Genomic DNA, 112,679 nt, shown 5'->3' with positions numbered 1-112,679 from the left:
CGGAGAGTGGCGCCGCGCCGAGGAGCTCCTCGACCGGGCGCTCGAGCTCGACGCCCCGCTCGGCTTCGCCGCGCACCTGCAGCGCCGGAAGCTCTGGACCGTGCTCTGGCGCGGAGATCCGCAGGAGGCGGCGACCCTGCTCGCGCGGTGGCGGCAGCCCCTCAGTCGCCAGCTGCGCACGGAGCGGCACTCGCTCGTCGGCCTCGCGAAGGTGGCCGGCGCGATCGCGCTCGAGACCGGTGACGTCGGAGCCGCCTGGGCCGAGGTCCGCGACGCGATCGGTCCCGAGCACCGTCCGCTCCCCTCCGCCGATCTCCTCCTGCTCGTGGTCGTGGCCCGCATCGTGGCCACGGCTCGGCGCGAGGGGCTGGCGCTCCTCGACCGCGAGGGCCGCCCCGTCGACGCGGACGCGCGCGTGCGCGCGATCCTCGCCACCGCCTCCGCGTGGCCGACCGCGCCCGCGTTCGTCGCGGTGATCGAGGCCGAGCTCGGCGGCGCCTCCCGGACGGGCGACGACCCCGCGGCGTGGGCTGCCGCCGCCGCGGCCAACGAGGTGCCGACCGCGCTGGTGCACCTGCTGCCCTACTCGCGGCTCCGCCTCGCCGAGGCCCTCGCCGCGGTCGGGCGGCGCGAGGAGGCTGAGCGGGAGGCGCGTGCGGCCTGCGCCGTCGCCGAGAACGCGGGGCTCGGGCTCCTCGTCGACGCGGTGAGCCGGTTCGAGCGCCGGCTCGGCCGTGGCGAGGTCCCGGGAGCGATCGCTCCGCACGGCATCTCCCCGCTCACCGACCGCGAGCGCCAGGTCCTCGCGCTGGTGGCGCAGGGGCTCGGCAACCGCGCGATCGCCGACGAGCTCTTCATCAGCGTGAAGACGGCGAGCGTGCACGTGTCGAACATCCTCCGCAAGCTCGGCGCGGCGACCCGCACCGAGGCGGCCTATCTGGCGCGGGAGTCCGCGGGGAGCTGAGCGCGGAACTGCGGTGCGCCGCTCCGGCTCGTCGGACCCCTCGGCGCGTGGAACCGGCTTCGGCTCGTGGAACACGGTTCGGCTCGTCGAAACCGACGATTTTCGCGAGCCGAACCGGTTTTCACGAGCCGGAGGTGCCCAGACCAGGCCCGGGAACCCTCGCTCGGCTCGTCGAACGAGATTCGGCTCGTCGAATCGGCCGGATCCTGGGAGCCGAACGTCGTTCTGCGAGCCGGAGGTGCCCGGATCGGGCGCTCAGCCCCGGGCTCGGCGCCGCCGCTCCCGCCAGGCCGAGAACGCGCCCGTCGACCAGAGCGCCCACACCACGAGCAGCGGCTGGAAGACCAGCCGGATCGCGCGCGCCGCGTCCGTCTCGAGACCGAAGGCCGGCGTGCGCGTCACCAGCTGCGAGATGTTCCCCGGGAACACCGCGACGAAGAACGCGGCGACCACGACTCCGACGACCACCCGCCACCGCGCCAGGAGCACGAGCGAGAGCCCGAGCGCGATCTCGACCACCCCCGACGCGACGACCACGAAGTCGGGATCGAGCGGCAGCCACGGCGGCACCTGCGCCTGGAAGGACTGCCGGGCGAAGCTCAGGTGACCGACGCCGGCCATCACGAGGACGACGCCCAGGAGGATCCGGGCGATCGTGCGCGGGACGGAGCGGCGTCCGCCTGCGGGGGAGGTGCGGTCGGTCATCGCTCCAGTCTGCGCTCGCGGCGCGCTCCCGACGGCCCGCTCGCGCCCGGACGCGCGGTGCGGCGCCGCCCCGTATCCTCGATACCGCCCCGTCCGCAGACCGCGAATCGAGACCCATGACCACCCTGCCCCGCCTGATGGCCTTCGACCTCGACGACACCCTCGCCGCCTCGAAGTCCCCGATCGACCCCGAGATGGCCGACCTCTTCGTGCGGCTGCTCCGGGCCACCGAGGTCTGCATCATCTCCGGCGGGCAGATCGCGCAGTTCCGGATGCAGGTCCTCGACCGCCTCGGCGACGCCGACCCCGCGGTCCTCGCCAGGCTCCACCTGATGCCGACCTGCGGCACCCAGTACTACCGCTACGACAACGGCGAGTGGAAGCAGATCTACGCCGAGAACCTCACCGACGACGAGAAGGCCCGCGCGCTCGCGGCCGTCGAGGAGAAGGCGAAGGAGCTCGGCTACTGGGAGTCCGAGACCTGGGGCCCGATCCTCGAGGACCGCGACTCCCAGATCACCTTCTCGGCGCTCGGCCAGGCCGCGCCCGTGCCCGTCAAGCAGGCGTGGGACCCGGACGGCGTCAAGAAGAACACCCTGCGCGAGGCCGTCCAGGCCGTGCTGCCCGATCTCGAGGTGCGCTCCGGCGGCTCCACCTCGGTCGACATCACCCGCAAGGGCATCGACAAGGCCTACGGGATGAACAAGCTGACCGAGCTCACCGGCATCCCCCTCGACGAGATGATCTTCGTCGGCGACCGCCTCGACCCCGACGGCAACGACTACCCCGTCAAGGCGATGGGCGTCGAGTGCTTCGCGGTCGAGGGCTGGCACGACACCGCCGCCTACCTCCGCTCCTACGGCATCTGACCCGCCGAGACGGTCGAGACCGCCCGCTCCGGCAGGCCGTCTCGACCGTTTCGCGTATCAGGGCCACGACGCAGGTGACTGCGGGCGGGCACCGCTCTAGCATCGGAGGCATCCACCCGCGGATGCCCACGCGACGTCCGCTCCACCTCGAGCACGACGGAGAAGCGACATGGGCACGATGGACGACATGATGAAGACGATGCCGATGACGGGCAGCGCGACGATGGACATGACGGCGATGCAGGCCTGCATCGACGCGTGCTCGGCCTGCATGCAGGCGTGCACGATGTGCTCCGATGCGATGGCCGGCATGGAGGGCATGGGCCGCTGCGCCTCGATGTGCGCGAGCTGCGCCGACATGTGCACCACCATGATGCGGATGATGATGCGTCCGATGAGCATGGACGCGATGACGATGCGCCCGATGCTCGAGGCGTGCATCGCGATGTGCCGTGCCTGCATGGAGGAGTGCTCGAGTCACGCCGAGATGAGCGAGACCTGCCGCCTCAGCGCGATGGCCTGCGAGGACTGCATGAAGGCCTGCGAGGCGATGCTCGCCTCGATGGCCAGCGCCTGATCGGAATCTGACTCTCAGCGCGCGACGCTGATCAGCTGATCTCCTGCCGCGAGCACTCCGTAGCGCTCGTGCAGCGAGACGGGCGCGCCCGCGGCGAGCGCCGCCTCCGCGTGGTGCCAGACCCGGATCGTCGCACCCGACTCCCAGCCGACGAGGTCGATCCAGCCGTCCTCGTCGACGGAGGCGACCAGCGCATCCGTCCAGCCGCTCGGAGTCGCGCGCGCCAGCCTGAGCTGCAGCGCGCCGAGTCCGTGGCCGGCGCGGTCGTGCACGCACATCCCGCCGCGCTCGCAGGCGGTCTCGACCGTGGTCTGCAGGCGGGTGCGGGTGGACATCGCGGGACCTCTCGTCGGGGGTGTTCGTCGCAGCCACGCTAGGCGCGCGCCTGCGCGGGTGCACCTGCACCCGTCACACGCCGCAATACGCCTCAGCCGTCGTCGTCGAGCGAGCCGCTCGCCGTCCCGTCGAGGGTCAGGCGGAGGCGCTTCGGCAGCTTCGCGACGATGATGGCGTGCGATTCGGTCACCAGCTCGAGGAGCAGGCCCTCGTCGACCCGCCCGCCGCAGTCCACGGTCACCCAGTGCCGCTTGTCGAGGTGGTAGCCGGGCTCGACCCCGTCGACCCCTGCCACCAGATGCACCACGTTCTCGGGCAGCGCCTTCACGCTCACGACGGGCCGGCCGAAGCGCTCCGACTGGAGCGCGAACACCTTGCCGCCGACCTTCCAGACCAGGATCTCCGGACCGAAGGGGTGGCTCGCCTCGGCACCGGGCAGCTCGTTCAGGAGGGTCTCCAGGGGGTCCATCGCCCCATTCTGCTGGCCGCGGCCGATTCCGGAGCGGTCGGTAGACTCGTCGGGTCGTCCGAGCAGCCAGTGGAGCGTCCTCCGCTTTCGGCCGGCCAGGAATCGGACCCGACGATGTCAGACCCCCAGGCTCCTCCGCGCACAGCTCGCAGCACCTCTCCCGGCCGCCCCTCGGCTCTGCGTCGGGCGACCGGTCGCTACGCGCAGGCGTTCGCGATCCCCGGCTCGCTCGCGTTCTCCTCCTCCGGCTGGATCGGCCGGTTCCCCAAGGGCAGCCTCGCGATCGGCGTGCTGGTCATGGTGACGAACGTCTCGGGCAGCTACGCCCTGGGCGGCGCCGTCTCGGGCACGCTGACGCTCTCGCTCGCGGCGGCCGGCCCGCTCTGGTCGAGGGTGATGGACCGCTGGGGCCAGCGCCGTGCGCTCGCCCTGTCGCTCCCGCTGCTGGTCGCCGCCTCCCTCGGACTCGTCGCCGCCGTGCTGCTCGGCGCGCCGGTCTGGACCTGGTTCGCGCTCGCCGTCGTCGCCGGCGTCTCGGTCATCGACATCGGCTCCGCCGTCCGCTCGCGCTGGAGCGCCGCGACCTCCGACCCGGGCCTTCGCCACACGGCCTACTCGGTCGAGTCCGTCGCCGACGAGGCGGCCTTCGTCGTCGCGCCGCCGGTCGTGACCCTGCTCGCCACCCTGGTGCACCCGGCCGCCGGCGTCGTCGTCGGCCTCGGCATCGGGGTCGTCGGAGGCGTCGCGCTGCTCGCACAGGTCGGCACGCAGCCGCCGCTCGCGACCGCGCCCGCCAATCGCACGCGGGAACGGGTCCGCCTCCCCCTCGCGCTGGCCGGCATCGTCGCGGTGTTCGCCGCGATCGGCGGCGTGTTCGGCTCGTTCAACGTCGCCGCGATCGCGACGGCGGAGGCGGCGGGCGCCGAGGCCGCGTCGGGCCTCCTGCTGTCGGCCTACAGCATCGGCAGCGTGCTGACCGGTGTCGTCGTCGGAGCCGCGCACCTGCCCGGCACCCCGCGCTCCCGCTTCATCGTCGCGGGCCTCGTCTTCGGAGTCGTCGTCCCGGTCCTGCTGCTGGCCGGCTCGCTGCCCGTCCTCGCCGTCCTGGCCTTCGTCGCGGGCCTCGCGACGTCGCCGCTCCTCATCACCGGTTCGAGCCTCGTCGAGACGATCTCGCCGCGCCGCCGCCTGACCGAGGCTCTCGCCTGGCCCCCCACCGGCCTCGCCCTCGGCGTCACCGCCGGTTCCGCCCTGAGCGGCCTCGCCGTCGAGTCCGCCGGCCCCCAGTCCGGCTTCACCGTCACCGCCTCCGCCGCCGCCCTCGGCGCCCTCCTGGCCCTCGCGACCGCCCTCGCCCTGCGCACTCGTCCCCTCTCAACCGCAGGCTGACCCCCTTCGCCCGCACAACAAAGGCTGAGCCGCCCGATCCCCCCGATTCCCGGAGGTTCCGCCGCCTCAGCCTCAGTCGTGCGGCCAGAACCCGCCCGACGCCGACGCCGCACCCCACACCCGCTCGCGCCGAAGGCGCGGCCCTCCGACACCAGCTCGCGCCGAAGGCGCGACCCTCTGACGCTTGCTCGCGCCCAAGGCGCGGCCCTCTGACACCAGCTCGCGCTGAAAGCGCGGCCCTCTGACACCAGCTCGCGCTGAAAGCGCGGCTCGCTCACACCAGCTCGCGCTGAAAGCGCGGCCCTCTGACACCGGCTCGCGCTGAAAGCGCGGCTGCTGACCGCTCGTGCCGAAGGCACGGCCCCTTCACCCCTGCAGGAGTGCTGATTAGCCTCCGGTTGCGGTGATCGCAAGGCGGAGGAGGAAGTCGTAGCGGAGCTACGACGCCCGACGACAACGCCGCGAGCGCCGTGACCGGAGGCTAATCAGCCCCGAGGATGACTATGGCGGCGGTGGGGGGAAGCGCATCCTCGTGGTACCGCTCGATCTCGGGGATCGCGCGGGGGTCGGCCTGGTCGAGGAAGCCGGTGAGGCGGTCGACCTCGTCGGTCTCGCCGATCGATTCGGCGGCACGGCGGAGGGCGTAGAGGGCGAGGAGGAATCCGCGGTTGGGTCCGTGGCGCCAGGGGATCGGGCCCTGGCCCCGCCAGCCGGCGGTGCGGAGCAGGTCGAGGCCGCGGTGGTAGCCGACGCGCGCGTAGGCGTAGGACGGCAGCGCGGCGTCGATGCCCCAGACGCTGTCGGCGAGCAGTGCCCAGGCGAGGGGGGAGCGCGGGTGGGCCGCGGCGAGCGCGGCGAACTCGACGGCTCCGGGGCTCGCGTGCTTGGCGAGCGCCGCGGTCACCGCGGGCTCGTCCGGGAGGAGGGTCGGTTCGGGGCCCAGCAGGTTCTCGCCACTCATGCCCCCAGGCTATCCCGCTCCTCCTGTGCCGTCCCGGGGAGCCGCCGGGAGGGGTCGAGGTGAGCGGGCGCGGATAGCATCGATCCCATGGCGACTGATCGCAAGGATGTCGAGTGCTGGCTCACCGACATGGACGGCGTGCTGGTGCACGAGAACAAGGCGCTCCCCGGTGCGCCCGAGCTGATCCAGGAGTGGACGGAGTCGGGAGTCCCGTTCCTGGTGCTCACCAACAACTCGATCTTCACTCCGCGTGATCTCGCGGCGCGGCTGCGGGCGTCGGGGCTGCACGTCCCGGAGGAGCGGATCTGGACGAGCGCGCTCGCGACGGCCGACTTCTGCGCGTCGCAGATCCCGGGCGGCAGCGCCTTCGTCATCGGCGAGGCGGGCATCACGACGGCTCTGCACGAGGCCGGCTTCATCATGACCGAGACGGCGCCCGACTACGTCGTCGTCGGCGAGACCCGCAACTACAGCTTCGAGGCGATCACGAAGGCGATCCGCCTCATCGTCAACGGCGCTCGCTTCATCGTGACGAACCCGGATGCGACCGGTCCGAGCGCCGAGGGCGTGATGCCCGCGACCGGGGCGATCGCCGCGCTGATCACCAAGGCGACGGGCAAGGATCCGTACGTCGTCGGCAAGCCGAACCCGATGATGTTCCGCTCCGCGATGAACAAGATCGGCGCGCACAGCGAGAACACCGGCATGATCGGCGACCGGATGGACACCGACATCATCGCGGGCATCGAGGCCGGCCTGCACACGGTCCTGGTGCTGACGGGCATCAGCGATCGCGCCGAGATGGAGCGCTACCCGTTCCGCCCCGACGAGGTGCTCAGCGGTGTGCACGAGATGCTCTCGGCGGAGCCGCTCGAGTCGGAGTTCCCGCCGGACGAGGTCGTCTGAGCCCACCTGCTGAAAGCCGGTGAGGGAACCCCGGACCGTCGAGGCCGCCTCGGAGAGCGGGCTCCCTCGACGGGCCGGGGTTCCCCCGGCGTCGGGGCCCCCTGGGGTCAGGGCGCGAAGCGGACGTGCTGCAGCACCCAGGCGTGCATGGCGACGGCGGCCGCGGCCGACGCGTTGATCGAGCGGGTCGAGCCGAACTGCGAGATCTCGAGGACGGCGTCGGACGCGGCGAGCGCCTCCGGCGACAGCCCCGGCCCCTCCTGGCCGAACAGCAGCAGGCACCGCTCGGGCAGCGCGTAGGTCTCGAGGGGCACGCACCCCGGGACGTTGTCGATCGCGATCAGCGGCACCGCCGCCTCCGCCGCCCACTGCGCGAGCTCGGCCACCGTCTCGTGGTGCTGCACGTGCTGGTAGCGGTCGGTCACCATGGCACCGCGCTTGTTCCAGCGGCGGCGGCCGACGATGTGCACGCTCTCGGCCCCGAACGCGTTGGCGCTGCGGACGATCGAGCCGATGTTCATGTCGTGCTGCCAGTTCTCGATGGCCACGTGGAACGGGTGCCGGGTGCGGTCGAGCTCGGCGACGATCGCCTCCATCCGCCAGTAGCGGAAGCGGTCGACGACGTTGCGCGAGTCGCCGTTCGCGAGCAGCTCGGGGTCGAGCCGCTCGTCGCTCGGCCACTCGCCGCGCCAGGGGCCGACGCCGTTCGTCGTCGCCTCGACGGAGGCGGAGGGCCCGGCGGCCTCGATCGGTGCGCTGTCCTCGTCCACGAACGGCAACCCTACAAGCCGTGCGGCACGGGGCCGCCCGGTCAGGGGCTGCGCGATCAGGCGGAGGGGGTCCCGTCGAGCGTTCCGATGAGCTCGCCGCCGCCGGCGCGATCGACGAAGCAGTAGTAGCTGCGCTCTCCGGCGTCCCACTGCTCCTGGGTGACGGGGAAGGCGCCCGACACCTGGACGTCGCCGTACGCCTCGGCGCCGGTCACGTCGACCACTCCCTCGGCCTGGCAGATCGAGGCGACCGAGACGGCGAGTCCCTCCTGCCCGGGGAAGGCGGCGTCGGTCAGCTGCCCGGTGTCGACCATCTCGGCCGAGTGGGCCGCGGTGCAGTCGACGACGGTGAACTCCTCGGCCCAGACCGAGTCGAAGGGCTGCAGGCACTCGCCGCCGAGGAGGGCGTTCCACGACCAAGTGCCCGCCGGCAGGGGCCCGACGGTCGGGAGCTCGGCAGTCGGAGCGGCAGAAGGCTCGGCCGCGGGGGTCTCGGAGGCGGGATCGGTCGCGGCGGAGACGGGCGCCGCGGCTCCGTCGGAGCGCTCGCCGGCCGAGCCGACGGCGATGCCCAGGGCGACCAGCGCGGCGAGGACGATGATCACGCCGACCGCGATCAGGCCGATCAGGAGGCGGCGGCGGCCCGCCGCGCGCTCGGGCGACAGGGACGAGATGCTCGCCGCGGGGGCGGTGCGCGGAGGACGCGGCTCCTTCACGGCACGCGGCGCCTTCGGGGCGCGCGGCTCCTTCGGGGGGCGAGGCTCCTTCGCGGCGCGAGGCCCCTTCGCGGGGCGCGGCTCACGGGGGGTGCGCGGCTCCGTCGGGGCGATCGGCTCCTTCGGGGTGCGCGTCCTGTCGGAGCGCAGTCCCCAGCTCCGCGGCTCCTTCGCGCCGGACGCGTTCACGTGATCGGAGGCGGGCGCCGTGCGGAAGGGCGCGTCCGACGACGTCGGGGCGGCGTCGGGCTCCGAGGCGGCGGCCCCGTCGGCGCGCTGCTCGTCGTCCTCGGCGGTCGGCTCGAGGTTCCAGGCGTAGGCGCCGGCGGTCTCGCGCCAGAGCTCCTCGTCTCCGCCGTCGTCGTCGGGCTCCTCACGGGGAGCGACGACCTCCTCCCAGACGGGAGGCGCGTCCCAGCCGCCGCGAGGGTCGGGCCAGTGGTAGACGGCGTCGGAGGCGACGGCGTCCGACTCCGCCGGATCGCGCGGTGCGGGCGGAGTGGCGCCCTGCGGGCGGTCGTCGCGTCGGCGCGCCTCGGCCCGGAGGCGCGGGGGTGCGGTCGGCAGGTCGCGCGGCGGCTCGGCGACGGGCAGCGGCTGCGCGGGAGGTGCGGAGGTGGGGGCCTGCTGGTCTCGGCGCGCATCGGGGCGCGCAGACGGCACCGCGGGCGACTGCTCGTCGGGAGCCGACGGGGAGCGCTCCTCGGCCTGCGGCGGCGTCGTCGGCTCGGAGACCACGGGCTCAGGCGTGACCGGCCCGGGCGCCACCGGCTCGGGAGCCGTGGGCTCAGGAGCCGCGGGCTCGGGAGCCGTGGGCTCAGGTGCGACGGGTTCGGGCGCCACCGGCTCGGGCTCGATCGGGGCCCGCTCCGCCGGTGTCCACTCCGAACGGCCGTCGGTGGTCGAGCTCTCCGGCCGCGGCGCGGAAGCGCCGGCGACGGGCGCCGCTGCGGAGTCGTCGGTGGCAGGGACCACGGGCGCGGCGGCCGCGGGTGCCTCGTCGGCGGAGTCGGCATCCGCGGCGTGCGGCGCGGCCTGCGGAGGATCGACACGGAGCGGCTCGGCCGGCCAGACGGCGGAGGCGACGGGCCGCGCTCCGGTCGCGGCGGGCGCCTCCTCGGCGGGGCCGTCGGCATCGCTCGGAGCGGCTCCCTCGCCGTCCACGGTCACCTCGGCGCTCGGCTCGGACGCCTCGGTCCGTGAGACCTCCGAGGTCGCGCTCGACGAGCCATCGGACCCCGGCGCCACCGAGCTCTCGTCGCCCGAGTCGTCGGCGGGCGGGCTGATCGGCTGGGTCGGCCGCTGTCGGGGTGCGTCGAAGATGCTCTTCAGACGCCCGTCGCTCAGCTGCTGCAGGAGCCAGTCGCTCCCGCCCGTCGGGCGCTCGGAGTCCTTCGGGCGGTCCGCTCTCCCCGACTCGTCGCCCTCGCGACCGCGCTCGTCGACCATCAGCTCAGGCCGAGGTCGGCCAGCCCGATCGCGGCGAAGTAGGGGTAGCCGGCGCCCTCGATGATCTCGCGCGCTCCGGTCGCGCGGTCGACGACGACCGCGACTCCGGCGATCTCGGCGCCGACCTTCAGGAGCGCCTCGATGGCGGCGAGCGGCGAGCCGCCGGTGGTGGAGGTGTCCTCGACGACCACGACGCGCTTGCCCGCGAGGTCGGGGCCCTCGACCTGGCGGCCGCGGCCGTGGTCCTTCGGCTCCTTGCGCACGACGAAGGCGTCGTACGAGAGGCCGCGCGCGACTCCCTGGTGCAGGATCGCGGAGGCGATCGGGTCGGCGCCCATGGTGAGGCCGCCGACGGCGTCGACGCGCTCGATCGGCGCGATGAGGTCGAGCATGACCTGGCCGATCAGCGGAGCGACCCGGTGGTCGAGGCTGACGCGCCGCAGATCGACGTAGTAGCTCGCCTTCTTGCCGCTCGTGAGGGTGAAGTCCCCGTGGAAGACGGCGTCGGAGCCGATGTACTCGATGAGCTTCTGGCGTGCGTCGTTCACGCGTCCACTCTAGGGTGCGTTCCCCCCGCCGCCCGGGAGGGCGGCCGCTGCCTTCTCGGCGCCGCCCGGGAGCCCCGCCGCTGCAGCCGGAGCGCCGGCCTCGTCGCCTCCGCCGCGGAACTGCGTCATGTAGAGGTCGTAGTAGGCGCCCCGGCGCTCGAGCAGCGCCTCGTGCGCGCCCTGCTCGACGATGCGGCCCGACTCCATCACGAGGATCGTGTCGGCGTCGCGGATCGTCGAGAGGCGGTGCGCGATGACGAACGAGGTGCGGTCGGTGCGCAGGGCGTTCATCGCGTGCTGGACGAGCAGCTCGGTGCGGGTGTCGACCGACGAGGTCGCCTCGTCGAGGATCAGCAGCGACGGGTTGGCCAGGAAGGCGCGGGCGATCGTGATCAGCTGGCGCTCTCCGGCCGACACGCTGCCGCCGTCGGCGTCGAGGACGGTGTCGTAGCCCTCGGGCAGCTGCTGCACGAAGCGGTCGACCATCGTGGCGCGCGCGGCGTCGGCGATCTCGTCGTCGGTGGCGTCGAGGCGGCCGTAGCGGATGTTCTCGCGGATCGTGCCCTGGAAGAGCCAGGCGTCCTGCAGCACCATGCCCACGCGCGAGCGCAGGTCGCCGCGGGCGAGCCGCGTGATGTCCACTCCGTCGAGGAGGATGCGGCCGCCGGTGAGCTCGTAGAAGCGCATCACCAGGTTGACCAGCGTGGTCTTGCCGGCGCCCGTCGGGCCGACGATCGCGACCGTCTGCCCGGGCTGCGCCGAGAAGGTGAGGCCCTCGATGAGGGGCTGCTCGGGGTCGTACGAGAACGAGACGTCCTCGAACTCCACGTGGCCGTCGGTGCGCTCGGGCAGCGACTCCGTGGCGGTCTCGGGGTCCTGCTCGTCGGCGTCGAGCAGCTCGAAGGTGCGCTCGGCCGAGGCCACGCCCGACTGCAGCATGTTGGCCATGCTGGCGAGCTGGGTGACGGGCTGGGTGAACTCGCGGGAGTACTGGATGAAGGCGGTCGCATCGCCGAGCGTCAGCTGGCCGGAGGCGACGCGCAGGCCGCCGACGACCGCGATCAGCACGTAGGAGAGGTAGGACACGAAGGTCATCGCGGGCATGATCATGCCCGAGACGAACTGCGCGCCGAACGAGGCGCTGTAGAGGCTGTCGTTGCGGCGGTCGAACTCCTCGAGCATCTCGCGGTCGCGGCCGAAGGCGCGGACGATCTCGAGGCCCGAGAAGGTCTCCTCGATGTGGCCGTTGAGCGCTCCGGTGTTCTTCCACTGCGCCGCGAAGAGCTTCTGCGAGCGGGCGCCGATGACGCCGGCGATGACACCCGAGAGCGGGATCGAGATCAGCGCGATCAGCGCGAGCTGCCACGAGACGATGAACATCATCGCCGCGATGCCGATGATGGTGAGGACGGACTGCACGAGCTGCGAGAACGCCTGCTGCAGGGCGGTCTGGATGTTGTCGACGTCGTTGGTGACGCGCGACATCACGTCGCCGCGCTGGCGGGTGTCGAAGTAGCGCAGCGGGAGCCGGTTGAGCTTGGCCTCGATGTCCTGGCGGAGCCCGTAGACGACGCGCATCACCAGCCCGTTGAGGATGAACCCCTGCGCCCACATCAGCACGGAGGCCACGACGTACATCAGCAGCACGATGATGATCAGGCGCCCGAGTACGACGAAGTCGATGCCCTGACCGGGGACGATGTCGGTCTTGGAGAGCATGTCGGCGAAGGTGCCGTTGCCCGACGCCCTCTGCTGCTCGATGATCTGCTCGAGCGGGACTCCGGCGGGGAGCTGCGCGCCGATGACGCCGTTGAAGATGGTGTCCATCGCCTGCCCGAGGATCTTCGGGGCGATGACGGTGAGGACGACCGAGGCCGACACCAGGGCGACCACGACGATCATCCGCGCCCGCTCGGGGCCGAGGAGGCTGAAGAGCCGCTTGGCGGACGGCCAGAAGTGCTGGGCCTTGCGGGCGGGCGGGCCGTCGCCGAACATCCCGCCGTCACCCTCGCCGGGCTCGAACTCGGGCTCGAGGGACTCCTGCTCGGCGGGCTTCTCGTCGACGGTGTCGCGTACGCGTGCCATCTCAGGCCACCCCTTCCACGCTCAGCTGGGATTCGACGATCTCGCGGTAGGTCGCGTTCGTCTCGAGGAGCTCGTCGTGCGTGCCGCGGCCGACGATGCGGCCGGCGTCGAGGACGACGATGCTGTCGGCGTGCCGGATGGTCGAGACCCGCTGGGCGACGATGATCACCGTCGCGTCGGTGGTGGCGTCGGCGAGGGACTCGCGCAGCCGCGCGTCGGTCGCGACGTCGAGCGCCGAGAACGAGTCGTCGAAGAGGAACACCTTCGGCCGGGCGACGAGCGCCCGCGCGATGCAGAGCCGCTGCCGCTGCCCGCCCGAGACGTTGGTGCCGCCCTGCGAGACGGGCTCGTCGAGCCCGCGCTCCTTGGCCCGGACGAAGTCCTCGCCCTGGGCGATGCGCAGCGCCTCCCACAGCTCGGCGTCGGTCGCGTCGGGCCGCCCGAAGCGGAGGTTGGAGGCGATGGTGCCCGAGAAGAGGTAGGGCCGCTGGGGCACGAGCCCGATCACCCGCGCGAGCTGGGCGCGGTCGAGGGAGGAGACGGGGACGCCGTCGATGCCGACCGAGCCCTGCTGCGGGTCGAACAGGCGCGGCACGAGGCCGAGCAGGGTGGTCTTGCCGGCTCCCGTCGACCCGACGATGGCGGTCGTGCGGCCGGGCTCGGCCACCAGGTCGACGCCCGAGAGCACGGGCCGCTCGGCGCCCGGGTAGCCGAAGGTGACGCCCGAGAACTCGACGCGACCGGTGGTCGGCGTCGCCACGCCTCCGGCCGGGGTCGTCAGGCTGGTGCGCGCGTCGAGGACCTCCTTGATGCGCTCGGCGCAGACCACCGCGCGCGGGATCATCATCACCATGAAGACGCCCATCATCACCGCCGTGAGGATCTGCAGGAGGTACTGCAGGAAGGCCGTCAGCGACCCGATCTGCATCTGACCGGCCTCGACCCGCTGGCCGCCGAACCAGAGCACGGCCGCGGTGGCGAGGTGCAGGATCATCATGATCGCCGGGAACATCAGCACGAAGATGTTGCCGACCTTGATCGACACCTCGGTGATGGCCGCGTTGGCGCGGCGGTAGCGCTCGGACTCGAAGGGCTCGCGGACGAACGCCCGGACGACGCGGATGCCGGTGATCTGCTCGCGCAGGACGCTGTTGATGCCGTCGATGCGGTCCTGCATGAGGCGGAACAGCGGCAGCAGGAGGAAGACCAGGACGCCGACCACGACGAACAGCAGCGGGACCGAGACCCAGACCAGCCACGAGAGGCCGGCGTCCTCGCGCAGGGCGAAGATGATTCCTCCGACGCACATGATCGGCGCGGACACCATGAAGTTGAGTGTCATCAGCACGAGCATCTGCACCTGCTGGACGTCGTTGGTGCCGCGGGTGATGAGGGTGGCCGTGCCGAACCCGCCCACCTCGAGGCCGCTGAGCGAGTCGACGCGGCGGTAGACGTCGCGGCGCAGGTCGCGGCCGACGGCCATGGCGGTGCGGGCGCCGAAGTAGACGCCTCCGATCGCGGTGACGACCTGCACGAGGCAGACGCCGAGCATGGTCGCGCCGGTCGCCCAGATGAAGTCGGTGTCGCCCCGGCCGATGCCCTGGTCGATGATCTCGGCGTTGAGGCTCGGCAGGTAGAGCGCGGCCAGCGTCGAGACGAGCTGCAGCACGACGACCGCGACCACCCAGCGGGTGTAGGGCTTCGCGTACGAGGACGCGAGACGGAGCAGGATCATGGGTCCTCCGGACAGGAGCGGAGCGGGGAGGGGGCAGCCGAGGAGCGGCTCGCACGGGACGACAGGGACCGGTGGTGCGGGTCGAGCGGCGCGGGAGGACGGGCCGTTCGGGGACGGCGCAAGACAACCATCGACCACCGACACGGGAAGTGCAATCCGCCGCCCGGCTGATCGTCGACGGCGTGCGGAGGTTCGTGTCGGCGGCGGCTCCTACACTCGCAGGATGCGCATCGCCACCTGGAACGTGAACTCCATCCGCGCCCGCACGGGGCGCGTCGTCGACTGGCTGGTGCGCGAGGACATCGACGTCCTCGCGATGCAGGAGCTCAAGTGCAAGCCCGAGCAGTTCCCGCACGAGGCCTTCGCCGCCGCGGGCTACCACGTCGAGATGGTCGGCCTCAGCCAGTGGAACGGCGTCGGCATCGCCTCCCGCCTCCCGATGGAGGACGTCGCGATCGGCTTCCCCGGCATGCCCGGCTTCGCGAAGGAGCCCTCGGCCGACGGCACCTTCCCGCTCGAGGCCCGGGCGATCGGCGCGACGGTGGACGGCGTCCGGATCTGGAGCCTCTACGTGCCCAACGGCCGCGCGGTCGGCGACCCGCACTGGTACTACAAGCTCGAGTGGTTCGCGGCCCTCGAGGCGAGCACGCGCGAGTGGCTCGCGGCCGAGCCCGATCTGCCGCTGGCGCTGGTCGGCGACTGGAACGTCGCTCCGCTCGACAGCGACGTCGGCGACCCGACGCTCGGCCCCGGATCCACCCATGTCTCGCCCGAGGAGCGCGCGGCCTTCGCCGCCTTCGTGGACGCCGGCCTGCGCGACGTGGTCCGCCCCCTGGTGCCGGAGGGCTACACCTACTGGGACTACAAGCAGCTGCGCTTCCCTCGCAACGAGGGCCTGCGGATCGACTTCGTGCTCGGCTCGCACGCGTTCGGGGAGCTCGTCACGGGCGCCTCGATCCACCGCGACGAGCGCAAGGGCGACGCCCCGAGCGACCACGTGCCGGTGGTCGTCGATCTCGACCTCGAGACGACCCTCGACGACGACCGACCGATGATCTTCTGAGCATGGCGTCGTCGAAGAAGAAGCGGGCGAACGCCCCCGCGACCCCGCGCCCCGCGAGCAGGCCGGTCGTGTCGCGCGAGCACGACGAGCTCCGCACCGAGGCGTACCGCTCGGTCCGCGAGACCTTCGCGGCCGGGCGCCCTCGCCGCCGGCGCTGGGACCTGGTGCTCTCGGTCCTCGGCTGCCTCGCGCTCGGCCTGCTCTGCGTGGTCCTCGGCTACCTCGCGGCGATCCTCGCCGTCTTCCCGGCGCAGTGCGAGGGGCGGAACATCGCCTGCGACTTCGACCGGATCGACTGGGGCGTCTCGATCGCGCTGATCGGCCCGCCGCTCCTGACGCTGATCGGCGTCGGCGTGACGATCGTGCGCTACCTCGTCGGTCGCCGCGTGTTCTGGATCCCGATCGTCGCGTTCGCGCTGTGCGTCGGCACGGCGTTCCTCGCCTCCTGGCTCGTCACCAGCTCGATCCCCGGCTCGGCGCTGGTCTGAGAGCACCGGTCGGCGGCGGGTCGAGAGGACCCGCCGCACCGGTCAGCCGGCGCAGCTCGGGTCGTCCGCGAGGGTCACGTCGGTCTTGTTGATCATCGGGGTGACGCGCAGCACCTGCTCGCCGAACCCGGAGGTGGTGCCGCCGTCGAAGTTCACGGTGAGCGTGTCGGACTGGCCGGGAGCGAGCTGCACGGTCACCTTCGACACCGGCCGGCCGAGGTCGTCGGTCGTCCCGATCACGGTCCCGACTCCTCCGGCCCAGGTGGCACCGGTGACGGTGGTGCCGGGAGGGCCGTAGACGTACACGTTCGTCACGAAGTCGCCGAGGGGGATGCTCCCGCGCCCGCCGTTCGCCGCGACGTACGACGGCAGCGTGCGCGCCACCTTCTCGGTGATCGTGTTCGTCAGCGTGACCTGCGTCGAGAAGGTCGCTCCGGAGGCGGCGCAGCGGTTCGCGCTGGACTGCGTCACGGCGGTGTCGAGGTAGTAGTCCATCTTCGAGCCGATCGACGCGTCCTGGAAGAACACTCCGGTCGTCGTCGTGTCGGAGTTGTCGGCCGGCAGCACGCCCGCGATCGGGGTCGGGGCGAGCAGCGCCTGCTCGTCGGGGTCGGTGCTGTAGGCCAGGATCCGGCTCTCGCCGACGGCCTTCACGATCGCCGGCAGCATCTTCGTGGGCTCCATGTCGCCGCCGAGGATCTTGCCGAGGATGGTCGCGCTCGCGTCCGAGAAGAAGAGGTCGGTCTGCTCGCCGACGGTCTCGTCCGGGTAGCGGAAGTAGACCTTGTTGAGCAGGATCGACACCGCGTTCTCGCTCGTGAGCTCGGTGCCGTCGGTCACCGTGACGGGCCCGGTGGAGGCGAGGAGGTAGGACAGGGCGACCGGGTCGATCGCCATCACTCCGTCGATCTTCTGGTCGGGGAACTTCTGCGCCCAGAACTGCGTGGCGATCGAGGAGGCCGTCGGGAAGTCGGGCCGGCTGGTCGAGACGTTGAAGGTCGACGCCAGGTTGGCGCCGAAGGTGTCGAGAGCGCTCTGGTCGACCGTGACCGACTCGAGGCCCCTGAAGTCCCGGCTCGACAGCTGCTCGCCGATCGTGATCGCCCCGCCGTCGACGTTCAGCTGCATGACCGAGGAGGCGCCGCCTCCGAGGGCCTGCGACTCGGCCAGGTTCTGGAAGAGCACGAGGTAGCTGCGCGGCCCGCTCGCACCCAGGGCGTCGGGCAGGATCGCCGTGAGCGGCTCGACCTGGTCCATCGCCTTAGTCGCGGTCTCGAGCTGCGGAGCGAACGAGTCGATCGCGTCGGCGACCTGCGGCACCAGCGCGCCGCGGTCGATGCCGTCGACACGGGCCTGCGCCTCGTCGACGACTCCCTTGGCGGTGGTGATCTTCGCGGAGAGATCGGTGATCGCCGCGACGTCGACCCTGCCGTCGACCGGCTTGAGGATGTCGAGCGAGGTCCCCGCGAGCGGAGTGACGATCTTGCCCGAGACGTCGTCGGCGATCTCGGTCGCGGCCCGCACGGCCGAGAGGTTGGGGCCGAGGAAGGGGACGATCTCCATCACCCGCCACACCGGGTCGTCCGTCTCGTCGCGCGCCTCGCCGGTGAGGGTCGCGATCTGGCCGGCCGTCGACTCGGCTCCCGCGGTGTCGAACCCGGTCAGCTGGTCGGCGACCTGCGAGACGAGCGGGATGGCCGAGGTGAGCTTGGCGCGCACCGTCATCGCCTTGTCGTAGGTCTGGATCGCGAGGAACACCGCGACGATCGCGCCGATCAGGAGGACCAGCAGGATCGACAGCGTGATCCAGAGGCCCCGGCGTCGGCGTCGGGGCTGTCCGGAGGCGCGGCGAGAGGAGGTCGTCGTGGTGCTCATTCGAGAGAGCCTAAGCGACGGGCGGTCCGGGGGCGCGGTGCGGGTGCCCGGGCGCTCACCCCAGGAGGAGCGACACGGCGATCAGCACCGGCACGGCCGCGACCGTCGTGACCAGAGCCGTGTCGCGCGCGACGGCGACGCCCCGGTCGTACCGCGAGGCGAAGTTGAAGATGTTCTGCGCGGTCGGCAGCGCGGCCGTCACGGTGACGGCGAAGAGGTGCTCGGCGTCGAGATCGAAGACGAAGCGGCCGAGCAGCCAGGCGACGGCCGGCATGACCAGCGCCTTGAGCGTGGACGCCACGACGACCTCGATCCTGGCCGGTCCCGCCTCGAGCGGGCGCTGCCCGCGGAGCGACATCCCGAACGCCATCAGCACCAGGGGGATGGAGGCGTTGCCGATGATCGAGAACGGCTCGAGCACCGGCGCCGGCAGCTGCACGCCGGTCACGGCGACCAGCAGCCCCAGCCCCGAGGCGATGATCATCGGGTTCCGGAGCGGCTGCGTCAGGATCGAGCCCACCGAGGTCCTGCCGCTGGTCGAGATGTCGAGCACCGTGAGGACGGTGGGCGCGAGCACGAGCAGCTGCAGGAGCAGGGTCGGCGCGACCCACTGCGGATCGCCGAGCACGTAGATCGCGACCGGGAGCCCGATGTTGTTGGCGTTGACGTAGGCCGAGGCGGCGGTGCCGACGACCGTCTCGGGCACCGGCCGGCGGAAGAAGAGGCGCGAGGCGAGCACGTAGAGCACGGCGACGATCGCGACCGTGATCAGCGACACCAGGAGGAAGGAGGAGAACAGCACCGACACGTCGGCCTTCGCGAGCACCGTGAAGAGCAGGGCCGGGGTGGTGACGAAGAAGGCGATGCGCGAGAGCACCGCGCGTCCCTCCGGCGGCACGAGGCCGAATCGGGCGATCAGGTAGCCGACCGCGATGACCACTCCGATGATCGCGAAACCGGTGAGCACTCCCTCCGTGATGTCCTCCGATGTCCGATGCGTCGGTGACCCAGCCTAGGAGCCGTTGCACCCGGCCGGGCGCGCGCCTACCGTGGCCCCATGCCGCATCTCGAGGTCCCGGGCGCGAGCCTGCACTGGGAGGCGGACGGCCACGCCTCCGCTCCCGCCCTTCTGCTCGCGCACGCGGGCATCGCCGATCTGCGGATGTGGGATCCGCTGGTCTCCGCTCTCGCCGAGGACCACCAGGTGATCCGCTACGACAGCCGCGGCTTCGGCGGGACGACCACCGAGAGCGTCGAGTTCGACGAGCGCGCCGACGCTCTCGCGGTGCTCGATCACCTCGGCGTCGAGCGCGCGACCGTGATCGGCTGCTCGCGCGGCGGCTCGCTCGTGCTCGACCTGACCCTCGCCCACCCCGACCGCGTCGCGGGCCTCGTCACGATCGCGCCGGGCGTCGACGGATTCCCGTACCCCGATCTGACGGAGGAGGAGGACCGGCGGTTCGACGAGATCGACCAGGTCGTGAAGACGGGCGATCACGAGCGCGTGGCCCGGATGGAGGCGGAGCTCTGGGCCTTCGGGCCCGACCGCGTCGCGGAGTCGCTCGACCCCGCCTTCGTCGAGACGGTGCGCGAGCTCGCGACCGGGAGCCGGGGCCACGAGCACGAGAAGCCGAGATCGATCGCCCTCGAGCCGCCGGCGTACGAGCGGGTCGTCGACATCGCGGTGCCGACCCTCGTCGTGATCGGCGCGCACGACCTCTCGGAGTCGTTCCCCGTCTACGAGTACCTCGCCACCGCGATCCCCGGGGCGGACGGCGCGGTCTTCCAGGCCGCGGCGCACCTCCCGAGCGTCGAGCTGCCGGAGGAGTTCCTGCGGGTGCTCCGGCCGTGGCTCGTCGAGCACGGTCTCTGAGGCCCGGCTCACCGTTTCTCGGAGGAGCGGACCGCGTACTTCACGACGGCCGTCGGGAACGGCTCGGGCACCGGCGCCACCGGACTCAGGCCGGTGCCTGCGCCGAGGAGGACGGCCAGTGCGAGACCGATCGCGGCACAGGCCGCCTGCCCGGGGCCCCGCTCCGGCGGGGGACGGTACTCGTGCACGGGTGACCGTCAGACGCGCAGGACGCTCACGCGGGACGGCCGGGTGGTGCCCATGACGCGATCCCCCGCCGTCCGATCCGCTCGCACTGGAAGGTTCCGGTGCGAGAAGGTCCGGGAATCCCCTGACCCATACACGGATGGTAGGCCGGGGAGGCGTTGCTCCGCCTGGTGGCGCGGGACGTCGCCCCGTGTCGGCGGAGCGCTGCTACGCCACCGCCGCCAGGTCGAACGCCCAGTCGTGGTGGAGGCTCGGCGGCTCGCCCAGCTCGACGAGGTCGATGCGATCGAAGCCGGCCTCGACGCACAGCGCGTTGTCCTCCGCGTCATCCGTGTCGACGTAGGCGTGCACGAAGCGGGGCACGGGGAACGCCGCCGCCTCGGCGAGCAGCAGCCGCAGTGAGCGGACGGCGATTCCGCGCCGTCTCGCCTCGGGAGCGAGCGTCCAGCTCGTCTCGTAGGCCAGCAGGCCACGACTGCGGCCGTACCAATAGCCGATGGAGCCGACGCAGTGCCCGTCGAGCTCGATCGCGTAGAAGAACTCCGTCCCCTCCGCCCAACCGCGCAGGTAGCGGTCGTGCCGGAGGCGGAGGTCGCTCTCTGTCTCGAGTCCCGCTCCCGACTCCGCGAAGACGCTGCGGAGTGCGGCGGGGTCCGCCTGCGGCCAGGGCAGGAGGCGGAGGGTCTCGGACTGCTGATCGATGCTGATTGTTCTGCGGTCGCTTCCGGGTTCGGGTCCCGTCACGCGCTCCGATCCTCTCTCTCAGGATGGCTCGTCGATCGTGCCGCTCCGCCAGGTCTTCGGAGCGGGCATCCGATCGGATGGCTGCACTCGGGATGCAACCGCGATGTCGACCCATCCTCGTCCCGCGGTGGCGGGGCGGAATGGGATCAGACGAATCTAGCCCCGGATGGGGGGTCGATGGCTGCGAGTGTCCTGGTGATCCCCCTCGCGCACCGGAGTCGTGCGCCGCTGCCGCCGAGCGCGCCGCATCGCTCCGGGTGAACGCAACAAAAGCGCGTGCGCGCGGCCATACGCTCGGAGTCGGGCCGCATCGGGCCCGTTCCACCGGGCAATACGAGCGTGAGGAGGATCACCATGTCGCCATTCGTGCAGAGCACCGTCGTCGGAGAACCCGAGGTCGTCGAGGACCGCGTCGAGTCCTCCTCCGCCTGGCTCGACCTCAAGGCGGCCGCCACCGCCCTCCAGCCGCTGCAGGCCCAGGACGGGTCGCTCGCCGATCAGGACCGGCTCCCGGAGGCGCGCGCCGCGGTCGAGCGGATCGTCGGCGCCGTCGAGGCCCTCGCCCCCGCGTTCCCCCACGACTCCGCCTACCTCTCCGCGCTGGTCGTCGACCTCGAGCGCTGGAGCCGCGACGGCCTCGGCGTCCCCGACTTCCTCGACTCGCTGCAGGCCTTCCAGCCGCAGCTCGACCGCGTCGACGGCCGGCGGCACCTCGTCGTCTTCCCGATGTACACCCAGAACGGCAGCCGCGACCGGCATGTCGAGGCGGTCCTCGTCGAGGTGGTCTGGCCGCGCTTCGTGGCCGAGCTCGAGGCCGGTGACTACTCGAACGCGATGTTCGTGCCGGTGCGGTTCGTCGACTTCACCGCCGGCTACGACACCGACAGCGCCGTGCTCTTCCCCGAGACGGTCGCGATGCGGGCGATCCCCTCCTTCACCTGGGGAGCGATCTTCGCCGACCGCGAGGCCGCCCGGTTCCGCCGGGTCGTCACCGCGGCGGCGGCGGTCACCCGCCTCGAGCTGCCCGAGGACGCCCGGCGACTGCTCGCCGACCAGCGCCTGGCCGAGGAGTCGTTCGTGATGTGGGACCTCATCCACGACCGCACGCACATGCGCGGCGATCTGCCGTTCGACCCGTTCATGATCAAGCAGCGGATGCCGTTCTTCCTCTACTCGCTCGAGGAGCTGCGCTGCGACCTCACCGCGTTCCGCGAGGCCGTCGCGATCGAGCGCGGGCTCGCCCTGATCGAGGGGCGGAGCGACGAGGAGGAGGCGCTCGCCGAGCGCGCGCGCTTCGTGCAGTACGCGATCCTCTTCGACCGCCTCTTCCGGTTCCCGCTGACCGGCTCGCGGGTGCGCAACTACGACGGCCTGGGCGGTCAGCTGCTGTTCGCGTGGCTGCACCAGCACCGGGTGCTGCACTGGACCGACACCCGGCTCGCCGTCGAGTGGGACGGGGTCGCCGACGTCGTCGTGGCGCTCTCGGACGCGATCGACGAGCTGTACTGGCGCTCCATCGACCGGCCGAAGACGGCGCACTGGCTGGCGGCGCACGCGCTGATCGCCTCCGTGCTCACGCCGCACCCCGCCTCGGCGTGGGCCCGCGGACTGCCGGACGAGGTGCTTCTGGGCGCCCCGCGGGGGCTGACGGACGCGGTACTGGACGACGAGTTCCCGCTGTCGATGTTCTACGAGGCCCTCGGCAAGAAGATGACCGACGTGATCGCGTCGACGGCGGGGATCACCGGGCGCAGCTGAGCGACTCCTGGCGTCACGGACCCGTCGCTCGCCGATGGCCGTCGGATAGCGTGGACACCATGTCCCGTGCCGCCGTCGTCGACCCCTTCGCCGCGGGCTGGGCGCGGCGGCCGCCGAGTCGCGCGAACCACGTGCGCGACGCGATCGGCGCGGGCGTCCTGCTCGTGGCGACCCTCGCCTCCGTCGCCCTGTACACCTCGGCCGGCTTCCCGGACGCGGCCCACCCCCTGGTCAGTGCGGGGTGGGCCGGCGCCATGACGCTGCCGCTGGCGCTGCGGAGGCGGTTCCCGGCGACCGTCGCGATCCTCCTCGCCGTCGTCTACACGCTCGGGCTCGTGCTGCAGGTGCCCGAGTCGCTGTTCAACCAGATCTGCCTGTTCCTCGCGATCTACACGGTCGGCGCGTGGGGACGCGACCGGCGGGTGGCGCTGCTCGTGCGCATCCTCATCGCCGTCGCCCTGCTCGGCTGGCTGGTGAGCACCCTCGTCACCGGCGACTGGATGGGGCGCGCCGTGCCGTCCTCCGACTCGTCGGGCGTGCTCTCGCCCTACGTGGCCGAGTCGGCGCTGGTGCTGCTGGTCAACCTGCTCTACTTCGGCAGCGCCTACGTCTTCGGCGAGGCGTCGTGGCAGTCGGCGCGCCGCCTCGAGGCCCTCCAGGCCCGCACCGCCGAGCTCGACGACGAGCGGGAGCGATCCTCGCGGCAGGCCGTGACGTCGGAGCGCCTCCGGATCGCCCGCGAGCTGCACGACGTCGTCGCCCACCACGTCAGCGTGATGGGCGTGCAGGCCGGCGCCGCCCGACGCGTGCTGGCGCGCGACCCCGAGAAGGCCGCCCGCTCGCTCAGCGCGATCGAGAACGACGCGCGCTCGGCCATCGAGGAGCTGCACCGCATCCTGGTCGCCCTGCGCACGGAGGAGGTCACCGCGAGCCCGCTGACCGACTCCGCCTCGACGAGGGGCGTCGCGGCGCTCGAGGAGCTCGTCGCCGCCTCGACCGGCTCCGGGCTGCCGACGGTGTTCCGCGAGTCGGGCGACGCGCGCGAGATCCCGGCGACCGTCGGCCTGAGCCTCTACCGCATCGCCCAGGAGTCGCTGACGAACGTCCGCAAGCACGCCGGCCCGGGCGCGCACGCCGAGGTGCGCCTGCGCTACCTCCCCGGGGCGGTCGAGCTCGAAGTGGCCGACGACGGGGGCACCGGACCGCACCCGACCGTCCCCGCCTCGTGCGGCCTCGGCCAGACCGGCATGCGCGAGCGCGCCGCCGCGGTGGGCGGCTGGGTCGAGACGGGCCCGCACGACGGCGGGTACCGCGTGCACGCGCATGTCCCGCTGACCCCCGTCCGCGGCATCGACGGAGAGGACACGGCCGAGGCGGTAGCGTCGTCCGGGGCGTCGAGGGGGCGCCAGGATCGAGCGAGCGGGGGCCGCGCATGACCGAGGACATCCGCGTCCTCCTGGTGGACGACCAGGAGCTCGTCCGTGCCGGGTTCCGCATCATCCTCGAGTCCGAGCCGGGCATCGTCGTCGTCGGCGAGGCCCGCACCGGCCGCGAGGCCATCGACCGCGCCGCCGAGCTGTGCCCGGACGTCATCTGCATGGACGTCCAGATGCCGGGCCTGGACGGCCTCGCCGCGACCCGCGAGATCGTCAAGGATCCGCGCCTGTGCTCGAGCGTGCTGATCCTCACCACCTTCGATCGCGACGACTACCTCTTCGATGCGCTGTCGGCCGGCGCGAGCGGTTTCCTCCTCAAGAACGCGTCGCCGGAGGACCTCGTCGAGGCCGTGCAGGTCGTCGCGCGCGGCGACGCGATGCTGGCGCCCGACGTGACGCGCCGCGTGCTCGAGCGCTTCACCGCCGATCCGGCCCGGCCGGCCGCCGATCACCCGGGCATCGCCGAGCTCACCGATCGCGAGCGCGAGGTCCTGGTGCACCTGGCGCGCGGCTGGTCGAACGCCGAGATCGCGGCGGAGCTGTTCGTCGGCGAGGCGACCGTGAAGACGCACGTCTCGAAGATCCTGATGAAGCTGAGGGTGCGCGACCGCATCCAGGCGGTCGTGTTCGCCTACGAGCACGGGATCGCGGTGCCGGGGCGGTCGTAGGGCCTGTCGGCGGATACCGGGGCTCAGCGGCGGGGCGCCTGCACGCGCGGCGGGACCCGGCGGACGAACTCCATCCGGATGTCGGGCGCGATCTTGCGGTCGAGCACGACGGTCATGTAGCGCCCGTCGACCCGGGCGCCGATGGCGATCACGTCGGGATCGGTGTCGACCCGGTAGCCGCGCAGCGCCTCCCCGTCGACGACGACCGGCACGCCTCGGACGACGTCCTCGTCGCGCAGTGCCGCGGCCACCACCGGCATCCCGCCGCGACGGGTGCGGACGCGGCCCGGGAACGTGTTGCGGAGCACGTCGCCCATGTGCGCGGCGAGACGCGACTCGAGGGGGCGGCTGCGCTCGGCGGGGATCGGCACGGAGGTGCGGACCGCCTCCCAGAGCACCGGGTACCGCATCCGGGTGACCTGGTCGACCATCCACGGCGGGAGGTGGTCGTTCTCGGCCCGCTCGATGGCGCGCTTCTGCTCGGGAGTGAGCGGCACCTGGTTGACGGGATCGGCGCGATTGCGCGGATTCCGGAAGAACGAGTACGAGAGGGAGATCTCGACGAACCGCCCGAGCGCCATGGTCTGGGCCGCCGCGAACTCCTCGAGGCGGGGCTGAGGAGCGAACGTGACGACCGGGTCGCCGAAGCGAGCCGCGATCTCGTCCACCCCGGGCGGGGCGGGCATGTCGCGAACGGCCCCCGAAGTGTCCATGCGCATAGGACAAGAGTGGCCTGCCGCCCAGCCGATACCAACTTCTTGACGGCAATCGGCTCCCGGGTCATGAGACGTCCACTCCTCCACCACGCGACGGAGGGGCGCGGAACGCGTCGGGGACCTGCCCGGCGAGGGGCTGCGAAGATGGGGGAATGAGCACTCTGCACGATCCGGACCTCCGCGGCTTCGCCTCCGACAACTACTCCGGCGTGCACGAGGAGGTGCTCGCGGCGATCGCGGCCGCCAACGGCGCGCACCAGATCGCGTACGGCGAGGACGTCTACACCGAGCGGCTCCAGGAGGCGTTCCGCCGCGAGTTCGGCGAGCAGGCGCAGGCGTTCCCCGTCTTCAACGGGACCGGAGCGAACGTCACCGGGCTGCAGTCGATGCTGCCCCGCTGGGGCGCCGTGGTGTCGGCCGGCACCGCGCACATCAACTCCGACGAGGGAGGCGCCCCCGAGAAGGTCGGCGGGATCAAGATCCTCACCGTCGACACCCCCGACGGCAAGCTCACCCCCGCGCTCGTCGACGAACAGGCGTGGGGGTTCGGCGACGAGCACCGCGCCCAGCCGCTCGTCGTCTCGATCACGCAGTCGACCGAGCTCGGCACCGTCTACACGCCCCAGGAGGTGCGGGCGCTCGCCGACCACGCGCACTCCCGCGGGATGCGGCTGCACATGGACGGCGCGCGGATCGCGAACGCGGCGGCGGCGCTGGGCGGCTCGCTCCGCTCGTTCACGACCGATGCGGGTGTCGACGTGCTGTCGTTCGGCGGGACGAAGAACGGCATGCTGCTCGGCGAGGCGATCGTGGTGCTCGATCCCGACGCGTCCAGCGGGCTGACGTTCCTCCGCAAGACCAACATGCAGCTGTCGTCGAAGATGCGCTTCATCTCGGCGCAGCTCCTCGCGATGCTGGGCGACGGCTCCGGGGAGGCGCTGTGGCTGCGCTCGGCGCGGCACGCGAACTCGATGGCGGCGCGCCTCCGCTCGCACCTCGACGAGGCCGTGGCGGCCGGGCGGATCCGCGGACTGGCGTTCACGCAGCCGACCCACGCGAACGCGGTGTTCGCCACCCTGCCCGCGGGCGTGGCCGACCGCCTCCGGGAGGGCTACCGCTTCTACGACTGGAACCCGGCGACCGGCGAGGTGCGCTGGGTCTGCTCGTTCGACACCACCGAGGCCGACATCGACGCCTTCACGGCGGCGATCGAGCGCGAGCTGGCCGCGTGAGGCTCCGGGCGGTCGCCGCGGGCCTCGCGGTGCTCGTCGCGCTGGCGGGCTGCACGGCCGCGGAGCCGATCACGAGCCCCACGGCCAGCGCGACTCCGACCGCCACCGCCTCCTCGCGGCTCGACTGCGACGAACTGCTTCCCGTGGGGCGCGCGTCGGCCGCCCTCGCCGTGCCGTCGAGCGATCTCGAGGGGACCCGCGAGGTCGCCGTCCGCGGCTCGTCCGAGCTGATCCGCGAGGCCGCGCAGGAGAACGGCGGGCTGCTCGCCTGCTCCTGGTACCGGGAGGACGGCGCGGCGTCGATCACCGCCTCGGCCCTCGAGGACGCGGCCGAGGCGTTCGCGGCGGCGGCGCACCCGGGAACACGGCTCGCGACCGACGTCGAGGCCTACAGCGCGTGCGCCGACACCCTGTGCGACGTCGACCTCCTCGCCGGGACGACCTGGGTCACGATCGAGCTCACGGAGGCGCCGGCCGACGCCGACCTCGCCGCCCTCGTCTCCGAGACGGCGGACGCCGCGAGCGGGAGGCTCGACGAGCCGATCACCGCCGACACTCCGGTCTGCGCCGACCTGCTCACGGCCGAGGAGCTCACGACGACCGCGGGGCTCGCCCAGGCGACGCCCGGCGCCGGCACGGAGGGCGCCGCCCCGGCGACCGCGCCGGCCGCGGCCGCCGCCCGGGCGGGATACGCCTCCTGCACCTGGACCGACCCGACCAGCAGCACCTACGCGGGGCTGAGCGTCGACGTGCTGCCGAACGGCGTGGAGGGCTGGCAGAACCTGTCGCTGACCTCCGGGCTCGCGATCCCGCTGACGCCGCTCGACGGGCTCGGCGACCGGGCGCTCTCGGGCTGCGGAGGCGGCTCGTGCGAGATCGACCTGGTCGCCGACTCGGTCTGGTGGCGCGTGCAGGTCACGGGCGACGCCGCGCGGGCCGACGCGGTCGCCCGCGCCCTGATCGGCTGAGCGCGCCGGGTCAGGCCCGCCAGTACTCGTACCAGGAGGACTCGCGGCAGCCGAGCGAGGCGTAGAGGCGGCGGGCCCCGGCGTTGTCGGCGAGCACCTGCAGCCAGAAGCGCTCGCCGCGCGCGCGCTCGAGCAGGGTGCGGACGACCGCGGAGGCGTGCCCGCGCCGGCGCGCGTCGGGGCGCGTCGCCAGCGCGAAGAGCCCGCTCCACTGCTCGCCGTCGGGAGCCGCGACGTGGGCGAGCCGCCCGCAGGCCGCGGGGCCGCTCTCGTCGCGCAGCAGGGCGTAGGAGGAGTCGCAACCCGCGAGGATCCGCTGGGCGACGTCGCGCTCGGCCGCCCCGCCCCGGCCGTCGACCGACCACCAGAGCGACATCCAGTCGTCGTCGGGGACCGCGCAGGCCTCGATGCCGGCCTCCGGGAGCGCGGCGAGCGCCTCCGCCACCGAGCCGGTGAGGATCAGCGTGCGGTCGTGGGGCTCGTAGCCGCGGGTGGCGAGGAGGTCGGGCAGGTCTGCGGGATCGCTGGCGGGGCCGAGCTGGAAGAGCGGGGGGATCCCGCGGTCCCGGGCGAACTCCTCCGCTTCTGCGATGGCCCGCGCGACGTCGGGGACGGGGCCCGAGGTGAGCACGGAGTTGGCGCGCTTGGTGACTCCGGAGGCGGCGCGCAGCTGCCAGCCGTCGAGGTCGCGTCGCTCGAGCGGCGGCCAGGCGGCGGAGGCGAGGTGGTCGAGGAGGCGCGCATCCATCCGTCCACGGTATCCGGCGTCGGGGTGCACCTTCGGCTCGTGGAAACACGTTCGGCTCGCAGGAACTCGCGGATTTCGCGAGCCGAATGGGATTCCGCGAGCCGGAGACAGCTGCCGGGCGAGTTCGGCTCGTGGGAACACCTTCGGCTCGCGAGATGCGCCGGATTCGACGAGCCGAACGCGATCCTGCGAGCCGGAGATGACGCTCGACGACGTTCGGCTCGCGGAAACACGTCCGGCTCGCAGGATCCGGCGGATCGGACGAGCCGAAGCGGATCCTGCGAGCCGGAGGTGGCGGCAGGCGGGGCCTACAGGTTGATCATGTGCCCCTTGAGGCCGTGGAAGCCCTCCTGGAGCGCCTCCGACAGCGTCGGGTGGGTGTGCACGTTGCGCGCCAGCTCGGTGGCCGTGAGGTCCCACTTCTGCGCGAGCGTGAGCTCGGGGAGCAGCTCGGAGACGTCCGGTCCGATCATGTGGCCGCCGAGGAGCTCGCCGTACTTCTTGCTCGCGATGAGCTTCACGAAGCCGGTGGGCTCGCCTAGGCCGTGCGCCTTGCCGTTCGCCATGAACGGGAAGGTCGTGACGGTGATCTCGTGGCCCTCGTCGGTCGCCTGCTTCTCGGTGAGGCCGAAGGAGGCGATCTGCGGCTGGCAGAAGGTCGCGCGCGGCATCATCCGGTAGTCGCCCAGCGTCTGGGTCTCGGCACCGGCGATGGTCTCGGCGGCGACGACGCCCTGCGCCTCCGCGACGTGCGCGAGCTGGAGCTTCGCGGTGACGTCGCCGATGGCGTAGATGCCGGGGACGTTGGTGCGCATGTGGTCGTCGATCGCGATCGCGCCGCGCTCGGTGAGCTCGACACCGGTCTTCTCGAGGCCGAAGCCCTCGACGCGCGGGACCCAGCCGATCGACATGAGGACCTTGTCGACCTCGAGGGTCGACTGCGTGCCGTCCTTGCCGGTGTAGGTGACGGTGACGTAGCCGTCCTTGTCGACGACCGACTCGACCTTGGTCGAGGTGAGGATCTCGACTCCGAGCTTCTTGTACTGCTTCTGGATCTCCTTGGAGACGTCCGGGTCCTCGTTGGGGAGGGCGCGGTCCATGAACTCGATGATCGTGACGTCGACGCCGTAGTTCTTCAGGACGTAGGCGAACTCCATGCCGATCGCACCCGCGCCCACGATGGCCATCGTGTCGGGCAGGTCGCGGGTCATGATCTGCGTCTCGTAGGTGACGACGTTCTCGCTCAGCTCGACGCCCGGCAGGAGGCGGACGCTCGCGCCGGTCGCGATGATCGCGTCGTCGAAGGTGATCGACTCCGTGCCGCCCTTGCTCAGCTCGACGTCGATGCCCTTCGGGCCGGTGAACGAGCCGGTGCCGTCGAACTCGGTGATCTTGTTCTTCTTCATCAGGAAGTGGACGCCCTTGACGCGGCCCTCGGCCACGCTGCGGCTGCGGTCGAACGCCGCGCCGAAGTCGAAGGAGACGTCACCCGAGATGCCGAACTGCTTGGCCTGCGAGTGGAAGATGTGGGCGAGCTCGGCGTTGCGCAGCAGCGCCTTCGACGGGATGCAGCCGACGTTGAGGCAGACACCGCCCCAGTACTGCTTCTCGACGACGGCGACGGACTTGCCGAGCTGCGCTGCGCGGATCGCGGCCACGTAGCCGCCGGGGCCCGCCCCCAGGACGACGACGTCGAAGTGCTGGGCCATGTGATGATCCTCCATCAGATTCGTGATCATGGGAGCGCGGGGAACCACGCCGTCCACCACCGTACCGTTTCGCACCGACAGGACTCCGTGCTCCTCCGTGGGCGAACGCGCGGCCCGGGAATGCAGGCGCCGACCCGCGGGTTGACCTCATCGGGCAACGGAGCCCGACCTTTCTCCGCACTCTCAGAAAGAAGCTCCTCATGACCCTGACGGCCCCCCGCACCGCCTCGACCAGCGCCCCGATCCTCGAGGTCCTCGCCGAGCGCTGGAGCCCGCGCTCGTACGACGCCTCCACCGAGATCTCGACCGAGACCCTCACCTCGCTGCTCGAGGCCGCGCGCTGGTCCCCCTCCGCCAGCAACACGCAGCCCTGGCGCTTCATCGTCGCGCGACGCGGCACGCCCGAGTTCGACCGCATCGTCGAGAACCTGATGGGCTTCAACGCCGTCTGGGCCGGCTCCGCGGCCGTGCTGATCGTCGCGCTCACCGAGACCGTCGACGCCGAGGGCGACGCGCGCCCGTGGGCCGTGTACGACCTCGGCCAGGCGGTCGCGCACCTCAGCATCCAGGCGCACCACGAGGGGCTGCACGTGCACCAGATGGCCGGCTTCGAGAAGGACGGCATCCGCGCGGCCTTCGACGTCGACGAGCGCTTCGAGCCCGTGACCGTCGCCGCCGTGGGCGTGCTCGCGGCGCCCGACGAGCTGCCGAACGACAAGCTGCGCGAGCGCGAGGTCGCACCGCGCACGCGTCTCGGTCTCGACGAGCTGGTGCTCGTCCGGGCGTAGTCCCGCGGGCCCTCTGTTACTCCGCGTGTCGTCGCGGAATCGGAGGAGGCGGGGCGGCTCCGTACGATCGTGACGGTCCGCCCGCCCGCCCCGCTGCCCCGGAGCCCCATGACCGACACGCCCTCCCGCACCAGCCTGGCCTTCGACGCCGAGCTCGGTCAGTCGGCGTTCCCGGTGCGCTTCGAGTCGGTCGCGCGCACCTTCGCGCCCGGCGCCCCCGTGCTGACCGACGTCACCCTCGACGTGGCCGCGGGCGAGGTCATCGCGATCCTCGGGCCGAGCGGATGCGGCAAGTCGACCCTGCTCCGGATCGCCGCGGGCCTGGACACCGCGACCGCCGGGTCGGTGCTGATCGACGGCCGGCCGGTGTCCGGGATCGATCCGCGCTGCGCGGTGGCGTTCCAGGAGCCGCGGCTGCTGCCCTGGCGCACGATCGCCGCGAACGTGGCGCTCGGGCTGCCCCGGGGCACCCCGCGCGAGGCCGCCCGCGCCGCCGTCGACGAGCTGCTCGTCCTGGTCGGGCTGACGGCGCACGCCCGCTCCCGGCCCCGCGAGGTCTCGGGGGGCATGGCCCAGCGCGCCTCGCTCGCCCGCGCGCTCGCCCGCAACCCGGGCGTCCTGCTGCTGGACGAGCCCTTCGGCGCACTCGACGCGCTGACGCGCCTGCGCATGCAGGACCTGCTGCTCGATGTCCACGCGGCCGCTCCGGCCACGATCCTGCTCGTGACGCACGACGTCGACGAGGCACTGCAGCTGGCCGACCGCATAGTGCTGCTCGGGCGCGACGAGCCCGGAGGCGTGTCCCGGATCCAGCGGATCATGACGGTCCCCGGCGCGCGGCCCCGCGATCGCGGGTCGGCAGAGCTCGCCGAGCGGCGCGCCGACCTGCTGGCCGGCCTCGGCATCGAACGGCACTGACTCCTCCCCAGGCGGCCTTCTCCGGAGTCGTCCACCGATCCGGCTCAGGGCCCGCCCACCCCCTCCCTCCGTCCCCCACACTCGTTCCCATCAGCACCTGTACCGAAGTCGAGGCACCCATGTCGTTCACCACGAATCCGCTCACGCGCCGCACCGCGCTCGCCGGCCTGCTCACCGCGGCGGCCGTCCCGCTCCTCGCCGGCTGCGTGCAGGGCGAGGGCTCGGGCGGCGCGGCAGCGGCACCCGCCGCCTCCGGTGCGCTCACCCAGGGCGGCACGCTGACGCTCGACTTCGCGACCTACAACCCGCTCAGCCTGGTCATCAAGGAGAAGGGCTGGCTCGAGGCGGCCCTGGCCGAGCAGGACGTCACCGTCACCTGGGTGCAGTCGGCCGGCTCGAACAAGGCCAACGAGGCGCTGCGCGCCGGAGCGATCGACGTCGGCTCGACCGCCGGCTCCGCCGCGCTCCTGGCCCGCTCCAACGGATCGCCGATCAAGACGATCGACATCTTCTCGCAGCCGGAGTGGGCGGCCCTCGTCGTCCCCGCAGGCTCGAGCATCACCAGCGTCGAGCAGCTCGCCGGCAAGCAGATCGCCGCGACCAAGGGCACCGACCCCTACTTCTTCCTCGTGCAGGCGCTCGAGGCCGCCGGGCTCGGGATCGGCGACGTCACCGTGCAGAACCTGCAGCACGCCGACGGCTGGGCCGCCCTGCAGAACGGGTCGGTCGACGCCTGGGCCGGGCTCGACCCGATCATGGCCGGCGCCGAGGCGGCCGGTGCGACGCTGCTCTACCGCAACGTCGACTTCAACTCGTACGGGCTGCTCAACGCCACCGAGAGCTTCCTCGCCGAGAAGCCCGACCTCGCGCAGACCGTCGTGAACGCCTACGAGCACGCCCGCGCCTGGGCGCTCGAGAACCAGGACGAGACCGCGTCGATCCTCGCGGCCGTCGCGGGCATCGACCCGGCCGTCGCCTCGACCGTCATCACCGAGCGCAGCAACCTCGACGTCGACAACGTCCCCGGATCCGCGCAGACCGACGTCCTCGCGGTGATCGGCCCGATCTTCGTCGAGAACGGCGACGTCGCCGCGCAGAGCCAGGTCGACGACGCGCTCGACTCGCTGCTCGACGACACCTACGCGAAGGCGGCCGACCCCGACGCCATCGGCGCCTGAGCCGTCCGGCCCCGACCCCGAGTTCGAGCACGAGGAGACGACGATGACGATCCGAGACGACGAGTCCGTGACCGACGCCGACCTCGTGCGCCGGGGCGGTGGGCTGGTGCAAGCGCCGGGAGCGGTCGGGGCAGCGGTCGTCGGTCCGAGCGTCGAGGCGTCGCGGAAGCGGCTCCGCGACGACGAGGCGAGCCGGTCGCGGCCGCTGTCCTCGCGGCGCTGGTTCGTGCTCATCGGCGGGGCGATCCTCCCGATCGCGCTGCTCGCGGCCTGGCAGATCGCGACCACCACGGGGCTGGTGTCGCTGTCGGTCTTCCCCTCCCCCGCGATGGTGTGGGCGGCGGGGATCGACCTCGCGCAGCGCGGCGACCTCTGGCAGGACGTCGCGATCTCGACCCAGCGCGTGCTGATCGGCTTCGGGATCGGCTCCGCGCTCGGCCTGGTGGTCGGCGCCCTGTTCGGCCTGTCGCGGCTGTGGGAGGTCGTCCTGGGCCCGACCCTCGGCGCGATCCGCGCGGTGCCGTCGCTGGCCTGGGTGCCGCTCCTGCTGCTCTGGCTGGGCATCGGGGAGGAGTCGAAGATCACGCTGATCACGATCGGCGCCTTCTTCCCGGTCTTCACGACCGTCGCCACGGCGCTCGGCCACGTCGACCGGCACCTCGTCGAGGCGGGGCGCGCCTTCGGCCTCTCGGGCGTGCGGCTGTTCACCACGGTGCAGCTCCCGGCCGTCGTGCCCTCGGTGATCGCCGGGCTGCGACTGGCACTCGCGCAGTCGTGGCTGTTCCTCGTCGCCTCCGAGCTCATCGCCTCGTCGATGGGGCTCGGCTTCCGGCTCATCGACAGCCAGAACAACGGGCGGATCGACCGCGTGTTCCTCGCGATCATCCTGCTCGCCGTGCTCGGCAAGCTCACCGACGCCGTGGTCGGCGTGTTCCAGCGCTACGCCGTGAAGAAGTGGGCATGACCTCGCTCCGACCCCTCGAAGGACCCGCCCGATGACCGAGACGATCGCGAACCTGCTCGACGAGACCCGCCGGTTCCCCGCACCCCCGGCCTTCGCCGCGGAGGCGAACGTCGGCGCGGAGGCCTACGCCCGCGCGGCCGCCGACCCGGTCGCGTTCTGGGAGGAGGCGGCCCGCCGACTCGACTGGGCGGAGCCCTGGCAGACGGCGCACCGCTGGGAGCCCGCGCTGCCGCAGGAGGACGGCACACTCTCCGTCCCGCGGGCGACCTGGTTCGAGGGCGGCCGGCTGAACGTCGCCGTCAACTGCGTCGACCGGCACGTCGACGCCGGCCGCGGAGACAAGGTCGCCCTGCACTTCGAGGGCGAGCGCGGCGACCGCCGCTCGATCTCGTACGCCCAGCTGCAGCGCGACGTCGCCCGGGCGGCGCACGCGCTCACGGCGCTCGGCATCGGGAAGGGCGACCGCGTCGTCGTCTACCTGCCGGTGATCCCCGAGACGGTCGTCATCACGCTGGCGATCGCGCGCATCGGAGCGATCCACTCGCTGGTCTTCGGCGGGTTCTCGGCCGAGGCGGTCCGGTTCCGCGTCGAGGACACGGGGGCGAAGCTCCTGGTCACCACCGACGGGCAGTTCCGCCGCGGGAAGGCCGTCCCGGTCAAGGAGAACGCCGACCACGCGGTCTCGGGCGAGAACGCGATCGAGCACGTGCTGGTCGTCCGCCGCACCGGCGACGAGACCCCCGACATCCCCTGGACCCCGGGCCGCGACGTCTGGTGGCACGACGTCGTCGACGCGCAGAGCGATGTGCACGAGGCCGAGGCCTTCGACGCCGAGACGCCGCTATTCATCATCTACACCTCGGGCACGACCGGGAAGCCGAAGGGCCTCGTCCACACCAGCGGCGGCTACCTGACGCAGGCCTCATGGACGCACTGGGCCGTCTTCGACGCGAAGCCCGACGACGTGCACTGGTGCACCGCGGATCTCGCCTGGGTGACCGCGCACACCTACGAGATCTACGGGCCGCTCTCGAACGGGCTCACCCAGGTGATCTACGAGGGCACCCCGAGCACCCCGCACACCGCCCGGCACTTCGAGATCATCGAGCGCTACGGAGTGACGGTCTACTACACGGCGCCGACCCTGATCCGCACGCTGATGACCTGGTTCCCCGACGGGGTCCCGGCCGAGTACGACCTCTCGAGCCTGCGCCTGCTCGGCACGGTCGGCGAGTCGATCAACCCCGAGGCGTGGGTGTGGTTCCACGAGAACATCGGCGCCGGGCGCTGCCCGATCGTCGACACCTGGTGGCAGTCCGAGACGGGCGCGGCGGTGATGTGCCCCCTGCCGGGCGTCTCGACTCTCAAGCCGGGCTCGTCGCTCGGAGCCCTTCCCGGGCTCAGCACGCTCGTGGTCGACGACGAGGGCCGCCGCGTGCCGAACGGCTCCGGAGGCTACCTGGTCGTCGACGGCACGGGCCCGGCTCTCGCCCGCACCGTCTGGGGCGACGCCGAGCGGTACCGCGACTCCTACTGGGCCCGCTTCGCCGAGCAGGGCTACTTCTTCTCGGGCGACGGCGCCAAGTACGACAGCGACGGCGACATCTGGGTGCTCGGGCGCGTGGACGACGTGATCAACGTCTCCGGACACCGCCTGTCGACGATCGAGATCGAGTCGGCGCTCGTCGCGCACCCCGCGGTCGGCGAGGCCGGAGTGGTCGGCGTCGCCGACGCGGTCACCGGCCAGGCGATCGCGGCCTTCGTGATCCCCTCCGACGAGGCGATCGATCGCGGCCGCGAGGACCCCGCCTACTGGAACGCCCTCGCGGCCTCGCTGTCGGCCGGCCTCCGCGACCACGTGGCGACCGCGATCGGGCCGATCGCGAAGCCCCGCGACGTCGTGCTCGTGCCCGACCTGCCCAAGACCCGCTCGGGCAAGATCATGCGGCGCCTGCTCGGCGACATCCGCGACGGCCGACCCCTGGGCGATGTGACGAGCCTCCAGGACGACACCGTCCCCGAGCGCATCGCCCGCATCGTCGCGGAGCGCGACTGACGGCCGAGCCTTCCACGAGAGTCGAGGAGGAGCACCGACGTCAGCCCCGACCGGACGGTCCCTCAGCGGAGCGAGGACGCTGCGCCCGCGACGCGTTCTTGCAGCGCCGCGCGAAGCGTCTCGACGAAGTCCGGGTCGATGGACAGAAGATCCTGATCGGCGCAGATCTCCTCGATGTGCGGCGGCGCCTTTGCGACGAGCTCCTCGACCCGGGTCGCGAACTCGTCCGGATCGAGCCCACGATCTCGAGCTTCTCGACGCCAGTGGACGGCGCCGATCTCGGCGATTCTGTACTCCCCAGCCACCTTCTGCGCGAGACGCATCGTCGACGCGCGGTAGTCCGGGTAGGGCGTGAGGCTGGCGATGTCGTACAGAGGGGCGAGAGCCACCTGTCCACCGGCGAGGAGGACGGAGTAGTTCTTCGCGTGAGCGTCCGGCGCGGCGACGAGCCAGTTGAACGCGACAGCGAGAAGCAGCCTCTCGATGCTGTCCCGTGCCGGTCCCGAGCGAAGGTGTCGTCGAAGGAGTGCGGCCATGCTCGGCAGGCCGGGCCCTCCATCGTCCTCGTACTTCTGAGACGGCATGACCGAGAGCGCCTGACAGAAGTCCTCTTGATGGATCCGGACGACTCGTCCCTCGGATCCTCCCGCTGTCGACGCATCCTCACCGAGCCGATAACGGTCGTACCGCTCGACGATGACGGCGGTCTCGCCGTCGAATCGCCCGATCCGAGAACGCGCAGCAATGAGCCCCAGCCGACGTGCGAGCTCCAGGCACACGTGCTCGTTCAGAGCGCTCGCCCGGTACGAAGGGATCCCCGGCTTGAGGATGTGCGTGGACGGCACGGAACCGGTCGGGAGCATCCACTCGCCTCTCTGCCGGAGCAGCCCGAACTTGGCCTGCGCGCCTGCCAGGCTGAACCGTCCGTTGTGCTCGTCGAACGTCCACGTGCTCGGATCGGTGTTCATCGCCCGGATCTGGCGCCCTATCTCCTCATCACTGACGGCGGAGAGATCGCCCGGGCGATCGAGAATCGATTACGCCTCGTCGTAGGTGAAGCGAGACGAGCGCACCTCGCACTCCAGGACTCCTGCCCGGACACCGCCGATGAAGACGATCAGCTGACGGGTCATGGCGTCTCCATCTCGATGAAGCCGGAGAGGTATCGCGACAGGTCGATCGCCGGCTCCCGCTCCGAGTCCGTCGCTCCCGCACCGCTCGGCGAGAGGTCGACGTCCAAGTCGAGCTCCAGCAGGACTCGGAGCAGCGAGCTCAGAGCCGCCCGCTCTTTGCCGTGCTCGAGCGCGACGATCAGTTGCCGGGAGACGCCGGCCCTCTGAGCCAGTTCCTGTTGCGTGAGTTCCAGCCGTCTTCTCCGTGCACGGATGATCGCGCCCACGTCCTCGGCCGTGCGGATCCGTGTCATGAGCAGACATCCCTTCCATCGGATCGCCTCGCAGCGACCGTCGCGTCCAGCGCTCCGCCCGCGCAGATGTCCATCTTCGCTGACATCTCCGGGCCTGTCCACGATCGGTGACAAACGTGAAGGTGTCTGCGATCGGCGACATCTCCCGGCATATCCACGATCGGCGACAGCTGGAGCGGATCGGCGTGCCGCGGGCATCCGGGGTGTGGATCTCGGCAATGCGTGGCGGTGTTCTAGCGCCGCTTCGTTTCGCACCTGGATGGAGGGCTGGGCTGGCCGAGGATCGGGATCTCAGGCGGGTCGACGTCGATGAGAGAGGCGGCTGCTAGGTGCGACTGCGGACCACTTGAACGAAGAGTCTTGTGAGCTCGTCGCAGTCGGGGTTGCTGCGCGTCCACACCTGCGCGTCTTCGTACGTCTGGAGGATCACGTCGGAGCTGGCCTCCGTCCACCAGGCGGGGTTCAGAGCGGCATTCAAACGCGCTCGGACGTCAGCTAGCTCGGTGGCGAGTTCCCTTAAGAGGGAGCGGGTCGCGTCGGGGTCGGGTTTCGAGTCCCAGAGCGTGGTGATGTGGGCGTCGAGCCTGGCTGCCGCCGAGACGTCGGCGGCAGCCAGTGCGGCGGCGAGGTCGATCCTGCTCGGCGTCACGTCAGAGGTCGGTCGGGTCAGCGTCGGCGCGCGGCAGGGGTCAGCTCGGTGGCGCCGTAGCTGTTGTCGTCGGGGTTGAGGGTGACGCCGGGGGCGACGAGCTCGTCGATGCGGTCGAGGACCTCGGGGGCGAGGGTCAGATCGGCGGCGGGCAGCTGGGACTCGAGCTGCTCCATGGTGTGAGGGCCGATGATCGCGGAGGTGACGCCGGGGTGGCGGATCACGAACGCGATCGCGAGCTGGATCAGCGTCATGTCAGCGCTCTCGGCAAGGACAGCGAGCTCCTCGACGATGTCGAGCTTGCGCTGGTTGGCGGGGGTGCTCATGTCGAAGCGGGCGCTCGGGCGGGCGGAGGAGGTCGGCGTGCCGGCGGCGTCCTTGCGCCAGCGGCCGGAGAGCCAGCCGCCGGCGAGGGGGCTGTAGGTGAGGGTGCCCATGCCGTGGCGCTGCACGGTCGGCAGCACGTCCTCCTCGATGCCGCGGACGAGGATCGAGTAGGGCGGCTGCTCCGTCACGAAGCGCTCGAGGCCGCGCTCGCGGGCGGCCCACTGCGCTTCGACGATCTGGCTGCCGGAGTAGGACGAGGAGCCGATCGAGCGGACCTTGCCCTGCCGGACGAGGTCGGTCAGGGCGCCGAGCGTCTCCTCGACGTCGGTCGTCGGGCTCGGGCGGTGCACCTGGTACAGGTCGATGTAGTCGGTGCCGAGGCGGCGGAGCGAGTCCTCGACGGCGCGCATGATGTACTTTCGCGAGCCGCCGGAGCGGTTGGGTCCTTCGCCCATGGGCATGAAGAACTTGGTGGCGAGGACGACGTCGTCGCGGCGGCCCTGGAGGGCTTCGCCGACGATCTCCTCGGAGATGCCGCCGGAGTAGACGTCGGCGGTGTCGACGAAGTTGATTCCGGCGTCGAGCGCCGCGTGGATGACGCGGATCGAGTCGGCGCGGTCGTCGTTGCCCCAGGGGCCGAACATCATCGTGCCGAGGGCGAGGGGGCTGACGGACACTCCGGTGCGTCCGAGGGGGCGGTACTCCATGGGGTTCTCCTTGCGTCGAGGGGGCGTGCGGGCTCAGCGTGCGCGGGGGTCAGGCGTCGGCGGTGTCGCCGAGGACCTTCTTGGCGACGGTGACGGCGGAGAGGGCCTTGGGCCAGCCGGCGTAGAAGGCGAGGTGGGTGATCGTCTCGATCAGCTCGTTGCGGGTGACGCCGTTCTCGAGGGCGCGGCTGAGGTGGCCGGGCAGTTGCTCGGCGTTGCCGCCCATGATCAGGGCGGACACGGTGATGAGGCTGCGGTCGCGGGGGGAGAGCTCGGGGCGCTCCCAGACGTCGCCGAAGAGGACGTCGTCGGTGAGCTGGACGATCTTCGGCGCGAAGCCGCCGACGAGCTGCTGGATGGGGGTGGGTTCGGTCATGGCTGCTGCTCCTGTCGAGAGTGGGAAGGAGGTCACGGGGCAGTACCTCCTAGAGGGATCAGGCGGTGGCCTGGTCTCGGATCTGCGCGAGGGCGTTCATGAACCCTTCCGAGCAGCCGCTGGAGCCGGCGAGCCGGTCGACCTCGAGCTCACCGACGGGGCGGCCGACAATCGCCTGGGGGAGAGCCTCGGCGAAGCGCTGCTGGTAGCCGAGCGACGTCTCGTCCTCGGCCGGGGTAGTGATGGCGACCGCTGTGACGGCGTCGTCCTGGATAGTGAGGGTGACGTCGTGGTGCGACGGCAGTCCTCCGTACCAGCCGCGGGCGGTGTACTCCCCGTCGCGGTACTGCCCCTCCAGCTCCGGTGCCGAGGTGGAGGGTTCGGGCTGCTGCGGGGTTGGTGCCGCACTGGAGGCCGAGGTCAGCGTCGTCGCAGGATCTTCCGCTGCACGGTCCCCGGCAGTGCAACCGGTGAGGGTCGCGGCGACCGACAGCGTCCCCGCGGCTGCGGCGAGGCGACCCCTCACGAAGTGGCTCCGAGGCGCTGGAGATCCGCCGTCACCTCAGCCGGTTCCGCGGAGGCGGGCAGGTTCGTCTGGTCGCGAACTCCGTCGAACTGGCCTGCCGGATCGGGGTCGGCCGCCGCGAACAGCGGGGCGAGGTCCTCGGGTGCAGGGCCGTTTTCGGCGACGAGTTCGACGGTGCGTCGATCGGCGTCGTGGGAGGTGAGGCACTCGACGAGGACGCGGGCGATCTGGTCGCGGGCGATGACGCCGTCTGCGGGGCTGCCGGCATGGCGGGTGTCGCCCTGCAGGAAGGTGATCGCGAGCTGGTCGGGCTCGTTCGCGTCGAACCAGCCGGGCCGCACGATGGTGTACCGGTTGCCGCTGGCGCGGACGAGGCGTTCGCTGCGACGCTTCCAGTCGTGCGTGACGCTGCGCCCGGTCACGCCGATCGCGGTCATCAGCGCGATGCGGACGGGCCGGCCGCCGAGGGCGGTGAGGACGTTGCGCACGGCACCGTAGTCGACGTCGCGGGCGTCGTCGCTGCCGTAGGCGGCGCCGTGGGTGAACACGACCGCATCGATCCCCTCGACGGCCTCGGTCAGTGTCTCTGCGGCAGTGAGCCGGCCGACGACCACCTCGGCGCGCGGGTCGAGGCGGCCGGCGCGTCGCTCCTCTCTGACGAGGGCGCGCACGGCGTGGCCGGCGTCGAGGGCGTGGGCGACGACTCGGCGGCCGATGCTGCCGGTCGCGCCGACGACGAGGACGGTGAGGGTCTCGGGTGCGGTCATGTTGTCCTCCTCGGTCAGTTCTGCTCGGTGGTGGGGCGGACGAGGACCTTGAGGGCCTCGCGGTCGGCCATCGCCTGGTAGCCGGCGGGCACGCCGTCGAGGTCGACGGTGCGGTCGAAGACGCGGCCCGGCTCGATGGTCCCGTCCAGGACGAGGGGGAGCAGGGTCGGGATGTAGTGGCGGGCGGGGGCGACGCCTCCGGTGAGGGTGATGTTGCGCATGAAGTCGCCGAACCCGAAGGGCACCTCCGCGAACTGCGGGGCGCCGACGCGGCTGACGACGCCGCCGTCGCGGACGACCGCGAACGCGGTCTCGAGCGCGGCCTTCAGCCCGACGGCCTCGAGGACGACGTGGGTGCCGTCGCCACCGGTGAGCTCCTTGACGCGGGCGATGCCCTCGTCGCCGCGCTCGGCGACGACGTCGGAGGCGCCGAAGTCGCGGCCGAGGTCGGTGCGGGCGGTGTGGCGGCCCATCAGGATGATGCGCTCGGCGCCGAGGATCTTCGCGGAGAGGACGGCGGAGAGGCCGACGGCGCCGTCGCCGATGACGGTGACGGTCTTCCCGGGGCCGACGCCGCCGGTGACCGCAGCGTGGTAGCCGGTGGACATGACGTCCGAGAGGGCGAGGAGGGAGGGGATGAGCTTCTCGTCGAACCCGGCCGGGACGACGACGAGGGTGCCGTCGGCCTGGGGGACGCGGACCTTCTCGCCCTGTCCGCCGTCGCCGGGGGTGCCCCAGTGGGCGCCGTGGCGGCAGGAGGTCTGCAGACCCTCGCGGCAGAAGTCGCAGGTGCCGTCGGAGGCGACGAACGGGGCGATCACGAAGTCGCCGACGGCGACGTCGGAGACGTCGTCGCCGATCTGCTCGACGATGCCGACGAACTCGTGTCCCATCCGGTCGCCGTGCTCGGAGTGCTCCATGGAGGCGTAGGGCCAAAGGTCGGAGCCGCAGATGCAGCCCGCGACGATGCGGAGGACCGCGTCGGTCGGCTCCTGGATCTTGGGGTCGGGGACGGTCTCGATCCGGACGTCGCCGGCGGCGTACATGACGGTTGCGCGCATGAGGTCTCGCTTCTCTCGTGAGGGAGTGGTGCCGCACGGGCTGCGGCGGATACTCTCGGCAACCGGACGTCGTCTCGGTGGCCTGCAACCATGCAACCGCGCTGCTCGCGGGCGCGGGAGGCTCTGCTGTTCCATGTAATGCCAGCACCTCCCTCCCTCCTCCGGGCAGTCGTAGCGTGGCTCGCATGACGATCCAGCTCACCCTCAACAACGGCGTCACCCTCCCCGCTCTCGGCCTGGGCGTCTTCCAGAGCGCGCCCGAGGAGACGACCGCCGCCGTGCAGTCCGCCCTCGAGGCCGGCTACCGGCACATCGACACCGCCGCCGCGTACGGCAACGAGCGCGAGGTCGGCGAGGGCCTCCGCCGCTCGGGCCTGGACCGCTCGGAGGTGTTCGTCGAGACGAAGGTCTGGGTGACCGACTACGGCTACGAGCAGACGCTGCACGCGTTCGAAAAGGCGACCGGCAAGCTCGGCGTCGAGCAGCTCGACCTGCTGATCCTGCACCAGCCCGTCCCCTCCCGCTTCGACACCACGATCGCGGCCTACAAGGCGCTGGAGAAGCTCCTCGCCGACGGCGGTGTCCGTGCGATCGGCGTCAGCAACTTCACTCCGGCGCACCTCGAGCGCCTCCTGGCCGAGGTGGACGTGATCCCCGCGGTGAACCAGGTCGAGCTGCACCCCTACTTCACCCAGCCCGACGTGCGCCGCGAGCACGCGGAGCGCGGGATCCTGACTCAGGCGTGGTCGCCGATCGGCGGCATCACCTTCTACCCCGGCTGGGGCGACGAGCGCCGCAGCGTCATGGACGACACGACGATTGCGGCGATCGCGGCCGAGCACGGCAAGAGCCCGGCGCAGGTGATGCTCCGCTGGCACTTGCAGCAGGGCCGCTCCGCGATCCCCAAGTCGACGAACCCCGAGCGGATCGCCGCGAACCTCGACGTCTTCGACTTCGAGCTCTCCGACGACGAGCTGACCCGCATCGACGCCCTCGACGCCGGGGTCCGCAGCGGCCCCGACCCCGATGAGGAGCGCCCCGCGATGTTCGAGCGCTCCATCCCCGAAGCCTGAAAGCCGACGCCATGACCATGCAGAGCGAAGTCCGCGAGTTCCTCACCACCCGCCGCGCCCGTATCACTCCTGAGAAGGCGGGCCTGCCCATGTACGGCGGCAACCGTCGCGTCGAGGGTCTTCGCCGCGAGGAGGTCGCGATGCTCGCCGGCGTCAGCGTCGACTACTACAACCGCCTCGAGCGCGGGAACCTCAGCGGCGTCTCCGAGAGCGTCCTCGACGCTCTCGCCCGCGCCCTGCAGCTCGACGACGCGGAGCGGGCCCACCTGTTCGACCTGGCCCGTGCGGCGAACCTCGCTCCGGCGAAGCGCCGCGCGGCTGTGACCACGCAGGTGACCGCGAGCGTGCAGCGTCTGCTCGACGCGATCACGGACGCGCCCGCGTGGGTGCGCAACAATCGCCACGACCTCCTCGCGACCAACGCGCTCGGTCGCGCGCTGTACGCGGATATGATCGCCAGCCCCTACGGGCCGCCGAACACGGCGCGGTTCGTGTTCCTGGACGTGCGCTCGCGCGACTTCTTCCCGCAGTGGGAGAAGTCCGCGGACGACATCGTCGCGATCCTGCGCTCCGCTGCCGGCCGGAACCCCTACGACCGGGAGCTGTCCAACCTGGTGGGTGAGCTCTCGACTCGCAGCGAGCATTTCCGCACCGGCTGGGCGAAGCACGACGTGCGCTTCCACCGCACCGGCACGAAGAAGATCCACCACGCGCTCGTCGGCGACCTCGACCTCGACTACGAGGCGATGACCCTCGACTCCGACACCGACCTCACCCTCCTCGCCTACACCGCCCGCCCCGGCACCCCCTCCGCGGACGGCCTGCGCATGCTCGCGAGCCTCGCCGCGACCCGCGAAAGCGAGCAGGCGGCCGCGGCAGAGGTCGCCTCCGATCCCTCGAACTAGGAGAAGCACCATGACCGCCTGGAGTGCAGACGAGCTGCGCCGCGTCGGCGACGCCGGAGAGCTGCGCATCGCCGGCCGCCGCACCGACGGCACCCTGCGCCGCCTCGTCATCATCTGGCAGGTCCGCGTCGACGACGCGCTCTACGTCCGCTCCGTCAACGGACCCGACGCGAGCTGGTTCCGCGGCACTCAGGCCCTCGGCGAGGGCCGCATCGAGGCCGGCGGGGTCGCGAAGGACGTCGTCTTCGCCCGCGACGGCACCGTCGATGACCGTATCGACGAGGCCTACCGCCGCAACTACGGGAGCGGCTCCGCTGTGCGCGCGATCACCAGCGACCTCGCCACCAGCACGACCCTGCGCGTCGACCCCGCCTGACACGTTCCGCGGCGGAAGGGGTGCCCTGGCAGTACCTGGGACACCCGTCACTGCCGCCGATGCAGCCGCAGCGCTTGCATGGATGCGGGAAGGACAACCACCAATGACATCGACACCCGCGACCACCGAGCCCGGGACCACGCCCCACAAGGGCGCGATCCTGACGATCATCCTCGTCAGCTACTTCATGATCCTGCTCGACAACTCGGTGATCTTCACCGCGCTGCCCAGCCTCGAGGCCGACCTGGGCCTCGCCCCCGCGGACCTCGCCTGGGTGCAGGACGCCTACACCCTCGTCTTCGGCGGGCTGCTGCTGCTCGGCGCCCGCGCGGGCGATCTCCTCGGCCGCAAGCGCGTGTTCATCTTCGGACTCGTCGTCTTCTCGATCGCCTCGCTTCTCATCGCCTTCGCCCCCGCCGGGTGGTGGCTGATCGGCTCCCGTGCGATTCAGGGCATCGGCGCCGCGATCGTCGCCCCGTCCGCGCTGTCGCTGCTCACCACGAGCTTCGCGGGCCGCGAGCGCGCCCGCGCCGTCGCGGCCTACGCCGCAACCGCCGGCATCGGCGCGAGCCTGGGCATGGTCATCGGCGGCGCCCTCGCCTCCTGGATCTCCTGGCGCGCCGGCTTCTTCGTCAACGTCCCCATCGGCATCGCCATGATCGCCCTCGCCCCCAAGTTCCTCCCCGAGACGGCCACCCGGCCCGGACGCTTCGACCTCCCCGGCGCCATCACCGCCACCTTCGGCGTCGGCGGACTCGTCTTCGCGATCCTGTACGGCTCCGAGAACGGCTGGACCGACCCTGCCACGCTCGCTTCCTTCGCTCTCGCCGTCGTGCTGCTCGTCACGTTCGTGGTCGCAGAGTCGCGGGCGGCGCAGCCGATCATGCCGCTGCACCTGTTCGCGAGCCGTCAGCGCACCGGCGCCTACCTCACCCGGTTCCTCTACCTCGGCGCGATGATCGGGTTCTTCTACTTCACCACCCAGTACCTCCAGGGCGCCCTCGGCTTTAGCCCGCTGCAGGCGGGCGCCGCGTTCCTACCGATGACGCTCGTCAACTTCGCCGTCGCCCTGCTCATCCCGCGCCTGTCCGACCGGATCGGGAACACGATCCTGCTCGTCGCCGGCATCGTCCTCACCCTCGCCGGAATGCTCTGGCTCACCCACATCACCCCCGACAGCGGCTACCTGACCGCCGTCGCCGCGCCCATGCTCTTCATCGGCGCCGGCCAGGGTCTCGCGTTCGCGCCGATGACCACCTTCGGCATCGCCGGCACCACCTCCGACGACGCAGGAGCCGCGTCCGGAGTCGTGAACACCTTCCACCAGCTCGGCACGTCCGTGGGCCTGGGCATCCTCGTCGCCGTCGCCACCCTCGCCGCCCCCGACGCCGGGGTTGAGACCGCCGTGAGCGTCACCGCCGAGACGTCACTCGCGCTGACCGCCGGCACCGGACTGCTGCTGCTCTCTCTCGTCACGACCCTCGCCCTCATCGTCCCGAGCACCCTCGCCGCCCGACGCGCAGCCGCAACGCCTCTCGCGGTCCAGCCGGTGAGCGCCCGATGAGCCGGTCGGATCTGCCCGCCGCACTCACCAGCGCGCTCCTCGCGCTGCAGAGGGAGGAGTTCGACGCGATGGTCCTCGTCGACGTGAGCGCGCTCGATGCGCTCCTCGCGCCGCAGTTCACCCTCACCCACATGACGGGGTTCGTGCAGCCCAAGGCCGACTGGCTCTCCAACGTCGACACCGACCGGATGAGCTACCACGCCGTCGACCTGGTCGACTCGGTCCTCACCGGCAGCGAGACCGACCCGGTCCTGACCGTGCGGACCTTGACCGAGGCGACGATCTGGGGCGCGCACAGCACCTGGCGTCTCCAGCTGCGCAGCACCTTCGTTCCGGACGGTGACGGGTGGGTCATCGCCCGCACCGTCGCCTCCACCATCGACGAGTCCGAGCGACTCACTCCGAACGCGATCGAGTTCCTGCGCGACCACCACGACCGCACACGGACCTCGATCATCCTCATCGGCATGCCCGGCATCGACCAGCAGTTCCGCCACTACCCCCAGCTCTACAGCCGTCTGGGCTTCGCCCACCAATACCACCCACTCACCCGCGACGAACTCCTCTTCGTCCTCGACCGGCAGTGGAAGAGGCTCGGCCGAGCGCTGAACCCTGACGATTTCACCGACTCGCAAGCCGTCGCCGCCGTCGAGCGCATCACGCGCGGCAACTTCCGACTCCTCGAACGACTCATGCCTCAGATCGCCCGCGTCCTCAAGATCAACGAGCTCGAGACCATCACCGACGACGTCGTCGAATCAGCAGCGAGCGTCCTCGTCATCGGCACCTAAGAGCGACACGAAGCGCCGTGAGAAAGCAGCCACGCAGCGCTGCGATCCACACATCCGGGGTACCGTGGAGGGATGCGCGACGTCCAGCAGCAGATCATCTCCGAGCTCCACGTCTCCCCCACCGTCGATCCGGCCGCCGAGGTCGAACGACGCAGCGGCTTCCTCGCCGACTACCTCCGTCACACCGGGGCCGAGGGCCTCGTCCTCGGCATCAGCGGCGGCCAGGACTCGAGCCTGGCCGGCCGGCTGTGCCAGCTCGCGGTCGAGCAGGTGCGTGCGAGCGGAGGCGACGCCTCCTTCATCGCGGTGCGCCTGCCCTACCGCGTCCAGGCCGACGAGGCCGACGCGCAACTCGCGCTGACCTTCATCCGCCCCGACCGACAGATCGCGTTCGACATCCAGCGGGGCGTCGACGGGATCGCGGCGGCGTTCGAGGACGCGGTCGGCGAGCCGATCACGGACTTCGTCAAGGGCAACACCAAGGCCCGCGCCCGCATGATCGCGCAGTACGCGATCGCCGGGCAGGAGGGCATGCTCGTCGTGGGCACCGACCACGCGGCCGAGGCGGTGACCGGCTTCTTCACCAAGTTCGGCGACGGCGGAGCCGACGTGCTCCCGCTGACCGGGCTCACCAAGCGCCAGGGCCGCTCGCTGCTCCAGCACCTCGACGCACCGGCCCGCCTCTACGAGAAGGCGCCGACCGCCGACCTGCTCGACGACAACCCCGGCCAGACCGACGAGTCGAACCTCGGACTCGTCTACGCCGACCTCGACACCTACCTCGAGGGCGGCGACGTCGCGCCCGAGGTCGCCGAGGCGATCGAGGCGCGCTACGCCGCGACCGAGCACAAGCGCCAGGTCCCGCTGTCGATGTTCGACGGCTGGTGGCGCTGAGCGGTCGCGCCGGGCCGCCGGACACGTCGGCGGCCTCCGACACGCTGGTCGAGTAGCCCCGCAGGGGCGTATCGAGACCCACCGGCTTCAGCGGATCGGGCTCGGGGCCCATCGTTCTGACGCTGGTGGATCTCGATACGCCCGCTGCGCGGGCCACTCGATCAGCGGGGGGGGCGGATCCGCCCACCCGCGGCGCGCGCAGGCGCCTCGCGCGCGTCAGGCCGTCGCGACCCGGTCGAGCCAGGCTCCGCTGACGCGGGCGCTGTCGGCGGGGGGCATGCTGGCGCGATCGACCTCGACGATGATCCAGCCGCCGAAGTCGGCCGGCAGGGCGGCGAGGACGCCGTCGAGGTCGATGCCGCCGAGGCCCGGCTCGAGGAAGAGCCCGCTGTCCGTCGCCCGGTCGTACGGCGTCGGGATCGCGCGGCTCGCCTCCGCGATGCCCAGGTGCAGATCCTTCACGTGCAGGTCGATCAGGCGGTCGGAGTGCCGCTGGACCATCGCGACCGGGTCCATGCCGGCCCAGACCAGGTGGCCGATGTCGAAGGAGGCGCCCAGCAGGGCCGGGTCGATCGCGGCGAGCACGCGGTCGATCTCGTGCTCGGTCTCGACCCAGGTGCCGACGTGGTTGTGCAGGCCGGCCTGGACCCCCTCCGCGCGCAGGACCTCCGCCGCCTCGGCGAGGATCTCGATCACGCGGTCGAGCCGACCCTCGTCGAATCCTGCTCCGACGGCGACCGCCTCGCGGGTGCGGACGACGCCCGGCTCGAAGCTGACCTCGGGCGCGAGGAACACCGTGTCGAGGCCGACGTAGTTGGTCTCCTCCGCCTTGCGCCGGACGCCGTCGAACCAGTGCACCCACTCGGCGCTGCCGCGCTCGAGGGTGCGACCCGAGTCCTCGGGCAGGGCGACGGAGGCGTAGCCCGGCGCGAGCTCGAGGCCCGACTCCTCGATCATGTGCGCGTAGTCCTGGAGGGTCTGCGTCGCGAGCACCTCGAGCATCGTGGCGCCGAATCCGGCATCGCGGATCTCGCGCAGCACCTGCGGGTACTCGTCGCGGAAGGCGGGGTCGGCGAAGCGCCACAGCGACTCGCTCGCGGGGTCGTCGGGATCGGCCTTCACGTTGATCCACTGGATGGCGTTGAGGGCGAACTGCGAACGGCGGAGCATGCGGGGACTGCTTTCTCGAGAGGAGTGGTGACGGTCGGACGCGCGGCGGGTCAGTCGGTGGCGGCGCGGGCGTTGTAGACGAGGGCGGAGCCGGCGTCGACGTGGGCGCGGTAGGCGTGGAACACGGCGAGCGCCTCGTCGCGGAGGACCCCGTCGACGACCTCGATGCCGCGCGCCTCGAAGGCGGCGGCCCAGTCCTCGCGCATGGGTCCCTCGTCGAAGGTCGAGATCTCCTCGAGCTCGGGGCCGGAGCCTGCCACGACGAGGCGGCGGACGCCCGACCAGAGCGTCGCGCCGTAGCACTGCACGCAGGGACGCCAGTTGACGACGAGGTCGTGGGCGGGCAGGCCCTCCCCGCCCAGGTCCCAGGTGCCGAGCGCGGTCTGCGCGAGACCGAGCGCGGTGACCTCGGCGTGACCCGATGAGACTCCGCTGCCGAGGACGACGTTGACGCCGACCGACACCACGCGGCCGGAGTCGCGCTCGACGACGATCGCGGCGAACGGGCCGCCGTTGCCCTCGCGGAAGTTGCGGTCGGCGAGGGCGTGGACGAGTGCCATCCGATCCTCGAGGCCGGGCAGGAACTCGGGGACGTCGCGCACGGCGTCCTCGATCCAGGCGGGCAGGGCGATCTCGTAGCGGGTGGCGAGCTGGTCGATGTTCACGGGTGGCCTCCTGGGCGGGGTGGGAGTGGGGTGAGAGGGGTGCGGCCTGCAGACCGCACGGGGGCGCTCACACGCGCGCGCCCTCCAGCGCGGCCAGCACCGCGCGGGTCGCCCGCACGGCGGTGATCGTCCCGGTCAGCGTCGCGTTGCAGACGACGGGGGTCGGGATCACGCCCGTCCCGGCGAGGTAGAGCCCCTCGACGCCCCACACCCGGCCCGACGGGTCGCAGACGCTGGTGCCGTCGTCCACCGCGCCCGAGCGGACCGTGCCGGTGAGGTGGAGCGAGGACCCGGGCGCGAGCACGACGCACTCCGTCTCGGGGTCGAACGAGCCGAAGCGCTCGGCGACGGTGCGGATCCGCTCGCGGGCGTCCTCGATCAGCGCGAGGTCGCGGTCGGTGTAGTCGAAGTCCACGCGGAGGCGCGGCATCCCCGTCACGTCGGTCTCGTGCTCCGAGAACACCAGCCGGTTCTCGGGTCGCGACTCCACCGGCGTGTAGAAGGAGAGGCCGACCGAGTAGGCGAACGGGGTGCGGTCCTCGTCGAGGAACACCGTGTTCATGATCTGCCCGTGGAAGGGCTGTGCGTCGCCGTTCTGCGGCAGCCAGAGCGAGTCGGTGGCGAACTCGCCCTCGCGCAGCATCGGCAGCCCCGCGGCGTCGAGGCCGAAGCGCTCGAGGTCCATCACCACTCGCGCGGTCACGAACGCGTGCTCGTTGAGGAAGCGCCCGAGCGCCTCCGGACGGATACCCGACGCGAAGAGCAGCTGCGGGGTGCGGACGACGTCGGCGCAGACGATCGTCACTCGCGTGTCGATGTCGTACTCGCGGCCGGTCGCGATCTCGCGCACCCGGGCACCGACCGCACGTCCGTCCTCGTGGCGCACCGCCACCGCGAGCGTGCCGGCGCGCAGCTCGAAGGCGTCGTCGCCTCCGCTCGCGATCGGCGGGAAGACGCGGTTGGGGCCGGTGCGGGCCAGCGGGCCGGTCGGATTCCCGGCGACGGCCATCGGCATCGGCTGCGGGTGACGACCGGGGGCGCTCACCGACCCGAAGACGTCCTCGAGCACGTCGAGCACCACCCGCCCCGGGCCGGTCGGTCCGAGCGGGGAGTCGTGCACGTCGAGCAGCTGCTCGGCGCGCGCGAGGTCGGCGGCCCACTGCGCGGGGTCGCCGTCGTCGAACACCTCGCCGCCCGCGGGCCGCGGAGTGGCGGCCGTCCAGTGCACGCCCATCCCGCCGACGTTCCACGCGACCGCGCTCGCGGGCATGGCGCCGGCGTCGCCTCCCATCGCCGACAGGTTGTACATGCCGGGCTCGACGGAGCGGAGCTCGTCGGTGATGTCCGGAGTCACGTCGGCCCCGGTGTACAGACCCTGCACCCCGGTCGCGATCTGCCGGTTGTAGCGGCTCCAGATCTCGGGCTCCTCGCTGTCGTGCAGATGGAGGCCGGGAACCGAGCCCGCGGCGGGCCCGCCGTCGACCATGAGGATCGAGACGGCGGGATCGGCGTCGCGCAGGCCCCGGGCGACGGCGGCGCCCATGAGGCCGCTGCCGATGATGAGGACGTCGAGGGAGTCGGACACGGTTCTCCTAGCGGGCCGGTGGGCCGGGGTCAGACGGCGACGCGCGGCCGGATGGGCGGCGCGGCGAGGGTGGGGCCGAAGAAGGCGACGTCCATGCGGTCGAGCACGAACTTCACCGCTCCGATCAGCGGGGCGTCGGCGCCGAGCACGGTCGACCGCACGGCGACGTCGAGGGTGCCGAGACCGCGCATCGACGCGGTGACGCGCGGGCGGAGGAGGTCGTCCGCCTCCTCGAGCCCGCCGCCGAGCACGAAGAGGTCGGGCGCGACCGTCCACGCGAGGGTCGACAGCAGCTCGGCGAGGTGGGCGACGAAGGCGTCGAGCTCGCGCAGCGCCTCGGGGTCTCCGGCGCGGGCGGCCTCGACCGAGCGGAGCGCGCGCTCGCGCTCGGAGCGCTGCGGCGAGGTCAGCAGTCCGAACGGAGTGTTCTCCATCCGCCCCGTCGCGAGGGCGCCCGCCTCGACGAGCTCGCCCGCGGCCCCGCGGAAGCCGCGGTGCACCGCGCCGCCGATGACCAGGCCCACGCCGGTGCGGTTCCCGAGGATGCACCAGGCGAAGGCGGCGGAGTCGGCGGCGACACCGCGCCAGCGCTCGGCCAGCGCCGCCAGGTTGGCGTCGTTGTCGGCGAAGACGGGGACGCCGAGGCGCTCGGAGAGGGCATCGGCGAGCGCGAAGCCGTTCCAGCGCGGCGAGTTGACGAGGCGCCGGACGACACCGTCCTCGTCGATCGCGCCACCGGCGGCGACCGCGCCGGCGTGGATCCGCTCGCGGGGCAGTCCCGACGCGGCGACCGCCTCCTCGACCGCGAGGACCGCGTCGTCGACGGCGGCCTCGGGCGAGAGGTAGTCGTGGAGCGCCCGCAGCGAGCGCCCGAGGATGCGGCCGCGGATGTCGCAGACCACCGCGGAGGCGAAGTCGGTGTCGATCCGCACCGCTGCGACGAGCGCGCGGTCGGCGCGGAAGCGGAAGGTGCGCGGCGGGCGGCCGACGTCGGACCTGGCCGGATCCGGAGCCGTCTCGTCGACCCAGCCCTCTTCGCACAGGCGCGCCAGGATCAGCTCGACGGTCCGCCGCGAGAGGGCGACCTCGCGCACCAGCACGGCCATGGTCACCGGCTCGTCGTGCTCGGCGAGCGCGCGCAGGACGACGCCGGAGTTGAGCCGGCGGAGCGTGCTCGGGGCGACCCCGGCCCTCATCGGTGCTCACCGACCAGGGGCAGGACGTCGTCGAAGCGGCCGGCGACGACGGCCGGCTCGACGTCGTAGACGCGGGCGGAGTCGCCGGCCTCGCCGCGGGCGGGCGGCCAGGCCGGGTCCGCGCCGCTGACGAACGCGACGAGCTCGCGGTGCATGGTGGCGGCGAGCGCCGCGGGGGGCGCGTCGCCGAGGACCCGGGTGGTCGCCTCCGCGTCGAGGTGGTCGAAGAAGAAGGGCAGGTCGAGGCAGTGCCCGGCACCGCCGACCGCGGGCGAGACCCAGTCGAACGCGTACAGCCAGGTGGGCGCGGGGCCGTCGGCGCGGTTGCGCGCGGCCTGCACGACCGCGCGGCGGAAGAGCAGGTCGGTGGCCCGCGGCGGCGCGTCGGCGTCGCGCTCGATCCGCGGAGTGTCGAACTCGTCGGCGGTCGCGCCGATCAGGAGGGGCTTGTCGCGCCCCGCCAGAGCGGTGGCCGTCGCGACGGGCTCGGGCAGCAGGTCGTCGCCGGTCACCGGCGCGAAGACGATCGAGGCCCCCGGCATCATCGTGCGGGCGGCGGTCTCCGAGAGCTCGTCGGGGTCGAGGGAGGCGAACCCCGCGCGGTCCGGTGCGACGCCGAGTCCGAGAGCGAAGGCAGAGACCTGCGCGGACGCCTCCGCGAGCGGCACGCTGCGATCGGTCGGCGAGATCGCCACGGCGCGGGCGAACAGCGGCTGCGCCTCGGCGCAGCCGAGCAGCGTGAGCACCGCCCCGCCGCCCGCCGACTGGCCGGCGATCGTGACGCCGGAGGGATCCCCTCCGAACGCCGCGATGTTCGCCTGCACCCAGCGCAGCGCCGCGAGCCAGTCGCGGACCGCGCGGTTCGCGTCGCCCTCGATCACCGCGAAGCCGTCGACGCCGAGCCGGTAGGCGGCCGTGACGACGATCACGCCGTCGCGCGCGAACGCCGAGCCGTCGTGCCAGTCGCTGGAGGCCGCTCCGGTGACGTAGCCGCCGCCGTGCAGGTAGACGAGGACGGGGAGGGAGGAGGCGCCGACGGGCGCGACGACGTTGAGGGTCAGCGTGTCGGCGCCCGGGATCGAGTGCTCGGGGATCGTCGTGAACTCGAACGGGCGCCCGCGCTGCGGCGTGGCTCCGTAGGCGGAGGCGTCGAACGGCTCGGCGAAGCGGGCGCGCGGCTCGGGGGCGCGGAACCGGAGCTCCCCCGTTGGCGCCTCGGCGAACGGCACGCCGAGGAACCGGGCGATGCCTCCCTCGATGCGACCGACCACTGCGCCGCAGGGCGCCTCCACCGAGATGTCCATGCCCACTGCCCCTTCGGCGCCGATCACTCCGGTGCCCGTCACTCCGTTGCCCGTCACTTGAGGCCCGTCGCGACGATACCCTGCACGAAGTAGCGCTGCAGGAGCAGGAAGAGCACCAGCACCGGCAGCATCACCACCACCGCACCGGCCAGCACGAGCCCGTAGTCGGTGACGTTCTGCGAGGCCTGGCTGGTCGCCGCGAGCCCGACCGGGAGGGTGTAGGTCGAGGCGTTCTGGGCCACGAGCAGCGGCCAGATGAAGTTGTTCCACGCCGCCAGGAACGACATGATCGTGACCGTCGCAAGGGCGGGTCCGGCCAGCGGAAGGAACACCTGGGCGAAGATCCGCAGCTCGCTCGCGCCGTCGATCCGCGCGGCCTCGAGCAGCTCCTCCGGGATGCTCTCGGCGAACTGCCGCACGATGAAGATCGAGATCGGCAGCACGAGCGAGGGCAGGGCGATGCCCGCGAGCGTGTTCACGAGGCCGAGCCGCACCGTGACCACGAACTGCGGCACGAAGACCGCCGAGAACGGCATCATCAGTGCGATCAGCACGGCGATCGTCGCGGCCCGCCTGCCCGCGAAGTCGAGCTTGGCCAGCGCGTACCCCGCGGCCGCCGCGGCGACGAGGTTGCCCGCCACCACGATCCCGGCGACCACGAGGCTGTTGCCGAGGTATCCGGTGAAGCCTGCCTGCGAGAACAGCCGCCCGAAGTTCTCGAGCGTCGCCTCGGTCGGGAGCCATGCGCCGGGGTTCGCGCTGATGTCGGCGGTGGTGCGCAGCGATCCCGAGAAGACCCAGACGAACGGCAGGAGGGTGATCACGGCGAGCACCGTCAGCACCGGGTAGAGCACGGCCCGGCGGAGGAGGTCGGACGAGGCGCGGGTGCGCGAGGGGGGCTCCGGCTCGATCCGCGGCGGCGGCGAGACGGGAGCGAGAGGAGGGGCGGTGACGGTCATGAGCGGGACCTCAGCAGACGGAACTGCAGCACGCTGACGAGCGCGACGATGAGCAGGAGGAGGAACGACGCGGCGGAGGAGACGCCGATGTTGCCGAAGCCGAACTGGTGGTAGGTGTACAGCGCCATCGACTCCGTGGAGCCGAGCGGACCGCCTCCGGTGAGCAGGTAGGGCTCGTCGAACACCTGGAGGAAGAACACCGAGAGCAGCACCGAGACGAGCAGCGTCGTGGGCATCAGCAGCGGCACGGTGATCGACACCAGCCGGCGCCAGGGCCCGGCCCCGTCGAGGGAGGCCGCCTCGTGCACGTCCTCGGGGACCGACTGCAGGCCGGCGAGGAAGAGCAGCATCGCGGTGCCGAAGTTGCGCCAGATCCCGAGGAGGATGACGACCGGCATCGCGAGGTTCTCGTCGCCGAGCCAGTTGGGGCCGGCGAACCCGATCGCTCCGAGGAACTCGTTGATCGTGCCGTTCTGGTTGAACGCGTACTGCCAGATCAGCGCCACCGAGACGATGTTGGTGACGACCGGGGCGTAGAACAGCGCGCGGAAGACGCCGCGCAGCCTCCGGATGCCCGTGTCGAGCGCCAGAGCCAGCACGAAGCCGACCGCCATCGTCACCGGCACCCCGATGACGACGAAGTACAGAGTGTTCGCCACCGAGCGGAGGAACGCCGCGTCGCCCAGCAGCACCGCGTAGTTCTCGAGACCCGTGAAGTCGACGCCGAACGGCTGCTGCAGGTCGGCGCCGCGGATGTCGGTGACGCTCATCGCGAGCGACGCGATCACCGGGATCGCGGTGAAGACTCCGAAGATCACCGCGAAGGGCGCGAGGAACAGCCAGGCGATGCCGGTGTGCCGGCCGTGCCGCTGCCGTGCGACGGGCTTGCCGGCGAGTGCGGTCACAGCCACGCGGTCACTCCGTGCCGATCGAGGCGGCCTGCTGCTGGGCGGCGGCCATCGCGTCGGCGGCCGTCTCCTTGCCGCGGGCGACCTTCTCCATCTCCTGGCCGAGGACCGTGGAGACCTGGGTCCACGTGGTGACGGCGGGCAGCGGCTCGACGTCCTGGAGCTGGGTGAAGAAGGCGGTGAGCAGCGGCTGGTCGGCGATCGAGGGGTCGCTCCACGCGTCGACGACGGCGGGCATGCTGCCGGCGGCCGCGTACTGCGCGACCTGGGTGTCCTCCTGCGCCATCTCGCGCACGACCTTCCAGGCCGAGCTCGCGTTGTCGGAGGCGGCGGTCACGCCCCAGCTGCCGCCGGCGAGCTGGCCCGACCCGCTGTCGGGTCCGGCCGGGAGCACGGCGGTCGCGATGTGCGAGGTGGTCCAGCCCTCCTCCGCGGCGGTGTCGTCGAGCGTCGCCACGACCCACGGGCCGCTGATCATCGAGCCGGTCTGCCCCGAGACGAGGTAGGGCTGCGCGTCGAGGAACTGCGGGGTGTCGGGCGAGGAGACGCCGGAGGAGAAGAAGGAGGCGTTGAACTCGGCCGCCGCGATCATCTCGGGGCTGTCGAGCTGCCACTCCGAGCCGTCGTCGCTGAGCAGGTCGGCGCCCGCCTGGTGCGCGAAGGTCGCGAGGGTCTGGCCGTTGTAGGTGTCCCAGCCGACGTCGGCGCCGTAGCCCGACTCGGCGCCGCCGGCCTCGAGGCCCTGGAAGAACGGGAGCGTCTCGTCCCAGGTGGTCGGGGCGGTGACTCCGCCGGCCTCCGCGAAGTCGGAGCGGTAGATCAGGACGCGCGTGTAGGCGTACCAGGGCACCGAGTAGGTGGTGCCGTCGTACTCGCCGGCGTCCCAGGAGCCCTCGAAGAAGCTGTCGGAATCGACCAGGTCGTCGGGCACGGGGGCGAAGGCGTCGGAGGCGAGGAACTGCGTCTGCGCCTCGGTGTAGAGGAACGCGATGTCGGGCGCGGTGCCGGCGGCGACGGCGGTCTGCAGCTTGGTGTTGTACTCGTCGGAGGGCACCAGGGTCACCTCGAGATCGAGGTCGGGGTTCTCGGCCTCGTAGTCGGCGAGGACGGTGTCGAGCTGCTTCGCGTCGCCGTCGGGGGCCCAGAGGGTGACGGTGCCGGTGGCGGCGGAGTCGTCGACGGTGAGGTCGGCGGAGGCGGCGGCACCGGAGTCGGAGCCGCGGCCGCAGCCGGCGAGCGCGAGGGCGGTGACGGCGAGGACGCCGCCGGTGAGGAGGAGGCGGGAGCGGTGCGGGGCGGTGCGCGTCATGAGGGCTCCTGTTGTTGTGCTACTTCGTAGCGGAAGTGGAGGGAGGAGTCGCACGCGATCCGCGCGGTCGGCGGAGTTATGCGATGTTGTAGCGAAACTGCCTCGAGAAGAACCCGGCCGCAGCCGGGTCGTGTCCGACGGTAGACGCCGCCTGTTTCGGCGGCGTTTCCCGCGGGGCACGTTCTGATGACGTGGGCTGCGGGGCGCGGCTCCCCCTCACCGATCGAGTGGCCCGCGCAGCGGGCGTATCGAGATCCACCGGCGTCGGAAGGCGCGGCGTGCAGACCACCCGTCTGAAGCGGGCGGGTCTCGATACGTCCCTGCGGGGCTACTCGACCAGCGTGCTCGGGCGCACGAGGGTCGGGATGGCACGGCGCTCGATACGCCCCTGCGGGGCAGGCTACGGGCGGACGAGCGTCTTGATGGCGCGGCGCTCGTCCATGGCGGCGTACGCCTCCGCGATCTCGTCGAGGGGCAGCTCGAGGTCGAAGACGAGGCCCGGCTCGATCGCGCCGCTCAGCACGTCGGGGAGGAGCTCGGCCATGTAGCCGCGGACGGGCGCGACGCCTCCGTTGACGCCGACGTTCGAGCCGAACATCTGGCGCACGGGCAGCTCGGGGCCGCCGTTGGGGACGCCGACGTAGCCGACCATGCCGCCGGGGCGGGCGGAGTCGAGGGCCTGCTGCATCGACTCCTTGGTGCCGACGCACTCGAGGACGCAGTCGGCGCCGATGCCGCCGGTGAGCTCGCGGACGGCCGCGACGCCCTCGTCGCCGCGGGTGTCGACGATGTGGGTCGCTCCGAAGCGCGTGGCGAGGGCCTGCCGGGAGGCGTGCCGCGACATCGCGATGATCGTGGTCGCGCCGAGGCGCTTCGCGGCGAGCACGGCGCAGAGGCCGACCGCTCCGTCGCCGACGACCGCGACGGTCGAGCCCGCCGAGACTCCGGCCGAGACGGCGGCGTGGTGACCGGTGCCCATCACGTCGGCGAGCGTCAGCAGGCTGGGGATGAGGGCCGGGTCGGGATCGGTCCCGACGCGGAAGAGCGTGCCGTCGGCGAGCGGAACGCGCACCTTCTCGCCCTGTGCGCCGTCGGCGAAGCCCTGCTCGCCGACCTCGGTGCCCCACCAGCCGCCGGTCAGGCACGAGGTGGAGACGCCGTTGGCGCAGTTGGCGCAGGTGCCGTCGCAGATGTAGAACGGCGCGATGACGAAGTCGCCCGGGGCGATGTCGTGCACGTCGTCGCCGACCGACTCGACGACTCCGACGAACTCGTGGCCGATGCGGTGCGCCTCCTTCGTCGGGGTCACGCCGCGATAGGGCCACAGGTCGGAGCCGCAGACGCACGCCGCCGTGACGCGCACGATCGCGTCGCGCCCGGTCGAGAGCACGGGGTCGGGGACCTCCTCGAGTCGGATGTCGCGCTCGCCGTGGATGAGTGTTGCTCGCATGGGGACTCCCTGGTCGGAGAGGTGGATGGGGTGCCTCCACGCTACGCCGGAGGGGCGACGGACGAGGGCGGGGCTGCGGCGGCGCTCACGGGGGCGCCTCCTCCCAGCCGTCGCTGCCGACGACGACGTGCGCGAGGAAGCGCAGGCCGCACGCCTCCGCCCCCTCGATCAGGGCGCGGGTCGCCGCGCGGTCGGACGGCAGCACGTGGGCTTCGCCCGGGTGCGAGTGCGCGAGCGCGACGGTGGCGGCGCCCCGCGCGAGGACCTCGGCGAGCACGCCGGAGACGGGGAGGTCGGCGTGCGCGGGCGGCCCGTCGGCGAGGGTCAGCACGTCGCGCACGGCGCCGGCCTCGGTGAGCGCGACGGCGAGGACCGTCTCGGCGGGGCGGGCGGCGAGAAGGGGCGTCACGAGGGCGGCGAGGGTCGCGGCGTCGAGGACGCGGGCGGTGCGGCCGACGCGGTTCATCCTCCGCCGCAGCTCGAAGGAGGCGACGATGCGGCAGGCGGCGACCTCGCCGATGCCGCGATGACGGACGAGATCGGCGACCCCGGCCCGCGAGACAGCGTCGATGCCGCCGAAGCGCGCGAGGAGCTGCTGGGCGACGACGGTCGCGTTGGCCCCTCTGACGCCGGTGCCGATCAGGATCGCGAGGGTCTCCGCGTCGGTCAGCGATGCGGCTCCGTGGGCGCGCAGCCGCTCGCGCGGGCGCTGCTCGGGAGCGAGATCGGCCATGCGGGGACTCGCGGGCGGCACGAGAGGAGGAGGCATGGGCGCGACGCTACCGACCCGCGCTCCCCGCCGATCCGCGGATCCTCGCAGCTGTGGACGGATCGCCTCCTCCCCCGCCCTGTGGAGGAGCGCCGCCCCGTCGAGTCCGCAGGTACGCCGAGTACTCGAGAGTTGCGGTAGTCGAGCGCGACTACCGCAACTTCTGAGGAACGGGCGGAGCCGGCGGCCTACGCCGCGGCGGCCAGCCCGGCCGACACCGTGAGCGCGTCGCCGTCGTCGGCGACCTCGACCAGCACCACGTCGCCGTCGCGGATCGAGCCGTCGAGCAGCGCCGTCGCCAGCTTGTCGTCGATCTCGTGCTGCATCAGGCGGCGCAGCGGCCTCGCCCCGTACTGCGGGTCGTAGCCGCGCTCGGCCAGCCACCCGCGCGCGGCGGGCGTCACCGCGAGCTCGAGCCGCCGCTCCCCCAGGCGGCACGAGAGCCGGTCGACGTAGAGCGACACGATCTCGCCGAGCTCTGTGCGGTCGAGCGCCTGGAAGATCACGATGTCGTCGAGGCGGTTCACGAACTCGGGCTTGAAGGCCTGGCGCACCATCTGCTGCACCGCCTCCTCCTTCTGCGACCGCGACAGGGTCGGGTCGATCAGGAACTGCGAGCCGAGGTTCGAGGTGAGGATCAGGATCGTGTTGCGGAAGTCGACCGTCCGCCCCTGCCCGTCCGTCAGCCGGCCGTCGTCGAGCACCTGCAGCAGGATGTCGAACACCTCGGGGTGCGCCTTCTCGACCTCGTCGAGCAGCACCACCGAGTACGGGCGGCGCCGCACCGCCTCCGTCAGCTGACCGCCCTGCTCGTAGCCGATGTAGCCGGGAGGGGCGCCGACGAGCCGCGAGACGGCGAACTTCTCGCCGTACTCGGACATGTCGATGCGCACCATCGCCTTCTCGTCGTCGAAGAGGTGGTCGGCGAGCGCCTTCGCCAGCTCGGTCTTGCCGACACCCGTCGGGCCGAGGAACAGGAAGGAGCCGGTGGGCCGGTCGGGGTCCGAGATGCCCGCTCGGGTGCGGCGGACCGCGTCCGACACCGCGGACACCGCCTCGTTCTGCCCGATGAGGCGGCGGTGCAGCTCGGTCTCGAGGTGCAGCAGCTTCTCGGTCTCGCCCTGCAGGAGGCGGCCGACGGGGATGCCGGTCCACGCGGCGATGACGGCGGCGATGTCATCGGCCGTCACCTGCTCGTTGACCATGCGGCCCTCGACGGGCTCCTCCTCCTTCTCGGCGGCGGCGAGCTCGCGCTCGATCACCGGGATGTCGCCGTAGAGCAGACGGGAGGCGCGCTCGAGCTTGCCCTCGCGCTGGGCGCGCTCGGCCTCGATCCGCAGGGCGTCGAGCTTGTTCTTGAGGTCGCCGACGCGGTTGAGGGAGGCGCGCTCGCGCTCCCAGCGCTGCTGCAGCTCGTCGAGCTGGGCGCCGCGGCGGGCGAGATCCTCGCGCAGCTTCTCGAGTCGCGCCTTCGAGGCCTCGTCCTTCTCCTTCTTCAGCGCGAGCTCCTCGAGCTTCAGCCGGTCGACGGAGCGGCGCAGCTCGTCGATCTCGACCGGTGCGGAGTCGATCTCCATCCGCAGACGCGACGCGGCCTCGTCGATGAGGTCGATGGCCTTGTCGGGCAGCTGGCGGGCGGTGATGTAGCGGTTCGAGAGCGACGCGGCGGCCACGAGCGCGGCATCCGCGATGGCGACCTTGTGGTGCGCCTCGTAGCGCTCCTTGAGCCCGCGGAGGATCGCGACCGTGTCCTCGACGGTCGGCTCGCCGACGAACACCTGCTGGAACCGGCGCTCGAGGGCCGCGTCCTTCTCGATGTACTGGCGGTACTCGTCGAGGGTGGTCGCGCCGATCATCCGCAGCTCACCGCGCGCCAGCATCGGCTTGAGCATGTTCGCCGCCGCGACCGAGCCGTCGCCGCCGCCCGCGCCCATCAGGGTGTGCAGCTCGTCGATGAAGGTGATGATGCGGCCGTCGGAGTCGTTGATCTCCTTCAGGACGGCCTTGAGGCGCTCCTCGAACTCGCCGCGGTACTTCGCGCCGGCGATCAGCGCCGAGAGGTCGAGGCTGACGAGGCGCTTGTCCTTCAGGCTGTCGGCGACGTCGCCCGCCACGATCCGCTGGGCGAGGCCCTCGACGACGGCCGTCTTGCCGACGCCGGGCTCACCGATGAGGACGGGGTTGTTCTTGGTGCGGCGCGTGAGCACCTGGCTGACGCGCCGGATCTCGGCGTCGCGACCGATGACCGGGTCGAGCTTGCCGCTCGCCGCGATCGCTGTGAGGTCGACGCCGTACTGCTCGAGGGCGGACTGCTCGCCCTGCTGACCGGCCTGCATCTGGTGATCTCCTCCGTGGTGATCGAAAGTTGAGTTCGACTGACTCAACTTTACCGCGCGTGGCTGTATTCCCGGGCGGAGACGCGATTCCCGCCGGTGCGCACTCAGGCCGTGCGGAGCTCGCCGCCGCGGAGCGTGCGCAGCGCCTCGCGGAGGACCACGCGGAGTCGCGGCTCGCCGATCCCGGTGAGCGCGGCGATCTCTGGCTGCGTGTAGCGGCCGGCTGCGGCGAGGAGGAGGAGCTCGCGGTCGGGGCAGCTCAGGCCGAGCACGTCGTCGCCGAGCGGGCGGCGGGCGAGGCCGCGCGCCGAGCCGAGCGTCTCGCAGAGCACCTCGAGCAGCCAGAGCACGGGCCGATCGGAGGCGGCGCCGTCTCGAGCGCGCCGCCAGACCTCGGTGAACGCCTCGGTGCAGAGCCGGTCCCGAACGGTGGGGTCGGTGTGCACGGTCGCGACGGAGGCGGCGAACAGCGGAGCGAAGCGGTCGTAGAGCTCGGCGAACGCGGCTCGGTCGCCCGAGGCCACGGCCCGGAGGAGGCGCGACGCCTCCTCGACCGGTGCCGGGCAGCTCTGCCCGTCGATCTCTGCACTCACCTGCTCAGCGTGTCACCGAGACGAGGACGGCGGGACCGCTTGCGCAGATCGACGGACCCGGGTAGCACCCGCGATCGGGTGACGACACCGAGACTCCGGGTCGAGACGCGTTCACAACCGAGGAGGAGAGGGGCCGAGACCGCGCTGCGGGGTCGATCGCCCGCCTCCGCCTCGGTTCTGCACGCCGGAGAGGTCAGAGGCGCGGCCAGCGCGCCCGCGCGAAGCAGAACACGCCGTACGCGATCAGTCCGACCGCGACTCCGCTGAGCAGCGGCACCCCGAACGGCAGCTCGACGAGCGACTTCAGCGCCTCGTCGAGCCCGCCCGCCTGGGACGGGTCGTGCTGCACCGCGGCGAGGATGACGAGCACCCCGAGGACCGCGAGGACGACGCCCTTCGCCGCGTAGCCGACGATGCCGAGCCAGGTGACGACCGTGCCGGTCGTGCCCGCAGGCGTCGCGATGTTCTTCAGGAACCTCTTGGTGACTCCGCGGTACACGAAGACGCCGCCCACGACGAGGATCGCGAGTCCCACGATCACGAGGAGCACCACGCCGCCCGGCGCCTGGAGCACCTGCGCGCTCGCGCTCTCGGACGACTGCGACGAGCTCGAGCTGCCGCCCATCGCGAAGCGGAGGGTCGTGACGCCCAGCGCGGCGTAGACGATCGCCTTGGCCGCCTCCTTCGCGCGCTTGCCCCAGGTCTCGGCGGCGCTGTCGCCGGGCGAGACGAGGAAGACCTCGAGGACGCCCCACAGAGCGAGTCCGAGGAGGCCGATGGCGCAGACCCACAGCACGACGACTCCGCCCGGCTGCGCGGCGAGGGCGCTGAGGGCGCCGGTCTGGTCGGCCTCGCCGCCGCCTCCGCGCGCGACTCCGAGCGCGATGCCTCCGATGAGGAGGTGCACGAGTCCGTTCGCGGCGAAGCCGAAGCGCGCCAGTGTGCGCACCGCCGTCGAGTCCTGCGCCTCGTTCGCCGTGCGCTTGGCCTGATGTCCCGCCTGAGTATTCACAGGCTGGACCGTATCCGTTTCCACATCCCCGCACAGCCCCCTTGCACCCCGTGCTCAGCGCTGTGCGGCGGATGCGGCGCCACCCGGGCACCGGTGGTCACCGGGTTGTCCACACCTCTCCACAGGGTTATCCACACCTGTGGACGGGGGTAGCAAGGTGCACCGGGGAACCCTGCACCGCTGAGGGAGCCGACCCGCGCGGGCGGCCTGGTCGGCCCGGGGTTCCCTCGCCGCCGAGCCTGCGGCCGGCCCGGCTCAGACGTCGACGGCGTGGACCAGGCCGTCCTGCACGCTGCCCAGCCAGTCGTAGACGCTGCGGATCGCGGCGGCGTTCTCACCCTCGGGCTCGACGTCGTCGGTGTCGACGATGCCGAGGCGCACCGCGAGGGCGAGCCGCATGTCGGTGAGCGCGCGGAGCCAGGAGAGGGCCGGGCCGGGCTCGAGCCGGACCGCGACCTCGCCGAGCCCGGCGAAGATCCGACCGTGCCCCGAGCCGTCGCCGGCGTCGAGCGCCGCGGTGATCGCGCGCGCGTCGTCCATCTTGCGGCCGGCCAGGTCGGCGCCGGTGAAGCGGCGGAACTCCGCCGCCGCCTCGGCGTCGTCGCGGTAGGCGTCGGGCAGCAGCCGGGCGAGTGCCGGGTCGGAGCGCGCCTCCTCAGAGGTGGCGCCGCGGTCGAGCAGCTCGAGCATCTCGCCGGCGAGGTGGCGGAGGATGCCCGCCTCCTCGCGGTCGAAGCGGGCGACGGCGGCACCGGAGGAGTCGCGGCGGAACGCGCGCATCAGACTCCGCCGTTCACTGCGCGTCGGCCGCTCACGCGTCGGCCCTCTGCAGCGTCGCCCACAGGCCGTAGCCGTGCATCGCCTCCACGTGCCGCTCCATCTCCTCGCGGTTGCCGGTCGCGACGACCGCGCGACCCTCCGTGTGCACCTGCAGCATGAGCCGCTCGGCCTCGGCGCGGCCGAAGCCGAAGTAGCTGCGGAAGACGTAGGACACGTACGACATCAGGTTGACCGGGTCGTCCCAGACGAGCACGATCCACGGCACCTCGGCCGCGGAGCGGGTCCCCACGCGCTCGTCGGGGCGCTCGATCGTGTCAGCCATCCCGTCCAGCCTAGGTCTGCGCGCGGTCACCCCCGGCGAGACTCCACGAGTCGTCATGCCCGCCGATCCGCCCGCCCACTCCTCGAAAGTCGCGGTAGTCGAGCGCGACTACCGCGACTTTCGCGGAATCGGGGCGGGCGGGGAGCGCGGGCGGCGTCAGGCCGAGAGCTTCGGCAGCACCTCGCGGGCGAAGAAGTCGACGTGGTCGAGGTCGCGCAGGTCCATGAACTGCAGGTAGACCCGCTCGGCGCCGGCCTCGCGGAGCGACTCGAGGCGGTCGACCGTCTCGTCGACGCCGCCCGCGATGCCGTGCTCGCGCAGCTCGGCCGGCTCGCGGCCGATCGCCGCGGCACGGCGCGTGAACTCGGCCTCGTCGCCTCCGCCGACCGCGATGAGCGCGACCGAGTGCACGAGGGAGGAGGGCTCGCGCCCGATCTCGCGGCAGGCGTCGTCGACGCGCGCGAAGGCCCCCGGGATCGCGTCGAACTCGGGGAACGGCAGGTTGAACTCGCTGGCGAAGCGGGCCGCGAGGGCCGGCGTGCGCTTGGGTCCGCCTCCGCCGACGATGACCGGCAGCGGGAGACGCACCGGCTTGGGCAGCGCCGGTGAGTCGGTCAGCGTGTAGTGCTCGCCCGCGAACGAGTAGCGCTCGCCGACCGGAGTCGACCAGAGGCCGGTGACGATCTCGAGCTGCTCCTCGAGCAGGTCGAAGCGGCGCGACGGGAACGGGATGCCGTACGCGGCGTGCTCCTCCTCGAACCAGCCGGTGCCGAGTCCGAGCTCGACGCGTCCGCCCGACATCGCGTCGACCTGCGCGACCTGGATCGCGAGGATGCCGGGCGGGCGGTAGGTGACGGAGGAGACCAGGGTGCCGAGCGCGATCCGCTCGGTCTCGCGCGCGAGGCCCGCGAGGCTCGTCCAGGCGTCGGTCGGGCCGTAGCCGGGGTCGCCGTCGCCCATCCGGAGGTAGTGGTCGGAGCGGAAGAAGCCGTCGTAGCCGAGCGACTCGGTCGCCTGCGCGATGGCGAGGAGGTCGTCGTAGCTCGCGCCCTGCTGGGGTTCGGTGAAGACTCTGAACTGCATCGCTCCAGCCTGCCGCACGGCGGGCGGGTTCGGGGCGGCGGCTCGGCGCGACTGCGTCCTCTCCGTGTGCGATCTCTAGAAGGCGCGCGTGCGATCTGCAGGAGGCGCGCGTGCGATTCGCAGGCGATCGCGCGGATGTGGTCGATCCTGCGTGCATCCGACCGCCGCTCCGCGGGGATCGCCTGCAGACCGCACGACCGCCTGCAGACCGCACCGTCGCCGCGCCGGGTCGAGGTCGGCGGCGATCGGCGCGTACCTTCTGAACGGGACGAGCCGCAGACCCTCGCGCCCCAGGAGGCCTCCGCATGACCACGCCGCTCCGCTTCAACGCGTTCGTGATGAACACCCCCTCGCACACCCACCACGGTCAGTGGCGGCGACCGGAGGCGCGCCACGAGTCGTTCGAGGACCTCTCGTACTGGGTCGAGATCGCGCAGACGCTCGAGCGCGGCGTCTTCGACGCGATCTTCTTCGCCGACGTCGTCGGCACCTACGGCCCGGTCGGCGCCTCGCTCGAGGTGAACGCGCGCGAGGGGCTGCAGCTCCCCAACAACGACCCGTCGATCCTGCTCGCCGCGCTGATCGGCTCGACCGAGCACCTCGGCCTCGCGATGACGAGCTCGATCCTGCAGGCGCACCCGTTCGAGTTCGCCCGGCGGATGTCGACCCTCGACCACCTGTCGAAGGGCCGCGTCGCCTGGAACATCGTCACCAGCTACCAGGAGAACGCCGCCCGCAACTTCGGGCTCGGCCGCCTGACCGAGCACGACGCGCGCTACGCGCAGGCCGAGGAGTACCTCGACGTCGTCTACAAGCTCTGGGAGGGGTCGTGGGACGACGACGCGTCCTCGCGCGACAAGTCCGGCGCCTTCTCGCGCCCCGAGGCGATCCACCGGATCGACCACGTCGGCGAGCACTACCGCGTCGAGGGCCCCCACCTGTCGGCCCCGTCGCCGCAGCGCACGCCGTACCTCTTCCAGGCCGGCTCCTCTCCCGCGGGCCGCGCTTTCGCCGCGCGGCACGCCGAGGCGCAGTTCGTCGGCGGATCGACGATCGAGCAGACCCGCGAGCTGATCGCCTCGACGCGCGCGCTCACCGTGGCGGCGGGCCGGGACGCGGACGACGTGCTCTTCTTCGCTCCCCTCTCGATCATCGTCGGCAGCACCGAGCGGGAGGCCCGCGAGCGCGAGGCCGAGATCGACGCGCACACGAGCATCGAGGCGCACCTTCTGCACGCGGGGATGAGCGTCGACCAGGCCGACGGGCACCCGTTCCCGCCCGAGACGAGGCTCCGCGACATCACGACGAACGGCAACCGCAGCACGCTCGAGTCGATGATCCGCCTGCTGCCCGACCGCGACGCGACGGTCGCCGATCTCGGGCGTCTCGCCGTCAAGCGGCACCCGCGCCTGGTCGGCACTCCCGACCAGGTCGCCGACGGGCTCGCCGAGCTGCGCGACGCCGGCGTCGACGGGATCAACCTCACGCACTGGACGCTGCCCGGCACCTACGTCGACATCGTCGACCACCTGATGCCGGTGCTGCAGGCGCGCGGGCTGGCGCGCTCGCACTACGAGCCCGGCGGGCTGCGCGAGCGCCTCACCGGCTCGCCGCGCGTGAGCCCGCGGCACCCGGCTGCCCGCTACCGCGGCGCCTTCCGCGCCTGACCGGCCCCTCCATTCCTCAGAAGTTGCGGTAGTCGCGCTCGACTACCGCAACTTCTGAGGAATCGCGGGCTACTGCGTGTTGGTGAAGATGGCGTCCTGGTAGTCGAAGCTCGGGCTGAGCTGCATGACGATGCTCGCCGGATCCGTGAGCGAGTACGCCTCCTTCCACGTGACCGTGCCGCCGGGCAGGATCACGGTCGAGGGGCTCGTGCTGATGTCGCCGGCCACACCGTCGGTGTCGAAGATGCGCGACGCCTCCACTCCGCCCGAGGAGACGTCGGCGTAGGTGAAGGGGTCGAGGTTCTGGGCGGAGCCGTTCGTGATGGTGAGGGTGAAGACGACGTTCACCGCCTGGTCGGCGCCGGCCGCGTACTCCGTGGGCGTGAACTCGGCGGGCGCCGAGACCGAGAGGGTGACACCGTCGGTGTAGGTGAAGGTCTCGCCGAAGCCGACGGTCAGGTCGTCGGTGGCGGCGGGAGGCGCCTCCTCGGCGGGCTCCTCGTCGAGCGGCAGCGGCTCGGCGGTCGCCGACGTGGAGGGCGCGGAGAAGTCGCTGCTGTCGAAGTCGTCCAGAGTGCTCGCGAGCTGCACGACGGCGACGATCGTGACGACGACCGCGATCAGGAAGCCGAGGACGCTCAGCACGAGGCCGGTGATCGAGAAGCCGCGCGGCGCCTTGCGGCGCACGAGCGCGATGATGCCGACGACCACTCCGGCGATCGCGACGGGGAAGGCGAGCCCGAACACGAGCGGCAGCACGGCCAGTACGACGGAGACGATGCCGAGCACCAGCGCGGTGATCGCGAGTCCGCTGCGCGCCGGAGCCGGCGGCGGTCCGTACGCCGGGAGCGGCGCGTCGTTCGGCTCGGGAGCGGGCTGAGCAGGCGGGGCGGGGGGCGGCGGCATCGACATGCCGTCAGTATGCCAGCGCTGGGAAACCCCTGAGGGTGTCGCTCCAGGTGCTGGTGATCGGCCCTTCCACGGGGCTCTTCCGCTCGACCGCGCCCGCGGGAACGGGCGCGGGGCCGGTCAGCTGGGCGACGGAACGGCGGGCATCTCCTCGGGGTCGTCGTCGTCCGCGGTGCCCGGAGTCTCGGCCTCGTCGATCTCGGCCGGGTCCTCCGGCGGCACCGGCAGGGAGTCGCCGTCGGGGCGGGTGGTGTCGGTGACGTCCTCGGGGGCGTCGAATCCGAAGCTGCTCATGGTCGCCTCTCCGCAGCGCGCCGGGGAGGCGTCGCCGCTGTCCGCAGCCTAGGTCGCGCATCCGGAGCGGTCAGGGCCTTGACGGCGGCCGGCCCGCAGCGCCGACCTCGGGCTCGCAGGATCCCGTTCGGCTCGCAGGACTCGACCCACACAGCACCTTCGGCTCGCAGAATCAGGCCGGGCACGTCAGAACCGCGGGATTCCGCGAGCCGAACCCGGTTCGACGAGCCGAAGGTCACTCCACGCCGGGCCCGGCTCGCAGAACCATGTCCGGCTCGCCAGAACCGCCGAATCCCGCGAGCCGAACCCGATCTCGCGAGCCGGACGTCGGACGGCGCCCGCGCCCGGCTCGCAGAATCCCATTCGGCACGTCAGAAGCGTCGAATCCTGCGAGCCGGACCCGGTTGCGCGAGCCGAACCCGGTTCCGCGAGCCGGAGGTCGCGCCCCGGCGCCTCAGTGCACGTACTCCAGCAGGTCGACGCCGAGCGTCCGCATGCCCTCGAGGACGGCGAGGCGGTAGTGCAGGTTCGTGTCGTCGAACTGCGTGACGACCGCGTACGAGACTCCGGCCCGCGGGCCGCGCAGCACGCCCACCTCGGCGCGGACGCCGACGTCGGTGCCGGTCGTGTTGACGAGCAGGACGCCGTGGTCGGGCTGGCGGTGCGACAGCGGGTCGAGGCCGAACGCCGAGGCCACCATCGAGAGGTCGTTGTTGAGCGAGAGCCAGCCGATCACCCGCGAGCTGACGGCGGCGTCGACGACCTCGCCGTTGGCGAGGGTCGCGAGCAGCCAGGTGAGCTCGCGCGCCGAGCCGATCGAGAGCTGCGGGGCGTCGTCGGGGCCGCGCTCGTCGCGCACGACGTCGAGCAGCGCGGTCCGCGAGAGGCCGAGCGACTCGGCGCGCTCGCGCACGGCGTCGAGGCCGACCCGGCGGAGGAGCACGTTGGTCGCGAGGTTGTCGTTCGTGGCGCCCACGAACGCGGCGAGGTCGGCGACCGGCATCGAGGGGATCTGCAGGTGCTGCCAGAGGCCCGCCTCGGCGACGGCGTCGACGGCCGTGCGGTCGACGAGGCGGAGGTTCTCCTGCGGCTCGTTCGCGAGCCGCGCGGCGACCTCGATCAGCAGCAGCACCGTGCCGACGCCCGCCGTGGGCATCGAGACGGAGTCGTCGACGGCGAACAGGGTGCGGCCGGTCGCCAGGTCGACGGCGCGGGCCGAGACCACGACTCCGTCGATCGCGAGTCGGCCGAGCGCGTCGAAGCCGCTCTGGAAGTTGTCGTGCTCGTGCGAGCCCTTGTGACGCCCTCGGCGGGCGCGCCGGTTCTCGCGGCGGGTCTCGGGGGTGGGGATCACCACGGGTACGGCCCCTCTACGGGTCGATGGAGCGGACGTGCGGAGGGAGGGACCGTGGTCCGTCGACGCGCCGCGGCGGCGCGCGATGAACGGACGAGCCCGGGGGCATCGGTCGGCTCTCGATGCCCGGGGTGCCTCGTCCGCGGTGCGGGAAGGCAGTCGCCGGTGACTACCAGATGACGACGCGCTCGCTCGGCGGGAGCCAGAGGGAGTCGTCTTCGGTGACGTCAAAAGTAGCGTAGAAGTCGTCGATGTTGCGGACGATCTGGTTGCAGCGGAACTCGGCCGGAGCGTGCGGATCGATGGCGAGGAGGCGGATCGTCTCCTCGTCGCGGGACTTCTGCTGCCAGGCCTGCGCCCACGACAGGAAGAAGCGCTGGGCGCCGGTCAGACCGTCGATCACGGGCGGCTCCTCGCCGTCGAGCGAGAGCAGGTACGCCTTCCACGCGATGCTCAGGCCGCCGAGGTCGCCGATGTTCTCGCCGATCGTCAGGGCGCCGTTGACGTGGTGCCCGGGAGTCGTGGCGGGCGCGAGCGCGTCGTACTGCGCGATCAGCGCTCCGGTGCGCTCCTCGAAGGCGGCGCGGTCGTCGGCCGTCCACCAGTCGGTCAGGCGGCCGTCGCCGTCGAAGCGCGAGCCCTGGTCGTCGAAGCCGTGCCCGATCTCGTGGCCGATGACGGCTCCGATCGCCCCGTAGTTGGCGGCGGAGTCGCGGGACTCGTCGAAGAAGGGGAACTGCAGGATCGCCGCGGGGAACACGATCTCGTTGAAGCCCGGGTTGTAGTACGCGTTGATCGTCTGCGGCGTCATGAACCACTCGTCGCGGTCGAGCGGGCGCCCGATCTTGCCGAGCTCGCGGTCGAACTCGAACGCGGCGACGCGGCGGGCGTTGCCGACGAGGTCGGCCGGATCGATCGAGAGCGCCGAGTAGTCGCGCCAGCGGACGGGGTAGCCGATCTTGGGGGTGAACTTGGCGAGCTTCTCGAGCGCGTGCTCGCGGGTCTCGGCGCCCATCCAGTCGAGGTCGACGATCGAGCGGCGGTAGGCCTCGATGAGGTTCTCGACGAGGACGTCCATCGCCGCCTTGGCGCTCTCGGGGAAGTGGCGCTCGACGTAGATGCGGCCGACCGCCTCGCCGAGGGAGCCCTCGACGAGCGAGACGCCGCGCTTCCAGCGCTCGCGCTTCTGCGGGGTGCCGGTGAGGGTGCGGCCGTAGAAGTCGAAGTTGGCGTCGACGAAGTCGCTCGAGAGGTAGGCGGCCGCTCCGCGGACGACCTGCCACGAGAGCCAGTCGCGCCACGCGGGCAGGCGGTCGTCGGTCAGGAGCCCCGCGAGACCCTGGAGGAAGCTCGGCTGGCGGACGACGACCTCGGCGAGCGCTCCCTCCGGAGCGCCCATCGCGGTGAGCCAGACGCCCAGGTCGATGCCGGCGGCGAGCTCGTCGACCTCGGCCCAGGTGCGGAGGTTGTAGGTGGCCTGGCTGTCGCGGCTGCGCACCTTGTCCCAGTGCACGGACGCGATGTCGGTCTCGAGCTCGACGATCCGCTTCGCGCGGCCCTCTGCCGCGTCGACGCCGGCGAGCTCGAGCATGCGGGTGACGAAGGGGAGGTAGGCCTCGCGGACGGAGGCGAACTCGTCGTCGCGGTAGTAGCTCTCGTCCGGCAGGCCGAGGCCGCCCTGGTTGACGAAGACGAGGTAGCGCTCGGGGCTGCCCGGGTCGTTGTCGACGAAGAGGCCGAAGAGGCCGGGGACTCCCGAGCGCTCGAGCTGCCCGACGGTGGCGAGCAGGCCGGTGATCGAGTCGACGCGCTGCACGGTCGCGAGGTCGTCGGCGATCGGCGTCGCGCCCAGCTCCTCGGCGCGGGCCTCGTCCAGGAAGGAGGCGTACAGGTCGCCGAACAGGCGCTCCTGCGTGCCGTGGTGCGCGGTCTGCGCCTCGACGATGATGTCGCGGACGGCCTTCTCGGCCTCCTCCTGCAGGACGTGGAAGGAGCCGTAGCGGGCCTTGTCGCTCGGGATCTCGGTGCGGTCGATCCAGAGGCCGTTGACGTACCGGTACAGGTCGTCCTGCGGGCGCGTCGCCGGGTCGAGTTCGGAGAGGTCGATACCGGAGCGAGGCGTCGTCGAGGTCATGCGCACAGCCTACGTCGGGCCTCGGACACCGGGCTCGGGAGTCGGCGCGAGTGGCGCCTCGGGCCCCTGGAAACGCGTCCGGCTCGCGGGAATCGGGGATTCCTGCGAGCCGGACGCGGTCTCACGAGCCGGAGGTCGTCCGGGCGTGTGGCGGGGTCAGGAGACCGGGACGATGAGGCCGTCCCAGGTCTCGGTGAGGTGGTCCTTCGTGCGCTGGTCGGTGAGGAGGCCGTAGAGCGCCTCGATGCGCGGGTCGTCCTCGAGGTCGGGCGTCGTCGCGAGGATGTTGTAGTAGGTGCTGTCGGTGCCCTCGATGAGGATCGACTGGTCCTCGGTGAGGCCGGCCGGCAGCGCGAAGGTCGCGGTGACGAAGACGGCGTCCTGGTCGGGCAGCGCGAGGGCGAGCGACGCGTTCTCGATCTCGGTGAACTCGAGGTCGCGCGGGTTCGAGGTGATCCCCTGCAGGTTGGTCACGTCGTCGTCGACCTCGATGATGCCCTCCGAGGCGAGCAGCTTGAGCGCGCGTCCCTCGTTCGTCGGGTCGTTCGGGATCGCGACCGTCGCGCCGTCCTCGAGGTCGTCGAGGCTCTCGAGCGACTCGGAGTAGAAGGCCGCGGCCGGCAGGTAGACCTCGCCGGCGCTCACCAGGTCGCCGCCGGCCTGCGAGTTGTAGGTCTCGAGGAACGTCGCGTTCTGGAAGAGGTTCGCGTCGGTGCTGCCGTCGGACAGCGCCGGGTTCGGCGTGTTGTAGTCGCTGAACTCGACGAACTCGATGTCGAGCCCCGCCTCCTCGGCGAGGTTCTCGTCGACCCAGGTCAGCAGGTCGCCGGCGGGCGTCGCGAGGGCGCCGACCCTGATCGTGCCGAGGTCGCCGGAGTCGGAGCCCGACCCGGCTCCGGCGGAACCGGAGTCGGAGGAGCAGGCGGCGAGGCCGACGAGGAGGGTGCCCGCGGCCGCGAGGGCGCCGAGTCGGACGAGCGGGGTGCGGAAGGAGGTGCGGTTCATGGGTCTTCTCTCGTTGCTGCGGGAGGTGCGGTGGGAGGGGAGGGGATCAGGCGCGCGGGTCGCGGCCGTCCGCCTCGAGAGCGGCGATGGCCCGCTCGGGCTTCGCGCGCCGGTCGTGGCCGACGAGGCGCGCGGCGAGCGTCGCGAGGGCCTGCACGATCTGGACGATGACGAAGAGGACGACGATGACCGCGACGATGTGGATCCAGCTGTAGCGCTGGTAGCCGTAGGTGAGGGCGACGTTGCCCAGCCCGCCGCCCCCGACCACGCCGACCATCGCCGAGAAGTTGATGATCGAGGTGATCGTCGTCGACAGGCCCAGCACGATGGCCGGCCGCGCCTCGGTGAGCAGAACCCGCCGCACCAGCTGCCAGCGCGAGGCGCCCAGCGAGGACGCGGCCTCGTAGAGCCCGGGGTCCACCTCCTTGAGCGCGATCTCGACCATCCGCGCGAAGAACGGGATCGCGATGATCGCGAGCGGGACGATCGCGGCGGTCGAGCCGATGAACGTGCCGATGATGAGCCGGGTCAGCGGGATCAGCGCGATCATCAGCACGATGAACGGCACGGAGCGGCCGAGGTTGACCACGAAGCCCAGCACTCGGTTGATCGCGGAGCCGAGCGCCCGCGAGCCGCCGACGCGCTCGAGGAACCCGCCGCGCTCGGTGCCGACGAGGACGATGCCGAGCGGCAGGCCGACGAGGATCGTCACCAGCGTCGCGACGCCGACCATGTAGAGGGTCTCGCCGGTGCCCTTGAGCACGACCTCGAGCAGGTCGCTCCAGAAGGTGGGGGAGTCGACGTCGATCATGCGGGTCCTCCCCGGAGCCAGTCGACGGTGAGGCCCTGCGAGCGCAGGTCCTCGACGGCGCGGGCGACGGTGCCGCGGTCGCCGGGGAGCGCGAGGCGCGTGCGGCCGGCCTGGCTGCCTCCGATGGTCTCGATCACGGCCCCGAGGATCGACACGTCCATGCCGTAGCCGCGGGCGAGCTGCGCGATGACCGGGCGGTCGGCCGAGCCTCCCGAGAACGTGATGTCGATGATCGCCGAGCCGTCGTCCTCCGGGAGGGGGCCGAGCGGGAAGAGCTCGCGGGCGAGCGCCGAGCCGGGGGTCGACACGAGGCGGACGAGCTCGCCCTGCTCGAGGATCCGGCCCGACTCCATCAGGGCCGCGGAGTCGCAGATGCGCTTCACGACGTCCATCTCGTGGGTGATCAGCAGCACCGTCAGCCCGAGCTCGCGGTTGAGGCTGCGGAGCAGGTCGAGGATCGAGCGCGTCGTCTCGGGGTCGAGCGCGCTGGTGGCCTCGTCCGAGAGCAGCACCCGCGGGCGGCCGGCGAGGGCGCGGGCGATGCCGACGCGCTGCTTCTGTCCGCCCGAGAGCTGCGCGGGGAAGCCGCCCGCGAGCGAGGACAGGCCGACGAGGTCGAGCATCTCGGCGGCGCGGCGCGAGCGCTCGGCCCCGTGGACGCCGATGGTCTCGAGGGCGAACTCGACGTTCTGCTGCACGGTGCGGTTCGACAGCAGGTTGAAGTGCTGGAACACCATGCCGATGTCGTGGCGCGCGCGGCGCAGGGCGCGCTCGTCGAGATCGGTGAGGGTGACGCCTCCGACCTCGACCGTGCCGGCGTCGGGGCGCTCGAGCAGGTTGATCGCGCGGAGCAGCGTGCTCTTGCCGGCGCCGGACTGGCCGACGACGCCGAAGATCGTCCCCTCCTCGACGTGGAGGCTGACGTCGTCGAGGGCGCGGACAGCGCGTGAGCCGCCGAACGTCTTGGAGAGTCCGGTCGCGGTGATCACGGTCGGTGCTCCTGACGGACGGGGGATGTGCGGTCTCTCAGGCTACGGCGCGCCGAGGAGGCGTCGCGACGCGAGATGACGAAGTGTGACGCGCCGCCGACCTCCGGCTCGCAGGAACGCGTCCGGCTCGCAGGGTGGGGGGAATCCCGCGAGCCGGACGCGATCCCGCGAGCCGGAGGTCGGCCGGAGGATCAGCTCGCGGCGAGCACCTGCTCGACGTACGCGCGGATCGGCGTGGTCGGGTGCCCGATCAGGCGCGCGAGCGAGCCGTCGGTCTCGCCGAGCAGGCCGTCGGCGATGTTCGCGTCGAGGCCGACGACGAAGCCGACGCCGCCCTCGGGCACGCCCGCCCCGGTGAGGATCCGCGCGTGCTCCGCCGAGTCGACGTGCGTGATGGACGCCTCGCGGCCCGCGACCTCGGCGACCAGGGCCGCCAGCTCGTCGGTGCTCCAGGCGACGTCGCCCGAGAGCTCGTGCACCGAGCCGACCAGCGACGCGTCGGTGAGGGCGACGGCCGCCGCCTCCGCGTAGTCGCTGCGCGCGGCGCTCGAGACGCGGCCCTCGCCGGCGCTCGAGAGGGTGGTGCCGGTCGAGGCGAGCTCGCCGATCGTCTGCACGTAGTTCTCGTGGTACCAGCCGTTGCGGAGGATCACGGCGGGGACCCCCGCGGCGGCGATCGCCTCCTCCGTCGCCTTGTGCTCGGGCGCGAGGATCAGCGCGCTCGTGGTCGCCTTCGGAGCACTCGTGTAGACCAGGCGAGCGCCCGCGCGGGCGACCGCCTCGATGACGGCGGTGTGCTGCGCGACGCGCTTGCCCACCTCCGACCCCGAGACGAGCAGGACGGCCTCGGCGCCCGCGAAGGCGGCGTCGAGGGAGGCGGCGTCCTCGAAGGAGGCGACGGCGGTGCGCACGCCGAGGTCGGCGACGATCTTCTCGAGCTTCGCGGCGTCGCGGCCGGTGGCGACGATGTCGGAGGCGGCGGTGCCGCGGGCGAGCAGGTGCTCGACCGCGAGGCGGCCGAGGTGTCCGGTGGCTCCGGTGACGACGAGAGTCATGGGGGTGGTCCTTCCGTTCTGGGCGGCGTCGGGGCCGCACTGGGGGAGAACCGGAGGGTGATCCGAGAACTTCCCGGAATGCAGTACCCACTATTTGGTTAGTACCTTCATGACCATCACGGATACCGCGGGGAGCCCGCTGCTCGTGGGCGACGTCTACGCCGCCGACTGCCCGAGCCGCGAGATCTTCGGCCACGTCACGAGCAAGTGGGGAGTGCTCGTGCTCGCGGCGCTCACCGACGGCACCCTCCGCTGGGGCGAGCTGCGGCGGAGGATCGGCGGCATCAGCGAGAAGATGCTCGCGCAGACCCTGCGCGTCCTCGAGGAGGACGGCTTCGTGCACCGGGAGGCGCACGAGGTGATCCCGCCGCGGGTCGAGTACCGTCTGACCCCGCTCGGCGCCGATCTGGCGGCGCGCCTGCTGCCGGTCGTCGAGTGGATCTCGGGCAACGTCGCCACGGTGATGGAGGCGCGCACGGCGCAGCGCACGTCCGTCTCCGCGCCGTCCGAGCAGGTGAGGTGAGCCTCACCTCGTTGTGAGACCGTTCACCTCTCGTTCAGGTGGGCGCCGACCCCGGGAGACTCGCGCGACCGCTCCCCCTGGTTTCCTCATCGGACCCCGCCTGCGATCGAAGGACGAACGACGATGACCGACACCTCCCGCCGACTCCTGCTGCCCATGGCCGGGCACGTCAAGGGCAAGCGCAGCCCCGTGACCTGCGCCCTCAAGTGCGCCAACGCGTGCTCGACCGCGACCTGCAACACTTCGCACAACAGCTACTTCCGCGACATCGTCTCGTCGCAGATCTCGCGCCGCTCGGCGCTCGGCCTCGGTCTGGCCGGCGCGGTCACCATCGCCGTCGCCTCCCCCGCCGCACCGAGCGCGGAGGCGGCCGTCGCGACCGCCGCGGACGCCGTCTCCCCTCTCTCCTTCACCCCGATCGCGCCGGTCGCCACCACCGTCGACGAGTTCACCGTGCCCGAGGGCTTCGCCTGGCAGCCGCTGATCCGCTGGGGCGACCCGATCTTCGCCGACAGCCCCGCCTTCGACATCCAGAACCAGACGGAGGCGGCGCAGGCCGCGCAGTTCGGCTACAACAACGACTACACCGACATCGTCGAGATCCCGGGCTCGAAGCGCCTGCGCGCGCTGCTCGTCGTGAACCACGAGTACACGAACGAGAACATCATGTTCCCCGCCGCGCAGCTCGAGGCCGAGCCCGAGCGCGTGCGAGCGGTCGCCCGCGCCGCGCACGGGCTCAGCGTCGTCGAGCTCGTCCGCACCGCCGTCGACCGCCCCTGGGCGTACGTGCGCGGCGGCGAGCACAACCGCCGCTACCTGATCGACACCCCGTACGAGGTGACCGGCGCCGCCGCCGGCTCGGACCTGCTGAAGACGGTCGCCGACCCCGAGGGACGCACCGTCCTCGGCACCCTCGGCAACTGCTCGGGCGGCACCACGCCGTGGGGCACCATCCTCTCGGGCGAGGAGAACTTCAACGGCTACTTCCGCGCGACCGGCACGAGCGGCGCCGAGAAGCGCTACGGCCTCGCCGACGCCGAGACCGCGCGGCTCTGGGAGCTCGACGACCCGCGCTTCGACGCCCGCACCGCCGGCTACGAGAACGAGCCGAACCGCTTCGGCTGGATCGTCGAGTTCGACCCCTTCGACCCGTCGTCGACCCCGAAGAAGCACACGGCTCTCGGCCGCCTGAAGCACGAGGGCGCCAACGTCATCATCGCCCCCGACGGCCGCGTCGTGGCGTACCAGGGCGACGACGAGCGCTTCGACTACCTCTACAAGTTCGTCTCGAAGAAGCGCTACATCGAGGGCGACCGCGCGCACAACAAGACGCTGCTCGAGGAGGGCGACCTCTTCGTCGCGAAGTTCACCGGCGACTCGCCCGTCGCCGAGATCACGGGAACCGGCGCCGTCCCCTCCGACGGCGGCTTCGACGGCATCGGCGCGTGGCTGCCGCTCGTCGTCGGCGGCGTCTCGGCCATCGCGGGGATGAGCGTCGAGGAGGTGCTCGTGCACACCCGCCAGGCGGCCGACATCGCCGGCGCCACCAAGATGGACCGCTGCGAGGACGTGCAGCCGAGCCTGATCACCGGCCGGATCTACGTCGCGTGCACCAACAACTCAAACCGCGGCACCGAGGGCACGGAGGGGCCGACCGAGGTCAACCCGCGCACCGAGAACCGCGACGGCCACATCGTCGAGATCATCGAGGACGGCGGCGACCAGACCGGCCTCACCTTCACCTGGAACCTGCTGATGCTCTGCGGCGACGTGGCGCAGGGCGACGTCGTCTACTTCTCGGGCTTCCCGGCCGACCAGGTCTCGCCGATCTCGTGCCCCGACAACCTGGCGTTCGACTCCGTCGGCGACCTCTGGATCTCGACCGACGGCGCACCGAGCGGCATCGGCTACAACGACGGGCTGTTCAAGGTGACCCTGGACGGCGCCTCCCGCGGCAACGTCGAGCAGTTCCTGTCGGTCCCGCGCGACGCCGAGACCTGCGGCCCGATCGTGCACGACCAGGACCAGCACGTCTTCGTCGCCGTGCAGCACCCGGGCGAGGAGGGCAGCTTCGAGGAGCCGACCTCGTTCTTCCCGGACTTCGCGGCCACGGGAGCGGTTGCCGCCGGAGCCGTCGCAGCGCCCCGCCCGACGATCGTGCAGATCCTGCCGGCGTCGCAGCTGATCACCCCGACGCCGACGCCGACGGCCGGACCGACCACGGCGCCGACCCCGACGCCCACCGCGGCGCCGACGACCGCCCCGACCGCCGCGCCGACCGCGGGACCGACCGCCGCGCCGACCGCGACTCCGACGATGTCTCCGACGATCGCGCCCACCGCGACTCCGACGGGCACCGCGGTGCCGCTGCCGACCGGCGGAACCGGGGGCGGACTCGCCTCGACCGGTGTCGAGAGCGTCGGCCTGATCGCCGGGGCGACCGCCCTGCTCGCCGCGGGAGCCGCCGCGGTCGGGCTCGGCGCACGCCGCCGCTCGACGGGCGACGAGGACGCGGAGACGCAGGCCTGATCACGAGGGGGCGGCGGGTCTTCCGCCGCCCCCTCGTGCGCTAGGTTGAGCGCGATGTCGACCCTCCGAAGCCGCGAGTCCGCCGTAGTCGTGGCCGTGCAGCGCGCGCCGCTGACCCGGCCCCTCCTCCCCGTCGCCCGCGGACTCAGCCTCATCGGCGAGCACGCGGCGGGCTGGCTGATCCTCGGGGTGATCGGCGCGTTCGTCGATCCGTCGCGGTTCTGGGCCTGGGCCCTCTGCGACGTCGCGATCGTCGTCGCGCACGGGCTGTCGATCGTCCTGAAGCGCGTCGTCCGCCGCCCGCGCCCGCTGGGCGAGGGGGTGGAGGTGCGCGGCCACGCGCCGAGCAAGCTCAGCTTCCCGAGCTCGCACGCCTCGTCGACCACCGCGGCCGCGATCGTGTTCGCGGTGATGCTGCCCGCCCTCTGGCCGCTCGCGGTGCTCGTCGTGATCGCGATGCTCCTGTCGCGGCTGGCGCTCGGGATGCACTTCCCGACCGACCTGCTGGCCGGCGTCGTGCTCGGCACGCTCTCGGCGCTCGCCGTGATGCCGCTCCTGCCACTGGCGTCGTTCTAGCTCGGGCCGCCGTCTGGCGGGATTGGCGCGCGACTGACCCTCGCCCGAGCCGCACAACCAAGGCTGAAAGACGGAAAGGCGTGAAGATCCGCCGTTTCGAGACTCTCGTCCTTCGTTGTGAGGGCGAACCCCGCGACAGAGGGCGACGCTGCCCCTGTCGACACTCCCCGCCCCCGCAGGATCGGACCGCATGAGCACCCTCGTCGTCACCGCCCACCCCGACCCGGACTCGCTCACGCACCACGTCGCGCGCCGGCTCGCCGGCTCGACGGGCGCGACGCTCGCCCACCTGGCGCAGGAGGGCTTCGACCCGCGCTTCACGCTCGAGGACCGCCGCGTCTACCTCGGCGAGGGCGCGCCCGCCGCCGACGTCGCGGCCGAGCAGCGGCGGATCGACGCGCACGAGCACCTCGTCCTCGTCTTCCCGGTCTACTGGTGGTCGATGCCGGCGCTGCTGAAGGGCTGGGTCGACCGGGTGTTCATCGCCGACTGGGCGTTCGGGATCGACGCGGCAGGCGGAGTCGTCCCGCGGCTCGAGCGCCTGAGCGTCCACCTGATCCCGGTGTCGGGCACGTCGGAGCGCTCGTTCGAGCGGCACGGGTACACGGAGTCGTTCCGCACGCAGATCGAGCGCGGCGTCATCGGCTACTGCGGGGCGCGGCACGGGGTGACGGCGTTCGTGCACGACTCGGAGGCGGAGGATCGCGACGCGACGGCGCGCTCGGTCGAGTCCGCGGTCGCGCGAGTCGCCGCAGCGCTCGTGCGATCTGCAGGAGGCTGATGTGCGATTCGCAGGCGATGCGGCCGCTCCCGCGCGGCTCATGCGGCGGGAAGCATTCTCCGTCCGCGAACACCTCCAGACCGCACCGGCACCTGCAGATCGCACGGCGGAGGCTCAGAGCAGGCGGCGCGCCGACGCCCACGCGGTGAGCTCGTAGCGCGACGACAGCTGCAGCTTGCGCAGCACCGCCGACACGTGCGACTCGACCGTCTTGACCGAGATGTACAGCTCGGCCGCCGCCTCCTTGTACGCGTAGCCGCGCGCGATCAGCCGCATCACCTCGCGCTCGCGGGCCGACAGCCGGTCGAGCTCGTCCGGCGCCTCCGCCTGCTCGCCGGCGAGCGCTCCGAAGGCGTCGAGCACGAAGCCCGCCAGCCGCGGCGAGAACACCGCGTCGCCGCCCGCGACCGCGAGGACCGCGCGGCTCACCTCGGCCCCCGAGCTCGCCTTGGTGATGTAGCCGCGGGCACCGGCCCGGATCACGCCGACGACGTCCTCGGCCGCGTCCGAGACGCTCAGCGCGAGGAACCGCACCGACTCGAGGAGCCCGGCGCTGCGCCGCAGGACCTCGGCGCCGCCTCCGCCCGCACCGCCCGGCAGGTGCACGTCGAGCAGCACGACGTCGGGCCGCGCCACCGCGACCAGCGCCACGGCGGCGTCGACGTCGGCCGCCTCGCCCAGCACCTCGAGCTCGGGCGCCAGGTCGGCGCGGAGGCCGGAGCGGAAGATCGAGTGGTCGTCGACCAGCACCACGCGCGTCATCACTCGGCCCCCGTGGGCAGGCGGAGGTGCACCTCGGTGCCCGTGCCGCCCGCTCCCGGCCGGACGGTCGCGCTGCCGCCGGCGCGCGCCATCCGTCCGATGATCGACTCCCGGATGCCCAGCCGGTCGCCGGGCAGCGCGCCGAGGTCGACTCCCGGCCCGCGGTCGCGGACGAAGACGTCGACGCCCGCGGCGGTGCACTCGAGGTAGACCGACACGTCGCCGCCCGCGTGCCGCGCGGAGTTGAGCATGGCCTCCCGCGTCGCCGCGAGCACCGGAGCAGCGCCCGGCACGGATGCGCCCACCGCGACCACCTCGAGCTGCACCGGGTAGTCGAGCTCGATCGCCGCGGCGATGGCGCGGATCTCGGCGGCCAGATCGTTGGCGACCGGCACGTCGCGTTCGAACAGCCAGTCGCGCAGCTCCCGCTCCTGCGCGCGGGCGATGCGGGCCACCTCGGTCGAGGCGCCCGCGCGGTTCTGGATCAGCGCGAGCGTCTGCAGCACCGAGTCGTGCAGGTGCGCGGCGATCTCGGCGCGCTGCTCCTCGCGCACCCGGGCCGCGCGCTCGCCCATCAGCTCGGTCCAGAGCGTGACGATGCGGGGCGCGGCGAGCACCCCGGCCGCCACCAGCAGCACGCCGACGGCGAGCACGGCGTTGACCGCGCTGGGCCGCGCCACCAGCACCGCGACTCCGGCGACGACGAGCACCGCGCAGGAGGCGAGACGCACCGCGGAGGAGGAGCGCGCCGATCGCGACGGGTCGCCCCGGTCGGGGCCGAGACTCCAGCCGACGGCGCCGCCGGCCAGGGCCGCGACCGCGGCGAGCGCCCGGGTGACCTCGGAGTCGTCGCCGGAGCCGATCGCGACGAGGACGGCGACCGTCGCGACGCCGGCCGCCACGGCGAGCAGGGCGGCGACCGGAGTGGCGCGGCGCACGCCGGCGTCCTCCGAGGCGGAGTCGGCGAGCGGCACGAGCGCCCACAGCCAGAGGTAGAAGAGCGCGCCGCCCCCGCCGAGCAGGGTCGCGACGACGAACACGAGCCGCACCGCTCGCACGCTCCGACCCAGGTGCACGGCCAGGCCCGCGCTGACACCCCCGAGGGCCGCGCTGCGCGGTCGCCGGAGCGATGGGCGGACCGCAGCGACGGGCAGGGTGGGGATGCTCACCCCTGCATCCAAACAGACGGGCGCGTCGCCCAGGGGTCGCGTCAGGGTCCGGTCAGGGGTTCCCCCGATGGCCCGGCGCCCACCGCCCACGGGACACTCGAGCCATGACAGCAGCGAGCACCACCCCGCCGACCGGCGGACCCGACGATCAGGGCGCGGACGACCGGGCGGCCGGACCCGGCGCACCGACCGCCACGTCGACCGCCGACCCGGGCACCGCCGGCGATCCGCCGAAGGAGAACCGCTTCTTCCTCTGGCTGCGCGCCCTCGACCTCCCCCGCCGGCCCGGCTGGATCGGCGGCGTCTGCGCCGGCGTCGCCGAGCGCCTCGGGATCGATCCGCTGATCGTCCGCGGAGTGTTCGTGGTCGTCGCCGTCCTCGGCGGGCCCGCGTTCCTCTTCTATGCGGCGGCCTGGCTGCTGCTGCCCGACCAGGACGACTCGCTGCCGGTCGAGCGGCTGGCCCGCGGCGACCTCGACCGCGTGCACGCCGGGATCGGGGTGCTGGTCCTGGCGTCGATGCTCCCGGTCGCCCAGGGCTTCTGGTCGCTCGGCGGCGTCTACACCGGGGCGACCGCGTGGGGGGCGTCCACGGGACGCGCCCTGTGGACCGCGGTCGTCGTCGCGGCGGCGATCGGCCTCGTCCTCTGGATCGTGCGCCGCTCCGGTCGCGCCTCGACGCCGACCGTCACTCCGGAGACCGTTCCCGCGACGACCGACGGGCGCCCCGAGAGCATCCCGTACCCCGAGCGGCCGACGGACGCCCGCCCCGAGGCGCCCGAGGACGTCGCCGCCTGGCGTGAGCGCCAGGAGCAGTGGAAGGCCGAGCGCGAGGCGTTCCGCGCCCAGGAGGCGGCGACCGCCCGCGAGACCGCGCGGCAGCGGGCGGAGGAGGCGCGCCTCCGAGCCCACGCCGTCACGGCCGCGCGTCTCGAGCGCCAGCGGCTGCGCCGGGCGGCGAACCCGCGGCTGCGGTTCAGCGCGACGCTGCTCGTGCTCGGCGCCGCGGCCCTCGTCGGGTCGCTCGTCTCGCTCTCGACGACCGGATCGACCTCGACCGTCGTCGGATTCGCCTCCGCCACGCTCGTGCTGGCCGCCGCGATCGTGATCGCCGGCCTCCTCCGCCGCCGCGCCGTGCTGCTGGTCGCGATCTCGCTGGTCACGGTGCTGACGGCGTCGACGGCGGCGCTGCTGCCACCCGACCGCGCGGTGCTGGGCACGGTCGGGTCGTACAGCCTCTCGAACGCGGCCCCCGGCGACTACGCGGTCCTGGCGGGCGACCTGCAGGTCACCGTCTCGCCCGACTTCGACGTCGCCGGCGGCGTCCTCGACGTCTGGCAGGGCGCCGGGTCGATCCAGCTGACGGCGATGGAGGGGACCGCCGTCCGACTCGAGTCGTCGTCGAGCGACGGGGCCGCCTGGCTCACCCGACGGGACGGCGACGAGTACAGCCCCGCCGACCCGGAGGGCGTGCGCTACGTCGACGGCCGCTGGCGGTGGACGGAGACCTTCGGCGATCCCGACGCCGAGCCGTTCGTCGTGCGGATCGAGCAGGGCGGCGGATCGATCAGCGTCTTCGACGAGACGGGCGCGGGCGCGAGCGCCGACCCGACCACGACGGACCCGACCACGACCGAGCCGACAGGGGCAGCACGATGAGCACCGAGACCCTTCCCGAGACCACCGCGGTGACCGCCATCGCGCCCCCGCGCCCCCGGATCCGCGCCGGCGCGATCGTCTGGGGAGCCGTCGTCGCCGCCTTCTCCGTCTTCCTGCTGCTGGTCGCCTCCGACACCGCCCTGCGCGCCGACGTCGTCGACCGAGCGCTCGCCCTCGGCGGGGGAGGCGCGACCGCGCTGACCATCGCCGTCCTCGGCGGCATCGCGCTGCTCGTCGGCCTCGTGCGGGTGCTCGACCGGAGGTAGCCGCCGCGCACCGTCCGCTGAGAGGCTCCGTCATCGACCATCGTGCGTGACGAGGCCTCTCAGCTGACGTCGTGCACGGCACAACCCCCTGCCCCGCCCGAGCACGGGCGCGCAGACTCGTCGGAGTCCCCCGAGCACACCGCGTCTCGCGCGCGCCCGGGGCCCGACCCCGGAGACGAGACCATGCCCCCTCCCGCGCACGCCCCGCAGCACTGATGGAACTCGCCATCGCGGCGATCGTCGCCGTCTCGGTCCTCGTCGCCGTCGCCGTCTTCGCCAAGCGCCTCGGCGTCGCGGCGCCCATCGTCCTCGTGCTCGCCGGAGTCGGACTCTCGTTCCTCCCCGGCGTGCCCGAGGTGGTCGTCCCGCACGAGTGGGTGCTCGACGGCGTGCTGCCCCCGCTGCTCTACGCCGCGGCGATCAGCGTCCCGTTCCTCGACTTCCGCCGCAATCTGGCCACCATCACGGGGCTCTCGGTGATCCTCGTCGTGATCTCGGCCGCCGGAGTCGGGGTGCTGCTCTTCGCCCTGCTGCCCGAGCTCGGCCTGCCGCTCGCGATCGCCGTCGGCGCGATCATCAGCCCGCCGGATGCGGTGGCCGCCACCTCGGTCGGGCGCCGGCTCGGCCTCCCGCCGCGCCTGCTCACCCTGCTCGAGGGCGAGGGGCTGATCAACGACGCGACCGCGCTGGTCCTCCTCCGCTCCGCGCTCGCCGCGGCCGCCGGCACCCTCGCCACCCCGTGGGCGGCCGTGGGCGACTTCCTCTACGCCGTGGTGATGGCGGTGGTCGTCGGCCTCGTGGCGAGCATCGTCACGGTCTTCGTGCGCTCGCGCCTCGAGGATCCGGTGCTCAACACCGTCATCTCGTTCATCGTGCCGTTCGTCGCCTTCATCCCCGCCGAGGGCCTCGGCGCCTCGGGCGTGCTCGCGGTCGTCGTCGCGGGGCTGCACACGGGCCACGCCTCCTCGCGCGCCTTCACCGCGCAGTCGCGGGTGAACGACCGCATCAACTGGCGCACCGTGCAGTTCCTGCTCGAGAACGGCGTGTTCCTCCTGATCGGGCTCGAGATCCGCGGCCTGATCCAGGACGCCGACAGCGCCGTGCTCGGAATCCCGGCCGCGGTCGGCATCGGACTGATCGCGACCGTCGGGCTGATCGTCGTGCGCTTCCTCTGGGTCGGACCCGTGCTGCTCGGCGAGCGCTGGCAGACCCAGCGCGCCGAGCGGCGGGCCCGGCAGCAGAAGGAGCTGCTCGACTCGACCGGCGGCGTGCGCCTGCCGCGCGAGGAGCGGAGGAAGGCCCGGCGGCGCTTCGAGCTGCGCCGTGCCGACTACCGGCACTTCAGCCGCAACGACATCGGCTGGCGCGGCGGGCTCGTGCTCGGCTGGTCGGGAATGCGCGGAGTCGTGACGCTCGCTGCCGCGCAGTCGCTGCCCGAGGACATCCCCTACCGCGCTCAGCTCGTGCTGATCGCCTTCACCGTGGCGGTCTCGACCCTGCTCGTGCAGGGCAGCACGCTCCCCCTGCTCATCCGCGCGACCGGGATCCGCGGAGTCGACGTGCCGGAGGACCAGCGCGAGCTCGCCGGGCTGCTCGACGAGATCACCGAGAAGGGCCTCTCGGTGCTCGAGAGCCCCGGCGACGTTGTCGAGGGGGTCGAGGAGGTGGACCCCGACGTGCTCGAGCGCGTGCGGCAGACGTCGTTCCTGCGGTCGGAGGCGGCGTGGGAGCGGTCTCGCGGCACCCGGCGCGACGTGGCCGACACTCCGCACCGCCTGTACCGCGCCCTGCGGCTGGCGGTCGTCACGGCCGAGCGGGAGGCGCTGCTCGACGCGCGCTCGCGCCGGGCCTACCCGCAGCGCATCCTCGCCCAGGCGCAGTCGATGCTCGACCTCGAGGAGACCCGACTGCGGCTGCGCCGTGGGACCACGACGTGACAGACCGGAACCACGGCATGACGGACCGGGGCGGAGTCGACCCGAACGACTCCGCCCCGATGGCGATCACTGTAGGTGCCGCGCGCCGAGTTCGCTGGGGGCGTTGACTTCCAGGTTGGACGTCCGGAGGAGCGCTCAGAGCGCGCCCGGCGGCACCGGCGGCGCGTCGGGCACGTCGAACACCGCCGAGCGGGGGAAGAGCAGTGTCGGCATCCGCTGCGCCGGTGCGATGTCCAGCAGCTCGCGGGCGTCGGACAGCACGTGTGCGGCGTACCCCGCGTCGACCGCCCCCGGGTCGGCGAACGCGTCGATCAGTGTGCGGAGCACAGGGCGCGACGAATCGCTGAGGGACGGCATGACGGCTCGACTCGTTCGGCGGGTTCCGCGGCGCGAGAGCGCGCAACGGTGAGAGGAGGTTTCGGGCCTCCTGCGGCGTTCCAGGTGCAACGACGCTACCGAAGAGCCCGCCCCGTCCGGAGGACGGTTGACAGACGCCGGGAGCAGCCCGTCGACCCGCGTCCCGAGTGGCCGACCGCGCCTGACGAGGGGGTCAGACCCCCGGCGACCGCGTCAGGATCGCGACGACGAACAGCGCCGCCCAGAGCGCCCCGCAGATCAGCAGGCGCAAGTTGCCGAGCACGATGTCCTCGGGAGCCGACGCGCGGCCCCGCTCGATGTCGAGCGCGTAGAGGAAGAGCGCGGCGCCGAACGGCACCACCGAGGCCATCGACCAGAGCGAGTCGTCTCCGTTGAGGAAGAGGGCCCACAGCGCGTACGAGATCATCGTCAGCGACGCCGCGACCGACCAGATGAAGCGCAGGTAGCCCGCCGTGTAGACCTTGAGCGTCGAGCGCGTGTGGCTCTCCTCCTTGCCCTCGCTCTGCAGCTTCTCGGAGTAGCGCTTGCCCGCCACCATGAAGAGCGAGCCCGACGACACGGCCAGGAGGAACCACTGCGTCAGCGGGATGTCGGCCACCGCGGCGCCCGAGATCGCGCGCAGCACGAATCCGCCCGCCACGATCAGGATGTCGATCACCGGCTCGTGCTTGAGCCAGATGCAGTACGAGATCTGCATGACCAGGTACCCGGCGAGCGTCGCGGCGAACCAGGTGAACCCGGCGAGGAACGTGACCAGCGGCGGCACGATCATCAGCACGAAGGCCGCGATCCACGCGACGCGCACCGGCAGTGCGCCCGACGCGATCGCGCGGAAGCGCTTCTTGGGGTGGGCGCGGTCCGACTCGATGTCGAGCAGGTCGTTGAGCATGTAGCCGCCGGAGGAGGCGAGGCTGAAGGCGACGGCCGCGATGATCGCGGCGACCAGCACCTCGGGCTCGACGATCCGCGCGGAGGCGATCGGAGCAGCGAGGACGAGGACGTTCTTGAGCCACTGCCGGGGGCGCATGGCGGCGACGAGTGCACGAGCGGTACTCACGGCGTCTTCCTCTGCTGATCAGGGGGAGCGGACGCTGAGTGCGAGCCGCGACGGATTTTCGCATGGAGCGACGCTCAATCTACAATCGCCTCTGACCTGCGGTGCCCACTCCTGGCGCGGCGCGGGCGACCACGATCGGCACGGAGAGAAGGCGCATGCGGACCACCGTGCTCTACGTGGCCTTCGCCGCGCTGGCGACCGCGGTGAATCTCGGCACCCAGATGCTCGTCGAGCTGGTGATGACGGGCGACTGGGCGACCGTCGTCGCCGTCCTCGCGGGCACCCTGACGGGGGTGATCGCCAAGTACGTCCTCGACAAGCGCTACATCTTCCGGCACGAGACGATGAACGCGGCGCACGGCGTGAAGACCTTCTTCCTCTACGGCGTGATGAGCGGCGTGACGACGCTGATCTTCTGGGGCTTCGAGTTCGGCTTCCTCCACCTCTTCGGCACCGACGTCGCCCGCTACACCGGGGCCGTGATCGGTCTCGCCATCGGCTACGTCGCCAAGTACCACCTCGACAAGAACGTCACCTTCCAGGGCCCTCGTGAGGAGCCAGCATGACCGCAGCCGTCTCCTCCTGGGGTCTGCTCACGCGCGACCAGCACAGCGTCGTCGCGATCACGAGCGCCGAGCAGGCGCAGGACGCCCTGTCGCGCGGCGACGGGGGCATCGCGCACGGCGTCGGTCGCAGCTACGGCGACGTCGCCCTCAACGGCGGCGGCGTGATCTGGGACTTCAGCGGCTTCGACCGCCTGTTGTCGTTCGACGACGAGACCGGCCTGCTGCGGGCCGAGCCGGGCGTGCTGCTCAAGGACGTGCAGGCCGTGTTCTCGCCCCGCGGCTGGATGCTGCCCGTCACCCCCGGCACCAAGAACGTGACCCTGGCGGGCGCGATCGCGAACGACGTGCACGGCAAGAACCACGCCTCCGCCGGCACGATCGGGCGGCACGTCGTGTCGTTCACGCTGCTCCGGAGCGACGGCTCGTCGTCGCGCTGCAGCCCGACCGAGAACGTCGAGCTGTTCGAGGCGACCATCGGCGGCCTGGGGCTCACCGGCCTCGTCGTCGAGGTCGAGCTGCGCCTCAAGCGCGTGCCGGGCCCGTGGCTGGTGACCGAGGACGTCCCCTTCCAGACGCTCGAGTCCTACCTCGACCTCGTGCACGAGTCGATGGACTCCTTCGAGCACACCGTGGCGTGGATCGACGTGACCACCGGAGGCGGTCGCCGCGGCGTCTACTCCCGCGGCGACACGACCGCGGCGCCCGAACTGCCCCTGGCGCGGGCCGGCGCCCTGCGGGTGCCGTTCGCCTTCCCGCTGTCGGTCGTGAACCGCGCGACACTGCCCCTGCTGAACCGCGCCTACTACCGCCTCAAGGCCACGGGCGCCGGCCGCTCGGTGCAGCACTACGAGCAGTTCTACTACCCGCTCGACGCGATCGAGGGCTGGAACACCATGTACGGCCCGCGCGGCTTCTACCAGTACCAGAGCACCGTGCCGTGGGAGGGGGCGCTCGAGGTCACCCGCGAGATGCTCGCGCTGATCGCGGCGTCCGGCACCGGCTCCTTCCTCGGCGTGCTGAAGACGTTCGGGGCGCTCGAGTCGCCGGGGATGCTGAGCTTCCCCGCGCCGGGCGTGTGCTTCGCGCTCGACTTCCCCAACACGCCCGCCGCCCTGCCGCTGTTCGCGCGGCTCGACGAGCTGGTGACGGCGGTCGGCGGCCGGCTGTACGCCGCCAAGGACGCGCGGATGTCGCGCGAGATGTTCGAGGCCGGGTACCCGCGCCTCGCGGAATTCACCGCTCAGCGCGACCCGGGGATCTCCTCCGGCTTCTCGCGCCGAGTGCTCGGGAGCTGACGTGACCACTGGAACCCCTTCGAAGATCGTCGTCGTCGGAGCGACCTCGGCCATCGCCGAGCAGACGCTGCGCCTCTGGCTCGGCACCGGCGCGCGCTCGGCGCTGCTGGTCGGGCGCGACGCCGCCCGCCTCGAGAAGCTCGCCACCGACCTGCGCGTGCGCTTCCCGGCGGCCGCCCTCTCGGTGTCCGCCGTCGACCTGACCGACCCGGCCGCGATCTCCTCCGTCGTCGAGTCGTCCCTCGAGGGCGGCGCCCCCGACACCGTGCTGATCGCGCACGGCGCGATGACGACCCAGGAGGAGGCGTCGGCCGACCTCGCCGTCGCCCGCGACGTCCTCGTGGTCACCGGCGTCTCGGTGGCCCTGTGGATGGAGGCGTACGCGAACGCGCTGACCTCCGGCACCATCGGCGTGATCGGCTCCGTCGCCGGCGACCGCGGCCGCAAGACCAACTACGTCTACGGCTCGGCGAAGGGCCTCGTCGAGCGCTTCGCGCAGGGCCTGCAGCACCGCCTCGCCGGCTCGCGGCTCTCGGTCGTGCTGATCAAGCCGGGCCCGACCGACACTCCGATGACCGCGTCGATGAAGCAGAGCGGAGCGTCGCTCGCCCCGGTCGAGTCGGTCGCGAAGGACGTGGCGTCGGCGATGTCCTCCGGGAACGCCGTCGCCTACGCGCCGGTGAAGTGGCGCGTGATCATGACCGTGATCAAGCTGCTGCCGGCCCCGATCTTCAACAGGCTCAACATCTGACCGGAGGCCTGCTGCCCGCTCGAAGGGTGCGGGCCCTCTCTCTTTCAAGCTTCAGTGCGATTCATCCGATCCGTAGAGAACGTGCTTCGACGCGGCGCGGTCTGTCGCTGAGCCCGCAGACCGAACGACGAGAGCCGCGTCCGGAACGCTTGCTGTTGTTATACATCGGCCCGATCTATAACAAGAAGCCCGTTACGCCTCCGCCGCGTCGGGCCCTTCCGCCCACACGTCGTACCGTGCGGGCATTCGCACCCTCCGGTACTGGATCAACGTGGCCTGGGCGACGCCGTGCGCCCGCTCTCGGCACCTCGGAGCTCGGGAACGGCGCGATCGCGAGGCGCTACGTCCCGACCGGGAGTCGCTGAGCTCACTCCGACCGACGCCGTCCGCACGGGCGGCACTCGCGTGACCTGCTGGGGCGAGCCCTCCGCCCACGCCGAGCCGCCCGGTCTGCCGGGGGTGGCGCGCCAAGCGGTGAGTGATTCGTGCCGAGGACGTCACTTCGGGCTCTCGGGTCCGTCTCATCACCATGGCACTCACCCTCCCCGCCCTTCAGAACCTCCCCTCGATCGACGCACGCGCGCGCAGACGCCGGCAGCGTCGACTCGACGCTCAGGCGATCGCCGCCGCCGCACTCGTCAACGAGCGCTACCTCGACCCCCGCTTCACCATCCCGGCCCTCGCCCGCGAGCTCCGCGTCCCGCCGCTCCTGCTGCGCGCCCGCTTCCGCCGGTTCTACCGGCTCCCCCTCGACGAGCACCTCGCCCTGCAGCGCATCGAGCTCGCGACCCTCCTGATGTCCGCCGCCCCGCACCGCCTCGGCGCGCTCGAGGAGATCGCGCACTCGAGCGGCTATCCCGACGCGGGAGCGCTCGACCGGGACTTCCAGCACTACTGCCGCACCCCGGCCCTCGCCGCCTGGTTCCGCCGGGGACGCACCCGCGTCGAGCCGACCATCGGAACCAGAGCGTGAGCCCGCAGCCGCGCCTCCGCCGCACCCGCCTGCGTGCCGCGCTCCGCGCATTCCTCGGCCTTCCCACACCCTTCGACGAGGACCAGGACGACTACTGGACCGCCCTCCCCCGCACCGCCCGCAGCGACGGCGGGACCGAGCACACGACGGCCCAGCCCTGAGTGTGGGAGAGGTCCCCCGAGCCCGCGCCGGCCTCGAGCCCCTCGAGGAGAGCGACCCTCGCACGCTGAAGCAGAGCGGGGCGTCGCTCGCCTCCGTCGAGTCGGTCGCCCGCAACGTCGCTCTCACCTCCGGCCGTGCCGTCGCCTGCGCCCAGGCGAGGACCGCCGCTCAGACGATGCGGAGGGAGATCTCCCCCACGCCGTCGACTCCCGCCTCGAGGCGGTCGCCGCGCTGAATCGGCCCGACGCCCGCCGGCGTCCCCGTGAACACGAGATCGCCCGGGCGGAGGGCGACGGACCTCGAGAGCGCCGAGACGATCTCGGGGATCGACCAGATCATGTCGCCGAGGTCGCCGGTCTGGCGACGCTCGCCGTTGACGTCCAGCCAGATGCCGCCCGCCTCGAGCACGTCGTCCCGACGGCGGATCGCGCCGACGGGAGCGGATCGGTCGAAGGCCTTTCCCCACTCCCACGGGCGCCCGTGCTTCTTCGCCTCGGCCTGCAGATCGCGCCGAGTGAGGTCGATGCCCACCGCGTAGCCGAAGACGGTGCGGGCCGCCTCCGTCACCGAGACGTCGACGGCCGCGGTGCCGATGGCCACGACCAGCTCGATCTCGTGGTGCAGGTCTCCGGTCAGCGGCGGGTACGGGATGTCGCCGCCGGCCTCGACGACCGCGTCGGCGGGCTTCATGAAGAAGAACGGAGCCTCGCGCTCGGGGTCCCCGCCCATCTCGCGGGTGTGCTCGGCGTAGTTCCGCCCCACGCAGAACACGCGTCGGACGGGCCACAGCTCGCTCGACTCCGCGAGGGCCACGGTCGTCCGTGCGGGCGGCGGGATCACGTACTGCATCAGCGTCTCCTTCTCTCGATGTCCCGGTCCCGTCACCAGCGGCGGACCTCCTGGTCGCTGCAGGTCAGCCGTCCCGCCAGAGCACCGCGGCGACCGCCCCCGCGACCGACGACAGCCCGAGCACGGCGGCGGCCACCACGAAGCCGGTCGGATCGCCGACGGCCCGCCCCGCGAGCGCCCCGCTGCCCGAGAAGGCGGTGACGACTCCGAACACCGCGGCGGTGCTCAGCATCAGCGAGCCGTTGTGCAGGACGGAGCGGAAGCCGTTGGCGACCGCTCGCCGGTCGGCCGCGACGCCCTGCATCACCCGCCGGGTGAGCGCCGCCATCACGATCCCCTCCCCGAGGCCGACGGGGATCAGCGCCGGCACGATCCACGCGGGCTCCGCTCCGACGGCGAAGTCCACCGCCAGCCAGCCGAGCCCGACGGCGACGAGGACGCCTCCGCCGATGGTGAGCGCCCGCGCCGACACCCAGCGACCGGCCCAGCCGGCGCCGGGTGCTCCGATCATCATGGCCGCGCCCATCGGCACGGCCATCGCGCCGGCCTCGAGCGCACTCGCTCCGCGGATCGCCTGGAGGTACAGGGCGACGAGAACGACGACGGAGCCGAAAGCGAACGAGATGCACAGGCTCGCGAGGTACACCAGCGCCCGCGGCCCGACGATCACCGCGGGATCCAGCAGCGGCTCCCGCGCACCGCCGCGTGCCAGTCGCGACTGCGAGTACGCGAAGACGACCACGACGAGGAGCGCACCGCCGAGGAGGAGCCAGCTCGCCGGCGCGGTCGGCTCGGCCGAGAGCCGCTCCCCCGCGAGGAGCACGCCGCCGATCCCCGCGAGCGAGAGCAGGGCACCCGCGAGGTCGAAGCGGAATCGGCGGATCGGAGGCGCATGCACGTGCGCCAGGGCGCGCCAGCCGAAGCCGATCGCCACGGCGGCGAGGGGCAGGGTCGCCACGAAGACCGCTCGCCAGTCGAAGTGCTCGAGCAGCAGCCCGCCCAGGAGGGGGCCCGCCAGAGTCGACAGGCCGCCGATCGTGACGTTGAGGCCGAGTACGAGGGGGAGCTGCGCGAGCGGGATCACGTCGCTGAGGACGGCGGTGGAGTTCGCGACCGCACTCGCGGCGGCGAGACCCTGCACCGCTCGCGCCGCGATCAGCACGCCGTCCGAGCTCGCGAGGCAGCACACGAGCGACCCGACGAGGAACGCGATCACCCCGCCGAGGTAGAACCAGCGTCGACCGAGCAGGTCGGACAGCTTGGCGAAGACCAGGATCGCCGCCGAGTTGCCGAGCAGGAACGCGAGGATCATCCAGGCCGCCGAGTCGGCGCCGCCCGCGAGCGTCGCGCTCATCGAGGGGATGGCGACGCTCAGCGCTCCGGCGGAGCCGAAGACCATGAAGCCCGAGACGGACGTCGTCGTCAGGACGGCCGCGCGCACCCCCGCGCTGGGCACGACCGGCGACTCGAGCACTGTCGCGCTCATGCCGCGGCCTCGTCCTCGCGGCGGTCGACACGCGGGACGACCGCGATCGACCCCGTCTGCGGCAGCGCGCTCGTCCTCCACGGTCCACCGCGCGCCAGTGCGCAGACGAGCGCGAGCAGCGCGCCGGCTGCCAGCACCAGCATGGCCAGGGTGAACCCCGCCTCCGCGGCCGGGCTCGCGTCGGGCTCGGCGTAGCTGTCGATCCCGGAGGCGGTGATCACGAGGAGCGAGACGCTCGTGCCCAGGGTCGCCGCGCTGTTGTAGAGCATCGACCGCACCGCGTTCGCCACGGTGCGCCGCGCCGGCTGCACTCCGTGCATGATCGCGGCGGTGTTCGGCGTGGTGAAGACGCCGATCCCGACGCCGACGAGCACCAGCCACAGGCTCACGGTGAGCACGTCCGCCCCGCGGGAGAAGAAGGCGAGCCCGGCGAGCCCGAGCACCAGCAGCCCGCCGCCGACCGCCGCGAGCGTGCGCACGGTGAGCACCCCCGAGAGCCGGCCGGCCAGCGGCGTCGCCAGGACCATCGCGAGGGCCATCACCATGATCACGACCCCGGCTTCGGCGGCGGACCGACCGCCGACGATCTGCTGGTGGAGGACGACCAGCAGGGTCACGCCGGCCCGCGCGAAGGAGTTGAAGAACGCGGCCCCGTAGGCCAGGGCCCTCTTGCGATCGTTCACCAGGGCGACGTCGACCAGCGGATGCCGGACGCGCCGCTCCACCAGGACGAAGAGCGTGATCAGCACGGCTCCGAGGGCCAGGCACGCCCAGACCCAGGGGTCGCCGGGCCCCGAGGCGGACACGCGGTTCACCCCGTACAGCACGGCGGCCAGGCCCGCCGCCGACAGGACCGCTCCCGCGTAGTCGAAGCGCTCACCGGCCGCGCCCGACCGGGTCGACGGTAGGAAGCGGATGCCGAGAGCGAGCGCGGCGACTCCGAAGGGCACGTTCACGAGGAACACCGACTGCCAGCCGAAGGTCGAGACCAGCACGCCTCCGACCGCGGGGCCGATCGTGTTCGCGACCGCCGCGGCCGTGAGGTTGAGGCTGAGACCGTAGGCCAGCCGCTTCGCAGGGAAGGCGTCGGCCACCAGGGCGGAGGTGTTCGCGACGATCGTCGCAGCGGAGACACCCTGCAGTGCGCGCACGGCGATGAAGGTGCCGGCGTCGGGAGCGATCACGGCGAGCCCGCTCAGCACCATGAAGGCGGCCATGCCCCACAGATAGATGCGCTTGCGGCCGATCATGTCCGAGATCCGCCCGAAGACGAGGATCGACGCCGTGTTGGCCAGCAGGAACGCGAGCAGGAACCAGTCGGCGAGGGCGGCCGGCGCTCCGAAGTCGTCCGAGAGCGCCGGCAGCGCCACGGTGACAGAGGTGGCGTTGATCAGGATGAGCATCAGTCCGAGGCTGGTGACCGCCAGGACCGAGTAGGCCGAGCGCATCATCGCCGGCTCGACCGCACGTGGTGAGGACGTGGTGGTTCAACTCCTTCAGCGGAACGGGGGTGGAGACGGCGCGGAGGAGAGGAGGGGACCGGTGCACGGCCGGTCCCCTCTGCTCACTCGGTCGCCGAGATGTTCCCGAAGTCGATCGCGTTCTCGGAGCGGTAGGCGAAGCCCGTCACGCTGGTGCGGAAGACCTGCGAGGGCTGGATCGAGCAGACGAAGATCTCGGGCGCCGACTCGATGAGCACCGTCTGCGCCTGGATCCAGAGCTCGCCCGCCTCCTCGCTCAACGGGTCCGGCAGTGCCTGCGCGGCGTCGACGTGGGTCCAGAAGGTCGCAGCCGACGCGTCCTCCCAGCGCGACGGGTTCGAGGCGTCGTTGTCGGGCTTGAAGAAGATGGTGCAGGAGTAGGTGGGCGTCTGGACCTGGCAGCGGTTGCGGTAGATGATCGCCTGACCCGTCGCCTGCGCCCTCGTGGTCCCGAAGTCGGCAGCGGGCATCTGGTTGATCTCGATGTCGAAGCCGGCGTCCTTCGCGTAGGACTGGATCAGCACGCTGGCGTCGATGAGGTCGGTCGTCGCAGTCGAGACCGACAGCGTGTACGCGACCCGGTCGACTCCCGCCTCCTCCAGCAGCGCGAGCGCCTTCTCGGGGTCGTACTCGTAGGTGGGCAGCGAGTCGACCGAGTAGTTCTTCGTGGACGGGTTGATGTTGCCGATCGTCGTCGTCGCCCGGCCCGAGTAGATCTGCTCCATGATCTCCGCGTACGGGACCGCGTAGGCCATCGCCTGGCGGACGCGCTCGTCATCGAAGGGGGCCTTGTTCGTCACCAGGGTGAGGTCGACGTACTCGATCGGGTTCTCGGCCGACGGCACGACGACTCCCTGGGCGTTCGCCAGGCGGCTCTGATCGGTCGGGCGGCAGCCCTCCGCCATGTCGACGTCGCCCGTCGACACGAGGGTCGCCCGCGTCCCCGCATCGCCGACGACCCGGAGGGTCACCTTGGCGATCGAGGGCTCGCCGTAGGCGTAGCCGCTGTTCGCGGTGAGGACCATCTCCTGATCGGGGGTCTGCGACGTGACGTGATAGGGCCCGTGACCCCAGCCTCCGTTGGTCTTCGCCCAGGTGACCGCGTAGGGGTCCTCGGCCGTCGTGTTCGCGAGGAGGGCGACGGAGTCGTAGATGTGGCCCTGCAGGTTCGCCAGCAGGCCCAGGAAGGTCAGACCGAACCCTGCGCTGGTGAGGGTGAAGGTCACCGTCGCGTCGTCGACCTTCGCGAGCGCCTCCGGCCCTGCGAAGCCGGCCAGCCAGACGCTCTTGGAGTACGTCCCGACGTTCCACTTGCGCTCGAAGGAGTAGAGCACGTCATCGGCCGTCAGCGGGTTGCCCAGGGGCGACACCACGTCGGGACGCAACCGGAAGGTGTAGACCAGCCCGTCGTCCGAGACCTCGTACGACTCCGCGAGGTAGCCGACGTACTCGTTGAAGTCCTGCACGACGGTGCCCTCCGTCTCGCCGTCGATGTAGGGGTTCCGGACGAGACCGGCCTGGAGGTTCGCGTTCATCTCGAACGACTCCAGCGTCAGACCGCCTCCGCCGACCACTCCGTCGAGGGTCGGGGCGAGCGCGGGGACCGCGACGACGAGCTCGGTCTTCGAGGCGCCCGACGCCTGCGGCGCCGCAGTCGACGAGCCCGTGCAGGCGGCGAGAGCGAGGGCGGCCAGACCGGAGACGCCTCCGGCGAGCACGGCGCGACGACCGATGGCAGCAGAGAGGATGCCGGCGCCGCGTGCGGAGAAGGAGGTGCTGGAGGGCGGGGCGAGGCGGGAGTTCGGGGTGGGATTCACGGTGATTCCTCTGATTCGGGCACAGCTGGACGAGGGTCCGACGGCGTCGGACCCCGAGTGCAGGGGGACAGTGGTGCGGGCAGTCAGCGAGCTGCGGCGGGGCCCCGGGTCAGCCGGGTCAGTGCTCCGGTCACGCCCGAGGCCGAGGCCACGGCGATGCAGAGCGCGAGAGCGGGGAACAGGGTGGTCCACCAGCCGCCGAGCATGACGTCCGAGACTCCGCTCGAGATCATCACTCCCCACTCCGGTGTCGGCGGATTGAGACCCACGCCGAGGAAGCCGAGTGACGCCGAGACGATGATCGAGATGCCGAAGATGGTCGAGCTGTTCTCGATCGCGGGGCGGGCCGAGTTCGGCAGCACGTGCCGGAGCATGATCCGCCACGGCCGCAGCCCTGCCATCACGGCGGCGTCCACGTAGGCGTCGCTGCGCACCTTCAGCACCTCCGCCCGGGTGAGCCGCACCTGGTTCGGGAGCAGGATCAGCGAGAGCGCGATGCTGAGGCTGAGGACCGATGGGCCGAACAGGCCGACCACGACGACGCCGACGATCAGCGGAGGGACAGCGTCTGTCAGGTCGATGAAGCGATTGACCCCGCGGCCGGCGACCCCCATCACTCCTGTCGTCGCCTCGTTCATCCCGACGATCAGACCGATGACCAGACCGAGGACCGTGGCGAAGATCGTGACCAGGAACGCCATCAGCAGATTGATCTGCGTGGCCGCGATCGTCCGCGAGAAGACGTCCATGCCGGTCGCGTCCGTGCCGAAGAGGTGGGTCGCGTCCGGCGCGAGGTTCGACGGGCCCGCCACCCGCTCGGGGTCGAACGGCACGATGACCCGGGCGAAGAGCGTGATGAGCACCAGGATCCCGAACGGGACGGCGCCGATCCAGACGGGTGCGCGCCTACGAGTGACCTCGGAGCGGAGGCGCGGCTGCGGGAGCCGCAGGCGGGTGAGGGTGGTCATGGTGTCATCCGTCCACTCGTGCGCCGGGTCGCCGGCGCGGATCGAGGAGCATGTTGGCGATGTCGACGAGGAAGAAGACGACCAGGCACAGGGCGGCGATCACGACCAGGAAGCCCTGCAGGCCGAGGAAGTCGAGAGTCTCGACGGAGGTGATCGCGAACGTGCCGACTCCGCCGAATCCGAAGAGCTGCTCGATCACGACGACACCGCCGATGAGACCGCCGAACATCGCCCCCAGCATCACGACGGAGGAGGCGCTCGCGCGTCGCAGGATGCTGCGGTAGATGGAGGAGCGCGTCGCCCCGGAGGCGATCTTGAACAGCGTCGACGGGGCCGACACCTGCTCCTCGACTCCCAGATTCAGCTGCTTCCACAGGCTGGGCGTGTGCACCAGGACGATCACGGCCAACGGCAGCGCGTAGTGGGCCCAGAGCGACGCGAAGCCGACCCAGTCGCCGCTGATCACCGTGTCGATCAGAGGGAAGCCGGTGACGACGGGCAGCGTGGCTCCTGGATCGACCCGGCCGATGGGCGCCGGGACGATGCGCAGGAATGTGTAGAAGAGCACGAGGCCGAGGATGGCGACCGCGAAGTCCGGCACCGATCCCGCCAGACGTCCGTAGAAGCGCAGCGCCGCGTGCAGCTGCCGATTGCTCGTCAGCATCGTCACGAGCGCGAGCGTGAGCGCCAGAGCGACGGCACCGAGCAGCCCCAGGGCGACGAGCTCGATCGTCGACGGGAGCCGCGTCATGATCTCTGTCCAGACCGGGCGTCCCGTGATGGGCGAGGTCCCGAGGTCGAGGCCCAGGAGCTGCCGCCAGAACGCGACGAGCTGGTCCCAGAGCGACCCGCCGAGACCCATCGACTCGGCGGCCGCGTCGTAGTCCTCGGTGGTGAAGCCGGCACTCGTGTCCATCCGCGCGAGCACGGGGTCGCCGGGCACGAGCCGGACGAGGAAGAACGCGACGGTCGCGAAGACCGCGATGTGGAGCGGGAGCACCAGGGCGCGGGTGATCCACCAGCGGTTGCGGTTCAGGAACGTGGTCACAGGCCTTCTCCTCTCAGAGCGGGTGTCGGGGTGGTCTCCCGCTGGACAGCGGTGGTCGGAGGGCCGACGGGCCGGGCAAGAGCGAGCCAGGACCCTCCGCGGGAGATCGACGCGACGGTCGCGGCGATCCCGAACGCGGCGAGGAGCAGCCCGGCGGCGACGAAGGCCGAAGCGACGGCCGCCCGATTCGAGACGACTGTGTCGTAGCCGTCGATGCCCACCGCGGCGAGGCCGGCGGTGACGAGCACCAGCGCGACGGCGGTGCCCGTCGTCTGAGCCCCGTTGAAGAGGAGGGAGCGCACGCCGTTCGCGATGCCCCGCCGCGACACGGGCAGCCCTGTCATGATCGCGGCGGTGTTGGGGGCGGTGAAGACGCCGTTGCCGGCACCCACCAGCAGCAGGCCGGCGATCAGCAGGCCGCTCGATGCCTGGCCGAACGAGGCGGCGGTGAGCCCGTAGCCGACCGCCGAGAGCGCGCAGCCGGTCGAGGACACGGTCCGCGACGAGAACCTCCTGGCCAGGACACCGGCCATCGGCGACGTGACCACGAGAGCCGCCGCGGTCACGGCCGCGATCAGACCGGCCTGCACGCTCGAGACTCCGAGCACGAGCTGCTGGTGCAGCACGACCAGCACGAGGACGGCGGACTGCGGGAACGCCATCAGGAAGGCGCTCGTCAGCGCGAGCGCTCTGGCCCGCTCGATCAGGATCGACGTGTCGATCAGGGCGACCGTCGTGCGCCGCTCCACCACCGCGAAGATCATCCCGAGGACCAGCGCGAGGGCGAAGAGGGTCAGCACGCGCGGGTCGTCGAGGCCCCAGACCGACACCCGGTTCACGCCGAGCAGGAGCGCCGCGAGGGCCGCCGCGACGAGGACGGCGCCCACGACGTCGAAGCGATCGCCGGCGGAGCGCGACCGGTGGTCCTTCGGGAGGATGAGCATCCCGAGGATCAGGGCGAGGACACCGAACGGCACGTTCACCAGGAACAGCGAGCGCCAGCCCATCGATTCGAGGAGCACGCCACCCAGGACGGGTCCCACGATCGAGGCGGCGGAGGCGGCCATGATGTTGATGCTCAGGCCGAGAGTCAGCATCGTGGGCGGGAACGTGTCCGAGATGATCGCGTTCGCGTTCGGGATGATCGACGCCGCGGCCACCCCCTGCAGAGCGCGCAGGACGATCAGGGTGATCGGATCGACGACGACGGAGGCGATCAGGCTGGCCGCGATCATCAGGACGAGTCCCGCGAGGTAGAGCCGACGCCGGCCGACCATGTCCGACAGCCGCGAGAAGACGAGCACGGTCATCGACAGCGCGAGCATGTACGCCAGCAGGAACCAGTCGGCGGTCGCCGCGGTCACGCCCAGGTCGCCCGAGATCGCCGGCAGCGCGACGTTGATCGACGTCGCGTTGACGAACATCAGCATGCTTCCGAGCGTGGTGACGACGAGGACCGCCCACGGAGAGCGCAGTGCCGCCATCAGGCCGTCAACTCCGCCTGGATGGGTTCGACCGGAACGAGGTGACGTGGAGCGCGGGTGTACGCGTCGAGGAGGGAGACCGTGTAGGGATGCGCGGGGCTGTCGAGCACCTGATCGGTCGGGCCGTGCTCGACGACCGCTCCGTCGCGCATGACGAGGAGCGAGTCGGCGACGAAGGCGGTGGCGGGCAGGCCGTGCGACACGAAGCCGAGCCCGACCTGATAGGTCTCGCAGTAGTCGCGGATCATGTTCAGCACGGCGCCCTGGACCGAGACGTCCAGGGCCGAGACGACCTCGTCGCACAGGAGCACCCGCGGGCGCACGACCAGGGACCGCGCGAGCGAGAACCGCTGGCGCTGACCGCCCGAGAGCTGGCTCGGATAGCGCCCGAGATGCGCCGGGTCGAGACGGAGCAGCTCGAGCACCTCGAGGATCTCGGACGCCGCGGCGTCGCCTGTGACGCCGCGGAGGACTCGGAGCGGGGTCGCCACCGCATCGCGGAGGGTGCGCCGCGGATCGAACGACGAGAACGTGTCCTGAGCGACGTACTGGACGCTCCTGCGCAGTTCGAGTGTCCCGGCCGCCGTCCGCTGCAGCAGCTGCAGCGACCGGCCGTTCAGGGTCACGTCGCCGGCGGTCGGCTTCTCGAGGCCGACGAGCAGGCGCGACAGCGTGGACTTCCCGGACCCCGACTCGCCGACGATCCCGAGCGAGGTCCGCGAGTTGATCTCGAGATCGACGGGCTTCACCGCGACGTGCCGGCTCGCTCCCCGTCCGAAGCTCTTGGTGACTCCCTCCGCCCGCAGCGAGACGAGCTCACGGACCGCGTTCACGCCGACACTGCTTCGTCGAGGTCGATCCGGCCCTGGTCGGCGAGGGTGGGCAGGCGGTGCATGCGCGCCGTCTGGAGGGTGGGCACGCAGGCCGTCAGCGCGCGGGTGTAGGGGTGGGTCGCGTCCTCCTCGATGCGGTCGGCCCGGCAGATGTCGACGATCCGCCCGTGGTACATCACGATCACCCGGTCCACGTACATCCGGCAGAGCTCGATGTCGTGGCTGACGATCAGGAGGCTCGCACCGGTCCGCTGCGTCATGTCGGCGAGCAGGTCCATCACGTCGCGGCTGACGGAGGCGTCGAGCGCCGACGTCGGCTCGTCCGCTATCAGCAGCCGCGGCTCACTGCAGATCGCCAGCGCGATCATCACCCGCTGGCGCATGCCTCCGGAGAGTTCGTAGGGGCGCAGCTTCAGGATGCGCTCGGTGTCCGAGAGGCCGACGCGACGCAGCCACTCGGCGGCGCGCTCTCTCGCGGCCCGTCGGCCGAGCCGGCCGACGCCGCGGAGCACGTCCGTGAACTGGCTGCCTACCGTGGCGACCGGGTCGAGCGAGGTCATCGCGTCCTGGAACACCATCGACATCCCCGGCGTCCGGTGGGGCACGGTGCGCAGGGCTCCGCGGACCACGTCCTCGCCGTCGAAGCGGAAGGTCCCGAACCGGCGCTGGACCGACGCATCGGTCAGCAGGCCGGCGACGGCCAGGGCCAGGGTCGTCTTGCCCGAGCCGGACTCGCCCACGATGGCGACGTGCTCGCCGCGCTCGAGGGTGAACGCCGCGTCGTGCACGGCGATGTGCCGGTCGGCGCCGCTGCCGTAGCTGACCTCGGCGTCCGTGATCGTGAGAAGGGGATCGGTGCTCACAAGCTGTCCTCGCATCGTCTCTAGAACTCGAGCAGGTTGTCGCGGAAGGTGTCGAACGAGTACTCGGTCCGGGTCAGACCGCGGCGCTGCAGCGCCGGCACCAGCCCGTCGGCGATCTCGCTGACGTAGCGGCGGTTCAGGTCGAAGTTGGCGATCAGGAAGCCGTCTCCGCCGACCTCCTGCATCACCTCGTCCATCTGAGCCGCGACGGTGGCCGGAGTGCCGACCAGTTCGAGGGAGCCGGTCCCCTTGGTCAGGAACTCCCGGGGCGTCTTGCCGATCGCCTGCGCGAGCATCTGCTGGTGGCCGTTCGTCGTCGCCGTGGCCGGGATCGGCTCGTCGATGGGGAACTGCGCGAAGTCGATGCCCGAGTGCCGCGAGAGGTGCAGAAGACCGAGCTCGGGGTGGGCCTGGGCGAACGCCTTCTGCCGAGCCGACTTCTCGTGGGCCTCCGCATCCGTCTCGCCGAGGACCGGCGAGACCATGAACAGCACCTTCACGTCGTCGGGGTTGCGGCCCGCGACGACCGCTTCTCGCCGGATGTCCTCGCGGAACGTCTTCATCGCCTCCGGGCCGCCTTCGACCCCGGAGATGACCGAGTTCGCCGTGCGGGCGGCGAACCTCTTGCCGCGGGGGGATCCTCCGGCCTGCGTGAAGACTGGGCGGCCCTGGGGTGAGCGCGGAGCGTTCAGCGGGCCGCGGGAGCGGTAGAACTTCCCCTCGAAGTCGAGGGTGTGCACCTTCTCGAAGTCGGCCCAGACCCCGTTCTCCTCGTCGACGACCACGGCGTCCTCGTCCCACGACTCCCACAGCTGGCAGGCGAGATCGAAGAACTCGTCGGCCATGTCGTAGCGGAGGTCGTGCTCCTCGAGCAGGTCCTTCCCGTAGTTCTGCGCGCCGCGGTGGCTGGACGAGGTCACCACGTTCCAGCCCGTCCGCCCCTGGGACATGTGATCGAGGGTGTTGATCTTGCGGGCGAGCATGTACGGGTGGTACTCGGTGATCGACAGGGTCGGCACCACTCCGATGTGGCTCGTCAGGTGCGACATGATCGGCGCGAGCACCGAGGGGTCCATCTTGGGAGTCGCCGTGGCGCTCGAGAGGTAGGCCTTCGAGTCGCCGCCGTAGGCGTCGGGGACGTAGTTGGAGTCCTCGATGATGATGTAGTCGAACCGTGCGCGCTCGAGCGCCTGCGCGGTGTCGACCCACAGCTGCGGGCTCGCCCAGTCGACTCCTCCGCGACCCGACCAGGTCCGGTTCCACGACTTCACGCCGAACCCGCCGGCGCCGAACCAGGCGAGGTGGAAGGGTTTCGCTGACATCTCGTTCGCTCCTTGTGACTCCGCTGCTGCGGGAGGGTGGTGCTCGATCGGTTCCGGTGGTGGTCTCCACGGTAGGCAGCCCGTGTTTCATCGCCGGTCGCAAGGGGTGAAGAGGCGATTACGCCATGCCCCCGATTGAGGAATCCCAGGTCAGCGGGTCGTTCCCGCGCGGGATGGCTCGGTGTTCGCCGCATCGGGACCGACCAGCGCTCGGCATCGGAGCGTCGGTGGCTCCGATGCTCCGACGACGAAGGCCGCCGCGGCGCCCTCGGGGGTGCTGCGGCGGCCTCCGTCGTGCTCAGTAGGCGAGCAGGTTGTCCTTGAAGTGCTCTCCGTCGTAGGAGCTGCGGATCAGCCCGCGACGACGCAGCTCCGGGGCGAGGCCGGAGGCGATCTCATCGATGTAGCGACGCGTGTGCGTGAGGCCGGTCTCGGCACGGATGAGGAAGCCGTCGCCTCCGACCTCGTCCACGATCTCCTCCATCCGATCCGCCACCTGGGCGATCGTCCCGACCATCTGCGGCCCGAGCTGGGCGCGCTCGGGCAGCGCCTCCCGGAGGGTCTTCCCCTCGTTGCGCTTCATGAAGTCCTCGAGGATCGACTGGTGGCCGTTCGTCGTGAGGTCCTGCGGCATCGGGGCGTCCAGGTCGAACTGGAAGAAGTCGATCTCGGTGACCGCGGAGATCATCGCGAGCGTCTGCTCCACCTGGAGGGGATCACCCATGCCGTAGGTCCGCTCCCACACCATCCGCGCCTCGGCCTCGGTCTCGCCCAGCACCGGAGCCGCGTGGAAGAGGACCTTGACGTCGTCGGGGTTGCGGCCGGCCCGTTCCGCCCGCTCCCGGACGTCGGCTCGATAGGCCTTCATCTTGGCGACGTTCGGGTTGCTGGCGACGATCACGTTCGCGTTCCGGGCCGCGAAGTCCCGGCCCTTCGGCGATCCGCCCGCCTGGCACAGCACCGGTCGGCCCTGCGGTCCCGCCGGCATGTTGAGGGGTCCGCGCGAGGAGTGGTACCTGCCCTCGTAGTGGATCGGGTGCACCTTGGTATGGTCCGCGTAGAAGCCGGTCGTGCGGTCCTGGACGATCGCGCCCGGTTCCCAGGAGTCCCAGAGCTTCGTCACGATCTCGACGAACTCCTCGGCGCGGTCGTAGCGCTCGTCGTGAGGCGGCAGCGTCGCCATGCCGTAGTTCTGCGCCGCGATGTCCTCGGAGGAGGTGACGATGTTCCAGCCGACGCGACCGCCGGTCAGATGGTCCATCGTGGCCATCACCCGGGCGAGGATGAACGGCGAGTAGAACGACGTCGACCCCGTCGCGACGAAGCCGATGTGCTTCGTCGCGCGCGCCAGCACCGGGAGCAGCGGGAACGGATCGAGCTTGGGCGAGTGCAGGCTGTGCTTGAGGTCCATCAGTGCCGAGCCGCCACCCGCCTCCGAGACCATGGTCGAGTCCTCGAACATCATGAAGTCGAAGCCGGCGCGCTCGAGCTGCTTCGCCATCGAGACGTAGTACTCGCCGGACATCCACTCGGTGCCGGTGTCGCCGCCCCAGTCGGAGCGCCACGCGGGGGCGGTGAACGAGGTGAACCACGCGAGGTGGAACGGTGCGGTCATCAGGCGACCCTCTCTTCGGTCTGCTGTGCCCCGGTCGGCAGGGCTCCGGTCCGGTCGATGCGCGGGTCGGCCGCGCGGGGGTCGATGCTGTCCAGGCCGAAGTGGCTCAGGATGGTCGATCCCTCGTAGGCGGTGCGGAAGAGTCCGCGCTCCTGCAGGATCGGGACGACGGAGTCGACGAAGTCGTCGATGGTCCGGGGCAGGATCGGAGCGACGAGCGAGTAGCCGTCGCAGGCACCCGCGCGGAACCAGGTCTCCATCGTGTCCGCGACCTGCACCGCGGTGCCGGTCGCGACGAACTGCATGTTGGCGAGACCCCCGACGTACGAGCGGTAGGCGACCTCCGCGATCGTCAGGCCCTCCTCCCGGGCCATCCGCGTGAACAGGCTCGCCTGGCTGATGCTCGCGGTCCTGACCGTCGGCAGCAGGTCGAACGGCAGGGGGCCGTCGGGGTCGTAGACCGTGAGATCGTGCTCGAGCAGACCCGAGAGGTGGGCGATCACGTCGGCCCCCTCGGCGTGGTTGTCGTCGAGCGCCGTCTGCAGCGCCCGCGCCTCCGCCTCGGTCTCGCCGAGGAACGGTGCGATGCCGAGCAGCACCTTCACGCTGTCGGGGTCCCGACCGTAGGCGGCCGCGCGCCGTTTGATGTCGTCGTAGTACTCCTGGGCGCGCTCGAGGGTCGAGCCGCCCGCGTAGATGGCGTCCGCCCATCGCGCAGCCAGGTCGCGCCCTTCCGAGGAGGAGCCGGCCTGGACGATCACGGGTCGGCCGGCCGGCGGCTGCGCGACGTCGAGCGCCGCGTCGACATCGAAGTGCTTGCCGTGGTGCCGGATCCGCTCGGCGGCCAGCTCCGGAGTCGCCGCCGCCGCCCAGAGCTTCGTCACGACCTCGATGAACTCGTTCGACCGCTCGTAGCGCTCGTCGTGCGGCAGCTGCGCGGCGCGGCCGAAGTTGCGCGCGGTCGCGTCACCGGAGGAGGCGACGTAGTTGATCCCGAGGCGCCCGCCCATGATCGACGCGGTGGACGCGGCTCGCCGGGCGACGTCGAAGGGCTCGTTGTAGCTCGTCGAGAGCGTCGCGATGATCGCGATGCTGGACGTGCAGGCGGCGAGCGCCGAGGCGAGCTCGAGCGGGTCCAGGCGGGTGCTCGTCGAGCTCGATCGACCCCAGTTGTGCACCGGGGTGTCGGCGATGAACGCCTGATCGAACAGACCGCGCTCGGCCGCCTGCACCGTGTGCACGTAGGCGGCGGTGTTCGGGATCCCCGTGAGGTCGCTCTCGGGATGGCGCCAGGCTCCGGAGTGCCTCCCGTACTCGCTCAGATTCACGCTGAGATGCATCGTCTTCCTCACGCCGCTCGCCCTCCGTAGCTCATCCGATCGGTGATCCCCAGTGCGTCGGCGAGCGTCGGCCCGCCGTCGCGCGCGGCTCCCAGCCGCTGGGCCAGGCTCGCGATCCCGCCGGCCGCCGACAGCGGCCCGCTCAGGCAGACCCCATCGACGCCGAGCTCGTCGACGAGCACACCGATGGATCCGGCGGGGCCGACGGTGAGCCCGTCCCCCCCTGCGCTCGCCGCGATCGCGAGCAGGGCCAGCGGGACACCGCGCGTCGCGGCGACGAGGCGCTCCGCCTCCGATCGGTCGCGGGCGACCACGATCCCGACGTCGAGCACCGGGGCGAGGCGGGCTGCCTCGTCCTCGCTCCCGATGCTGCCGAACAGCACCGGACGGCGCGCGGGCGAGGGCGGCACGTCGAGCGGGCCGGCGACGCGGAACGACGTGGAGCGGTAGTCGATCGGGTGGATCCGCGCGTCGTCCTTGAAGTCGCCGGTGACGGCGTCCGGCCACTGGGAGCCGTCCTCCCAGCTGTCCCAGAGCTCGAGGGCGATCTCTGCGTACTCGGTGGCTCGGTGCAGCTCGTCGGCGGGGCCGATCCTCGAGCGCCAGTCGTAGGCCGACGCTTCGGCGGGGCCGGTCACCGTCCTCAGCAGCCAGCCGGAGCGGCCCTGCGCCAGGTGGTCGAGCGTCGCCAGCCGTCGCGCGGCGTGGTACGGGAATCCGTAGAGCGCGGAGTTCGCGGCGATGATCCCGATCGTCGAGGTCGTCATCGCGAGATGAGCGGCGAGGGTCGTCGACTCGAACGGCGCGACGCCTCCGGAGCCGGCCGCGTCGAGGACCGCGACAGCGGCGACGCCGGCGCGCTCCAGGGCCGCGGCGGCTTCGACCGTCTCGGCCAGTGCGGTTCCGGGGTCGAGGGTGGTGCCGGGGTCGAGCGAGAGCAGGGCGGTGACGATCATGTCCGGTCCTTCCGGTCTGTCGGGCGCATCAGTAGGCCATGAGGTTGTCGCGGAAGGTGTCGAACTCGTACTGCTTCCGCGTGAGTCCGCGGCGCTGCAGCTCCGGGACCAGTCCGTCGCAGATCTCGAGCGAGTAGCGCCGCGAGAAGTAGCTGTTCGCGATCAGGAACCCGTCGCCGCCCACCTCCTGCATCACCTCGTCCATATAGCCGGCGACGCTGTCCGGAGTCCCGACGTAGCCGCGCGCCCCCGCGCTCAACGGGTTGCCCGTGATCACCTCGCGGAGGACCCGGCCCTCCCACTGGGCGACCATCGACTGGTGCCCGTTCGAGACCAGCGTCGAGGGAAGCGGCTCGTCGAGATCGAACTGCGCGAAGTCGATCCCCGACTGCCGCGACAGCGAGGCGAGCTGGTACTCGACCTCGTCCGCGTCGAGGACCGAGAGCCGCGTGTAGCGCTCCAGCGCCCGCTCCTCGGTCTCGTCGATGACGGGAGAGACCAGGAACATGAGCTTGGTGCGGTCGGGATCGCGCCCTGCGGCGAGGGCGCCCGCCCGCACGTCGTCGCGGTAGGCCTTCATCTTCTCCGGGGTGCCGGCCGAGACGATGATCGTCTCCGCCCACTCCGAGGCGAAGCGGCGGCCGCGTGCGGAGCCGCCCGCCTGGCAGATGACGGGCGAGCCCTGGGGCGATCGCGGCGAGGAGAGCGGGCCGCGCGAGCGGAAGTACTTCCCCTCGAAGTCCAGCGGGTGCACCTTCGACCCGTCGGCGAACACGCCGTTCTCGAGGTCGAGGACCAGCGCGTCCTCCTCCCAGCCCGCCCAGAGGCCGTGCGCCACCTGCATGAACTCGTCGGCCATGTCGTAGCGCTCGTCGTGGGGGTACTGCTTGTCGCGGCCGTAGTTCTGCGCGCCGCCGTCGTTCGACCCCGTCACCGCGTTCCAGCCGATGCGCCCGTCCGACACGTGGTCGAACGTGTTCATCATCCGCGCGAGCATGAAGGGGTGGTACTCGGTCGTCGAGCAGGTGACGACGATGCCGAGGTTCTCGGTCGCCTCGATGAGGAACGGAGCGAGGATCGACGGGTCGAGCTTCGGGGTGTCCACCGAGTGCCGCAGGTAGGCGTCGTGGGAGCCCTGGTAGGTGTACGGCACGTTCGAGGAGTCCTCGATCATGAAGTAGTCGAACCCGGCCCGCTCCATCGCCCGCGCGTGGTCGACCGCGAAGTCGGGCCGCGCGAAGCGGGAGACCGCCGAGCCGGCCCAGGCGTGCTTCCACGCCTTCGGCCCGAATCCCTTCGAGTAGAACCAGCCGAGGTGGAACGGGGAGGCCGTCATGCGGTGCTGCTTTCTCTGCGGGGGAGGGAGGAGGAGTCCGGCCGGCGCATCAGAACGCCATCAGGTTCTCGCGGAGCGTGCTGTGCTCGTAGGCCGTTCGGGTGAGTCCGCGCTTCTGCAGCTCGGGCACGAGGCCGTCGCAGATCTCGGTGACGTACCGGCGCGAGAAGTAGCTCTCGTTCAGCAGGAAGCCGTCGCCGCCGACCTCCTGCATCAGCTCGTCCATCTCGGCCGCAACGTCCTTCGCGGTGCCAGAGAGGGGAACGCACTCGAGACTCCGCTGGTAGCGCAGGACGTCGCGGAGGACCTTGCCCTCCATCGCCGCGGCGCTCGACTGGTGGCCGTTGGAGATCAGGCGCGGGAGCGGCTCGTCGAGATCGAACTGCGCGAAGTCGATCCCCGTCCCGCGCGAGAGCGAGGCGAGACCGAACTCGACCTCGCGCTCCGCGAAGTCGTACCGCGCCTGCCGCCGTTCGAGGGCCGCCTCCGTCGTCTCGTCGATGAGGGGCGAGATCAGGAACAGGACCTTGATCGAGTCGGGATCCCGGCCGGCGAGCGCCGCCTTCGCGCGCACGTCCTCGCGGTAGGCCTTCATCTGGTCGACACCTCGGGCGGCGCAGATGATCGTCTCCGCCCACTGCGCGGCGAACGTGCGCCCGCGGCCCGAGCCTCCCGCCTGGCAGATGACCGGTGAGCCCTGCGGGGAGCGAGGGGAGGAGAGCGGTCCGCGCGAGCGGAAGTACGTCCCCTCGTGATGGATCGGGTGCACCTTCGACCCGTCGGCGAAGACTCCGTTCTCGAGATCGAGCACCAGCGCGTCCTCGTCCCACGAGCGCCAGAGCCCGTGGGCGACGGTGAGGAACTCGTCCGCCATGTCGTAGCGCTCGTCGTGCGGGTACTGCTTCTCGCGCCCGTAGTTCTGCGCCCCGCCGTCGTTGGATCCGGTGACGACGTTCCAGCCGATCCGGCCCTCCGACACGTGATCCAGGGCATTCATCTTCCGCGCCAGCATGAACGGGTGGTACTCGGTCGTCGAGCAGGTCACCACGACCCCGAGGTTGCTCGTGGCGGCCGTGATGAAGGGCGCCAGCACGATCGGATCGAGCTTGGGAGTGTCGACCGAGTGACGCAGATAAGCGTCGTGCGAGCCCTGGTACGTGTACGGGACGTTCGAGGAGTCCTCGAGCATCAGGTAGTCGAAGCCGGCGCGCTCCATCGCGCGAGCCAGGTCGACGGCGTTGTCCGGCTTCGTGAACCGCGCGACGGCGGAACCCGCCCAGTCGTGCTTCCAGGCTTTCGGGCCGAACCCTTTCGAATAGAACCAGCCGAGATGGAAGGGATCAGAAGACATGCACACCACCGGTGAAGTGAGGGATTCGGGACGATTCCGAACCTATCGACGGCGTATTTCGGCTTCGCCCTGCGGCGGTGACATCGTCATTACGCCGGAGGCGGCGCCCGGACCGCAGTCGATCGCGACGGGCTCGCACCGCTCTCCCGCGCGGGATCCAGCCCGGTCGGCGCCCCGCCGACAGCCCGGATCCGGGGCTGATCGCCGGTCGTGGACGGCGCGGCGGGCGCCCGGATGCGGGGGCGGAGGCGGCGGACAGCGCCGCGTCCCCCCGGCGAACGGGTGTCGGAGGCGGCCGGCACAGGACCGCGCCCTCAGTGGCGTAACAGCGATGTAATGCCGAGGCGCACGTGTGTGTAATGCGCGGAGAGGATCCTTGTCGCCCAAGGATCCCAGCGTCGCGAATCCCTTCGACTCGACCGCGCAGTCATTCGTCTGTAGATCACATGGACCACTCGGCTCATCACGGCGGCACTGTCCGAGATCACTCGGCGCAGAACGGTTCGGCACAGAACGGTTCGGCGCAGAACGACTCGGCGCAGAGCGATTCTGCGCAGAACGATTCGGCGCAGGGGAGCTCCGCGCAGAAGGACTCCGCGCAGCGGGAGTTCCGCCGGCTGGCGCGTGAACGCGCCTCCGAGCAGAAGGTCGTGCGGATGCGCTCGGTGCTGAGCGTGCACGGCGCCCTGCGCACCGGACTCCGGACGGGCACCATCGCGCCGTCCGACCGGCTCGAGGAGTCGGTGCTCGTGCGCAAGTACTCGGTCAGCCGGAACGCGGTGCGCGCTGCCCTCCGCCTCCTCGTCGACGAGGGCGTCGTCTCGCGAGCCCCGCGCGCCGGGACGGTCATCCTCTGCGGCCTTGCCGACGTCCGCATCGACAACGGGGTCGCCTGGGCGAGAGCAGAGGACGCCGACCACGAACTGGTGACGACCGAGAGCCGCTGGATCCCCTCCACGCCGATCACACGGACCATGCTCGACACCGACGACACTCAGGTGCACTGCACCGAGATGGTCGATCTTCTCGACGGCGAGCCGAGCCTCCTGTACGCCAGGTTCTGCCTCGCGGCGGGCGCCGGTCGCGCCTCGGTCTCGGGTGGTCGCGACGGCAGCTTCGAGGCCCTGTTCGCCGAGACCTACGGCAGCCGGATCGGCTCGATCGACTGCTGGGTCGAGGCGAAGGGCGCCGATGAGCGTGCGGCGGCACAGCTCGGGGTGGCTCCGGGCACGGCGCTGCTCGTGAAGTCCCGGCAGATCCGGGGAGAGGACGGCGTGCCGCGCGAGTACAGCGTGACCCACTACCTCGCCTCCCGGGTGGCACTGACGACGGTCCTCGACGGGGCGTCGACGCACGCGCCGACCGCCGTCCCACGGGTCCGCTTCGAGCACGGCGGGCCTGCGGTGTCGGCGTCCGTCGAGGAGCCGGGGGCGAGCGTGCACCGCCGCTCCGTTCTGGATGCGCACTCCGAGCTGCGCGCCGCCCTCCGCGGCAAGCTCTTCCGCGTCGACGAGCAGCTCGTCGAGGACGATCTCGCACGAGAGTTCGGCACGTCGCGCAACACCATGCGCACCGCGCTCGCGCAGCTCGTCGACGAGGGCCTCATCCGCCGCGACCGCCGACACGGCACGGTGGTCACGACGCCCATCGCCGAGCTGACCATCGACAACGCGATGGGATGGTACCCGGAGGACGCCGGACGCCACCGCACCGAGAGCCTCTTCGCCGTGACGATCCCGACTCCGCCGACCGTCGGGGAACGACTGGGCACGGGCAGTCCCACCGTGTCGGTCGATCACTTCCTCTCGCACCGCGATGGACGGCCCTTCGTCATCTACATCCGCTACTCCGAGCCGGCCGAGCACCCTCGCCCGCTCACGGATCCGACCCGGATGGACTTCGACGATCTCTTCCGCCACAGCTACGGGGTATCGCTCGACCGCATCGAGACGAGCGTCCACGCCGTCCGCGCCGGTGAACGCGCCGCCGGACTGCTCGGTGTGGCACCGGGGACGCTCCTCCTCCTCAAGGAGCGCCTGCTCGTGGGCGAGGACGGCCGCGCTCGCGAGTTCAGCCACAGCTACTACGTCGCCGCCGGCGTCGTGCTCTCGACGCGGCGGTCGGCGAGTCCGGAGGCGCGCGCGATCCGAGCGGCCGCCTGAGCCGGTCGCGCAGGCCCGCTCAGCTCCGAGGGGCGGGGTCCGGCGCGAACGACTCCGCAACGGCGAGCAGCTGCTCGACGCTGGGGTAGGCCCAGCGGAGATAGGCCGCCGGGATGCGGCTCCGCTCGGCGACGAGCTCGTGGGTCACCTCGGCCGGGTCGACCTCGACGACTGTTCTGGCGATCGCCGCGAGCCGGTGCGCCTCCCGATCCCGACGGATCTGCTCGAGATCCGCGGTCCGCTTGGGGCCGGGGCGGACGGCGGCGCGTCGACGCGATGACTCCGCCGCCTGCTCGCGCGCCCAGGTCCGGGTCGCCGCGATGTCCCGCCCGAGCTGCTGGACGAGCGCCTCGGTGTCCCGGTAGCGGCGTTGCGGCCGGAGCTTGGCGCACAGCTCGACCGTGATCTCGTGGCCGTAGAACGAGCCGGAGAAGTCGAGGAGGTGCGCCTCGAGCAGCCGCTGCCCGTCGCGCCCGTAGAAGCTCGTGCGGCGCCCGACCGAGACCGCGGCGGTGTGCACGGAGTCCTCGGCGCTGTCGCGGACGATGCCCGCGTAGACGCCGTCGGCCAGACCGCAGTCGGCGAGCGGGATGTTCGCGGTCGGGAAGCCGAGGAGGCGGCCGCGGCGATCGCCGGGGACGACCACCCCGGTCACGGTGAACAGGGCGTCGGAGGCGTCGAGACGAGTGGTGACGGTCATGGCGGCGATCCTCTCGGGTACACCCGTCGATCGGGCGCCCTCCCAGTAGAGCGCGCCCCCGTTACACCCCGATGACCCGGCCCTTTCGATCGCATTGCGCCGGTTCCCTCCCCTGCGGCGCGTGATCGTGACGGTCATCAAGGCGTCCGTGATGGGGTCGAGCGCTGACCACGGTCAGGCCGTGGGGCGTCTTCTCCCACTTGTGCGGGCTGAAGACGATCTGCCAGGCCGCACGCCAGGCCGAGATCGAGTGCAGCACCCAGTAGACGGGGTTCAGCACCGCGAAGGCCGCGACCCGCCAGTTGTAGCGCTTCCACGCCGCGATCCCCGACACCACGATCATCAGAGCGTTCGAGAACAGCATGTTCGTCGTGCCCGCGACGATCAGCCACTCCGGAATGTCGAGCCCCAGGAACTGCACGCCGATGCAGCACCTGTTTCAATCTTTACCACGCTTTATCCGATCTGGATAAAGCACCCTAACTCCAGTAAAGTCCGACACGTGGACGCCATCGACAACCCCTACACGCCGAACGCAGGTGCGCGGCCAGAGATCCTCATCGGCCGTGACGAGCAGACGGAGGCGTTCCGAACGCTGCTCGGTCGACTCCGCCGCGGGCGGACGGAGCAGTCGATGATCATGACCGGGCTGCGGGGAGTCGGAAAGACCGTCCTGCTGAACAGCTTCCGCTCCATCGCACTCGAAGAACACTGGGAGGTCATCGAGTTCGAGGCGG

107 protein-coding genes (2 of these 107 cut by a window edge) are annotated in these 112,679 nt (G+C 71.8%); 39 read left to right on the top strand and 68 right to left on the bottom strand.

The features are described from left to right. A protein-coding gene (locus tag GRS96_RS03670; RefSeq protein WP_159987749.1) for a helix-turn-helix transcriptional regulator crosses the window boundary here: on the top strand, positions 1-964 show its final stretch. The gene continues 1,919 nt to the left of window position 1, outside the view; 964 of the gene's 2,883 nt are visible here — the last part of the coding sequence; the start codon falls outside the window, past its left edge; its stop codon occupies positions 962-964. 255 nt (positions 965-1,219) lie between these two features. Here GRS96_RS03670 and GRS96_RS03665 read toward each other — a convergent pair whose 3' ends face one another. Next, positions 1,220-1,669 carry a DoxX family protein gene (locus tag GRS96_RS03665; RefSeq protein WP_159987748.1) on the bottom strand — a complete coding sequence of 150 codons (450 nt, stop codon included), beginning with the start codon at positions 1,667-1,669 and terminating at the stop codon, positions 1,220-1,222. Positions 1,670-1,785: 116 nt separating this feature from the next. Between GRS96_RS03665 and GRS96_RS03660 the strand changes: the two genes are divergently transcribed. Together GRS96_RS03660 and GRS96_RS03655 are read left to right on the top strand one after the other, a co-directional pair. Beyond that, positions 1,786-2,538 (top strand): HAD-IIB family hydrolase, encoded by a 753-nt coding sequence (locus GRS96_RS03660; RefSeq protein ID WP_159855763.1) that lies wholly within the window; start codon positions 1,786-1,788, stop codon positions 2,536-2,538. Between the two features lie 169 nt (positions 2,539-2,707). Beyond that, on the top strand, positions 2,708-3,115 hold the full coding sequence (locus GRS96_RS03655) for a four-helix bundle copper-binding protein (protein ID WP_159987747.1): 408 nt from the start codon (positions 2,708-2,710) through the stop codon (positions 3,113-3,115). A 14-nt stretch (positions 3,116-3,129) separates the two neighbouring features. On the opposite strand, the gene GRS96_RS03650 is transcribed toward GRS96_RS03655, so the two are convergent. After that, positions 3,130-3,450 carry a hypothetical protein gene (locus tag GRS96_RS03650; protein WP_236553552.1) on the bottom strand — a complete coding sequence of 107 codons (321 nt, stop codon included), beginning with the start codon at positions 3,448-3,450 and terminating at the stop codon, positions 3,130-3,132. A 92-nt stretch (positions 3,451-3,542) separates the two neighbouring features. After that, positions 3,543-3,920 carry an MmcQ/YjbR family DNA-binding protein gene (locus GRS96_RS03645; protein WP_159855767.1) on the bottom strand — a complete coding sequence of 126 codons (378 nt, stop codon included), beginning with the start codon at positions 3,918-3,920 and terminating at the stop codon, positions 3,543-3,545. Positions 3,921-4,034: 114 nt separating this feature from the next. Here GRS96_RS03645 and GRS96_RS03640 point away from each other — a divergent pair, with 114 nt between their 5' ends. Then, on the top strand, positions 4,035-5,309 hold the full coding sequence (locus GRS96_RS03640; RefSeq protein ID WP_159987746.1) for an MFS transporter: 1,275 nt from the start codon (positions 4,035-4,037) through the stop codon (positions 5,307-5,309). Between the two features lie 481 nt (positions 5,310-5,790). On the opposite strand, the gene GRS96_RS03635 is transcribed toward GRS96_RS03640, so the two are convergent. Next, positions 5,791-6,270 carry a DUF3151 domain-containing protein gene (locus GRS96_RS03635; protein ID WP_159855771.1) on the bottom strand — a complete coding sequence of 160 codons (480 nt, stop codon included), beginning with the start codon at positions 6,268-6,270 and terminating at the stop codon, positions 5,791-5,793. An 87-nt stretch (positions 6,271-6,357) separates the two neighbouring features. Here GRS96_RS03635 and GRS96_RS03630 point away from each other — a divergent pair, with 87 nt between their 5' ends. Then, on the top strand, positions 6,358-7,176 hold the full coding sequence (locus GRS96_RS03630; RefSeq protein ID WP_159855773.1) for an HAD-IIA family hydrolase: 819 nt from the start codon (positions 6,358-6,360) through the stop codon (positions 7,174-7,176). Between the two features lie 107 nt (positions 7,177-7,283). Here the strand turns inward: GRS96_RS03630 and GRS96_RS03625 are convergent, their stop codons facing one another. The 5 genes from GRS96_RS03625 to GRS96_RS03605 are packed head-to-tail and all read right to left on the bottom strand — an operon-like array spanning position 7,284 to position 14,479. After that, positions 7,284-7,946, bottom strand: a complete 663-nt coding sequence (locus tag GRS96_RS03625; protein ID WP_159987745.1) for a TrmH family RNA methyltransferase — start codon at positions 7,944-7,946, stop codon at positions 7,284-7,286. A gap of 56 nt (positions 7,947-8,002) precedes the next feature. Then, positions 8,003-10,111, bottom strand: coding sequence for a septum formation family protein (locus GRS96_RS03620; protein ID WP_159987744.1), 2,109 nt, complete (start codon positions 10,109-10,111; stop codon positions 8,003-8,005). Beyond that, complete coding sequence (gene pyrE, locus GRS96_RS03615; RefSeq protein ID WP_159855777.1) at positions 10,111-10,659, bottom strand: orotate phosphoribosyltransferase; 549 nt, start codon at positions 10,657-10,659, stop codon at positions 10,111-10,113. The genes GRS96_RS03620 and pyrE overlap by 1 nt, the downstream gene beginning before the upstream one ends. Before the next feature lie 9 nt (positions 10,660-10,668). After that, positions 10,669-12,744 carry an ABC transporter ATP-binding protein gene (locus tag GRS96_RS03610; RefSeq protein ID WP_159855779.1) on the bottom strand — a complete coding sequence of 692 codons (2,076 nt, stop codon included), beginning with the start codon at positions 12,742-12,744 and terminating at the stop codon, positions 10,669-10,671. A gap of 1 nt (position 12,745) precedes the next feature. Beyond that, positions 12,746-14,479, bottom strand: a complete 1,734-nt coding sequence (locus GRS96_RS03605) for an ABC transporter ATP-binding protein (protein WP_159987743.1) — start codon at positions 14,477-14,479, stop codon at positions 12,746-12,748. A gap of 223 nt (positions 14,480-14,702) precedes the next feature. Here GRS96_RS03605 and GRS96_RS03600 point away from each other — a divergent pair, with 223 nt between their 5' ends. Continuing rightward, on the top strand, positions 14,703-15,542 hold the full coding sequence (locus GRS96_RS03600; protein ID WP_159987742.1) for an exodeoxyribonuclease III: 840 nt from the start codon (positions 14,703-14,705) through the stop codon (positions 15,540-15,542). Between the two features lie 2 nt (positions 15,543-15,544). Continuing rightward, positions 15,545-16,030 carry a hypothetical protein gene (locus GRS96_RS03595; protein WP_159855785.1) on the top strand — a complete coding sequence of 162 codons (486 nt, stop codon included), beginning with the start codon at positions 15,545-15,547 and terminating at the stop codon, positions 16,028-16,030. A 42-nt stretch (positions 16,031-16,072) separates the two neighbouring features. Here GRS96_RS03595 and GRS96_RS03590 read toward each other — a convergent pair whose 3' ends face one another. Both GRS96_RS03590 and GRS96_RS03585 read right to left on the bottom strand, forming a co-directional pair. After that, complete coding sequence (locus GRS96_RS03590) at positions 16,073-17,905, bottom strand: DUF4012 domain-containing protein (protein WP_159855787.1); 1,833 nt, start codon at positions 17,903-17,905, stop codon at positions 16,073-16,075. A gap of 55 nt (positions 17,906-17,960) precedes the next feature. Further along, positions 17,961-18,872, bottom strand: coding sequence for an AEC family transporter (locus tag GRS96_RS03585; protein ID WP_235021922.1), 912 nt, complete (start codon positions 18,870-18,872; stop codon positions 17,961-17,963). 90 nt (positions 18,873-18,962) lie between these two features. On the opposite strand from GRS96_RS03585, the gene GRS96_RS03580 reads away from it, so the two are divergent. Then, positions 18,963-19,778, top strand: a complete 816-nt coding sequence (locus tag GRS96_RS03580; RefSeq protein ID WP_159987741.1) for an alpha/beta fold hydrolase — start codon at positions 18,963-18,965, stop codon at positions 19,776-19,778. Between the two features lie 393 nt (positions 19,779-20,171). Here GRS96_RS03580 and GRS96_RS03575 read toward each other — a convergent pair whose 3' ends face one another. Further along, positions 20,172-20,708: a GNAT family N-acetyltransferase gene (locus tag GRS96_RS03575; protein WP_159987740.1), complete on the bottom strand. Its 537-nt coding sequence runs from the start codon at positions 20,706-20,708 to the stop codon at positions 20,172-20,174. A gap of 354 nt (positions 20,709-21,062) precedes the next feature. Here GRS96_RS03575 and GRS96_RS03570 point away from each other — a divergent pair, with 354 nt between their 5' ends. Genes GRS96_RS03570 through GRS96_RS03560 form a run of 3 tightly spaced genes read left to right on the top strand, consistent with a single transcriptional unit; the run spans position 21,063 to position 24,570 of the window. After that, the gene (locus tag GRS96_RS03570) at positions 21,063-22,466 is read left to right on the top strand and encodes a DUF6421 family protein (protein ID WP_159855793.1); all 1,404 of its coding nucleotides are present in this window, start codon (positions 21,063-21,065) and stop codon (positions 22,464-22,466) included. A 59-nt stretch (positions 22,467-22,525) separates the two neighbouring features. Next, positions 22,526-23,902, top strand: a complete 1,377-nt coding sequence (locus GRS96_RS03565) for a sensor histidine kinase (RefSeq protein WP_159855795.1) — start codon at positions 22,526-22,528, stop codon at positions 23,900-23,902. Further along, on the top strand, positions 23,899-24,570 hold the full coding sequence (locus GRS96_RS03560) for a response regulator (RefSeq protein ID WP_159855797.1): 672 nt from the start codon (positions 23,899-23,901) through the stop codon (positions 24,568-24,570). Before GRS96_RS03565 ends, GRS96_RS03560 begins: the two co-directional genes overlap by 4 nt. Before the next feature lie 23 nt (positions 24,571-24,593). Here GRS96_RS03560 and GRS96_RS03555 read toward each other — a convergent pair whose 3' ends face one another. Then, positions 24,594-25,283 (bottom strand): hypothetical protein, encoded by a 690-nt coding sequence (locus GRS96_RS03555; RefSeq protein WP_159855799.1) that lies wholly within the window; start codon positions 25,281-25,283, stop codon positions 24,594-24,596. A 155-nt stretch (positions 25,284-25,438) separates the two neighbouring features. On the opposite strand from GRS96_RS03555, the gene GRS96_RS03550 reads away from it, so the two are divergent. Further along, the gene (locus tag GRS96_RS03550) at positions 25,439-26,518 is read left to right on the top strand and encodes a threonine aldolase family protein (RefSeq protein ID WP_159987739.1); all 1,080 of its coding nucleotides are present in this window, start codon (positions 25,439-25,441) and stop codon (positions 26,516-26,518) included. Continuing rightward, complete coding sequence (locus GRS96_RS03545; protein ID WP_159987738.1) at positions 26,515-27,486, top strand: hypothetical protein; 972 nt, start codon at positions 26,515-26,517, stop codon at positions 27,484-27,486. Before GRS96_RS03550 ends, GRS96_RS03545 begins: the two co-directional genes overlap by 4 nt. A 10-nt stretch (positions 27,487-27,496) precedes the next feature. On the opposite strand, the gene GRS96_RS03540 is transcribed toward GRS96_RS03545, so the two are convergent. Both GRS96_RS03540 and lpdA read right to left on the bottom strand, forming a co-directional pair. Continuing rightward, a complete protein-coding gene (locus tag GRS96_RS03540) occupies positions 27,497-28,234 on the bottom strand; it encodes a GNAT family N-acetyltransferase (protein WP_159987737.1) in 738 nt (245 codons plus the stop codon). Positions 28,235-28,542: 308 nt separating this feature from the next. Beyond that, the gene (lpdA, locus tag GRS96_RS03535; RefSeq protein ID WP_159855806.1) at positions 28,543-29,943 is read right to left on the bottom strand and encodes a dihydrolipoyl dehydrogenase; all 1,401 of its coding nucleotides are present in this window, start codon (positions 29,941-29,943) and stop codon (positions 28,543-28,545) included. A gap of 200 nt (positions 29,944-30,143) precedes the next feature. Between lpdA and GRS96_RS03530 the strand changes: the two genes are divergently transcribed. The 5 genes from GRS96_RS03530 (at position 30,144) to acs (ending at position 35,847) form a co-directional block, all read left to right on the top strand. Beyond that, positions 30,144-30,731: a nitroreductase family protein gene (locus tag GRS96_RS03530; RefSeq protein WP_159855808.1), complete on the top strand. Its 588-nt coding sequence runs from the start codon at positions 30,144-30,146 to the stop codon at positions 30,729-30,731. Positions 30,732-30,839: 108 nt separating this feature from the next. Next, positions 30,840-31,649: an ABC transporter ATP-binding protein gene (locus GRS96_RS03525; RefSeq protein ID WP_159987736.1), complete on the top strand. Its 810-nt coding sequence runs from the start codon at positions 30,840-30,842 to the stop codon at positions 31,647-31,649. A gap of 119 nt (positions 31,650-31,768) precedes the next feature. Beyond that, complete coding sequence (locus tag GRS96_RS03520; protein WP_159987735.1) at positions 31,769-32,827, top strand: aliphatic sulfonate ABC transporter substrate-binding protein; 1,059 nt, start codon at positions 31,769-31,771, stop codon at positions 32,825-32,827. A gap of 43 nt (positions 32,828-32,870) precedes the next feature. Continuing rightward, a complete protein-coding gene (locus GRS96_RS03515) occupies positions 32,871-33,791 on the top strand; it encodes an ABC transporter permease (RefSeq protein ID WP_159987734.1) in 921 nt (306 codons plus the stop codon). A 31-nt stretch (positions 33,792-33,822) separates the two neighbouring features. Then, positions 33,823-35,847, top strand: a complete 2,025-nt coding sequence (gene acs, locus GRS96_RS03510; RefSeq protein ID WP_159987733.1) for an acetate--CoA ligase — start codon at positions 33,823-33,825, stop codon at positions 35,845-35,847. A 62-nt stretch (positions 35,848-35,909) separates the two neighbouring features. On the opposite strand, the gene GRS96_RS03505 is transcribed toward acs, so the two are convergent. The 8 genes from GRS96_RS03505 to GRS96_RS03470 all read right to left on the bottom strand — a co-directional run bounded on the left by GRS96_RS03505 (position 35,910) and on the right by GRS96_RS03470 (position 41,686). Continuing rightward, positions 35,910-36,815, bottom strand: coding sequence for a HipA domain-containing protein (locus GRS96_RS03505; protein WP_159987732.1), 906 nt, complete (start codon positions 36,813-36,815; stop codon positions 35,910-35,912). A 161-nt stretch (positions 36,816-36,976) separates the two neighbouring features. Further along, the gene (locus GRS96_RS03500) at positions 36,977-37,273 is read right to left on the bottom strand and encodes a helix-turn-helix domain-containing protein (protein ID WP_159855820.1); all 297 of its coding nucleotides are present in this window, start codon (positions 37,271-37,273) and stop codon (positions 36,977-36,979) included. A 325-nt stretch (positions 37,274-37,598) separates the two neighbouring features. Beyond that, a complete protein-coding gene (locus GRS96_RS03495; RefSeq protein ID WP_159855822.1) occupies positions 37,599-37,922 on the bottom strand; it encodes a hypothetical protein in 324 nt (107 codons plus the stop codon). 17 nt (positions 37,923-37,939) lie between these two features. Then, positions 37,940-38,956 carry an aldo/keto reductase gene (locus tag GRS96_RS03490; RefSeq protein ID WP_159987731.1) on the bottom strand — a complete coding sequence of 339 codons (1,017 nt, stop codon included), beginning with the start codon at positions 38,954-38,956 and terminating at the stop codon, positions 37,940-37,942. A gap of 49 nt (positions 38,957-39,005) precedes the next feature. Then, a complete protein-coding gene (locus GRS96_RS03485; protein ID WP_159855826.1) occupies positions 39,006-39,332 on the bottom strand; it encodes a carboxymuconolactone decarboxylase family protein in 327 nt (108 codons plus the stop codon). 58 nt (positions 39,333-39,390) lie between these two features. Continuing rightward, complete coding sequence (locus GRS96_RS03480) at positions 39,391-39,858, bottom strand: hypothetical protein (RefSeq protein ID WP_159855828.1); 468 nt, start codon at positions 39,856-39,858, stop codon at positions 39,391-39,393. Then, positions 39,855-40,625: an SDR family oxidoreductase gene (locus GRS96_RS03475; protein ID WP_159987730.1), complete on the bottom strand. Its 771-nt coding sequence runs from the start codon at positions 40,623-40,625 to the stop codon at positions 39,855-39,857. Before GRS96_RS03475 ends, GRS96_RS03480 begins: the two co-directional genes overlap by 4 nt. A gap of 14 nt (positions 40,626-40,639) precedes the next feature. After that, positions 40,640-41,686 carry a zinc-dependent alcohol dehydrogenase family protein gene (locus tag GRS96_RS03470; RefSeq protein WP_159987729.1) on the bottom strand — a complete coding sequence of 349 codons (1,047 nt, stop codon included), beginning with the start codon at positions 41,684-41,686 and terminating at the stop codon, positions 40,640-40,642. A gap of 185 nt (positions 41,687-41,871) precedes the next feature. Between GRS96_RS03470 and GRS96_RS03465 the strand changes: the two genes are divergently transcribed. From GRS96_RS03465 to nadE, 6 genes are all read left to right on the top strand, one after another. Further along, positions 41,872-42,759, top strand: coding sequence for an aldo/keto reductase (locus GRS96_RS03465; RefSeq protein WP_204162026.1), 888 nt, complete (start codon positions 41,872-41,874; stop codon positions 42,757-42,759). An 11-nt stretch (positions 42,760-42,770) separates the two neighbouring features. Next, positions 42,771-43,664 carry a helix-turn-helix transcriptional regulator gene (locus tag GRS96_RS03460; RefSeq protein WP_159987727.1) on the top strand — a complete coding sequence of 298 codons (894 nt, stop codon included), beginning with the start codon at positions 42,771-42,773 and terminating at the stop codon, positions 43,662-43,664. Between the two features lie 10 nt (positions 43,665-43,674). Further along, positions 43,675-44,040, top strand: coding sequence for a DUF2255 family protein (locus GRS96_RS03455; RefSeq protein WP_159987726.1), 366 nt, complete (start codon positions 43,675-43,677; stop codon positions 44,038-44,040). Positions 44,041-44,143: 103 nt separating this feature from the next. Further along, positions 44,144-45,604, top strand: coding sequence for an MFS transporter (locus tag GRS96_RS03450; protein WP_159987725.1), 1,461 nt, complete (start codon positions 44,144-44,146; stop codon positions 45,602-45,604). Continuing rightward, positions 45,601-46,395 (top strand): DUF4440 domain-containing protein, encoded by a 795-nt coding sequence (locus tag GRS96_RS03445; protein ID WP_236553551.1) that lies wholly within the window; start codon positions 45,601-45,603, stop codon positions 46,393-46,395. Before GRS96_RS03450 ends, GRS96_RS03445 begins: the two co-directional genes overlap by 4 nt. A 72-nt stretch (positions 46,396-46,467) precedes the next feature. Beyond that, positions 46,468-47,289 (top strand): ammonia-dependent NAD(+) synthetase, encoded by an 822-nt coding sequence (gene nadE, locus GRS96_RS03440; RefSeq protein WP_159855852.1) that lies wholly within the window; start codon positions 46,468-46,470, stop codon positions 47,287-47,289. Positions 47,290-47,505: 216 nt separating this feature from the next. On the opposite strand, the gene GRS96_RS03435 is transcribed toward nadE, so the two are convergent. The 16 genes from GRS96_RS03435 to GRS96_RS03360 form a co-directional block, all read right to left on the bottom strand. Beyond that, a complete protein-coding gene (locus GRS96_RS03435; protein WP_159987724.1) occupies positions 47,506-48,459 on the bottom strand; it encodes a sugar phosphate isomerase/epimerase family protein in 954 nt (317 codons plus the stop codon). Between the two features lie 50 nt (positions 48,460-48,509). Beyond that, positions 48,510-49,124 carry a hypothetical protein gene (locus tag GRS96_RS03430; protein WP_204162025.1) on the bottom strand — a complete coding sequence of 205 codons (615 nt, stop codon included), beginning with the start codon at positions 49,122-49,124 and terminating at the stop codon, positions 48,510-48,512. 67 nt (positions 49,125-49,191) lie between these two features. Beyond that, complete coding sequence (locus GRS96_RS03425; RefSeq protein ID WP_204162024.1) at positions 49,192-50,709, bottom strand: GMC oxidoreductase; 1,518 nt, start codon at positions 50,707-50,709, stop codon at positions 49,192-49,194. 29 nt (positions 50,710-50,738) lie between these two features. Continuing rightward, positions 50,739-51,905, bottom strand: a complete 1,167-nt coding sequence (locus GRS96_RS03420) for an ROK family transcriptional regulator (protein ID WP_159855856.1) — start codon at positions 51,903-51,905, stop codon at positions 50,739-50,741. Then, a complete protein-coding gene (locus GRS96_RS03415; RefSeq protein WP_159987723.1) occupies positions 51,902-53,266 on the bottom strand; it encodes a carboxylesterase family protein in 1,365 nt (454 codons plus the stop codon). Before GRS96_RS03415 ends, GRS96_RS03420 begins: the two co-directional genes overlap by 4 nt. Next, the gene (locus GRS96_RS03410; protein ID WP_159987722.1) at positions 53,263-54,168 is read right to left on the bottom strand and encodes a carbohydrate ABC transporter permease; all 906 of its coding nucleotides are present in this window, start codon (positions 54,166-54,168) and stop codon (positions 53,263-53,265) included. The genes GRS96_RS03415 and GRS96_RS03410 overlap by 4 nt, the downstream gene beginning before the upstream one ends. Next, the gene (locus GRS96_RS03405) at positions 54,165-55,079 is read right to left on the bottom strand and encodes a carbohydrate ABC transporter permease (RefSeq protein ID WP_327437436.1); all 915 of its coding nucleotides are present in this window, start codon (positions 55,077-55,079) and stop codon (positions 54,165-54,167) included. Before GRS96_RS03405 ends, GRS96_RS03410 begins: the two co-directional genes overlap by 4 nt. Before the next feature lie 4 nt (positions 55,080-55,083). Beyond that, a complete protein-coding gene (locus GRS96_RS03400) occupies positions 55,084-56,385 on the bottom strand; it encodes an extracellular solute-binding protein (protein WP_159987721.1) in 1,302 nt (433 codons plus the stop codon). A 400-nt stretch (positions 56,386-56,785) separates the two neighbouring features. Then, a complete protein-coding gene (locus GRS96_RS03395; protein ID WP_159855864.1) occupies positions 56,786-57,835 on the bottom strand; it encodes a zinc-dependent alcohol dehydrogenase family protein in 1,050 nt (349 codons plus the stop codon). 85 nt (positions 57,836-57,920) lie between these two features. Further along, positions 57,921-58,604, bottom strand: a complete 684-nt coding sequence (locus tag GRS96_RS03390) for a JAB domain-containing protein (protein WP_159987720.1) — start codon at positions 58,602-58,604, stop codon at positions 57,921-57,923. A gap of 188 nt (positions 58,605-58,792) precedes the next feature. Next, positions 58,793-60,940, bottom strand: a complete 2,148-nt coding sequence (locus tag GRS96_RS03385; RefSeq protein WP_159987719.1) for an ATP-dependent Clp protease ATP-binding subunit — start codon at positions 60,938-60,940, stop codon at positions 58,793-58,795. Between the two features lie 104 nt (positions 60,941-61,044). Beyond that, positions 61,045-61,533, bottom strand: coding sequence for a hypothetical protein (locus tag GRS96_RS03380; RefSeq protein WP_159855870.1), 489 nt, complete (start codon positions 61,531-61,533; stop codon positions 61,045-61,047). Positions 61,534-61,726: 193 nt separating this feature from the next. Continuing rightward, complete coding sequence (locus GRS96_RS03375; protein WP_159855872.1) at positions 61,727-62,545, bottom strand: DUF1206 domain-containing protein; 819 nt, start codon at positions 62,543-62,545, stop codon at positions 61,727-61,729. A gap of 255 nt (positions 62,546-62,800) precedes the next feature. Next, positions 62,801-63,325 (bottom strand): DUF2017 domain-containing protein, encoded by a 525-nt coding sequence (locus GRS96_RS03370; RefSeq protein ID WP_159987718.1) that lies wholly within the window; start codon positions 63,323-63,325, stop codon positions 62,801-62,803. Positions 63,326-63,356: 31 nt separating this feature from the next. After that, a complete protein-coding gene (gene clpS / locus GRS96_RS03365) occupies positions 63,357-63,647 on the bottom strand; it encodes an ATP-dependent Clp protease adapter ClpS (RefSeq protein ID WP_159855876.1) in 291 nt (96 codons plus the stop codon). A 156-nt stretch (positions 63,648-63,803) separates the two neighbouring features. Further along, positions 63,804-64,730, bottom strand: a complete 927-nt coding sequence (locus GRS96_RS03360; RefSeq protein WP_159987717.1) for an LLM class F420-dependent oxidoreductase — start codon at positions 64,728-64,730, stop codon at positions 63,804-63,806. Between the two features lie 305 nt (positions 64,731-65,035). Here GRS96_RS03360 and GRS96_RS03355 point away from each other — a divergent pair, with 305 nt between their 5' ends. Next, complete coding sequence (locus GRS96_RS03355) at positions 65,036-66,397, top strand: NtaA/DmoA family FMN-dependent monooxygenase (RefSeq protein WP_159855880.1); 1,362 nt, start codon at positions 65,036-65,038, stop codon at positions 66,395-66,397. Positions 66,398-66,466: 69 nt separating this feature from the next. Here GRS96_RS03355 and GRS96_RS03350 read toward each other — a convergent pair whose 3' ends face one another. The 8 genes from GRS96_RS03350 to GRS96_RS03315 form a co-directional block, all read right to left on the bottom strand. Continuing rightward, the gene (locus tag GRS96_RS03350) at positions 66,467-67,309 is read right to left on the bottom strand and encodes a DUF4190 domain-containing protein (protein WP_159987716.1); all 843 of its coding nucleotides are present in this window, start codon (positions 67,307-67,309) and stop codon (positions 66,467-66,469) included. 117 nt (positions 67,310-67,426) lie between these two features. After that, positions 67,427-67,600 (bottom strand): hypothetical protein, encoded by a 174-nt coding sequence (locus GRS96_RS03345; RefSeq protein ID WP_159855884.1) that lies wholly within the window; start codon positions 67,598-67,600, stop codon positions 67,427-67,429. A 454-nt stretch (positions 67,601-68,054) separates the two neighbouring features. Next, on the bottom strand, positions 68,055-68,957 hold the full coding sequence (locus tag GRS96_RS03340) for a serine hydrolase (protein ID WP_159855886.1): 903 nt from the start codon (positions 68,955-68,957) through the stop codon (positions 68,055-68,057). A gap of 166 nt (positions 68,958-69,123) precedes the next feature. After that, complete coding sequence (locus GRS96_RS03335) at positions 69,124-71,088, bottom strand: M13 family metallopeptidase (RefSeq protein WP_159855888.1); 1,965 nt, start codon at positions 71,086-71,088, stop codon at positions 69,124-69,126. Between the two features lie 156 nt (positions 71,089-71,244). Further along, complete coding sequence (locus GRS96_RS03330; protein ID WP_159855890.1) at positions 71,245-72,093, bottom strand: MetQ/NlpA family ABC transporter substrate-binding protein; 849 nt, start codon at positions 72,091-72,093, stop codon at positions 71,245-71,247. A gap of 46 nt (positions 72,094-72,139) precedes the next feature. After that, on the bottom strand, positions 72,140-72,904 hold the full coding sequence (locus GRS96_RS03325) for a methionine ABC transporter permease (protein WP_159855892.1): 765 nt from the start codon (positions 72,902-72,904) through the stop codon (positions 72,140-72,142). After that, a complete protein-coding gene (locus tag GRS96_RS03320; RefSeq protein ID WP_159855894.1) occupies positions 72,901-73,893 on the bottom strand; it encodes a methionine ABC transporter ATP-binding protein in 993 nt (330 codons plus the stop codon). The genes GRS96_RS03325 and GRS96_RS03320 overlap by 4 nt, the downstream gene beginning before the upstream one ends. Positions 73,894-74,084: 191 nt before the next feature. Continuing rightward, on the bottom strand, positions 74,085-74,948 hold the full coding sequence (locus GRS96_RS03315) for an NmrA family NAD(P)-binding protein (protein ID WP_159987715.1): 864 nt from the start codon (positions 74,946-74,948) through the stop codon (positions 74,085-74,087). A gap of 109 nt (positions 74,949-75,057) precedes the next feature. Between GRS96_RS03315 and GRS96_RS03310 the strand changes: the two genes are divergently transcribed. The 4 genes from GRS96_RS03310 (at position 75,058) to GRS96_RS03295 (ending at position 79,357) form a co-directional block, all read left to right on the top strand. Then, a complete protein-coding gene (locus tag GRS96_RS03310; protein ID WP_159855898.1) occupies positions 75,058-75,471 on the top strand; it encodes a winged helix-turn-helix transcriptional regulator in 414 nt (137 codons plus the stop codon). Between the two features lie 123 nt (positions 75,472-75,594). Further along, positions 75,595-78,000: a PhoX family protein gene (locus GRS96_RS03305; RefSeq protein WP_159987714.1), complete on the top strand. Its 2,406-nt coding sequence runs from the start codon at positions 75,595-75,597 to the stop codon at positions 77,998-78,000. A 54-nt stretch (positions 78,001-78,054) separates the two neighbouring features. Continuing rightward, entirely contained in the window at positions 78,055-78,576 is a 522-nt protein-coding gene (locus GRS96_RS03300) for a phosphatase PAP2 family protein (protein WP_159987713.1), read from the top strand. 190 nt (positions 78,577-78,766) lie between these two features. Further along, positions 78,767-79,357: an NAD(P)H-dependent oxidoreductase gene (locus GRS96_RS03295; protein WP_159855904.1), complete on the top strand. Its 591-nt coding sequence runs from the start codon at positions 78,767-78,769 to the stop codon at positions 79,355-79,357. Positions 79,358-79,471: 114 nt separating this feature from the next. On the opposite strand, the gene GRS96_RS03290 is transcribed toward GRS96_RS03295, so the two are convergent. Both GRS96_RS03290 and GRS96_RS03285 read right to left on the bottom strand, forming a co-directional pair. Further along, entirely contained in the window at positions 79,472-80,119 is a 648-nt protein-coding gene (locus GRS96_RS03290; protein WP_159855906.1) for a LuxR C-terminal-related transcriptional regulator, read from the bottom strand. Further along, positions 80,119-81,288 (bottom strand): ATP-binding protein, encoded by a 1,170-nt coding sequence (locus GRS96_RS03285; protein WP_159987712.1) that lies wholly within the window; start codon positions 81,286-81,288, stop codon positions 80,119-80,121. The genes GRS96_RS03290 and GRS96_RS03285 overlap by 1 nt, the downstream gene beginning before the upstream one ends. A gap of 104 nt (positions 81,289-81,392) precedes the next feature. On the opposite strand from GRS96_RS03285, the gene GRS96_RS03280 reads away from it, so the two are divergent. From GRS96_RS03280 to GRS96_RS03270, 3 genes are all read left to right on the top strand, one after another. Continuing rightward, entirely contained in the window at positions 81,393-82,946 is a 1,554-nt protein-coding gene (locus GRS96_RS03280; RefSeq protein ID WP_159987711.1) for a PspC domain-containing protein, read from the top strand. After that, positions 82,943-83,212, top strand: coding sequence for a hypothetical protein (locus GRS96_RS03275; protein ID WP_159855912.1), 270 nt, complete (start codon positions 82,943-82,945; stop codon positions 83,210-83,212). Before GRS96_RS03280 ends, GRS96_RS03275 begins: the two co-directional genes overlap by 4 nt. A gap of 215 nt (positions 83,213-83,427) precedes the next feature. Beyond that, positions 83,428-85,149, top strand: coding sequence for a cation:proton antiporter (locus GRS96_RS03270; protein WP_159987710.1), 1,722 nt, complete (start codon positions 83,428-83,430; stop codon positions 85,147-85,149). 135 nt (positions 85,150-85,284) lie between these two features. Here GRS96_RS03270 and GRS96_RS03265 read toward each other — a convergent pair whose 3' ends face one another. Then, on the bottom strand, positions 85,285-85,506 hold the full coding sequence (locus GRS96_RS03265) for a hypothetical protein (RefSeq protein ID WP_159987709.1): 222 nt from the start codon (positions 85,504-85,506) through the stop codon (positions 85,285-85,287). Positions 85,507-85,699: 193 nt separating this feature from the next. Continuing rightward, complete coding sequence (locus GRS96_RS03260) at positions 85,700-86,584, bottom strand: decaprenyl-phosphate phosphoribosyltransferase (RefSeq protein WP_159855918.1); 885 nt, start codon at positions 86,582-86,584, stop codon at positions 85,700-85,702. A 155-nt stretch (positions 86,585-86,739) separates the two neighbouring features. Here GRS96_RS03260 and GRS96_RS03255 point away from each other — a divergent pair, with 155 nt between their 5' ends. The 5 genes from GRS96_RS03255 to GRS96_RS03235 all read left to right on the top strand — a co-directional run bounded on the left by GRS96_RS03255 (position 86,740) and on the right by GRS96_RS03235 (position 90,330). Continuing rightward, the gene (locus GRS96_RS03255) at positions 86,740-87,150 is read left to right on the top strand and encodes a GtrA family protein (RefSeq protein WP_159987708.1); all 411 of its coding nucleotides are present in this window, start codon (positions 86,740-86,742) and stop codon (positions 87,148-87,150) included. After that, the gene (locus tag GRS96_RS03250) at positions 87,147-88,445 is read left to right on the top strand and encodes an FAD-binding oxidoreductase (protein WP_159987707.1); all 1,299 of its coding nucleotides are present in this window, start codon (positions 87,147-87,149) and stop codon (positions 88,443-88,445) included. Before GRS96_RS03255 ends, GRS96_RS03250 begins: the two co-directional genes overlap by 4 nt. Position 88,446: 1 nt before the next feature. Continuing rightward, on the top strand, positions 88,447-89,196 hold the full coding sequence (locus tag GRS96_RS03245; protein ID WP_159855924.1) for an SDR family NAD(P)-dependent oxidoreductase: 750 nt from the start codon (positions 88,447-88,449) through the stop codon (positions 89,194-89,196). 529 nt (positions 89,197-89,725) lie between these two features. Then, a complete protein-coding gene (locus tag GRS96_RS03240) occupies positions 89,726-90,169 on the top strand; it encodes a hypothetical protein (RefSeq protein WP_159855926.1) in 444 nt (147 codons plus the stop codon). Next, on the top strand, positions 90,166-90,330 hold the full coding sequence (locus GRS96_RS03235; RefSeq protein ID WP_159855928.1) for a hypothetical protein: 165 nt from the start codon (positions 90,166-90,168) through the stop codon (positions 90,328-90,330). Before GRS96_RS03240 ends, GRS96_RS03235 begins: the two co-directional genes overlap by 4 nt. A 169-nt stretch (positions 90,331-90,499) precedes the next feature. On the opposite strand, the gene GRS96_RS03230 is transcribed toward GRS96_RS03235, so the two are convergent. From GRS96_RS03230 to GRS96_RS03160, 15 genes are all read right to left on the bottom strand, one after another. Further along, entirely contained in the window at positions 90,500-91,180 is a 681-nt protein-coding gene (locus GRS96_RS03230) for a fumarylacetoacetate hydrolase family protein (protein WP_159855930.1), read from the bottom strand. A gap of 64 nt (positions 91,181-91,244) precedes the next feature. Further along, the gene (locus tag GRS96_RS03225; RefSeq protein WP_159855932.1) at positions 91,245-92,666 is read right to left on the bottom strand and encodes an MFS transporter; all 1,422 of its coding nucleotides are present in this window, start codon (positions 92,664-92,666) and stop codon (positions 91,245-91,247) included. Then, the gene (locus tag GRS96_RS03220; RefSeq protein ID WP_159987706.1) at positions 92,663-94,117 is read right to left on the bottom strand and encodes an MFS transporter; all 1,455 of its coding nucleotides are present in this window, start codon (positions 94,115-94,117) and stop codon (positions 92,663-92,665) included. Before GRS96_RS03220 ends, GRS96_RS03225 begins: the two co-directional genes overlap by 4 nt. A gap of 113 nt (positions 94,118-94,230) precedes the next feature. Then, a complete protein-coding gene (locus GRS96_RS03215) occupies positions 94,231-95,964 on the bottom strand; it encodes an ABC transporter substrate-binding protein (RefSeq protein WP_159855936.1) in 1,734 nt (577 codons plus the stop codon). Positions 95,965-96,047: 83 nt separating this feature from the next. Next, positions 96,048-96,932 carry an ABC transporter permease gene (locus tag GRS96_RS03210; RefSeq protein WP_159855938.1) on the bottom strand — a complete coding sequence of 295 codons (885 nt, stop codon included), beginning with the start codon at positions 96,930-96,932 and terminating at the stop codon, positions 96,048-96,050. A gap of 4 nt (positions 96,933-96,936) precedes the next feature. Further along, positions 96,937-97,980 (bottom strand): ABC transporter permease, encoded by a 1,044-nt coding sequence (locus GRS96_RS03205; protein WP_159855940.1) that lies wholly within the window; start codon positions 97,978-97,980, stop codon positions 96,937-96,939. Next, positions 97,977-99,464 carry an MFS transporter gene (locus tag GRS96_RS03200; protein ID WP_159855942.1) on the bottom strand — a complete coding sequence of 496 codons (1,488 nt, stop codon included), beginning with the start codon at positions 99,462-99,464 and terminating at the stop codon, positions 97,977-97,979. The genes GRS96_RS03205 and GRS96_RS03200 overlap by 4 nt, the downstream gene beginning before the upstream one ends. Continuing rightward, positions 99,464-100,297, bottom strand: a complete 834-nt coding sequence (locus tag GRS96_RS03195) for an ABC transporter ATP-binding protein (protein ID WP_204162023.1) — start codon at positions 100,295-100,297, stop codon at positions 99,464-99,466. Before GRS96_RS03195 ends, GRS96_RS03200 begins: the two co-directional genes overlap by 1 nt. Then, positions 100,294-101,160: an ABC transporter ATP-binding protein gene (locus tag GRS96_RS03190; protein ID WP_159855944.1), complete on the bottom strand. Its 867-nt coding sequence runs from the start codon at positions 101,158-101,160 to the stop codon at positions 100,294-100,296. The genes GRS96_RS03195 and GRS96_RS03190 overlap by 4 nt, the downstream gene beginning before the upstream one ends. A gap of 20 nt (positions 101,161-101,180) precedes the next feature. Continuing rightward, positions 101,181-102,482, bottom strand: a complete 1,302-nt coding sequence (locus GRS96_RS03185) for an NtaA/DmoA family FMN-dependent monooxygenase (RefSeq protein ID WP_159855946.1) — start codon at positions 102,480-102,482, stop codon at positions 101,181-101,183. 298 nt (positions 102,483-102,780) lie between these two features. Then, positions 102,781-104,097: an NtaA/DmoA family FMN-dependent monooxygenase gene (locus GRS96_RS03180; RefSeq protein ID WP_159855948.1), complete on the bottom strand. Its 1,317-nt coding sequence runs from the start codon at positions 104,095-104,097 to the stop codon at positions 102,781-102,783. After that, the gene (locus tag GRS96_RS03175; protein WP_159855950.1) at positions 104,097-105,437 is read right to left on the bottom strand and encodes an NtaA/DmoA family FMN-dependent monooxygenase; all 1,341 of its coding nucleotides are present in this window, start codon (positions 105,435-105,437) and stop codon (positions 104,097-104,099) included. Before GRS96_RS03175 ends, GRS96_RS03180 begins: the two co-directional genes overlap by 1 nt. 8 nt (positions 105,438-105,445) lie before the next feature. Beyond that, positions 105,446-106,393, bottom strand: a complete 948-nt coding sequence (locus GRS96_RS03170; protein ID WP_159987705.1) for an LLM class flavin-dependent oxidoreductase — start codon at positions 106,391-106,393, stop codon at positions 105,446-105,448. A 28-nt stretch (positions 106,394-106,421) separates the two neighbouring features. Further along, the gene (locus GRS96_RS03165) at positions 106,422-107,729 is read right to left on the bottom strand and encodes an NtaA/DmoA family FMN-dependent monooxygenase (protein ID WP_159987704.1); all 1,308 of its coding nucleotides are present in this window, start codon (positions 107,727-107,729) and stop codon (positions 106,422-106,424) included. A 49-nt stretch (positions 107,730-107,778) separates the two neighbouring features. Continuing rightward, the gene (locus GRS96_RS03160; RefSeq protein WP_159855956.1) at positions 107,779-109,080 is read right to left on the bottom strand and encodes an NtaA/DmoA family FMN-dependent monooxygenase; all 1,302 of its coding nucleotides are present in this window, start codon (positions 109,078-109,080) and stop codon (positions 107,779-107,781) included. Positions 109,081-109,526: 446 nt separating this feature from the next. On the opposite strand from GRS96_RS03160, the gene GRS96_RS03155 reads away from it, so the two are divergent. After that, the gene (locus GRS96_RS03155) at positions 109,527-111,242 is read left to right on the top strand and encodes a GntR family transcriptional regulator (RefSeq protein WP_159987703.1); all 1,716 of its coding nucleotides are present in this window, start codon (positions 109,527-109,529) and stop codon (positions 111,240-111,242) included. Positions 111,243-111,261: 19 nt separating this feature from the next. Here the strand turns inward: GRS96_RS03155 and GRS96_RS03150 are convergent, their stop codons facing one another. Both GRS96_RS03150 and GRS96_RS03145 read right to left on the bottom strand, forming a co-directional pair. Further along, complete coding sequence (locus GRS96_RS03150; RefSeq protein ID WP_159987702.1) at positions 111,262-111,942, bottom strand: riboflavin kinase; 681 nt, start codon at positions 111,940-111,942, stop codon at positions 111,262-111,264. 61 nt (positions 111,943-112,003) lie between these two features. Further along, positions 112,004-112,363, bottom strand: a complete 360-nt coding sequence (locus GRS96_RS03145) for a hypothetical protein (protein ID WP_204162022.1) — start codon at positions 112,361-112,363, stop codon at positions 112,004-112,006. 81 nt (positions 112,364-112,444) lie between these two features. Between GRS96_RS03145 and GRS96_RS03140 the strand changes: the two genes are divergently transcribed. Then, a protein-coding gene (locus GRS96_RS03140; protein WP_159855962.1) for an ATP-binding protein crosses the window boundary here: on the top strand, positions 112,445-112,679 show its 5' end (the start). Its footprint extends 992 nt past the window's final position; only the first 235 of its 1,227 coding nucleotides appear in the window; it begins with the start codon at positions 112,445-112,447; its stop codon lies beyond the right edge, outside the window.

This window comes from Rathayibacter sp. VKM Ac-2803 (assembly GCF_009807175.1).
In the GTDB taxonomy this organism is placed as follows: Bacteria; Actinomycetota; Actinomycetes; order Actinomycetales; family Microbacteriaceae; genus Rathayibacter.
Note: the sequence above shows the minus strand (reverse complement) of the source record. Positions and strands in the feature narration are given on the sequence as shown.

Bases quoted from the DNA above. Each gene is read 5' to 3' on its own strand.
- GRS96_RS03665 (WP_159987748.1), bottom strand. From the start codon at position 1,669: ATGACCGACCGCACCTCCCCCGCAGGCGGACGCCGCTCCGTCCCGCGC.
- GRS96_RS03660 (WP_159855763.1), top strand. From the start codon at position 1,786: ATGACCACCCTGCCCCGCCTGATGGCCTTCGACCTCGACGACACCCTC.
- GRS96_RS03655 (WP_159987747.1), top strand. From the start codon at position 2,708: ATGGGCACGATGGACGACATGATGAAGACGATGCCGATGACGGGCAGC.
- GRS96_RS03650 (WP_236553552.1), bottom strand. From the start codon at position 3,450: ATGTCCACCCGCACCCGCCTGCAGACCACGGTCGAGACCGCCTGCGAG.
- GRS96_RS03645 (WP_159855767.1), bottom strand. From the start codon at position 3,920: ATGGACCCCCTGGAGACCCTCCTGAACGAGCTGCCCGGTGCCGAGGCG.
- GRS96_RS03640 (WP_159987746.1), top strand. From the start codon at position 4,035: ATGTCAGACCCCCAGGCTCCTCCGCGCACAGCTCGCAGCACCTCTCCC.
- GRS96_RS03635 (WP_159855771.1), bottom strand. From the start codon at position 6,270: ATGAGTGGCGAGAACCTGCTGGGCCCCGAACCGACCCTCCTCCCGGAC.
- GRS96_RS03630 (WP_159855773.1), top strand. From the start codon at position 6,358: ATGGCGACTGATCGCAAGGATGTCGAGTGCTGGCTCACCGACATGGAC.
- GRS96_RS03620 (WP_159987744.1), bottom strand. From the start codon at position 10,111: ATGGTCGACGAGCGCGGTCGCGAGGGCGACGAGTCGGGGAGAGCGGAC.
- GRS96_RS03610 (WP_159855779.1), bottom strand. From the start codon at position 12,744: ATGGCACGCGTACGCGACACCGTCGACGAGAAGCCCGCCGAGCAGGAG.
- GRS96_RS03605 (WP_159987743.1), bottom strand. From the start codon at position 14,479: ATGATCCTGCTCCGTCTCGCGTCCTCGTACGCGAAGCCCTACACCCGC.
- GRS96_RS03600 (WP_159987742.1), top strand. From the start codon at position 14,703: ATGCGCATCGCCACCTGGAACGTGAACTCCATCCGCGCCCGCACGGGG.
- GRS96_RS03595 (WP_159855785.1), top strand. From the start codon at position 15,545: ATGGCGTCGTCGAAGAAGAAGCGGGCGAACGCCCCCGCGACCCCGCGC.
- GRS96_RS03590 (WP_159855787.1), bottom strand. From the start codon at position 17,905: ATGAGCACCACGACGACCTCCTCTCGCCGCGCCTCCGGACAGCCCCGA.
- GRS96_RS03580 (WP_159987741.1), top strand. From the start codon at position 18,963: ATGCCGCATCTCGAGGTCCCGGGCGCGAGCCTGCACTGGGAGGCGGAC.
- GRS96_RS03570 (WP_159855793.1), top strand. From the start codon at position 21,063: ATGTCGCCATTCGTGCAGAGCACCGTCGTCGGAGAACCCGAGGTCGTC.
- GRS96_RS03565 (WP_159855795.1), top strand. From the start codon at position 22,526: ATGTCCCGTGCCGCCGTCGTCGACCCCTTCGCCGCGGGCTGGGCGCGG.
- GRS96_RS03560 (WP_159855797.1), top strand. From the start codon at position 23,899: ATGACCGAGGACATCCGCGTCCTCCTGGTGGACGACCAGGAGCTCGTC.
- GRS96_RS03555 (WP_159855799.1), bottom strand. From the start codon at position 25,283: ATGGACACTTCGGGGGCCGTTCGCGACATGCCCGCCCCGCCCGGGGTG.
- GRS96_RS03550 (WP_159987739.1), top strand. From the start codon at position 25,439: ATGAGCACTCTGCACGATCCGGACCTCCGCGGCTTCGCCTCCGACAAC.
- GRS96_RS03540 (WP_159987737.1), bottom strand. From the start codon at position 28,234: ATGGATGCGCGCCTCCTCGACCACCTCGCCTCCGCCGCCTGGCCGCCG.
- lpdA (WP_159855806.1), bottom strand. From the start codon at position 29,943: ATGGCCCAGCACTTCGACGTCGTCGTCCTGGGGGCGGGCCCCGGCGGC.
- GRS96_RS03530 (WP_159855808.1), top strand. From the start codon at position 30,144: ATGACCCTGACGGCCCCCCGCACCGCCTCGACCAGCGCCCCGATCCTC.
- GRS96_RS03525 (WP_159987736.1), top strand. From the start codon at position 30,840: ATGACCGACACGCCCTCCCGCACCAGCCTGGCCTTCGACGCCGAGCTC.
- GRS96_RS03520 (WP_159987735.1), top strand. From the start codon at position 31,769: ATGTCGTTCACCACGAATCCGCTCACGCGCCGCACCGCGCTCGCCGGC.
- GRS96_RS03515 (WP_159987734.1), top strand. From the start codon at position 32,871: ATGACGATCCGAGACGACGAGTCCGTGACCGACGCCGACCTCGTGCGC.
- acs (WP_159987733.1), top strand. From the start codon at position 33,823: ATGACCGAGACGATCGCGAACCTGCTCGACGAGACCCGCCGGTTCCCC.
- GRS96_RS03505 (WP_159987732.1), bottom strand. From the start codon at position 36,815: ATGAACACCGATCCGAGCACGTGGACGTTCGACGAGCACAACGGACGG.
- GRS96_RS03500 (WP_159855820.1), bottom strand. From the start codon at position 37,273: ATGACACGGATCCGCACGGCCGAGGACGTGGGCGCGATCATCCGTGCA.
- GRS96_RS03490 (WP_159987731.1), bottom strand. From the start codon at position 38,956: ATGGAGTACCGCCCCCTCGGACGCACCGGAGTGTCCGTCAGCCCCCTC.
- GRS96_RS03485 (WP_159855826.1), bottom strand. From the start codon at position 39,332: ATGACCGAACCCACCCCCATCCAGCAGCTCGTCGGCGGCTTCGCGCCG.
- GRS96_RS03475 (WP_159987730.1), bottom strand. From the start codon at position 40,625: ATGACCGCACCCGAGACCCTCACCGTCCTCGTCGTCGGCGCGACCGGC.
- GRS96_RS03470 (WP_159987729.1), bottom strand. From the start codon at position 41,686: ATGCGCGCAACCGTCATGTACGCCGCCGGCGACGTCCGGATCGAGACC.
- GRS96_RS03465 (WP_204162026.1), top strand. From the start codon at position 41,872: ATGACGATCCAGCTCACCCTCAACAACGGCGTCACCCTCCCCGCTCTC.
- GRS96_RS03460 (WP_159987727.1), top strand. From the start codon at position 42,771: ATGACCATGCAGAGCGAAGTCCGCGAGTTCCTCACCACCCGCCGCGCC.
- GRS96_RS03455 (WP_159987726.1), top strand. From the start codon at position 43,675: ATGACCGCCTGGAGTGCAGACGAGCTGCGCCGCGTCGGCGACGCCGGA.
- GRS96_RS03450 (WP_159987725.1), top strand. From the start codon at position 44,144: ATGACATCGACACCCGCGACCACCGAGCCCGGGACCACGCCCCACAAG.
- GRS96_RS03445 (WP_236553551.1), top strand. From the start codon at position 45,601: ATGAGCCGGTCGGATCTGCCCGCCGCACTCACCAGCGCGCTCCTCGCG.
- nadE (WP_159855852.1), top strand. From the start codon at position 46,468: ATGCGCGACGTCCAGCAGCAGATCATCTCCGAGCTCCACGTCTCCCCC.
- GRS96_RS03435 (WP_159987724.1), bottom strand. From the start codon at position 48,459: ATGCTCCGCCGTTCGCAGTTCGCCCTCAACGCCATCCAGTGGATCAAC.
- GRS96_RS03420 (WP_159855856.1), bottom strand. From the start codon at position 51,905: ATGAGGGCCGGGGTCGCCCCGAGCACGCTCCGCCGGCTCAACTCCGGC.
- GRS96_RS03410 (WP_159987722.1), bottom strand. From the start codon at position 54,168: ATGACCGTCACCGCCCCTCCTCTCGCTCCCGTCTCGCCGCCGCCGCGG.
- GRS96_RS03400 (WP_159987721.1), bottom strand. From the start codon at position 56,385: ATGACGCGCACCGCCCCGCACCGCTCCCGCCTCCTCCTCACCGGCGGC.
- GRS96_RS03395 (WP_159855864.1), bottom strand. From the start codon at position 57,835: ATGCGAGCAACACTCATCCACGGCGAGCGCGACATCCGACTCGAGGAG.
- GRS96_RS03390 (WP_159987720.1), bottom strand. From the start codon at position 58,604: ATGCCTCCTCCTCTCGTGCCGCCCGCGAGTCCCCGCATGGCCGATCTC.
- GRS96_RS03385 (WP_159987719.1), bottom strand. From the start codon at position 60,940: ATGCAGGCCGGTCAGCAGGGCGAGCAGTCCGCCCTCGAGCAGTACGGC.
- GRS96_RS03370 (WP_159987718.1), bottom strand. From the start codon at position 63,325: ATGCGCGCGTTCCGCCGCGACTCCTCCGGTGCCGCCGTCGCCCGCTTC.
- clpS (WP_159855876.1), bottom strand. From the start codon at position 63,647: ATGGCTGACACGATCGAGCGCCCCGACGAGCGCGTGGGGACCCGCTCC.
- GRS96_RS03360 (WP_159987717.1), bottom strand. From the start codon at position 64,730: ATGCAGTTCAGAGTCTTCACCGAACCCCAGCAGGGCGCGAGCTACGAC.
- GRS96_RS03355 (WP_159855880.1), top strand. From the start codon at position 65,036: ATGACCACGCCGCTCCGCTTCAACGCGTTCGTGATGAACACCCCCTCG.
- GRS96_RS03350 (WP_159987716.1), bottom strand. From the start codon at position 67,309: ATGTCGATGCCGCCGCCCCCCGCCCCGCCTGCTCAGCCCGCTCCCGAG.
- GRS96_RS03345 (WP_159855884.1), bottom strand. From the start codon at position 67,600: ATGAGCAGCTTCGGATTCGACGCCCCCGAGGACGTCACCGACACCACC.
- GRS96_RS03335 (WP_159855888.1), bottom strand. From the start codon at position 71,088: ATGACCTCGACGACGCCTCGCTCCGGTATCGACCTCTCCGAACTCGAC.
- GRS96_RS03330 (WP_159855890.1), bottom strand. From the start codon at position 72,093: ATGAACCGCACCTCCTTCCGCACCCCGCTCGTCCGACTCGGCGCCCTC.
- GRS96_RS03325 (WP_159855892.1), bottom strand. From the start codon at position 72,904: ATGATCGACGTCGACTCCCCCACCTTCTGGAGCGACCTGCTCGAGGTC.
- GRS96_RS03315 (WP_159987715.1), bottom strand. From the start codon at position 74,948: ATGACTCTCGTCGTCACCGGAGCCACCGGACACCTCGGCCGCCTCGCG.
- GRS96_RS03310 (WP_159855898.1), top strand. From the start codon at position 75,058: ATGACCATCACGGATACCGCGGGGAGCCCGCTGCTCGTGGGCGACGTC.
- GRS96_RS03305 (WP_159987714.1), top strand. From the start codon at position 75,595: ATGACCGACACCTCCCGCCGACTCCTGCTGCCCATGGCCGGGCACGTC.
- GRS96_RS03300 (WP_159987713.1), top strand. From the start codon at position 78,055: ATGTCGACCCTCCGAAGCCGCGAGTCCGCCGTAGTCGTGGCCGTGCAG.
- GRS96_RS03295 (WP_159855904.1), top strand. From the start codon at position 78,767: ATGAGCACCCTCGTCGTCACCGCCCACCCCGACCCGGACTCGCTCACG.
- GRS96_RS03290 (WP_159855906.1), bottom strand. From the start codon at position 80,119: ATGACGCGCGTGGTGCTGGTCGACGACCACTCGATCTTCCGCTCCGGC.
- GRS96_RS03280 (WP_159987711.1), top strand. From the start codon at position 81,393: ATGACAGCAGCGAGCACCACCCCGCCGACCGGCGGACCCGACGATCAG.
- GRS96_RS03275 (WP_159855912.1), top strand. From the start codon at position 82,943: ATGAGCACCGAGACCCTTCCCGAGACCACCGCGGTGACCGCCATCGCG.
- GRS96_RS03270 (WP_159987710.1), top strand. From the start codon at position 83,428: ATGGAACTCGCCATCGCGGCGATCGTCGCCGTCTCGGTCCTCGTCGCC.
- GRS96_RS03265 (WP_159987709.1), bottom strand. From the start codon at position 85,506: ATGCCGTCCCTCAGCGATTCGTCGCGCCCTGTGCTCCGCACACTGATC.
- GRS96_RS03255 (WP_159987708.1), top strand. From the start codon at position 86,740: ATGCGGACCACCGTGCTCTACGTGGCCTTCGCCGCGCTGGCGACCGCG.
- GRS96_RS03250 (WP_159987707.1), top strand. From the start codon at position 87,147: ATGACCGCAGCCGTCTCCTCCTGGGGTCTGCTCACGCGCGACCAGCAC.
- GRS96_RS03240 (WP_159855926.1), top strand. From the start codon at position 89,726: ATGGCACTCACCCTCCCCGCCCTTCAGAACCTCCCCTCGATCGACGCA.
- GRS96_RS03230 (WP_159855930.1), bottom strand. From the start codon at position 91,180: ATGCAGTACGTGATCCCGCCGCCCGCACGGACGACCGTGGCCCTCGCG.
- GRS96_RS03225 (WP_159855932.1), bottom strand. From the start codon at position 92,666: ATGAGCGCGACAGTGCTCGAGTCGCCGGTCGTGCCCAGCGCGGGGGTG.
- GRS96_RS03220 (WP_159987706.1), bottom strand. From the start codon at position 94,117: ATGATGCGCTCGGCCTACTCGGTCCTGGCGGTCACCAGCCTCGGACTG.
- GRS96_RS03210 (WP_159855938.1), bottom strand. From the start codon at position 96,932: ATGACCACCCTCACCCGCCTGCGGCTCCCGCAGCCGCGCCTCCGCTCC.
- GRS96_RS03200 (WP_159855942.1), bottom strand. From the start codon at position 99,464: ATGGCGGCACTGCGCTCTCCGTGGGCGGTCCTCGTCGTCACCACGCTC.
- GRS96_RS03185 (WP_159855946.1), bottom strand. From the start codon at position 102,482: ATGTCAGCGAAACCCTTCCACCTCGCCTGGTTCGGCGCCGGCGGGTTC.
- GRS96_RS03180 (WP_159855948.1), bottom strand. From the start codon at position 104,097: ATGACCGCACCGTTCCACCTCGCGTGGTTCACCTCGTTCACCGCCCCC.
- GRS96_RS03175 (WP_159855950.1), bottom strand. From the start codon at position 105,437: ATGCATCTCAGCGTGAATCTGAGCGAGTACGGGAGGCACTCCGGAGCC.
- GRS96_RS03170 (WP_159987705.1), bottom strand. From the start codon at position 106,393: ATGATCGTCACCGCCCTGCTCTCGCTCGACCCCGGCACCACCCTCGAC.
- GRS96_RS03165 (WP_159987704.1), bottom strand. From the start codon at position 107,729: ATGACGGCCTCCCCGTTCCACCTCGGCTGGTTCTACTCGAAGGGATTC.
- GRS96_RS03160 (WP_159855956.1), bottom strand. From the start codon at position 109,080: ATGTCTTCTGATCCCTTCCATCTCGGCTGGTTCTATTCGAAAGGGTTC.
- GRS96_RS03155 (WP_159987703.1), top strand. From the start codon at position 109,527: ATGGACCACTCGGCTCATCACGGCGGCACTGTCCGAGATCACTCGGCG.
- GRS96_RS03150 (WP_159987702.1), bottom strand. From the start codon at position 111,942: ATGACCGTCACCACTCGTCTCGACGCCTCCGACGCCCTGTTCACCGTG.